We start from the raw sequence: 115,343 nt of genomic DNA, 5'->3' as shown, positions 1-115,343 counted from the left end.
CTCCATGCTTTGAAGGCTTCAGTATCCAATTCGTCAGAAGTTCCTTTTAATAAAGATACATCTACGTGAATCTGCTGAGTCTGGTAATCTTTAGCTAAATTTTTAGATACATACTGATTCGTTCCGTCAATTCTGTATACAAATGCACTCATCCCCAAGATCATTCCCTGGTTGATCAATTTCTGGAATGGCTCATCATGGCTGATATAGCCTCTGTCTTTCAAGAACATGTTCCAGAAACGGGAATATAATAAGTGGCCGGTTGCATGTTCACTTCCTCCTATATATAGGTCTACCTGTCCCCAATAGTCTGCCAGTTCTTTTTTAACAAAAGTTTCTTCATCATTAGGGTTCATATATCTAAGGAAGTACCATGAGCTTCCTGCCCAACCTGGCATTGTAGATAATTCTAACGGGAAAATAGTTTTGTCATCAATAAGATCTGTAGCAACTACTTTCTGGTTTGCCTCATCCCAGGCAAATTCTTTTGCATTTCCTAATGGCGGATCTCCATCTTCTGTTGGTAAGTATTTTTCAACTTCAGGAAGCTCCAACGGTAAAGCAGAAGTTGGCAGCGTGTAAGGCATTCCATCCTTATAATATATAGGAACAGGTTCTCCCCAATAACGTTGTCTTGAAAAAATAGCATCACGCTGTCTGTAGTTGGTTGTTCCGTGACCGATTCCTTTTGCTTCGATCTCAGAAATCATTTTTGCTTTCGCTTCATTATAATGTAATCCGTTCAGGAAATCTGAATTTACACAAACGGAATCTTTAGAGTCAAAAGATTTTTCCTGAACATCTTCTTCAGTTTCTACAACTTTCTTGATTTCAAGATTAAACTTCTTAGCAAATCTGTGGTCACGCTCATCATGTGCCGGAACCGCCATTACTGCTCCTGTTCCATATCCCATCAACACATAGTCTGAAATATAGATCGGCATTTTTTCATTGCTGAACGGATTGATTGCATAACTTCCGGTGAAAGCTCCGCTCACGTTTTTCACGTCAGACATTCTGTCTCTCTCCGTCTTTTTAGAAGTTTCTTCTATATAAGTATCTACTTCTACTTTTTGAGCATCCGTAGTAATGGTTTCTACTAAAGGATTTTCTGGAGCCAATACCATAAAGGTTGCGCCAAAAATAGTGTCAGGCCTTGTTGTAAATACCTCAACAGTCTCATCATGTCCTTCTACTTTGAACTGAACCTGTGCTCCCTGAGATTTCCCGATCCAGTATTCCTGGGAATCTTTCAACGGCTGCGGCCAGTCCAGAGTGTTTAATCCCTGTAATAATCTTTCAGAATATGCAGAAATTCTCATGCTCCACTGCATCATTTTCTTTTGGAAAACCGGGAATCCTCCTCTTTCGGATTTTCCATCCTTTACTTCATCGTTGGCCAGTACAGTTCCTAATGCAGGGCACCAGTTTACAGTCGTTTCTGCTCTGTAGGCGAGACGGTAGTTTAAAAGGATATCTTCTTTATCAATATCGGAAGCATTCTTCCATTCTTCTGCAGTGAAATTTAATTCGTCGTTCTGATTGGCATTTAATCCTTCTGTTCCTTTTTCTTCAAAATGCTGAATTAAAGAATCAATAGGCTCCGCCTTATCTGTATTTTTATTATACCAGGAATGATACAACTGGATAAAAATCCATTGTGTCCACTTATAGTAAGAAGCATCTGAAGTTCTTACTTCCCTGCTCCAGTCGAATGAGAAACCGATTTTTCTCAGCTGCTCTTCATATCTGTTGATATTTTGTTCTGTAGTAATAGCAGGATGCTGTCCTGTCTGAATAGCATACTGTTCAGCAGGAAGTCCAAAGCTGTCATATCCTACCGGGTGGAGCACATTAAACCCCTGATGTCTTTTATATCTCGCATAGATATCCGATGCAATATATCCCAGCGGGTGACCTACATGAAGTCCTGCTCCTGATGGGTACGGAAACATATCGAGTACATAAAACTTAGGTTTGTCTGTGTTATTAGAGGTTTTATAGGTTTGATTTTCCTCCCAGTATTTCTGCCACTTTTTTTCTATCTGCTGATGATCGTAAAACACTTGATATATATGTTATATGTTAGACTGATTATTTTTTCTTTTTGTCAAGATTCACAAAATTAATGATTTTAAAGTAAATAGAAATTGAAATTATGATGAATTACAAATTCTACCCTCAACAAAAAAATCCCATCCGGAGATGAGATCTGTTTTTATATCCTGAAGTTATATACTATTATTGAGTAACTCTCTTGAAGGTATATGTTCTTGTCTGGAATATAGTAGGATCCTGAGTCTCCTCTCTTACCGCAAGATTGAGCGTTGTAGCATCCAAAGTAATCACCTTTGCATTCTGCGGTTCTACGATTCCCTGAATTTTCATCTGAACATCTTTCCCTTCCTTATTATAAGTGTAATTGAATTTTATCTCTGAAAGAATAGCACACTGACCTGGTGTAGCAGTATCTCCCCAGTTCGTTTTCCCTCCTTTGGAGTCAGCGCTGAACCACCATCTTGTCTGTTTCTGACAGTCGGTATAAGTAATCGTGTTAGAAACCGGGTCTTCACCAACTTCCACAGTGGTAACTACTTCTTTTAACGGTTGCCATGTCCCAACAAGAGGAGCTTCCAGAACAGTATCATTGTCACTGCTGCAGCCTGTAGCGGCAGCAAACAAAGATAAACCTGCAAATAGTAATGCTAATTTCTTCATAGATCAATTTTTTCAAGCGCTAAAATTATAATTTTTTTGATTTATATTACTATTTTTTATGAAAAATTATTTCATCGACGATTATTTATATATATTTAAAAATAGGGACACCCCATTCTCCCTTTATTTAACAAATAATGAATACATGAGCATCGTTCATTCTATTAAAAAAGTTATTTTTGCAGGAAACAAAATACAAATGCAGGATATAACGAGAAACAATTTTGATTTTATACGTGTTCTCCTTGCCTTTATTGTCTTTCTGGGACATCTTGGCACACTCAGCGCTTCTCCTGATCTCAAGATTTTTGAGCACAGCCCTATAGAAATTGCAGTTTTCGGCTTTTTTGCAGTGAGCGGATTTCTTATTGCAAGGAGCTATGAAAGGTCTTCAAGCCTGAAAAGCTATTTAAAAAAGAGAATCAGAAGAATTGTTCCCGCCTACTTATTGGTTATTTTTTTATGTGCAATTTTATTAAGTCTGGTAAGTACCTATTCCTTCATTGAATATTTCAGCAATACACAAGTTTATAAATACCTATTTTGGAATTCATTATTTTTAAATTTTAAAGCACCCTGGCTTCCCGGAGTTTTCGGGAATCAAGCAGTGAATGGTGCCCTATGGACACTGAAAATAGAAATGTGCTACTATTTTGCGGTTCCTCTGTTGTTTTTGCTTTTCGGGAAAAACAATAAATACAGAAATGTAAGTTTGGTTATTCTATACTTCTTATCACTTATTTATCTCAATTATTTTGAATCTTTAAATAAAATTTCGATTGCCAAACAGCTCCCTGGAACATTATCCTATTTTATCCCTGGAATGTTGATTTACTTTAATTTTGATAAATTCATCCAGCATAAAAATCTCATTTTCATCATTGCATTCGTTACGGTGTGGATTGACTTATTTTTAAAAGTTCAGCTTTTTTCTCCAATGATGATCGGGGTTATCGTAATGTACATTGCCTATTCATTCAAATTCTTAAATAATTTTGGAAAATATGGTGATTTCACCTACGGAATCTATATTTTCCACTTTCCTATTATCAGAACTTTTCAGACTTTAGGATTGTTTGAAGATTACAATCCATTTGTAATGGCTTTGGTATGTATGTTGGTGGTTATTGCGGTAGGTGTAAGCTCATGGCATCTTTATGAAAAAAGATTTTTATAATTTAGCAGTTTAAAAAACACAAATGAAAGATCTTGTCTCCATTATTACTCCCTGTTATAATTCTGCGGAATTTATCGAGGAAACCATACAATCTGTTCTTAATCAAACCTACGAAAACTGGGAGTGGCTGATTACAGATGACCTTTCCAAAGATAATACTGTTGAAATCATCAGAAAATACAATGATCCGAGAATAAAACTACAGGTACTGGAGAAAAACGGCGGTGCGGGAAATGCAAGAAACAACAGTCTGGAAAGAGCTCAGGGAAGATATATTGCTTTTCTGGATTCTGATGACTACTGGTATCCAGAATATCTGGAAACAATGACAGATTATATGCAGGAACACAATGTAGAACTGGTATATTGTAACTATTCAAGATGTAACGAACAGCTTCAGCCTATACTGAAAGATTTTCTGGCGGACAAAGTGGTTACCTTCTCCAATCTGCTGAAGACATGCCGTCTGGCACCGGTTTCTACGATGTATGACACTAAAAGGGTTGGTAAGTTTTTGTTCCCAGTGAAAAGCAAACGTGAAGATCATGTGATGTGGCTGAATCTTTTAAAAGTAATTCCGGAAGGAATTCCTGTACAAAAGACACTGGCAAAATACAGAATGCGTGAAAACAGTGTTTCAAGAAATAAAAAAAATATCATCAAAGATCAGTATCTTGTCTATAAAGATTTCATGGGATTCTCAACAGTAAAATCATTGTATTATACGGCTAACTGGGCCGTAAACGGATTCCTGAAATATTCGAAAATTTTTAATTAATGGAATATTCAAAAGAGTTCAAAGCTGCGCTGAGTGCTTTTTCCGGAACGGAGAAAGACAAACTGATTTTCAGACTCCTGAGAAAGGATAAATTATTGTCGAAAAAGCTCTACTTTGAACTGATAGATCCGGAAACTACCGATGATAAAAGAAATGCCATGGAAGAACATGTGGAGGAACAGGTTCTTCTTGCATCAAAATACGTGGGAAATGCCAAATATTTTCTGTCTGTTGTGCGGAAAATAAGTGCTGAAATTACAGAACATGTAAAAATTACGACTGATAAATTCGGAGAGGTTTCCCTGAATCTTCTTCTCGTGAACAAGGTATTGGAAAACAATGGTGATCTCAGCAGACAAAGGTTTGATAATGTTTACAAACTTTATATTTACATCATCAACAAAATCTTCAAATCTTTGGTCCTTATAAAAAAACTGGATGAAGATTACTGGATGGAAATTGATGAAAACCTTCGTGATACCCAAAATAAAGTTTTAGAAAATCCTTATCTGCAAAAGCTGTGCATCAACAATGGTCTTGACTTTAACTGGTTTGAATGCGACAGGATTCCTGACAACATTGATCAGATCATGAAAGATATTAAAAGCCAGGGATTTTTACGATAGCATTTTCTGAAGAATCATTCTCGTAGAGTCTGGCTTCCCATCTACAAATTTTTCAGCATTTTGAGATATTTCAGTAAGTTCTTCTTTGTTATCTTCATTCGTTAGAAATAAGACAAATTCTGAGGCCGTATACTCATCAGAGAAAGATTTCCCTCCATTGGCAGAGATCAGGTCGTCAGCTTCCGGATTCTTTTTGTAATGATTCCCAAAGATCACCGGAACACCAAAAGTAGCGGCTTCCAGAATATTGTGAAGCCCGGCATCATGAAATCCTCCTCCCACAACAGCTACATCTACATAAGAATATAATTTTGATAATAAACCAATGCTGTCTATAATCAGAATCGAAGCATTGAAAGTTGAAGGCCGGGTATTTTGTATTTCACTGTACAATAAGGCATCCGGGAAAATATTTTTCAAATGTTCTACTCTTTTCAGATCGTGGGGTGCGATAATAAGTTTTACCGTATTATTTTTACGTGAAACCATTTCTGCTATTTTCTCTTCCGCATGCCATGAACTTCCAAAGACTATTGCTTTATTTTCACCAATAAAGTCTGCAATGAAATCTACATGGTTATTTCTTTCCCGCAGCTGTTTTACTCTGTCAAATCGTGTATCTCCCGTTACGGAAGACTTTGTTAATCCAATACTTTTCGCCAAAGCCAATGAAAACTGAGTCTGATGAAAAAACCAATCCACATTTTTCTGAAGTTGTTTTACAAACCATTTTCCGTAGGAAGTAAAGAAAGATTGTCTTTCGTAGAACAGTGCCGAAATAACATAAATTTTTGTCCCTTTATTTTTCAGTTCAGCGAGGAGGTTGTACCAATAATCGTATTTAACCGTAAAAAATAGTTCAGTATTAAATTGATCTGTAAATTCTTTGACAGCCTTTTTATTGTCGAAAGGTAAATAACAGACAACGTCAGCAATGTGTTTCTTCTTAACCACATTTTCATATCCTGACGGAGAAAAGAACGTCACCAGAACTTTGTGCTGTGGAAAATTCTCCTGGAGTTTCTCCAGAACAGGTAATCCCTGCTCATATTCGCCCAGACTTGCCGCATGCATCCAGATGACTTTATCTGTTTTTGAAAATGAAGATTTTACTTTATCCAAAGACTGCGTTCTTCCTTCAACGCCTTTTTTAGTTTTATCATTAACCAATGCAAAGACCTTCATTCCGAAGGTAAGGATACTGATCAATATATTGTATAAAAAAGCCATTTTACTTATTCTTTAATTTCAATTCTGTCATGATCCGTAGGAGGATTGGATATGACCAAAAACTCAATTTCTTCAGTGGATTCATTGGAGATAAAATGTTTTGCTCCCGGCTCAACAGAGATAGATTCTCCCTGGTTAACCAGGAATTTCCTTTCGTTGATATAAAATACGGCTTCTCCTTTCAAAATATAGAAAAACTGTTCTGCCACTTTATGAAAGTGTAGTTTCTCCGAAGTTCCCGCAGGCATTTTTTCCTGCTTTACAGATAAGCCCTGGGTATTCTTAAGGATCCAGCTATCGCATTGGTTTCCCCACGTATAATGTTCTGAATTATTTTTAGAATGTATCATTTAAACAGGTAAGCAATAAAGAGTAATGCAGGAGTAAATAAAACAACTGATAAAAAGATAGTGGCCATTGAAATTCTGGGTTTAGCTTTATCATCAACAGCATATCTGAACATATAGTCCTGAAGGTTCAGAAAAACCATTGCCAGTACAACAAAAAGAATTCTCAGTCCGATTTTCATAATTAAAAACTGAGCATTCATGTTCTGGTCTGTAATTTCTACCGGAAAATTAGTGTCTTCAGGATGTCTTGTTCCATAAGTGAATACAGCATACAATCCCAGAGCCAGTACAGGCATCAGAAAAGCATACATTTTCCCTCCAAATCCATCCGCTTTTCCTTCCATATCAAAATGTACGGGAATTCTCTCTGGCAACGTTTCATAGTTTTTCAGGGTAAATCCCCATAAAAAAGCGACCCATCCAAAATTTAAAATATCAAAAATTGTAAAAAGAATATTTTCCATTTCAGATGAGATTGAATGAGGATTAAATTACACTTTTCAACACTCTCAGTTTATGAGTATGCTTATTCATTTCTTTATTGAAGATTCCGGTGGAATCCAGCGTGTCTATTCTTACTTTTCCGGAAGCATGAATGATCTTCTGATTCTCCAGCATAATTCCTACATGAATAATCTTTCCTTCTGCGTTTTCAAAAAAAGCAAGATCACCAGGCTGTGTTTCTTCCACAAAAGTAAGCGGTTCCCCTACCTCAGCCTGTTGTGAGGCATCTCTGGGTATTTTTATATTGTGAATTTTATAAACCAATTGGGTAAATCCGGAGCAGTCTACTGCAAAAAAGCTTTTGCCTCCCCACAGATAAGGTACGTTCAGGAACTCTTTTGCCGTCAGAGCGATACTTTCGCGCACATCATGACTTCTTCTTGAAGCTACCACCGGAAATTCCACTTCTGAACCCATAGAAAGCAAAGTTTTTCCATCGTTCATTAATACGGAAGAAAAATCTTCGGTAACGACAGTCACTTTTCTTTTGGCCAGCTCTTCGTCTGTTACAGGCTTCAGCTGTTTGGTATCCATCCATCCTTCATAGCCGTCATAATGCATTTTTATTTTGGTCCAGTTTTTATCCACTTCCAGAATATCTGCACTTTCTCCAAACAATATTTCCGTAACAATTTCAGCTCTGTCAGAATTTTCTGCACGAACCGGCGCTACTGTAACAATACAAACTCCTTTATTCATTAATTTTCAATTTAAAGATTGAATAATTTAAAGATTAAAATACAATGTGTATTTCTTTAAATGTTTAATCCTTGAATATTTCAGTTACTTTCTGCGAAGAAAGTTTACTCCATCACGCAAAGGTAAAATAAGATTTTCAAAATCTTCGTCTTTTGCTGCCAAATCATTTAATTCCTGGATCGACTGGGTAGATTTCAGTTTCGGATTTTCTTCCAGCACTTTCCCATACCATAATACATTGTCAAATAACACTACTGTTCCGGATTTTGTATGAGGTTTAATCAATCTGAAATATTCGGCATAGTTTTCCTTATCAGCATCTACAAAAATCAGATCAAAAAATTCATCTGTTTCTTTTAAATATTCCTTGGCATCCTGAAGTTTAAAATCGATCTGACTGGCATATTCGCTGGATTCAAAGTATTTTTTAGGAAGATAGGCAAGATCTTCATTCACATCCAATGTGGTGATTTTTCCGTCTTTTGCCAATCCTGATGCAAGACATAAAGTAGCATATCCGGTAAATGTTCCTATTTCAAGAATATTTTTCGGCTGCAGCATCTGGGATATAATCGTCAGCAGTCTTCCCTGCTGATATCCGGAAATCATATGAGGCTGTGTTGTTTTCTGATACGTCTCTCTTCTCAGCTTTTTCAGAATTTCGGATTCCGAAGAAGCGTGCGCCTCCAAATATCTGTCCATTTCAGGATTCTTTTCTTCAAAAAAACTCATACCATTTTAATTTAAACAAATTTAAGGATTTTAAAGCTACTTTTTTAATTCAGGAAGAAGATACAAAAAAAGAGAGAAATTAATCTCTCTTACATGCATCTGTATACTTTAAAAGTTTATTATATTGCTATACAATATTCTCTTATACCGGCACAAACCCATCCCGGGCAACACTTTGTTTGCAGGCTGGTACAAAATATCTGTGGATTACACCCGTTAATAGCACCTTGTACAGTTTTCATTTCTCCTCTTGAAAGTTTTTTGGAATTTTTCATAATAATTTTAGTTTAGTATTAATTTCCTACTCTTTAAGATTTTCGGACACCTCTGTTTTTATTTCCTTATATGGAGATTTAAATATACACATTCTTTTATTAATCAGACAATTATATCATACATATTTGATTAATAAATTAAAATTTTACATAATACAGGGGAAAACCCCATATAAAATACCGTAAAAACACGGATGGTATTTTTGTGGTATTAGTTATAAGTTTGCAGTAAGAATAAGGGGTAAAAACACTAAGAGAAAACATGATGATTGCAGGAGAGACACAAACTAACCATGAGAATCACACTAAAGTTGTACTGAAAAGTAGAACTGATTCTTCTGCAGCAAAAAGTAAGAAAGAAATATCCACTTCATTTTTGCAACGAATTATTTCGCTCCTGAAAAAGGAAGAATTAATTTGATTAAGAATAGATCCCGGCCACCTTCGGGATTTATTTTTGTTTTAAACTGTCGAATGTCATTTCCAAAAAATAAAGACAATCTTTTCTTCAAAAAAAATCGGCAGATTCTATTCCGAAACAGATCAATACATCATAAAAAAATCCCGAATTGCTTCGGGATTTATGATGATATAGGGTGTAGTCATTATTTCTTAGGAGCGATATCCATCAGTTTCATAAACTCATCAAGTTTAGGCATAATGATGATTTCCGTTCTTCTGTTTTCTGCTCTTCCGGAAACGCTCATGTTAGTTGCTTTCGGGTTATATTCAGAACGTCCGCCAGCAGTAATTCTTGCCGGATCTACTCCAAACTGAGTCTGAAGTACCTTAGCTACAGAAGTACCTCTTAATGCAGAAAGATCCCAGTTGTCTCTCGGAAGGTTTTGAGAGTTTAACGGAGCGTTATCCGTGTTACCTTCAATTAATACTGAGTATTTATCGTAATCGTTGATTACTTTTGCTACTTTACCTAACACTTCCTGAGCTGCCGGTAAGATATTGTAATCTCCGGTTTTGTATAACATTTTATCTGAAAGAGAGATCATTACTACTCCTTTCAATACTTTTACCTGTACATCTTCATCAGATACATTATCCAAAGATCTCTTCAGCTTATTAGACAATGCAAGGTTCAGACTGTCGTTTTTGGCATTACTGGAGATCAATTGCTTGATATAAGAATTGGAAGCATTGATTTCTCCTACCAGTTTATCAATGTTAGCAGAACTTTTTCCCGTGTTCGACAAACATGCATCAAGTGATGATTTTAAAGCATCATGCTGGCTTTTCAATAAGTTATTTTCCCCTGCCAATGCAGAGTTCTGAGATTTCAAATCCTGAATTTCTCTTTGTCTTTCACCAATATTTTCAATACACTGCTTATAGTTTGTGCTCAAAGCATCATACTGCTTTTTGCTGACACAAGATGTCATCCCCAGCGCCATTGCAGAAACTGCTAAAATTTTTAAAATCTTCATAAATAATCATTTTTAGACTACTCAAAGTTAGGAAAATTCAATTGAATTATATCGGTTATCTTTGCATAAAAGAAATTCTCAACATATATGTTGAATAAATCAGCCTTTATCAGTCAGTTAAAAAATCTCGTTCACGAGCCGGAAAACAAGACCTATCTTTTAGCAGTAAGCGGAGGAGCAGATTCTATGGTTCTGGCCTCATTGTTCAGGGATTTCAGGCAGGAAATTCAAGATGCCAGGTTTCAGTTTCAGGTAGCTCATATCAATTATAAACTTCGCGGGAATGATTCGGAACTGGATCAGAAAACAGTGCAGGATTTTTGTGAGAAAAATCATATAAAATTTCATTTGTATGAAGTTTCGGGAAAAGACCGGAAGCCTGAAAATTCTATCCAGCTTTGGGCCAGGGAACTGCGATACCGTTTTTTTAACGAAATCAGGGAAAAAGAAAAGCTGGAATTTCTTGTTACCGCCCATCATCTTAATGACCAGCTGGAAACTTTCATCATTAATCTTTCCAAAGCTGCAGGAATCAATGGATTAAGTGGAATCCCATCAAATGATCATCATATTCTGAGGCCTTTCTTACAATTTTCCAAAAAAGAAATTTATCAGTTTGCCGCGCAAAACAATATCGAATTCAGGGAGGATCTTTCTAATAAGAAGAATGATTATCTGAGGAATAAAATCAGGAATGAGATTGTTCCGATGCTGATGGAGACCAACGATCACTTTCTGGAGAACTTCAGAAAAAGTTCTTTATACCTGAATCAAACCAAAGAGTTTGTACAACAACAGATCCAGGAAATAGAAAATCGTCTGACCGTATTTAACCCAAACTATAAAATCTTATCAAAGGGAAAGCTGGATAGTGAAAGCGATTTTGTAAAATTTGAAATTTTAAAGAAATACGGATTCAATCAGGAGGAAGAAATTCCGAAAATTTTTAAAGCCGGAAATAACAGTTCTTTTTTTTCAAAGGAATATCAGTTGATTGTCAACCGGGATGAACTCATCTTTATTGATAAAAGTGAAAAAAAGGAAACTCCGGAAGAAATAGTATTGATGGAACACTTTGATTTTTCCGAAAACCAGACGAGCATCAATCTCGTAGATGATATTGAAAACATTTCGGGGATCAATAAAGGATTTGAATGGGATTTCGATGCAGAAAAGCTTCAGTTCCCACTTCTTTTGAGGAAACAGCAGGATGGAGATGAGTTTTATCCGACAGCGTTTTCAGGAAAAAAGAAAGTTTCTAAATTTTTCAGGGACGAAAAATTATCTGCTTTGATTAAGGAAAAGACCTGGTTATTATGTGACTCCGGGAACCATATCCTGGGAGTTATCCCTCTCAGACAGGATCGCAGGTATCAGGCAGACAGCACTACTCAAAAAAAGATAACTGTAAAGTGGACAGAAAAACAACTAATTCGTTAGCTGTTGATGATTTTAAGAAAGACAGCAATATAGCTTTTGGAATTTTATACCAACAGTATTTTGGTTATACCCAGAAATTCATTCTCAAAAATAAAGGAAATCTTGAAGATGCAGAAGATATCTTCCAGGATGCACTGCTCATTCTTTACGAAAAGTTGAATGCTGACGAATTTAAAGTTCAAACCTGTCTCGGAAATTACATTATCGGAATTGTAAAAAATCTGTGGTTTAAAAAACTAAAAAACAGAAACTTTTATGTTGAGTCTCCTGAACACTATTTCATGGAACATCGGGAGGAAATAAGTACGGCCATTGAAAATGAAAGGTATTACTGGGAAAAACTGGTTGGTTATATCAAATCGATCTCTTCCCATTGTCAGAATCTGATTCATGACATTTTTATTGAAAACAAAAGTATAGAGGAAATTCAGAATAAATATCAGTATTCAAGCAGGCATAATGCTCAGAATCAAAAATACAAATGTGTAGAGCAGATCAAAAAGATTAAAAACAGTAGCATTTTTTCTACCTGACAATCAAATCATTAAAAAAAACAATTTAATCTGTGGGTGATTTTTTCATGAATCGGGGAACCTAATAAGAAAAGAAATATATGTTCAAAAAAATCGTTTTGAGTTTTCTTATAGCAATAGGAATTTCATTACATGCACAAAGCACAGGCATCAGTTTTCAAAAAATTGATTTGGAAGCCGCGAAAAAAATCGCAGCAAAAGAAAATAAACTGATCTTCATTGATCTGTTCACTACCTGGTGTGGTCCATGCAAGCTCATGGCAAAAAACACCTTCACAGATTCCAGAGTCGGAGAAATGTTCAACAAAAATTTTGTAAACCTTGCCATAGACGCAGAAAAAGAAGGCCTGAGCCTGGCCAAAGAATTTAAAGTGGTCAACTACCCTTCTTTTTTATTCCTGGATCCGAAAGGGAAACTGGTTCAATATGATTTCGGCTATTATAATGCTGAACAGTTTTTAGGCGTAGGGGCGGCCGTTATTGAAAAAAAAATGCCTCAGTCCGGTAAAACTTTAGATCAGGTAAAAGGAAAAATGATTGGAGATAAGATAGGTAATTTCAGTGCGAAAGATCATTTGGGAAATACATTTTCTTCATCAGCAGAAAACAAAAAACTGGTGGTTGTTTTTATTCGCGGACAATGGTGCCCTTATTGTAACAAATACATTGAAACATTACAGAATCTGGCTCCTGAACTGAAGTCTAAAAATGCAAAACTCGTTATTATTTCTCCTGAAAAACCGGAATTTATCGAAAAGACAATCAGTAAAACAAAGACCGATTATACCGTTTTATATGATGAAGGCTATAAAATAGCAGAAGCATTTGACGTCCTTTATACTCCTGACAGTGAAACTCTTAATTTATATAATTCAAAATTAAAGGAGGATTTTGCTGACAGCAGATCAGATCATTCCGGAAGACTTCCTGTATCGGCAACCTTCATCCTTAATGAGGATAAAGAAATTACATGGAGGCATTTTGATACAGATTATAAAAAGAGAGCATCTGTAGAAGATATTGTAAAAAACCTGAATTGATTGGTCCAAAACTTTTGTCATGACAAACGATCTCATCATAATACCACGTTGGCAAAATTGACAAAATCAATAATCACTTTAAATGATGAAATAAGTGATACCGCTATGGTGATGAAGGCAGAAGACGAAATATTTTTAGGCATCAGGCTTAAAAAAAGAAAGTTTCTAAATTTTTTAGGGACGAAAAATTATCTATTTTAGCGAGGCAAAAAATCCGGACACGCACTCATCAGGAAAAATACTGTATTGACAGCTATCCTTCAGGGAAAACAGAAGATATGCAAAGAATGAGAAAACGAAATGGAGTCTCAAAACTTTAATGAAATGAACAATGAAATTTAGAAACTGGTTTTTATTAATTCTACTATTTTTAGCGACAGGAATTAATGCGCAGATAAAAAATCCTGTAAAGTTTAAATTCACCATCAACGATCTGGGAAACAATCAGTACGAAGCGGTATTGAATGCTACCATGGAAAGCGGATGGCATATTTACTCTAAAGATTTACCGGAAGATACCGGAATTCCAACGGAGTATAAAGTGACAGGAAAGAATATTGAGTTGATTGGAAAATTTACCGAAGTCGGGAAAAAACATGAAGAATTTTCTGAAGCATTCGGAGGTACTATTGTTTTTTATTCCAATTCTGCCGGATTTAAGCAGAAATTTAAATTAAAAGATCCGGCAAAACCTGCAGATGTCACTTCCGAGATTACGTATCAAACTTGTGATGACAGAGTTTGTCTGGCTCCCAATACATTGGAATTCAATCAAAAAGTTACTCCAAAAGGGGCAGCGGAAGAGACTGGAGCCGAGGAAACCGCAGGTCCTGCAAAAGACTCTGTAAAAATAACTGAGACGGTTACTGAAAATCCTGCAAAAACTGAAGCTGTGATCACAGAAGCTTCAAAACTGGATCCCAAGCAGTTGAAAATTGCAACCATCGATTTCAAAAAGCCATTGACAGATTGCGGTACAGCATCTGCCAAAGTGGATGAAAATTACTGGACGTATCTATTCCTTGGATTTATCGGAGGGTTAATTGCTTTGCTTACGCCATGCGTGTTCCCGATGATTCCATTGACGGTTTCTTTCTTTACCAAAGGAAGTAAAAACAAAGCCAAAGGAAAAAGAGATGCTCTTATTTATGGCTTTTTCATCCTTCTGATCTTTGTTTTATTAAGTATTCCTTTCCATATTATTGATGGAATTGCCGGAAATATCTTCAATGAAATTTCCACAAGTGTATGGCTGAACATTGCGTTCTTCATCATATTCATCTTCTTTGCCGGAAGTTTCTTCGGGTATTATGATATCACGCTGCCAAGTTCTATCGCCAACAAATCTTCCAAAGCGGAAGAAGCGGGAGGAATTATCGGTATTTTCTTCATGGCATTGACTCTGGTGATTGTTTCTTTCTCCTGTACAGGACCTATTTTAGGAAGTTTACTGGGAAGTGCAGTAACAGGTTCATCCAATGTTCCTATGCTGCTGACCTTTGCGTTGGCTGGATTCGGGTTGGCATGGGCGATTATTTTTGGACTGCTGGCATTATTCCCGCAGGCATTACAGAGCCTTCCGAAATCCGGAGGATGGATGAATACGGTAAAAGTAGTTTTAGGATTCGTAGAACTGGCACTGGCATTGAAATTCTTGTCTAAAGCTGATCTTGTTTCCAAAACATTCTTCTTAAAAAGAGAGCTTTTCATTGCCATCTGGATTATTATCGCCTTAGGATTGGCATTATACTTATTAGGATTCATCAGATTCCCGCATGATGATAAAAAGCCTAAAATCTCCATAACAAGGAAGATATTGGGAGTATTGGGAATTGGTTTTGTGATTTATCTGGTTCAGGGGTTAATCCCATCTGACCGTCCTAAACTTCAGTTATTAAGCGGAATCTTACCTCCTCTGAATGTGAGCTATTTCCATGATGAAAAAGACGGCATTTTAGGAATGCATCCGGAGCACGATTTCTTCAAAGCTGTGGAACTGGCCCAAAAAGAGGATAAACCAATTTTGATCGACTTTACAGGATACGGTTGTGAAAACTGTAGAAAAATGGAGGAATTTGTATGGAGCGAACCGGATATCTTACCGATTCTTCAGAACGATGTAGTACTGGCTTCTCTGTATGTAGACGACAAAGAAGAACTTCCTGAGGATCAGAAAACCAAAATTGACCTGGGAGACGGACAGATCAAAAAGGTAAAAACAATTGGGGACAGATGGAGTTTATTCCAACAGGTGAACTTCAATAATAACTCTCAGCCTCATTATGTTTTAATCACTCCGGACGGCAAAGTAATCAACACGCCTGTTTCAGGATATATGCCTAAAGAGGATTTCAAAAAATTCCTTGAATGCGGAGTAAATTTCTATAAAAAGAATAAGTAAATTATTTACATATCATTTAAAAACTCACACTTTATCGTGTGAGTTTTTTGTTTTAAAGAATTAAATAAACAATAAAACACCAAACGTAGGCTAAAATTAATTATATTTGAATAACTATCACCAATTCAAATACATATGAGATATTTAACATCTACTTTTTTATTTCTTATCTATTCCGCATTAGCAGCCCAGTCTGCCCCTTCCATAGAATGGCAAAAAGCATTGGGAGGCACCCATGGTGAATCTGCGAATGCCGTTCAGCAGACCTCCGACGGAGGATACATTGTAGCCGGAAATTCTATGTCCAATGATGGAGATGTCACAGGGAATCACGGAGGAGGAGATTACTGGATCGTAAAATTGAACCCTGCGGGAGGTATACAATGGCAAAAATCGTTAGGTGGAAGCAATGTTGATGATGCACAATCCATCCGTCAGACTACCGATGGAGGATATATTATTGCCGGATCATCCAATTCCGGTGACGGAGATATCAGCGGAAATCACGGAAATTATGATTACTGGATTGTAAAACTTGATTCCAACGGGAATATGCAATGGCAGAAATCGCTGGGTGGAAGCAGTATGGATATGGCACAATCTATTCAGCAGACTTCTGAAGGAGGATATATTGTAGCCGGATCTTCAAGTTCCAATGACGGAGATGTGAGCGGAAATCATGGAGGAGGAGACTATTGGATCGTAAAATTAGATATTAACGGAAATATACAATGGCAGAAATCGCTGGGTGGAAACAGCAGTGAACAGGTCAATTCTGTGCAACAGACTTTTGATAACGGATATATTATTGCAGGAACTACCGTGTCTACAGATGGCGATATTACTGTAAGCTACGGAAACAATGATTTCTGGGTAGTAAAACTCGATTCCGGAGGAAATATGCAATGGCAAAAAACGTTGGGCAATATTGGTGACAACATGGGATATTATGCGCAACAGACTTTCGATGGCGGCTATATTGCCGTGGGCACTTCTTTTAATCCTTCAAATCTTGAAAGCGGACTTCCCGATTATTGGGTTATCAAACTAAGCAATAACGGAACCATCGAGTGGGATAAATATTTTGGAGGAAGTTTTCATGACAACGCAATAACCATACGGCAGACTCCCGAATGGGATTATATTGTTGCAGGCTGGACAGCTTCCAACAACGGACAAGTAACCAATCACCACGGTAATCTGGATTACTGGGTCATAAAACTGGACAGCAGCGGAAATCTGAAGTGGGAGAAAACCCTGGGAGGTCCCGATTTCGAGTACTTAACTGCTGTTGAACTGACCGCTGATAACGGGTATATTGTTTCAGGAAGTACAGGATCTACAAGTGGAGATGTTACCGGACATCATGGTATGATCGATGCCTGGGTAGTAAAATTAAGTCCGGAACAGCTTGGTATTTCAGAAAACCACTCGATAAATAAACCTAACCTCTACCCTAATCCGGCAAAAGACTTTTTCTACTTGGATCATCTGCCCCGGGAAAGTACTATTAGCATTACTGATATGTCCGGAAGAAAACTTTTCTCTCAAAAATATAATGAAGAAAAAATTAAAATCAGTACATCTGCATTCACGGAAGGACTTTATATGGTACAGGTAAAAAACAAAGAAGAAATTATTCTTACAACGAAAATAACAATCACCCGGTAACCCCTTGAAAATATCATAATTACCCTTTCCCTTCAGGAAAAGTATTAAAAAACGGAAATATGTAAAATTCACGCAATAATAATCAATAGATTCATGAATCTATAAAGTTTTTAATAATCAAGGCATGTGTTTTGTATGAATTCTTCAAAAAAATATAGTCTAACATTTAAAAACTTTAATCATGGCAGAAGTAATTGCACAAGAAAAACAAGGCGGAAAGCAAAAGAAAAAAATGATCCGCGTGGACATGACTCCTATGGTAGATCTGGGATTCCTACTCATCACTTTCTTCATGTTCACCACCAATTTTACAAAACCGAACGTAATGGACCTGGGACTCCCTGCAAAAGATCCAAATCCCAGTTCTATTGATACTCCGGTAATTGGAGATCAAAACCAGATTACCTTTATTCTTGGAAAAGACAACCGCGTATTTTATCATCAGAGCAATCAGAAAGATCTGAATACAGGAAACCTGAAAGAAACAGATTTCAGTGGAATAAAAATTTCAAAGATCATTGCTGAAGCGTATAAAAATGCTCCGGCACCTGATAAATTCACAGTGATTGTAAAACCAACAGACGAAGCCAATTACAAGAATTTTGTAGATATGCTGGACAACCTTGCTATTTCTAAAAAGGAAAGATATGGGGTTACAGATATCAAGCCCTGGGAAACAAAGGTTTACAAGGAATTAACTCAATAAAAGACAAGGGCATTTTTTTAATGCTCTTTTTTTTAACTAAATTTGAAAGGAGAAACGGATCTGCAGATAACCTGCTGTATTATTTTTAACCTTCTAAATTTTGGAATCATGCTGAACTTTGAAAGAAAAGGAAACGGAAAAGAAACATTGGTACTTCTTCACGGATTTATGGAAAACCTATCCATCTGGAGCGATATGGAGCATCATCTTTCCAAAGATTTTTCACTGCTTAAAATTGACCTTCCCGGCCATGGACAGTCTGAAATTCTGGCTGAAGTTCACACCATGGAACTGATGGCTGAAGAAGTAAAAAAAGTACTGGATGATCAGCATTTAGAAAAAATACATCTTCTGGGACATTCCATGGGAGGATATACTTCACTTGCTTTTGCAGAGAAATATCCTGATTCTTTAAAAAGTCTTACTTTATTTTTCTCTACGTATTTTCCGGATGATGAAGAGAAAAAACAGCAGCGTATCAAAAGCTACAGAATCATCAAAGATGCTTTCGCCCATTATGCAAGAGCCGGAGTTCCCAATTTATTCAATCCAAATGAAAGGGATATCCTGGAAGGTAAAATTGAAATAGCTCTTGAAACAGCCCTTTCCACCAACAATCTGGGAGCACTTGCCTGTGTAAAAGGTATGGTGGAAAGAACCGACAAAAAACATGTCCTTGAAAACCTGGAAGCTAAAATCTTAGTACTGGCGGGTAAACATGACAATGCAGTCAAAACAGATATGATGATCAAACATCTTCCGGACAGGACCAATATCAAATCCTATATCCTGGACTGCGGACACAACGGACATTGGGAAAAACCCGGTATCTGTGCAGAAATTATCAATACAGAACTTCTTCACAATCTTCCTAAAAAACTGGTTTTATAAAACAGGTTACCTGACAATTAAGCTGTGCATAAGAAAAAATCCTGTATATTAGTAGAGGATAATTTTGGTAATGGCTTTATTTTCATTCAAAAAAAAGAAACCACCGGCACCACCGGTTATCGGACTTACACTTTCAGGCGGAGGAATGCGTGGGATTGCCCATATCGCCGTACTGAAAGCGCTGGAAGAATATCATCTGAAACCACATATTATCTCGGGAACCAGTGCAGGATCCATCATTGGTGCTTTTTATTCTTTTGGAAAAACGCCGGACGAGATGATGGAAATTGTAAAACAGACTTCTTTTTTCTCCAGATCATCTTTAAAATTATCCAAAAACGGAATCTTCAGCTCCAATTTTATTTTGAAACTGTTCAAAGATTATTTCCCGGAAGACAATTTCAGTATTTTAAAAATTCCGATGTATGTAGCCGCAACGGAAATGACTCACGGCATTGTAGATTTCTTTTCTGAAGGAGAGCTTTTTGGGCCATTGCTTGCCTCTTCCAGTGTTCCTTTTATTCTTCCTCCAGTAAGGATCGGTGAGAAAATTTATGTGGATGGCGGCGTTCTGGATAATCTTCCCATTGAGCCTATTATGGATAAATGTAATTTCCTGATTGCTTCACATGTCAATTCCATCAGCTATGATGAATTAAACAAAATGAGTCTGATGAAGGAATTTGACAGAATCCTTCACTTAGCCATTGCCAAGTCGGTGTATTCTAAAGCAAAATACTGTAATATATTTTTAGATCCGCCCAAAATGACCAAATACAGTCTTTTCAACAAAAGATATATGGATGAAATGTTTCAGCAGGTGTACGATTACACCTGTCAGGAACTGGAAGAAAAAGGATATCGTAAAAATGTCTGATTATTCCGGAAGAATTTACAACCCGTTCACATTCCTACAAACCTTCTTCTTTTACTTTCTCTTTAAAATTGGCTATCGTTCCAGCTAAAGAATCTAAAGATTTTCCTCCGGCTGCATTAATGTGGCCGCCACCATTGAAATATTTTCTTGAGAATTGGTTTACATCCACATCATCTTTACTTCTGAAAGAAATTTTAACGAAGTCTTCATATAAATCTTCCATAAAGAATGCTGACATTTTTACGCCGGCAATACTCAAACCATAATTAACAAAGCCTTCTGTATCTCCTTTCTGGAAACCAAATTCTTTCAGTTCGTTTCTTGTCAGGCTTAAAACCGCTACGGTTCCGTCATTCACCACTTCTATTCTTCCAAGAACCAAAGCAAGCAAATGCAGTCGGGAGACCGTATTGGTATCCCATGTATTGGAAGTAATCATGGCAGGATCTGCACCATGTTCGATAAGATTAGCGATAATTCTGTGGGTAGTAGCACTGGTAGAACGAAAACGGAAACCTCCTGTATCCGTCATGATTCCGGTATAAAGACATTCCGCCATATCCTGGTTCACCAGCTTTTCATCCTCCATTGCTTCAATGAAATGATAAATCATCTGTGAAGTGGCAGGAATGACTGTATCAGAATAAACAAAATCAAATTTTTCCGGCTGCTGGTGATGATCAATAAGAATTTTCTTTCCCGGAGCCTTTACCAGCCAGTCACCCAATAATCCGATTCTTGACGGGGAATTAAAATCCAGGCAGAAAATAACATCTGCTCCCGCAATTAAATCCGCAGCCAGTTTTCTTTTATATTCTGCAATAATAACTTTTTTAGATTCCGGCATCCATTTCAGAAATTTCGGAAAATCATTGGGTACGATAACCTCCGCATGAATTCCTTTTGCTTTCAGATAATGTTTCAATCCCAGACTTGAACCAATAGCATCTCCATCCGGATTATAATGGGTAAGGATCACTATTCTGCTATCCTGGGTAAGTAATGTATTGATATCTAAAAGTTCTGCTGGTGTAAACATCCGGTGTTTATTTTTCGTTAAAATTAAAGTTTTCAAAGATAGAGCTTTTATATAAATCATTTAAATATTATTTTTGTACCGGAAAAATGGTTTTGTGATGAGGGTTTATTAATACCCAACCAAAAAACATTACATTTAATTTTAAAAAAAGATAATTAAAGTTTGTAACTTATAAAAATTTATATATCTTTGCAACCTGAAAATTAATAGATTAATTACGATTTAAACATATAGTAATGAGTAAAAGAACATTCCAGCCATCAGAAAGAAAGAGAAGAAACAAACACGGTTTCAGAGAAAGAATGTCTACGCCAAATGGAAGAAGAGTTTTGGCTGCGAGAAGAGCTAAAGGCAGAAAGAGATTAACTGTAAGTGCTGCACGCGCTAAGAGATAATTTCTAATTATCATATACAAAACATGCTTGAGAAGATCCTTTTCAGGCATTTTTTGTTGTTAAAATTTACTAAAATTTAGGCTACATCAACATCTTTTTTCTATTTTTAGAAGTTGAAATATTTTTATAAGAAACAGCCTTTAAAATTAAATTATGCCACATACCAATATCTCCGGAGACAATATTATAAGTTTGCAGCACGCGAAGATTGCGCAAAAAAATTTCACTGTTCTTTCTGATGTAAATCTTAACATTAAAAAAGGTAGATTCTGCTACCTTATCGGAAAAACAGGTTCCGGAAAAAGTTCCCTTCTGAAAACGCTTTACGGACACATTCCATTGGCATCAGGACACGGAGCTGTTGTAGGATTTGATCTGGCAAAACTAAAGCCGTCTGATATCCCTAACTTAAGAAGAAAACTGGGAATTGTATTCCAGGACTTCCAGCTGCTTTCAGACAGAACGGTTGAGAAAAACCTGAAGTTCGTTCTTGAAGCAACAGGATGGAATGATAAAATAAAAATGGAAGACCGTATCAACGAGGTGTTGGGAAGCGTGAATATGAAAAGCAAGAAGCACAAAATGCCTCACGAACTTTCCGGAGGGGAACAGCAGCGTATTGCCATCGCAAGAGCCCTTCTGAACCACCCGGATCTTATCTTAGCCGATGAGCCAACCGGAAACCTTGACCCTGAGACTTCCAATGAAATTATGACATTATTAAAGCAGGTTGCCCTTGAAAATGGCGCTGCAGTAGTAATGGCAACACACGATTATCACATGATTCAGAACTTCCCTGGTGAAGCCATCAGATGTGAAGACGGAAAAGTTTCTGTATTGGATACTTCAGAATTATTCGAATAAGAATAAAAAAAACAAGAAGGTCGGAAATAACTAACTTCTAATTTAATTTCTAACTTCTTTATTTAAAAACATGAAACTCTTTGGTGAGTTCAAGATATTGGTCCGAGTATTGTCTCGGACTTTTTTCTATCACAAAATCAGATTCGATGGTTTCTTTTTCATGCGATGAAAACTCCAGAATCAATCTTTTTGCCTTCGCATTTTCAATTCCTCTGATATTAATTTTTCTGTTCAGATGCAGGTTATTTTCTTTACCTATTGAAACAAAAGTTCCTCCTGCTTCTACAGGTATGATTACGGAAAAGATCCCGTTGCCTGACAGCAATTCTGCTGCCCTGCTGATCAACTGTCTGAAGTTCAATTCCACAGTCTGGCGCGCAATCTTATCTTTTTCAGATCCTGATTCTTCAAAATACGGAGGATTGGACACAATAAGATCAAAACGATCTACCGTTTCAAAAGTTTTAAAGTCCTGATGACTGTTTTTCAACCTGGCATGAAAAGGAGAATTTTCAAAATTGAGCTGGGTAAGTTTTGCAGCATCCTCATTAATATCCAATCCCAAAAAGCCGGCCTGAAGATTTCTTTGCGCCAGCATAAGAGAAATTAATCCCGTACCGGTTCCGACTTCCAAAACATGGGAAGCGTTCTCAACGCCAGCCAAAGCTCCAAGAAGAACTCCGTCTGTTCCTACCCGGAAGACGTCTTTAGACTGCTGAATTTCAAATTGCTTAAATGTAAAAGGCTTCACTATAAATTGGTAGGCAGTGTAATAATGAATGTAGATCCCTTCCCTACTTCTGATTTCACAGAGATCTCACCTTTATAATCCTCAATCATTTTTCTCACCATAGACAGACCAAGCCCCATTCCACTGCTTTTAGAAGTAAAATTCGGCTCAAAGATTCTTTCGTACATATTTTCAGGAATCCCGACTCCGTTATCCTGAACAGAGATAATGACCCTTCTTTGGTGCTGTTCGACATCTACATTGATGATCAGTTTTCTCTTATCACTTTCCGCCTGCTTTGCATTGGTAACAAGGTTTGTGATAATTCTGGAAAGATAAATTCTGTCCATATTGATCATAATATTCGTCTTGTTGGCATGCATGAAAATACTGTCATCATTGAATACACGGAGAATATCTTCAACTTCCGTATTCAGATTGATCACTTCATTATTTTTTTCAGGAAGCTTCGCAAATTCCGAGAATGCTGAAGCTACGGTAGCAATCAGATCAATCTGATCCACAATAGTCTTACTCATCTGCTTTACCCTTTCCCTGATATTCGGATCTTCGGGGTCAAATTTTCTTTCAAAATTCTGAATCGTCAGCTTCATTGGCGTCAGCGGATTTTTCACCTCATGAGCCACCTGCTTGGCCATCTCTCTCCATGCTTCTTCCGATGCTTTGAACCTAAGTCTTTCTTTCTGATCCTGAATCTGTAAAATCATCCTGTTATAAGCCCTTGCCAAAGCATTAAGCTCATCATTCTTATAATATCTGATAGGACGCATTTCGTTTTCAAACAAGGTAATACGGGTAATCATATCAGAGAATTTCGTAATGGTTTTCGCCAGGCTATTAGAAGTCACCCAACTGATCCAGATACTAAATAAAATAAGGAAGATATCGACTAAAAGAATATATTTTACATACTGATGAAGAACTTCAAGGTAAGCAGATTCATTATGGTATAAAGGAATATAAACAATTCCGATAGGCTCAAGTTCATTGTTTTTCAGCAAAAGATAGGAAGAGGTAAGCTTTGCATCCTTAGCCGCATCATAATTCACCATGTCTACTCTTGCGTCAGTAGACAGGATCTTATTGATGATTTCTATAGGAATTGTTTTCTGCTCAATTAATCCTTCGTCTTTGTTGGAAAGCAAATAGTTTCCCTTCAGATCATAAATAAAAATATCATGCTGGTTGATATCCGCTATCTCGAAGATTTTATTTCCCAGGACTTCCGGAAGATCTTTTGTCTCAATAAGTTTCTGGCTTACCGCATAGTCCAGATATCGCATTACAGCATTGGTTTTATCCTGCATATCGATATTACTCTGCTGTAAAGAATGATTTCTCAATACAAAGTAAGGAACAAGTGATGTAGCAACCACACTTAAAAAACATACCAGCAGGAAACCGAAAAACACACGATTCCTTAAGCTATATCCTTTATACTTATTTATTGACATTCTACTTTTTAATTAACCTAGCAATATACTTACCAATGATATCAAATTCCAGGTTTACTTTGTCACCAATTTTCAAATGTTTCATATTCGTAAATTCCCAGGTATAAGGAATAATAGCTACGGAAAACTGATTATCTTCACTTTTAGCAACAGTAAGACTGATTCCGTTTACAGTAATGGATCCCTGAGGTACCGTTACAAAACTTCCGTCATTATCATACTTCATGGTAATAAAATAACTTCCGTCTTTATTTTCGATACTCACCACTTCACCGGTTTTATCAACATGTCCCTGAACAATATGACCATCGAGTCTTCCATCCATTTTCATACAGCGTTCAAGGTTGACAACGGTTCCCAATTCCCATTTTCCAAGGTTGGTTTTTTCCAATGTTTCATTGATTGCCGTCACCACATAATGATTGTCTTTTATTTCAACAACTGTAAGACAACAGCCGTTGTGCGCAAGGCTTTGATCAATTTTCAGTTCATTTGTAAAAGGGCAAGTCAGGGTAAAATCTATATTGCTTCCTTTTTCTTCAATCTTCTCAATAACACCAACTGCTTCAATAATTCCTGTGAACATATTATTTTTTGCTAAATTTGTAAATTATAATCTTCAAAGATAATCAAAATGAGCCCAAAAAACCATAAAGTACGAGTAGGAATTTCAATCGGTGATTTCAACGGCATCGGCCCGGAGATCATTATGAAGTCTCTGAAAGACAAAACTATTACAGATTTTTTCACTCCTGTAATTTTTGGTTCGGGAAAATTATTCACTTATCAGAAAAATATTTTTAAGCTGAATCTTAATTTCAACTATGTGAATGAACCTTCGCAGGCACAGGCAGGGAAACTCAATATGGTGAACCTAACCAAAGAAAACGTGAATGTAGAACTGGGAGTTCCTACTGAAGAATCTACAAAGATGGCCATTGATTCTCTGGAAGCAGCTACTGAAGCTTTGATGAAAGGAGATATTGACGTTCTGGTAACCGCTCCGATCAACAAGGATGAAATGGTAAAGATGGGCTTCAAACATGCAGGACACACAGGATATTTTGAAGAGAAATTCAATAAAAAAGGATTAATGTTCCTTGTTACCGAAGATCTTAAAGTGGCTGTTTCCACACATCATATCCCAATTGCAAAGGTGGCTGAAAATATTTCCAAGGAAAAAATAAAGAAACAGATCAGAGTTTTAAACCAGACGCTGATAGAAGATTTCTGTATTCAAAAGCCTAAAATTGCGGTGCTGGGATTAAATCCTCACGCAGGAGATGGCGGTGTTATCGGAAATGAAGAAATCGAGATCATCAGCCCAGCTATTAAAGAACTTTCTGACAACGGAATACTGGCATTCGGGCCTTTTCCTGCAGACAGTTTCTTCCAGCCGGGCAAATACAAAAATTTCGATGCTGTTTTAGCAATGTATCACGACCAGGGACTGGCTCCTTTCAAAACATTAGCGTATGAAGAAGGAGTAAATTATACGGCGGGACTTCCTTTCATCAGAACATCTCCGGATCATGGAGTTGCTTATGATATTGCAGGAAAAAATATGGCTGACGAACAAAGTTTTACAGAAGCAATCTTCACTGCTATTAAGGTTTTCAAAAACAGAAGTGAATACCGCGAACTGATGAGCGACCGCCTGCAGCCTAGAAAAATGGCTGTAGACAACGGAATAGATGAAGATCTGCCGGAGGAAACTGAAGCATAAATCTTTAAAACAAATTTTAAATTAATTTGTTTTAGATTTTATTTGTTATTATAAAAAAAATGCATATTTTTGCACACTCATTTTATGGACAAGTTAAGAAACTATGACGTAAGCTTTTCCGGACTTAAAAACGGAAAACACGAGTTCAAGTTTGAGATAGATAAAACGTTCTTTCAATTATTTGACACTGAGCAGGAATTTACAAATCCTAGAATAGAAGTGAATGTATCGCTTGATAAACACACTACTTTTCTGGAATTTGAGATTAAAATTAATGGATTAGTTGAATTGGTTTGTGATATCACCAATGAAAATTTCGACTATCCTATTGAGAATGAAATCAAAATTTTGGTGAATTTCGGGGAAGAATATGATGACAGCAATGAAGATGTGATTACCATTCCTACCGGAGAGCACGCTTTCAATGTAGCACATTTGATTTATGAAAATGTAATGCTTTCTATCCCGATGAAAAAGATTTCACCGAATGTAAGTGATGAAGATCTTAAAATTCTTGACCAGTTCAGTCCTAAAGATATTGAGGTAACTGAAGAAGAAGAACATGAAAGTGACCCAAGATGGGATGCTTTAAGAAAATTAAAAGACAATAATTAAATAGAATAATTTAAATATGATGAGATGATGAATCTCATCGCTCATCAATTAAAAAAGTTATTAGAAAATGGCACATCCAAAGAGAAGACAGTCGTCTACAAGAAGAGATAAGAGAAGAACTCACTACAAAGCTGTAGTTCCTCAATTAGCTAAAGATGCAACAACAGGAGAGCTTCACCTATACCACAGAGCTCACTGGCATGAAGGAAAATTATACTACAGAGGTAAAGTAGTATTGGAAAAAGAAGTAGCTGCTACTGAAGAAAACTAAGAGTCGCTTTTCGCTGAAAAAGCCTCATTTTAATACAAAAACCGCCCAATTTTGATAAAATTTGGCGGTTTTTTGTTGTTTTTTACGTTTTTTTGGTATCTTTGGCATCAAATCAAATATCAAATTTATGGACATTAAAGACATACAAAATCTTATCAAGTTTGTATCTAAGGCTGAAGTTTCAGAAGTGAAGTACAAAACTAAAGATTTCGAAATCACTATTAAAACTCCATTAGCTGGAAGCGATGCTGTTTATGCACAGCCTGCAGTATATCACACTGCACCGCAAGCGGTAGCTGCTCCGGCACCTGTTGCAACTCCGGCTGCTCCGGCTGCTGAGAAAGCTGAAGCTGCATCTGATGACAGCAAATATGTAACAATCAAATCTCCAATGATTGGTACTTTCTATAGAAAACCATCTCCTGATAAAGATGTATTTGTAAATGTAGGTGACGAAGTTTCTGTTGGTAAAGTAGTTTGCGTTATTGAAGCAATGAAGCTATTCAACCAGATTGAATCTGAAATCAGCGGAAAAATTGTTAAAATTTTAGTTGACGACGCTACGCCTGTAGAGTATGACCAACCTTTATTCTTAGTAGATCCATCTTAATTAAATATTGATTAATGATGATTGATGATTGATTATAAAATCAATTTCAAATTTCAAATTTTCAAATTTCAAATCGTATTAAGATGTTCAAAAAAATATTAATAGCCAATCGTGGCGAAATTGCAATGCGTATTTTACGTACTTGTAAAGAAATGGGAATCAAAACCGTTGCAGTATACTCTACTGCTGACAAAGACAGTCTTCACGTAAGATTTGCTGATGAAGCAGTATGTATTGGTCCTGCAATGAGTAAAGACTCCTATCTTAAAATCCCTAACATTATTGCTGCAGCGGAAATTACCAATGCTGACGCTATTCACCCAGGTTATGGATTTTTATCTGAAAATGCTAACTTCTCAAGAATCTGCCAGAAGAACGGTATCAAATTTATTGGTGCTTCTCCTGAACAGATTGAAAAAATGGGAGATAAAGCAAACGCTAAGGCTACTATGAAAGCAGCAGGTGTACCTTGTGTACCAGGTTCTGACGGATTGATCGAATCTTATGAACACGCTGTAAAGATAGCTGAAGAAACAGGATATCCGGTAATGATCAAAGCTACCGCAGGTGGTGGTGGAAAAGGAATGAGAGCTGTCTGGAAAGCTGAAGACCTTAAAGATCACTGGGAATCTGCTATTCAGGAAGCTGTAGCTGCCTTTGGAAACGGAGGTATGTATATGGAAAAACTGATTGAAGAGCCAAGACACATCGAAATTCAGGTTGCTGGTGACCAATTCGGAAAAGCGTGCCACCTTTCTGAAAGAGACTGTTCTGTACAGAGAAGAAATCAGAAATTAACTGAAGAAACGCCTTCTCCTTTCATGACAGACGAACTGCGTGAGAAAATGGGGGAAGCTGCTGTAAAAGCTGCGGAATTCATTGGATATGAAGGGGTGGGAACAATCGAATTCCTTGTAGACAAGCACAGAAATTTCTATTTCATGGAAATGAATACAAGAATCCAGGTAGAGCACCCTATTACTGAGCAGGTAATTGATTATGACCTGATCAGAGAACAAATTCTTCTTGCTGCAGGAACTCCTATTTCAGGAATCAACTATTATCCTAAGTTACACTCCATCGAGTGCAGAATCAACGCAGAAGATCCTTATGCAGATTTCAGACCGTCTCCGGGGAAAATCACAGGATTAAATATTCCTGGCGGACACGGAATCAGAGTAGACACTCACGTGTATTCCGGATATACAATCCCTTCTAACTACGACTCTATGATTGCTAAGCTTATCACTACGGCTCAGACCCGTGAGGAAGCCATTGCAAAAATGAGACGTGCTCTTGAAGAATTCTATATTGAAGGAGTAAAAACAACAATTCCTTTCCACAGACAGCTGATGGATAATGAAGATTATCTTTCAGGGAACTATACTACAAAATTCATGGAGGATTTTGTAATGGATAGAAAATACGATAATCATTAAGATTATTTTATATACAAATTAAAACTGCCTCAAAAGGGGCAGTTTTTTTATTTAAATCCATCAATGATTATGCCAGTCAACATATCATAAAAACTAATGAATCAAGTTCTTATTAATCGTTAATAAAAATTAATAAACAATCAGAAAATAAAATTCTGCCAACATAAAGATATAATACCTAAAACAAGCAATCAATAAAGAAAATATTTTCTGATCCGATATTATTCCACCCTAAAATCTACTTCAATTTTACCCCAAAACGTTACTGGGTATTTGTTTATGCATATCATTAATATTGTGTAAATTTGTTGAAAACCAAAATATATGTCAACAGCAGAACAAACAAAAAACTCACAGTATTTTATTGACCTTGAAGACAAACATGGAGCGCACAACTATCACCCCCTTCCAGTTGTTCTGGACCGCGGAGAAGGTGTTTTCGTTTGGGATGTGGAGGGCAAAAGGTACTATGATTTTCTTTCAGCATATTCTGCTGTGAACCAGGGACACTCTCATCCGAAAATCGTAGGAGCCCTGGTAGAGCAGGCCCAAAAACTGGCGTTAACTTCAAGAGCTTTCTACAACTCTAAATTAGGAGAATATGAGCAGAAAATAACCACACTTTTCGGGTTTGATAAAGTTTTACCAATGAACTCCGGAGCTGAAGCAGTGGAAACAGCCGTAAAACTGGCTAGAAAATGGAGTTATGAAGTAAAAGGAATTGCAGAAAATGCGGCGAAAATTATCGTTTGCGAAAACAATTTCCACGGAAGAACAACCACTATTGTTTCTTTCTCCAATGATCCGGATGCCAACCAAAACTACGGACCTTTTACACCAGGATTTATCAAAATTCCTTATAACGATATCGCTGCATTGGAAGAAGTATTAAGCAGAGAAGCAGCAAATATTGCAGCGTTCTTAGTAGAACCAATTCAGGGAGAGGCCGGAGTGTATGTTCCGGATGAAAACTTCCTTAAAAATGCTTCTGAACTATGTAAAAAACACAATGTTCTTTTCATTGCTGATGAAGTTCAGACAGGTATTGCAAGAACAGGAAGACTGATTGCCTGCCACCATGAAGATGTACAACCGGATATTTTGATCCTGGGAAAAGCACTTTCAGGAGGTATGTATCCGGTATCCGCTGTTTTAGCGAATGACAACATTATGAATGTTATTAAACCGGGACAGCACGGTTCCACATTTGGAGGAAATCCTATTGCATGTGCCGTAGCAGTAGCAGCATTAGATGTAGTAGCTGACGAAAAACTGTCTGAAAGAGCAGAAGAATTAGGAAAGCTTTTCAGAGCTGAAATAGAGAAGCTTATTGAAAAAACAAACCTTATTACCAAAGTAAGAGGAAAAGGCCTTTTAAACGCTATTCTGATCAATGATACACCTGATAGCTCTACCGCATGGAATCTTTGCTTACAATTAAAAGAAAACGGATTGCTCGCAAAACCTACCCACGGTAATATCATAAGACTTGCACCGCCACTGGTCATTACAGAAGAGCAGTTGCTGGATTGCGTGAAGATTATTGAAAAGACTATTCTTGAGTTTAAATAAAAATGGCTCTTTCCCTTGCAATCATTACTTATAATGAAGAAGAGAATATCACAAGACTTTTAGATTCATTAACAGATACAGCTGATGAAATCATCATTGTCGATAGCTTTTCAACGGATAAGACCAAAGAGATTTGCACTCAAAAATATCCTCAGGTAAAATTCTTTGAGAAAAAATTTAATGGGTATGGTGAACAAAAAAACCATGCCCTTACTTTATGTTCCCATGAATGGGTTTTGTTTCTGGATGCCGATGAAGTTCCTGATCAAAATCTGAAAAGATCTATACAAAGCATTGTTGCTTCAGAAAACCCGGAATTCAATGTTTATAAAGCAAAATTCAGCAATCATTTGGGAATTCATACGATCAGATTCGGGGGCTGGGGAAATGTATGCCGTGAAAGGCTGTTCAGAAAAAAATACGTAAGGTATTCGGATGATAAAGTTCATGAATTTTTGATATCTGATGAGAAAGCTGGCCTTATGAAAGGAAAACTGGATCATTATACTTACAAAAGCATTCATCATCATGTCTCAAAAATCAACAAATATTCTGATATGATGGCTGAGAAAATGTTTGAAAGAGGGAAGAAAGTCAGGAGATTTAAAATCATTGTTGGCCCGATATTCGAGTTTATGAAGGTTTTTATTTTCAGGCTTGGTTTTCTGGATGGATTTCCTGGATTTTATGTTGCTAAAACAATGTCTTATTACACCTTTTTGAAATATATCAAGCTGCGTGAAAAAATAAGGCTGTTAGAAATTGAACAAAATACCGTAAAATAGCATGATTTTGTATCTGATTCTTGTTGTATTGGCGATATTTATCGTTGTGTATTTCCGTCTCTACCTTTTTGTTTTTCCGCATAACAGACTGGTTATCCTTATGTATCATCAGATTGAAAAAGAAAGCCATGAAGATCTTACGGTCAGTTTAAAAAATCTTGAACAGCAGTTTTCATATCTGAAACGAAACAAGTACACTTCCCACTTTTTTTCAGACCTTACTGTTTCAACAAAAAGAAACATTATCATCACCTTTGATGACGGATACAGAAACAATCTTGAATATCTACCCTCTTTACTGGAAAAATACAATCTGAAAGCTACAATTTTTATTCCCACCGGATTTATCGAAAAGGGATATAAGAATTATGCCATGATGAGCTTTGATGAAATCAGGAATCTGGATAAAAAGTATTTTGAGATTGCCCTTCACAGTCATGCCCACGAAAACTTGAGAAATGCACCTTTTGATTTTGTAGAAAAAGATCTAAAAAAAAACATGCAGATTCTTGATGCCCAAAATATCAGGTATTCAAAGGTTTTGGCGTACCCGTATGGAAAATATCCACAAAAAAAACATGATAAATTAGCATTTTTTTCTATTTTGAAAAAAATAGGAATTGATTTTGCAGTAAGAATTGGAAATAAAGTGAATTATTATCCTACACAGCATCCATACGAACTGTGTAGAATTGATATAAAAGGCAAAGATTCGCTCATAAAATTCAAATTTAAACTTATCTTTGGGAGATTAAAACTATTTTAAAAATAATATTAAGGAGTATGTAACGTACTTCTCTATCAAACAAAACGTTGTGATGAATATAAGTGGTTTAATCATAACATATAATGAAGAAAAAAATATACAGGATGTCCTTGAGTCTTTTGATTTTTGTGATGAAATAATTGTGGTAGACTCTTTTAGTACGGATAAAACTGTAGAAATTGCAAAGAAATTCCCCCATGTAAAAGTGATTCAGAATAAATTTGAGGACTTTACAAAGCAGAGAAATTTAGCTCTTGATCATGCAACCAACGACTGGGTATTATTTTTGGATGGTGATGAAAGAATTACTCCGGCCCTGAAGCAGGAAATTATCGGTGAGCTGAACAAACCCGGGCAAAAGGATGCCTATTATTTTTACAGGAAATTCTTTTTTGCCCAGAAACCGATTCACTTTTCAGGAACGCAGTCTGATAAAAACTTCAGGCTATTCAGAAAATCGAAGGCCAGATATATGGCGGGAAAAAAGGTACATGAAACTCTGGAGGTTAACGGAACCATCGGAATTTTAAAAAATAAATTACTCCACTACTCCGTTTCAGATTATGAATCTTACAGAAAAAAAATGATTCATTACGGAGTTTTAAAGGGTAAAGAACTGGCTGCAAAAGGGAAAAAGTACAGTGTTTTGGTTCAATATCTTAAAACAGCTTTTAAATTCTTTAAAGCCTATATAATGAGACTGGGTATTTTAGACGGAAAAGAAGGGTATCAGTTATCTTACCTTCAATCTTTAAGTGTTTATGAAACCTATGAATCATTAAAAAAAGAGCAAAATTAGTTGAATGAAGATTTGTATCATTAGTTATGATTTTTGGGATTATGATAAGTATATTGTTGAAACATTATGCAAAAGAGGTATTGATGCACATCATGTAAAGATCAGTACCGTTACACATTCCAACTTCAATGAAAGAGCGGTAAATGCTTTAAGCAAAACTTTTTTAAACAAAAATCTTAAGACTGAAAAAAGACAAAAATACGTTCTGGATTCTCTGGAAAAATTAGGGCATCAGGATCAGATACTGGTGATGAACCCGGATACATTCGATCTTTCTACCCTTCAAAAAATCCGAAAATATACAGACCGCCTGGTTACCTATCTTTATGATAATCTTGAAAGGGTTCCGGTGGAAGACAAGTTATATCTTTTTGATAAAGTATTCTCATTCGACTATATTGACGTCAAAAAGCACGGGTTCGAAAAGTTAACAAACTATATTTATCTTCCCCATTGTTCACAGGAAATCCAACAGCCTGAAATGGATCTTTTCTATATCACATCGTATGATAACAGAAGGGTTTCCCTGATAAAGTTACTGGCTAAAAAACTGATTGAACAGGGATTAAAATTCCAGATCATGATCATCGGAAAAAAGTCATGGAAACATCAGCTCACGAATATTTTCATGACGGTTCCCAAAAATCTTTTTCTGATTTTCAGCATCAAAAAGATTCCACACAACGATCTTCCAAAGTATTATAAGAACTCCAAAGTTTTACTGGACCTCATGCGTGAGGGGCAATATGGGCTCAGTTTCAGAGTTTTTGAGGCCATGGCTCTGGACAAGAAAATCATTACTGATAATGAAGCCATTAAAACCTATGATTTTTACAATCCCAATAATATTTTGATTTTAAACAAAAATATTAGTAATCTTGACAAATCTTTTTTTGAAACACCCTACGAGAAAATTCCGGAAGAAATCTACTACAGATATACTTTGGATAGCTGGGTGAATAAAGTTTTTGAACTGGATACTAAAAACTAGCAAATGGGAATCTTAAAAAAAATAAAAAAACACTTCGAAAGAAAAGAAAAACTCAAAAACCTTCAGTCTAAGGATATAGTCAACATTCATCTGTATGACGCTTCCCAAAAAACGATTCTGTTTGCATCAAGAGATTTCCCTGCCCATGATAAAGAATCCGGGGCCAACAGACTGAAAGAGCTAATATTTATTTACAAAGAATTAGGATACAACTGCATTTTATTTGCTCCTCATATATTTGAAGACGATTCTTATGTAAAGTTTTATCAGCAGCACAACGTTATCGTTTATATAGAGAATACCAGATACAGGAATATCTACGATTTTCTGTCTTCTTTTAAAAAGATAGATTATGTCTGGTTCAACGGTCCTCTGGCTCTGAATCTTTTTTATAAAAAAATGAAGACTGTTTTACCATCTGCCAAATTCATTTATGATATGGTGGATATTCATTTTTTAAGGTTTAAAAGAGCGATAGAACTGGAACCGACCCGTATTTCTTTAAAGAAAAATTACAAGCATTTTTTCCGGCTGGAAACCGTTGTCGCACCACAATTGGACTATATTATTGCGATATCTGATAAGGAAAAGGAAATTATGGGCGGGTATGCAGATAAAAATAAGATCATTACGATATCCAATATTCATTATCCTAAAATTGATATTTCTGAAAGAAAGAGCTTCAGTGAAAGTAAAGGAATTACCTTCATTGGCTCTATTCACGAACCGAATATTGATGCGGTAAAATTTTTATACGAAAAAATAATGCCTATTGTCTGGAAAACCAATCCTGAGCTGGAAGTAAGCATTATTGGTAATGTTGCCGAAAAACTGGATCTTAAACTATTTCCTAAGTTTAAATTTTTAGGATTTGTGGAAAGCATTGAAGAGCATTTCATGAATTCAAAAATTATGGTAGCTCCTTTAAGATTTGGTGCCGGGGTAAAAGGAAAAATCGGACAGGCGTTTGAATATTTTTTCCCCGTGGTTACTACAGATATAGGTGCCGAAGGAATGAAACTTACCGATAAAAAAAATGTGCTGATTGCCAATGACGAAACCCGTTTCGCAGAGGCCATAATCCAGCTGAATAATGATGAAGAGCTTTGGAATACTTTAAGCAGAAATTCTGTGGACAGCCTGAGAGCCTTTTCACCTGAAGAAGTAAAAGAAAAACTTAAAACATTATAAAAACATGTCATTAAGCGTAAACTATCACGGTTTTTTTGATGGAAATTTTGGTATAGCAGAAGCCACAAGGCTTAATGCAGCTGCTATGGAAAACGCAGGCATTAAAGTAAACCGCATCAGCTACTCAAGTGACACTCTTGAAAAGTCTGAAAGCAATACAGAAGCCGATGCGTTAATCAATATCTTTCACATTAACAGTAATGTGACTCACGAATTCTTTTCAAAAAACCAGGATATCAATCTTGCGGGTCATTATAACATTGTTTATTGGGCATGGGAATTTCCTGAGGTATCCGATAAAACAGTTGAGTTTCTCAATATCTTTGATGAATTATGGGTTCCCAGCGATTTTTGTGTCAATATTTTCACGAAATATACAGGGATTCCGGTGATGAGATTTTCTCATCCTATTCAAAAACTGGCTCCTTCTGATGAGTTTAATTTTGAGGAGTACCATATTAAGCCCGGCACCCATGTATACATTACCATTTTTGATTCCTTAAGTACTACCATCAGAAAAAATCCTGAAGCTACTATTGAGGCGTTTATTAATGTCTTTAAAGATGATCCCGAAAGTGTTTTAATTGTCAAGACCCATAATCTTGACAGAAGTAAAGATGCACAGAAAGTAGTGGAAAAATATGCCGGCATTTCGAATATTATCATTATTAATGAACATTTTTCGAAAGAAAAGCTTCATTCTATGATTCAGAAATCCGATGTCCTTATTTCGCTTCACGGTTCCGAAGGTTTCGGACTTACCATGGCAGAAGCTATGTCTTACGGGAAAATAGTTGTAGGAACCGGATACTCGGGAAATCTTGACTTTATGAATGTGAACAACAGTTTCCTTGTTCAATATAGTTTTATTAAAACCTCCAATACCAAAGGGTTAATTGCTGAAGGGCTCACTTTGGCAAAACCTGATCTACAGGATGCCACACAGAAACTTTTGTATATAAAGAATAATTTTAAATCTTTACACTCAATTAAAGAAAGTGCCGAGGCTCAGATCAGAGATCATTTTTCTCTTGAAGCCATAGGACAATTGCTTAAGTTAAGGCTGTCCTTTATTGCGCAGATGGACAAAAAAGGAAATCCTTCAGAAAACAGTGTAGGAAATGTTTTTTATCTGGCTGAAATAGACAGATTGACCGGCAGGGTGAATTACCTTGAGAAAACATTATACAATAAAATCAGAAAAAAAGTAAACCTCTTTTTAAAGAAAGTAAAAGGTAAGAAATAAAAAAGAGCGGTGGATTTGTCTTAATCCACCGCTCCTTCATTTTATAGGAAATTATTTCTTCTGTTTTCTGTTTCTGAAATACATTTTCACACCATATATCCACTGAATAGGTTTGCTTTTTTTATAAATTCTAAGATCCTTTTTCAGAAATATATTGTCTGCATAGAGTTTCATCAACGCTGATCTGCTTTGCTGAATTTTCCCCTCGGAAATAAGTTCTTCAGATCTTTCTCTGATCAGTTTCCCTACTTTTTCGAGTGAAAAGTCCTGAGTAATTGTTGTACGGGCATGATCCGATTTTTCTTTAACATCCTCACCTCCCTGATATATTTTTTTCAGGTATTCGGAGGCTTTTTCCAGTGAGGGTTCAGACCAGACGGTATTAGAATCGTAGTTAAGGTCATCTGAACCATAAGAAACTTTCTCTGCTTGTACCAGAAAACTGTTATCAGCATTCATAAATTCCAGATTTCCGGAATATCCTGTAGCGATAACAGGTTTTCCAAAATACATGGCCTCTGCTATGGTAAGCCCAAAGCCCTCAGACCTATGAAGAGAAATATAGCTGTCACAGTTACTGATTACGTAATTGAGTGCATTTTTATCAAAAATCTTTTCTACAATTTTGATTTTTGCAGAGTCCCCGATTGCTTCTTTTATCTGTTGTTTTTCTAAAGGAAACTTATCTGATTTAGAAGTTTTGATGGTCAAGAAAGCATTATTGTCTTTCTCATCAAATGTCTCTCTGAAAACCTTTATCAGGTTGAGTACATTCTTCCGCTGTATGGAGCTGTTATAATCAAAAATGAATAAAAAATTAAAGTACTCCTCACTATAAAAATGTAAGGCATCAGCATCATCCGTTTTTTTCAGATGAATATCAATCGGATGCGGAATTACTTTGATGGGAGATGCTATATACTTTTCAATGCATTTTTTACAATACTCTGAAGGTGTCCAAACCTCATCGAAAAGATTAATATTCAGCAGATAATCTTCCGGAATGGTTTCGGATTCCCATGCCATATAAAGAATATTGTATTTTCTTTCAAAAAAAGAATAATCAAAATATTCAAAAAAGTTTGAGATTTCAGAAACGGATGGTGACACCTGGACTAAATTAATGGGATGCTCTGCTTTATCCGAAAACTGAGTAAACGTAAGATCATTATTATTATGATTGGTTCTCACATCATAGTTGATCATACTGATGGGCATGCCAACACTCTGTATTGCTTTACAATTGAGTCTTGTTGCTTCAGCAATACCAAATTCACCATTAATAAATCCGAAAACGTTAATTCCTAAATCTGCCATTTCTATTTTCTAATAATTCAAACTGATTAATCTTCCAGGGTTTCATAAAAGTTATTCTGCTTTTTTTGCTTCTCAAAATTCTTTTTATGAACTAAAGACAATTCATATTTTGCTGGAATTTCTGTAAAGTTTTTATTTCCATGTAAAACTTCATGTACTTTATTCTTCCAGAATATTTTTTTATTATTCTTAATAATTCTAGCCTGATAGTCCGGAAAATTAATATAGCCTTCATTATTCATTTTCCACCCCATTTGCTGTACATATTCTTCTGTAATTCCTTCCACCGTATTGATTCTGGGAACGTAAAATATTTCAACACTTTTCTCCTTTTTAAGATAAGGCTTCAATGTTTTAATGAAATGTTCAGTAGGGTATTCATCGGCATCAATCTGAAACAGATACTGCCCGTTTGCCTTTTCTACTAATCTGTTTTTAAACGTGGCAAAATCTCCATCCAGCCTCGCTTCCAGTTTTACTATATTATGATAACCGGCAAGCAGCTCCGTCACCTCTTTATTTTTATGAGTAATATCCTGAAGAACAATAATCTCGTCATTCTTATCAATCAAAGGGATGAGAATATCCAATAAATTTTTAAGTTCCTTAGCTTCATCATTGACCGTGATTCCGTAAGAAATAGTGATAAATTTACTGAAAAAGCGTGAAAGTAAGCTCATAATTTAATTGTAGATTATAGGATAATTGCCGGAAAAGTGGGTAAAATAATTTTCAGCAATGATTTGTTTTACGTAATTTTTATATGCTCCTGTAGGATAGAAACAAAAGCCTGTTTTTTTATAATAATATTTGAGGAAAAATTTTGGAAGTTTTTTCTCTTTTTCAATTATTTCAAGCCCTCTGTCAGTTCCTTTTATTTTATATAAAATCTGAGTATTAAATTCTATAGGTAAAGCTTCGAACCAATTGTTGATCTGGGAAAAGTAAGCAAACGGTGTTTCTTCAAAACTGTTCAGTTCCCCTTGATTATGATCAGAAAAATAATATTCGGCGAAGATATCTGCTACTTTTTCCGGCCTGAAGATAAACACTCCTCCATTAATGCTTCCCTGCAATAAAGGATTGGCTTTAAAATGACGGTCTGTAAAATATATTTCACTGGTTTCTTCCAGTATTCTTGGGATATGTCCCCAGGTCCTGTTGAATTCCTGCGTACCTCTGGGATCCAGAACGGCTCCAAAATATTTGTCTTCAGGAAGAAAATCAAAAATAGAAGGTGCTTTATCCGAAATAACAATGTCAAGATCCATAAACAGAACCATATCGTAATTCTTTGTTTCTGCTGGAATCAGCAGCTTCTGGGCCAGAAGCGGACGGTGAAAATTCTCATCTATAGGTTTATCAATGATCTTTATATCCGCACCACATTTTTTAGCATAGCTCTCAAACCTTGCCTTATTTTTATTGTACATTTTCCAGTACTTATCTCCTACAATAAAAAGACATATTGCTTTTCTCATTAATAAACTCTATTTATAAGCTACAAAAATACATTTTTAGCGACAAGCTTATAAAAAATATTAGTTTTAAATTCCAATTACTAATGAGATTTTCCACAAATAATATCTTTTGTTTGTCAAACAAAAAGAAACCGTCTTACAATGGAGACGGTTTCTTTTTGTAAAATATTAAAATTATTTAGTTAGTATGCGTAGAATTCAATTCCCTCCTTAATATAACCTGAAGGTGTTACGCTGGATCTTGAATAATAATGATCTTTACCGTTCCAATATTGGTAGATAGGAACTGTATTAGGCTGCTGAGTAGCAAAAGCATTGAACTCGATTCCTTCATCTACATATCCCGAATAATATCCCGGAGTTTTTGTATAGTAATGATCTTTACCATTCCAGTATCTGTAGATAGGAACTGTATTGGGAGCTTTGTACAAGAATGCATTAAACTCTGTTCCTTCAAAAGAATATCCGTTATAGCTTCCAGCAATTTTTGTATAGTAATGATCTACTCCGTTATAATATCTGTAAATTGGAATGGTGTTAAATTCAAGATACACTTTATTATCAATCAGATATTGATCTACATAAGCTTTAAGCTGAGCTTTTTTAACAGGATCTTTTACAAAGTCATAAATAATAATCAACCCGTTGCTTCCAAAGTCAACCAAAACAGAATTATTTACATTTGAGCTGTTCTGCCAATTGGAAATATTAACTTTAGTATTGGTCTGATCCAGATTCAAATCTCCTACCAAGCCTTTTGAAGGATCCCCGCCTCTGGTTTTGTAAGTCAACTTTTTAGAAAAATTCATGTGGTATTCAGAAGTATTCACATCATTATCCACATTCACATTAAAGATATTCAGCATTCCTGCCTTTATTCCGATTCTGGCTGCCTTATCACGAGTCTGGCTCGTTGTTTCAGACTGGAATAAAATATCAAGTTTTGCGCCTGTATAAATATCCGTCATCACGTGAGTTCCATAATCCTGAACAATCTGCTGCGGAGTTTTTGTTTGTAAATCCTGAGCAAATTCAGGAGTTATATAATCACCCAGCATATCTGTAGTCGCATTGAATCTTACTCTTTTCTGTTTGATCGTAAGGTTATAACTTCCGTAGATATATTTTGCATCAAACTTATTGTTGGTTGTTACCGCTGAGCCAAAACCTACAGACAGTATTTTTTTAAACAGTGGAAAATTAACTGTTGCATCCACTTTGGTTGAAACCATTTTCGAGTAAGCCTCAGCATTTTCACCATAATCTTCGGAGTACTCCTGAGAGTTTGTGTTTTCGCTGATTAATCTGTTGGCTTGCTCCAATTTAAAGCGATCAATATCAACCACCTTAAAACCGGCAGCTGTCGCATTGGCATATTCACCGGTAACATTATAACCATGTCCCAGAACATCATAAATCCCGTCTCCCGCAAATTTGGAAGCAGATAAGCGATTATTAGCTTTTGCCGCAGAGCTTTCAGGGGTTGTCTCGCTATTCAGTTCCTCCGTTGAACATGAACTCATAAAAAGCATCAGTAGACTACTGAAGCAAAATAAAATTTGTTTTTTCATAGATTATTTAAAAGTTTCAGCAAATATACTATTCCACAATGAGTGAAGTAAGTAAAACAAGATGACATATATCATCATTTAGTGAATTTAATAATTAAATGAAATAGCCTTTAATAAAGAATAGACCATTCACTTAAAAGGGATTTAACAAATAAAATTATTTGCAGAAATAAATTTGATCATTCAACAACTTTCTTTATGACCCCCAACTTCCATAATATAATTTCCTAAACTAAAACCGTAAGATTTAAATATCATTCAATATATCTATCAGGTTATTTTAAAATGACATATGAAGAAAGAAATAAAAAAGCAAGGAGAAAAAAAATCAACGGATATAAATCATCCCGTAAACGTATAATTTTAAGTAAATTTGCAAAAATTAAAATTGAAATGGAGAAAGTAAGAGTACGTTTTGCTCCAAGTCCTACAGGACCATTACATTTGGGAGGCGTAAGAACCGCATTATATGATTATCTTTTTGCTAAAAATCAAGGGGGAGAATTTGTATTGAGAATTGAAGATACAGACACGGCCAGATATGTAGAAGGAGCTGAAGAATATATTGAAGAAGCTTTAGAATGGTGCGGAATCATTCCTGATGAGAGTCCTAAAAAAGGAGGAAAATTCGCTCCTTACAGACAGTCTGAAAGAAGAGACATCTATGACAGATATACTGAGCAGATCCTGAAAACAGATTATGCTTACATTGCTTTTGATACTGCAGAAGAGCTGGATGCAATGCGTGCAGAATATGAAGCAAAAGGTGATGTTTTCTCTTATGATAATAAAACAAGAAACCGTTTAAGAAACAGCCTTGCCCTTTCTGAAGAAGAGGTTCAAAGGTTATTAGACGAAAAGACGCCTTATGTAGTACGATTTAAAATGCCTGTTGACAGAGTATTAAATCTTGAAGATATTATTCGTGGAAAATTTTCAGTCAATACCAATACTTTAGATGATAAAGTTCTGGTAAAGAATGACGGAATGCCAACGTATCATTTTGCCAACATTATTGATGACCATGAAATGGAAATCTCCCACGTGATCCGTGGAGAAGAATGGCTTCCATCTTTAGGACTTCACACTTTATTATATGAAGCAATGCAGTGGGAAGCGCCTCAGTTTGCCCACCTTTCCTTAATCTTAAAACCTGAAGGAAAAGGAAAATTAAGCAAAAGAGACGGAGATAAATTCGGGTTCCCGGTATTCCCTCTTGACTTTAAAGATCCTGCTACAGGGGTAGTTTCTAAAGGATACAGAGAAAACGGATATCTTCCTGATGCTTTCATTAACATGGTTGCCTTATTAGGATGGTCTCCGGCAGATGATAAAGAAATACTTCCTCTGGATGAAATGATCAAGGAATTTGATCTTCATAAAGTACATAAAGCGGGCGCAAGATTCAGTAAAGAAAAATCTGAGTGGTTCAACCATCAGTATATTCAGATGAAGTCTGATGAGGAACTTCTTCAGATCCTTAAAAATACCGACCTTGACCTTTCTGGTGTATCGGATGAAAAACTTTTGAAAGTAATTCATCTGATGAAAGAAAGAGCCACTTTCCCGAAAGATATCTATGAAAACGGCAAATTCTTCTTCGAAGCTCCTGCTTCGTATGATGAAAAAGCATCAAAAAAAGCATGGAATGAAGAAACATCGGTAATTTTAGGTGAATTGGCGACTGCTTTTGAAACAACAGACTTTGTGGCTGAGACTTTAAAGCAGACCATGCATGATTTCGCGGAAAACAAAGGATTAGGAATGGGCAAAGTGATGATGCCATTACGACTATCTTTAGTAGGAGAATTGAAAGGACCGGACGTCCCGGATATTCTGGAAATCCTTGGTAAAGAGGAAAGTATCTCCAGAATAAACAATGCTGTAAATAATTTTAAATAGAATAACCATAATTTTTCATACATTTGAAAGATTTAATTTACTTCAAGAAATGGAATATTTAAGTTTCGAACTTCCTATCAAAGAATTGATGGATCAATACCAGACGTGTTCTTTAGTAGGAGAAGAAAGTGGTGTTGATGTAAAATTAGCATGCAGCCAGATTGAGGATAAGATTTTAGAAAAGAAAAAAGAAATCTATGGAAATCTTACACCTTGGCAAAGAGTACAACTGTCCCGTCATCCGGATCGTCCTTATACATTGGATTATATTAACGGAATGGCAGACAAAGGCAGTTTCTTAGAACTTCATGGAGACAGAAATTTCGCTGATGATCCGGCAATGATTGGAGGATTGATTACCCTTGATGGTCAGAAAGTAATGATCATAGGGACTCAAAAAGGAAGAACGACCAAAGAAAGACAGCACAGAAGATTTGGGATGCCAAATCCGGAGGGATACAGAAAAGCTTTACGATTAATGAAGCTTGCTGAAAAATTCAATATCCCTGTGGTAACTTTAGTAGATACACCGGGAGCTTATCCGGGGCTGGAAGCTGAAGAAAGAGGACAAGGTGAAGCTATTGCAAGAAATATTTTTGAAATGGTTCAGCTGAAAACTCCAATCTTCACGTACATCATCGGAGAAGGTGCCAGTGGCGGAGCATTAGGAATAGGTGTAGGAAATAAGGTATATATGTTGGAGAACACATGGTATACAGTAATTGCACCGGAAAGCTGCTCTTCTATCTTATGGAGAAACTGGGATCACAAAGAAGATGCAGCCAATGCATTGAATCTTACTCCGGCAGATGCCTTAAGAGAAAAGTTCATTGATGGTATCATTGAGGAACCGCTTGGAGGAGCTCATTATGATCAGGAAACAACCTATCTGAACCTGAAAAATTCAATTTTACAAAATATCAAAGCTTTTTCCAAATTTACAGGACAGGAGCTTGAAACCCAGAGACAGGACAAATTCATTGCAATGGGTCAGTTCAAAGGATAAAAAATAAAAAAAGGTTAAGAATTTTTTCTTAACCTTTTTTCTGTAGTTTTCTTCTGTTTCTATTCTGCAACATTCAGTGCAATTTCAATATCCTGGCTGATTTTCTTTAAGGAAGAATATTTGGCATCACATACCATTGTGGTCAACACGTATTCCCCTTTATCTACCAGAATAAAATTTTCTCCTTTGGCAGGTACACTGAGATTATAATATTTTTTACCACTTATCTTTACAATAAGATTACAGGTGGATCTGTTTTTAATATTGATATAGGCTTCGTTTTTATTAATATCATTATTAAAAAGGTGTGTAAGCATTGCTGCTGTTCTTTTATTTTCTTCACTGGGTCCTGCTTTAGAAGTACCGGCACTTTTTGCAGAACCTGCAGAACTTACTGATGCAAAGGTAGCTGTTCTTCTTTCTTCTTTTAAAGCTTCTATAGCAGCTGCTGTATTATTAGAGACAGGTTTTCCATTAGCAGTATATGCTTTTTTTGCGGCCATCGTCTTTCCGCTATTCAATTCATTATTTTTAACGATATTTTCAATTTTTTCTTTGCTGATTGGTTTTATGGTAGGTTTTGCTTCCGGAGAATTCCCTGCCATGATAATATCAATCAGTTTTCTTTTAAAATAGTCTGTTTTAGCATGTCCGGGATTCTGTTTCAAAAAACCGGCAATTACTCTTGCCTCTTTTGAGATTTCAGCTTCCTGTTCGGTATAGATGATTACAGTTTCTTTTTCAACAACCGCTTTAGATTTTGTTTTTTTCTTTTTTTGAGAAAAACCTAGTGCAAAAATGCATATAAATAGAAGGAAGAAGATTTTTTTCATTAATCAAACCTTTAAAATAGTATTAAATATATTAATAACGTGAAAAGTCATTTTTTAGTTTATCATTAAAATCATTATCTTTGCACTGCTCTAAAATTAAGCTAAAAATTAATACTAATCTTAAATAAAAAATAATAGATATTATGTCTTATACACCAGTTGCTGCAGATGTAGCTAAATTAAGAAACCAAACAGGTGCAGGTATGATGGACTGCAAGAAAGCTCTAGTTGAAGCTGAAGGAGACTTCGAAAAAGCGGTAGATATCCTTAGAAAAAAAGGACAAAAAGTTGCTGCTAACAGAGCAGACAGAGAGTCTACTGAAGGGGCAGTAATCGCAAGAGTAAACGAAGACAACACTTTAGGTGCTGTAATCTCTTTAAATTGTGAGACTGACTTCGTTGCTAAAAACGAAGCATTCGTTGAGCTAGCTTACGAATTAGCTGAAATGGCAATCTTCGCTGCTACTAAAGAAGAGCTTTTAGCTACAGATTTCCACGGAATCACTGTTGCTGAGAAATTAGTTGAGCAAACAGGAGTTATCGGTGAGAAAATTGAGATCGGATCTTTCGAAAGAATCCAGGGAGCTTTCTTAGGAGCTTACATCCACGCTGGAAACAAAATTGCTGCAATCACTTCCCTATCTGCAAAAGTAGACGGAGCTGAAGAAGCTGCTAAAGCTGTTTCTATGCAGGTTGCTGCAATGAACCCAATTGCTCTTGACGAAACTGCGGTTTCTCAGGAAACTATCGACAGAGAGTTGGAAATCGAAAGACACAAACTTACTGAAGAAGGTAAGCCTGCCAACATTATCGACAACATCCTTAAAGGTAAAATGCAGAGATTCTACAAAGACAACACTTTGGTACACCAGGATTTCATTAAAGACGGAAGTATCTCAGTTGCTGATTATGTAAAATCTGTAAACGCAGACTTAAAAGTAACAGGATTTGTAAGAGTAAGCCTATAAGCTGACTTTTTCAAAAAATATAGAATCCCGGTGAAATTCACCGGGATTTTTTATTAACATTATTTATACCCATCTGTACAATAAACATTTAAAAAAATTAACAAATATAAATAATTCACCCACTAAAGAACTAATTAACGATAATCAGAAAGATTAAGCCCAACAGCCATTACCAGTTTCATACCCAAGGAGGCTTTTAATTAAAAATAGAAGACTTTTATTTAACATTTATTTAAATTTTATTAAAAGTATTTCATTTTTTATTTTATTTTTGTAGAAATCCTAATTCCATACTCATGAAAAGATTTCTACTCAGTTTGGTATTAATTTTTTTGACAATTAATACACTCTTTGCACAAAGGGATACCGAGCACTGGATTGCTCCCTATTACGACAGTGTTGGCGGCAACAGCTATGTCAACATGCTCTATCTTTCCACAGACTCTCCAACTCCCGTTGATGTAACCATTTACAATAACAATGCTCCAGTAACCACCGTTACCATCAGTAAAGGTAGTCCGCAGACTTATAAAGTTACCAACACTCTTATTTCTGCTACCACTACTACTGACGCATTTGTTGTGGGTAATAAGGGATTGTATTTAAAAGCAGCCAAGCCTTTTTACTGCAGCTTAAGACTGGCTCAGAGTGTTCATGGGGAAGTAATAACCAGTAAAGGAAAAGCCGGAATTGGAAAAACATTTTTCGTGGCTGCCGCTCCCAACACCAATACCAGCAGTATTCAGAATTTTACGGCAGGTGTCCTTGCTACCGAAGACAATACCAATGTAACCGTATCATGGAATCCTACTGCCGGAGTTGTTTTTATTAATGGAAATCCTACTGGAAATACTCAGACTTTCACTTTACAAAAAGGACAATCTTTCATTCTGGCAGGATCCGGTTCTCAGTCCGGAAATAAAACAGGCTTTATCGGGGCTAAAATTGTTTCTGACAAGCCTGTAACATTGACCAATGGTAGCTGTAATGCCAACTTCTCTGCTTCAACAACAGGAAGTGATCCGGTTCTCGATCAATCTGTTCCGGTTGACAGACTTGGGAATACTTTTGCCATGGTAAAAACAAGATCTACTCAACCTTCCTTAAACATGGAAGGAGGTCTTATTGTAGCTACCGAAGATAATACTGAAGTATATTTAAACGGCGGAGGTACTGCTGTTGCAACACTTGCTGCCGGAGAATGGTACAGAATTAACGAAACCAGTTATGTTGCTCAGGGTACATCAGGGCATTCAAATATGTTCATTTCTACTACCAAAAATGTGTATTTATACCAGTTTATCGGAGTTTTGCAAAGTGATGCTACCAATGGATTCAACTATATTCCGCCATTAAACTGTTTCCTTCCAAGAAAAATTGATGAAATCGGCAAGATCAATGAAATGCCTCTTGGCGTGGGAGGAGCCAGCTCTACTCCCAGTGATCTGGTAGTAAAATTAAACATTCTGACAGAGGCTGGTGCTACTGTAATGTTGAATGACGCGCCTCTTCTCCCTGAAGCAGGTCCTTATCCCCTTGCAGGAAATGCCAACTGGGTAACCTATGCCATCAACAGTGTAACCGGAAATATTAAGATTACCTCTACAAAAGCTGTAACAGCAGGTATCAACGGAGGATATAGCTCTGCAGGATATGGTGGTTACTTTGCAGGATTCTCTTCAATCCCTGTTATTGCAAAAAAAACAGGTGAATGTGTTCCGGGAATCGTTCTTGAAGTAGATGATGGATATGAAACCTACCAGTGGTTCCGTGACGGAGTTGCCATTCCGGGTGCTACCAGCTATACCTACACACCTACACAATCCGGAAATTATACTGTAAAAGTAACTATGGGAACTTGTCCTCCTGTGACAACTCCGATTTATAAAGTACAAAACTGTTTAAAAGAAACCACACAGGCTCTTAATGCTTGTTCTACTAAAATTATTACCCCGACATTTACTTCTTCCACTCAGACTGTGGTTCCAAGTACGGTAGTAATTTTGACTCCTCCTACCAAAGGAACAGCTGTGGTGAATCCAAACGGAACGATCACTTATACACCTAATCCAGGATATCTGGGACCAGACAAAATCGTTTATAAATTCTGCGGAAATTCAGTTGAGTTTACAGATTGCGAGCAGGTGACCCTGAACCTTACTGTAGTACCTTTCATTGTAACAGATACTTCTATTAAGGCTTGCTGGTATGATGTAGATCCTTATGCTTATTTTGACCTTACCAAAGCAAAGGTAACAGACTATAATGCTGTTACAAAAAAATATTATCGTACTCTGAATGACCTTACTGCAGGTATCAATGCAATCACAACACCAGAAAACTTCCCTTCAACAGGAGGATTTGTATATGTGAAAGTAACAACTGCTGAAGGATGTACGGCCAATGCCAAAATTGAATTAATTGTACTTCCAATTAAAAAATCTCCGGTCCTTGTAGATCAGTACATCTGTATGGATGCTAAAACTAACCTGGATGCTGGTCCTGGATATGATTCATATCTATGGAGCACAGGAGCTACCACATCAGGTATCAGAGATATAGGTGTTGGGGAATACACAGTAATCCTTGGTAAGAACGGATGCTTCCTTACCCAGACTGTAAAAGTTAAAAAAGTGGAAGATCCGGTAATCCAAACTATTGAGATCAATAATAATACAGCAACTGTAATTGTAAGCGGTGGTAAAGCGCCTTTCAAATATGCGGTTGACGGAACTGCTAACTGGCAGGATTCAAATATCTTCACAGGTTTAACAAGAGGACAGCACACTTTCTATGTAAAAGATTTCTATAACTGTACTCCTGTTGCTGTAGAAGTTACAATTCCTAACCTGCTCAATGCGATTACCCCTAACGGAGATAATGTAAATGATTATATAGATTACAGCGAACTGGCTTATAAGGAAAATCTGAGCTTTGTAGTGTATGACAGATACGGAAACATGGTGTTTACCGGAAACAGATTCAACAACTACAGATGGGATGGAAAGCATTTTGATAAAAAGCTGGGAACAGGAACATACTGGTACCATATCAGCTGGAATGAATCCAACAAAGAAAAGACTCCAATAAAATATACAGGTTGGATTCTTGTTAAAAACAGAGAGTAATAATTAGTTTAAAACTATATTGAATGAGCCGCGATTATCTGATCACGGCTCATTTTTATTAATCTCCCCCAGTAAATTTATCTGATTATTATGTTAAAAACAGAAAAAAAATAATACAAACTTAAACTCTTCTTAACCACAATTTCAAAATCATATTTTTTTGTTCTATTTTCAATAATTTAATACTTTTTATCACTAAATTTGCTACAAAGACCACCGCTGAATGAAAAAAATTTTATCTTTTTTGTTTATGCTTTGCATATTCACCTCTGCTCTTGCCCAATTAGACCGGGAGCATTGGTTTGCTCCAATGATAGATAGAACAGGCGCTCCCAATCCTTATCAAAAACTGTATTTATCTACCAACAGAACAACTCCTTTTCCTGTAAATATTTATAACAATAATATTTTAATCGGGACAGTAAATATCAGTAAAAATAATCCGCAGAAATTTGATGTATTAAGGGATTATATCATTACCAAACTGCAGGGAGATTTATTTACCCCAACAACTAAAGGATTATATCTTAAAGCTGACTTTCCTTTTTATGCCAATTTAAGGTTCTCAGTATTCAATCATGCAGAAATCATTACTTCCAAAGGAATTTCTTCCACAGGACTAAATTTTTACGCAGCTGCCGCTCCTATTACTGTTAGCAACTCAATTCTGAATTTCATGACCAGCGTGCTGGCAACTGAGGACAACACCACTGTTACCGTTTCCGGCTACAGTCCTACTGTACAATTTTCAAATGGGATGACAGGAACCACAAATCCGACGATGACATTCACCTTAAATAAAGGGCAGTCTTATATTATTGACGGAATCGGCAACATAGCAGGCAACTTTAATGGCTTCATTGGCGCAAAGATTACCTCCAATAGACCCATTAATGTTACCAATGGAAACTTTAACGGTCAATATGCAGGAAATTATCCAGTCAGTTCAGATATTTTAATGGACCAGGCAGTACCTGTCAACAGACTTGGGAATGAATTTGCCATTGTAAAAGGTAGCGGACCAATTGGTACCCGTACAGAAGGGGCCATTGTAATTGCTACTGAAGACAATACTCAGATCTTTGCCAATAATGAAATTCTCCCTATAGCATCCATCAATGCAGGTAAATATTTCATTATTCCTGACTCCAAATATATCCTTCAGGGAAACGGTCACTATAATTTATATCTCAAAACCTCTAAAAATGCTTATGTCTACCAGATTTTAGCTGGAGACTCAAATGCAGGAAGTGAAGTGTTTACCGGAGGATTCAATTTTATTCCTGCGTTAAACTGCTATCTTCCCAAGCAGATTAATGAACTGGGGCTTATTAATGAAAATTTTGTTCATTCCAATGGTCATCCTGGAGGTATTCTGAATATCACCACTAAGTTGAATATTATTACAGAAAGAGGAGCTAACGTTACAGTTAACGGTACAAATCCTCCTGCAATAACAGGTCCTTACAATATGACAGGCACAACGAATTGGGTTACCTATGGTATTCCCAATGTGACAGGTACGATTACCGTAGTATCAGACAAGGCAATAATGGCAGGCATCACTGCCGGTAGTGACGCCGTAGGATACGGAGGTTTTTTTGCTGGCTTTCCTACGCAGCCTGTTATTTTACAATCCGGAGGCGGCTGTATTCCAGGAATGGTTCTTACCGTAGATCCTTTAATTTATGATACCTACCAATGGTACAGAAACGGGGTTATTGTTCCGGGAGCTACCACTTCGTCCATCACCCCTACGTTACCGGGATATTACACATGCTCTGTAACTATGGGAAGTTGTGCGCCCTTGGTTACTGAACAATTTAAAGTTCTGAACTGTACAAAACTTACCAATACATCCTATAACGTATGTAATGCTAAAACCATAGCTCCTGCATTCAGTAGTTCATCACAGACTCCCAGCCCAAGCACTGTAGCTGTTACGACAGCACCTTCATTAGGCACAGCTGTTGTAAACCCATCTACTGGTAGCATTACTTATACGGTAAATACTCTGGGTACATCAGGGACAGATACATTCACTTATACATTCTGCGGAGATGATCCTGACTTCCCGGATTGCGAAACAGTCACTGTTACCCTGAATATTCAGGCTCTAACGGTAATGAATGCAACATTATTTGCCTGTGATATCAATGGGCAGGGAACCTTCAACCTGACTACAGCAAATGTGACAAGCAATTCACCTGTTACCATTACTTATTACCCTACCCTTCTGGATGCTCAGAATGAAAATGCAGCGGCATTGATCACTAATACAACCGCCTATACCGCAACTAACGGAACAATCGTATACGCAGTTGTTAATGACCATATTGGCTGTAAAAATATTGCACAAATAACACTATCCCTTTTTAATAAAGCGATTGTACTGGATAACTACAATGGTGTTTTCTGTGATGATAATCTGGATGGAACAGTAACTGTTGTACTATCCAATATAACTCCAATTGTACTTAATAATCCCAATTACTTTACTAATGTAAGATACTATGCCAATCTTGCAGATGCCAACGCAGGAAACAACAATACCCTTCCTAACAACTGGAGCTATACAGCAACCACTAACATTTACATCAGAGTAGATTCTCCTGACGGATGTGCTTCTGTGATCAAACCTTTACAATTCAGTATCGGAGCTAAAATACCGTTGATTACAAAAACCGTTACAGAAAGCACCTGTGATGATGATCTGGACGGAATTGAAAGTGTCAATTTAACACAGTTTATTCCTCAGTTTACCCTGGATCCCAATGTAACTTACACCTTTCATGCAACTTTAGCAGATGCCCAGAATAATGTAAATGCGGTTTTATCCCCAGTGAATATTATTACTTCACAGACTTATTATATTCGCTTTGAAAAAAATGGAGTTTGTCCTGAAATAGGAACTCTGAAAATCAACATTAAAGTTCCTAAAAAATCAGATATTTTAAAAGACAAGGAAATTTGCCCGAAAACCACTACCACTCTTAATGCAGGGCCTGGATTTGAAAAATACCTCTGGAGTACAGGAGCTACCACTCCCTCCATTACGAATGTTGCCCCTGGAAATTATTGGGTAGAGCTTACCTTTAATGGCTGTGTATACAAGCAATATGTAAATGTTACGGAATTGCCTCTGCCTATAATAACCGCTATTGAAATTGATGGAACAACTGTAAAAGTTGGGGCAAGCGGCGGTACACCTCCTTATGAATATTCTTTAGATGGAGTGGTATGGCAGAGTTCCAATGTTTTCTACAATGTACCCAGAGGAGCACACAATGTATTTGTAAGAGACTCTAAAATGTGTGAAGATGTTAAAAAACCATTTGCCATTATAAATCTGATCAACACCATTACTCCGAATGGAGACGGTTATAATGAAGTAATAGACTATTCTGCTTTAATGAAGAATGACAATCTCGTATTCCGGATCTTTGACCGATATGGTGCAGAAGTCTTCAGAGGTACTCCTGAAAACAGATACACCTGGGACGGAAGAGTGGGCGGCAGATATGTTCCTACCGCAAATTACTGGTACTTTATCACCTGGACGGAATATGGCTCCAGCCTGATGATAAAATACACGAGCTGGCTGCTGGTAAAACACAGATAATACACAAACCCGGAAGAAAGAGCACCTGAAATTTCAGTAATCTTTTCTTCCGGCTTTTTTTATTGAAATCTCCCATTTTTAAACATATGGCAAGTTTCTAACACTCCTTAACAATTAAATCCCAAAGTTTAATATAACTTTAACCACTATTCTTTATCTAATTACACAGAATTGCTTTATTTCTATGTAATTTTGCGCATTATATGAAGAAACTGTTTACTCTACTGCTATTGGTTTTTCTGGCAAAAATTAATGCACAAATATATTCCGGGGAGGTATTTCTGAGAGACAACTCTATTTTATATCTCAATCAGGTGTATGTCACCAACCTGAACACACAGAAAACCGTTCTCACGGACTACAATGGTAATTTTAATATTCCTGCCAATATCGGGGACGTGATCCGGTTTACCTCTATTGTGACCGAAAGAAAAGACATCAAGCTGACTCCTCAATCTCTGGAGCAGAAAAATCTGGTTGAGCTCAAAATTGCGTATTACGAAATTCAGGAAATTGTTCTCAGCAGGTTTAAACCTACCGGAAATCTTCGGTATGATGTAAACTCTTTAAGAAAAGAAGACAAAGCATACGCTCTAAAAAAAGTAATTGGTCTTCCTGAACCAAAAGGTGACGGAACACCTCCGGAACTTCCTGTTGCCGGACTCCGGGATGGAGGGCTTACCTTCAGCCTTGAGAGCATCTATGATATTCTTTCCGGAGAAAGAAAGAAAAAACAGCGTTACCAGGCTTATGAAAGAATGAACAGTTCTATAGCACAGATTAAAAATTATCTGGGTAAAGATTATTTCACAAAATTTAAAATACCGGAAAACTTAATTGATAACTTTCTTCAGTTTGTGTATTCCTCAGAAAATATTCAGGCTTATGTTTTGGCAGGTAACTTTGAAGCAGTAAAAGTCCCTATTGAAAAATATCTTCCTATTTATCAGAAAAGGTTAAGAAGCTCACATCTTCAGGAAGTTGTAGGCAGCAATTAATAAAAGAATCATTTGAAATATTTTATACCTCATGTACGTTACATGGGGTATTTTTTGTTGAATGGCTGAAAAACAGCAATGAAGCTTCATTAGAGCAGCTACACTATGGATTATTCAACTTTTAGAACATATTATTCTTCAATATTCAAAAATATGTTTAATTTTATCTCACAAACAAGTGTTTAAAATAAAAACACTGGTATTTCGTTATCCAAATAAAAACTAACCGATCCGTGAAAGCAAATTAAAAGAGAAACACCAAATTTCTAACTTAATATGAATTAATGAAAAAAGTACTTTTACTTCTTTGTTGTATGTTTTTCGTTACTATGTCTTCTCAAAAAAAAGGGAAAGACTACAGTGATATTTTGAAAAGTAAGAATATTTACGAGATCAATGCTTTTTTACGGGATGCCCATCCTGATGATCCCCGAAGGTCCGTTCTTAAACCAAGGGTCATGGAAATGATGAAAGAGTATATCAAAAATGCACATCCTGCTGATCAAAAAGTAAAAGATATGCAGGAAATGCTTGCTATGCTACGAAGGAGGCCTTCTACCAAAATTACTTTTGATGAAATGAATGCCATCATCAAACAAAAACAGATTGCAAAATATAAAGCTGAGCTTGCGGCAAAACAATCTACTACAGTGTATACCCCCAGCACTGCTCAAAATACATATGTTGTAAATGCTGCTGCCAATACTGCCGTTCCCAATACTGAAGCAGAAGAATTCAACATGCTGATGGCTGTATCTCCTGTAGAACATAAAAACAGAACTGTAAAGATCCTGAATTCCTTATTTGATAATGATCCCAATACTAAAGAATGTATCGTTTTGATTCAAAATAAATCAGACTGTAATATCATTGTAAGAATGGAAGGTGTAGGAACTACCAAATACAGGCTGGCAGTTCCTGCTCAGGGTGAAGGTTCCATTGTGATAGATAAAGGGCAATATCTTTTCACCAGCCTTGTCTGTGGGGCTCAATATGCGTCGCAAAAAACAATTGAAAGGCCAATTATGGTCGCTTTAGGAGGCCATTAACACAAACCAGAAACGAATGATCTCTGTGTCTTTTACGACCAAAAGACATAGAGACTCCATAAATTTTCACTATTTTTGCACTCATTTTATAACTCAATGGGCAAGAATAAATTAGCAAGATTTGCAGAAAACAAAATATTACCGAATGTCATTCAACCAACAAGAGAAGATGCTTTGAATGGTTTCGAACTTAAAGGAAAATGGAGAGAAAATTTCTTTAAAAATGACAATCCTATTGTACTGGAGCTGGGCTGCGGAAAAGGAGAATATTCTGTAGGACTCGCAAAAACATTTCCTGAAAAAAACTTTATCGGGGTTGATATTAAAGGGGCAAGATTTTGGTTTGGCGCTAAAGAAGCTGTAGAAAACAACATGACTAATGTAGCTTTTCTGAGAACTCAGATCGAACTTGTAGATTATTTCTTTGCAGAAAATGAAGTAGATGAAATCTGGATTACATTCCCTGATCCACAGATTAAATACAAAAGAACAAAACACAGATTAACACATCCGGATTTTTTAAACCGATATAAAAAGTTTCTGAAGCCAGGAGGTATTATCCACCTGAAAACCGATTCAGAATTCCTGCATGGGTATACGCTGGGATATTTACAGGGAGCAGGTTATGAGATCATTTCTGCTCATCATGATATCTATGGCGCCCCGGAATACGACCCAAATACGGAGCATTTGAGAGATATCAAAACGTATTATGAAGAGTTATTCTCAGCGAAAGGAAAAACCATAACTTACATCAAATTCCGGATAAGCTGATGAAATAAAAACCTGATGAAAAAAAATTTTTTAACGATTTTATTCTTCACATTTCTTATTCCCGGCTTTACACAGGCTCAGAAAAGCAGTAAAGATATTCTAAAAAGCACGAATATTAAAGAAATTGAAGAATACCTAAAGAATGCACACCCTGATGATCCCAAAAGAACTGTGCTGAAGCCTAAGCTTATTGCTTTAAAAAACTCTGAATGGACAAAGGGAGCCCGTACTGCCAAACCTATGGAAGCAAGGCCTGTTATCTCCGATATCCCTAAAAGCATTATGAGAAACCCTAATTCAGATGATGCTGAAGAGTTTAAAAAACTTATCGCAGAGACTTCTGCTGAACATAAGGAGAAAACAGTGAAGCTTCTTAATGCCATGTTCAATGAAGATATTACACGCAAGGAGGCTATACTCTTATTTAAAAATAATTCTGATTGTAATATTGTATTGAGAGTTGAGGGAAAAGACTTCTATAACCTCGCTGTTCCTGCCCACGGAGAAAATTTTATTGTGATCAATAAAGGTTCATACACGCTTAGCAGTAATATCTGTGATATAAAATATTTCTCCCAGAAAGATATTAAAAAAAGTATATTTGTAACGGTGGACAGCCCGAAAATGTCCGAAACGCAAGCCAGTGCAATCAAAAAGGATGAGGTTCAGAAAAACAAGCCATCAAACAAAAGAAAAATCAAAAAATAAAATAGTATGAAAAAACTATTAGTTTTTGCCGGAGTTTCAGTAATCTTTGCCAGTTGCAATGTAAATTACGGCGGTTATCCGGGAAGAACCTCCTATCCTTATCCTGCCGGTAATTCAACAGGCAACAGAGCCAATACAGAAAGAGAATATAATGAACTTATAAAGACCTACAAACCGGAAACAGCTGAAGTTCTGAACGACCTTCTGAATAATGATGATCCGAAGAATCCCAGAACTTCTATTTCTGTAGAAAACAAATCTCCATGCAATATGGTGCTTACGGTAAGCGGGGGTAATTTCTTCAAGAAAATCCCCATTGGTGCAGGGAAAATTGGATATACCATGGTTCCTAAAAATCAAAATTACAGATTATCGGGTATTCTTTGTAACTCGGTATACCAGTCTACAAAGTTTATCACAACTTCTTATTCTATAAAACTTTCAAATTAAGATATAACCTGCAGAATTCTGCAGGTTTTTATTTTTAATGAATATTCTGACCCTTTATTAAGGTCTGCAGAAACCAATAGACTTAAGCATAGAAAAACATAAAATCAAAAATAAGAATCCAAAGAAATGATTTCTGATATAAATAAAAAAACGCTGGATTGAAATCCAGCGTTTTTCCTATATTAAAGAAAATCTTCAGTTATTCTGCATCGAAATCAGCATCTGTATCAGCAGACACTTTTTCTCCTTCTTCTTTAGATTTTTCTTTATCAGCTTTTCTTTGAGACTGACCTTCTTTGATAGATTCAGAAACTACGCTAAGGATCATATCAATAGACTTAGAAGCATCATCGTTTCCTGGGATAACGAAGTCAACTTTTCTAGGGTCAGAGTTTGTATCAACGATACCGAAAACTGGAATACCTAATTTCTTAGCTTCAGTTACCGCGATGTGTTCTCTTAAGATATCAACTACAAATACAGCAGATGGAAGTCTCACCATGTCAGCGATAGAACCTAAGTTCTTCTCAAGGTTAGCTCTTTGTCTGTCAACTTGTAATCTTTCTTTTTTAGATAAAGTTTCGAATGTACCGTCTTTTTTCATTTTGTCGATAGCATTCATCTTCTTTACAGCCTTTCTGATAGTAACGAAGTTCGTTAACATACCACCTGGCCATCTTTCTGTAATATAAGGCATATTAAGTTCAGAAGCGTGTTTTGCAACTACTTCTTTCGCTTGCTTCTTAGTAGCTACGAAAAGAACTTTTTTACCTGCAGAAGTTAATTTTTCTAAAGCGTTGCAAGCTTCATCCAATTTAACTGCTGTTTTATGTAAGTCTACAATGTGAATACCGTTTTTCTCCATAAAAATGTATGGAGCCATATTTGGATTCCACTTTCTGGTCATGTGACCGAAGTGTACGCCAGCCTCTAAAAGGTCTTTTACATTTGCTTTTGCCATGTTTTCTGTTTTTGTTAGTTTACTTTCCGTCTTTTAAACAATCAACAACTTCTTTAGATGGGAGAAGCGTTTGGATGCTAAACGTAACGGGCAATTGGCGGTCTGCTTTTTGCTTTTGGCAATGGGCTTTTCGCCGAGATTAAGTTTAAAAAAAATTTAATACATTCCTGTAGCCAATAGCCATAAGCCATCTGCCAACGAGAAATCTTAACGTTTTGAGAATTGGAATCTCTTTCTTGCTTTTTTCTGACCTGGCTTCTTTCTTTCCACCATTCTTGCGTCTCTTGTAAGTAAACCAGCTGGCTTCAATGCTAATCTGAACTCAGCGTTGATTTCGCATAAAGCTCTAGAAATACCTAATCTGATAGCTTCTGCCTGACCTGTATTACCACCACCGAATACGTTTACGGTAACGTCATACTGACCAACAGTCTCAGAAAGGATAAACGGTTGGTTTAATTTGTAAACCATCACGTCTGTAGAGAAATATTCTTTAGCATCTTTACCGTTTACTGTAATAACACCAGAACCTGGTTTTACATAAACTCTAGCTACAGAAGTTTTTCTTCTTCCGATTTTGTGAACTATAGACATAATTAATTATTTAAATTCGTTAACATTAATTGTTTTTGGCTGTTGAGCTTCATGTTTGTGCTCAGTTCCTTCATATAAATAAAGGTTCTTAAGGATAGCAGCTCCTAATCTGTTTTTAGGTAACATACCTTTTACAGATTTCTCTAATACCTTTAAAGAATCTTTCTTCTGAAGTTCAGCCGCAGTCATAGACTTCTGTCCACCAGGATATCCTGTATGCCAGATATAAGTCTTATCAGCCCACTTGTTTCCGGAAAGTGTAATTTTCCCAGCATTCAAAACGATTACGTTATCACCACAATCTACGTGAGGTGTGTAGTTCGTTTTGTGCTTACCTCTCAAAATCTTTGCAACCGTAGAAGCTAATCTACCTAACGGCTGTCCTTCAGCGTCTACCACAACCCATTCTTTATTAGCAGTAGCTTTGTTCGCTGAAACAGTTTTGTAACTTAATGTATTCACACGTTTTAGTTAAAGATTAAACATAATTTACCCCTAAAAGGGTGTGCAAAGGTACAAATTATTTTTGTAACCCAAAAACATATTTTATTTAATCTATATAATCCATGTGTTATACCCCTCTATCATTAGATTTTAACATTATTTATAATTTGGCACAGATCTTGTGAACTCATGTGCCGATGAAAAGAAAACGCTTCGAAGATTCTAAAAACACAATGAAACAGCAAAGAGTTTATTCCCTCAACTCTTTCTTTTATTAAATTTACTTTAAAGATTTCCGTAAAACACCCAGATATCATTATAATTTCATTGAAATATTTATATTTGCGTTAATCATATTCTATATCCATGAGTCACGGAAAACTAAGAGAAGACAAAACCTGCCTGAACTGCGGGCATCAGGTTGAAGAAAGGTACTGCCCTCACTGCGGACAGGAAAATACTGAAAGACGGCAGCCCTTTTATTTTCTTTTTACCCATTTCATTGAAGATTTTACGCATTATGACGGCCAGTTCTGGGGAACTGTAAAAAACCTGTTATTTAAGCCTGGTAAACTGACCAACACTTATCTTGAAGGGAAAAGACAGAAGTTTGTACCTCCTGTAAAGCTTTATATTTTTGTCAGTTTTATTACATTTTTTGTGTTTGCCCTTTTTCCTATGGTTAATATTGGTTCTTCGAAAGAGAGAAATACCGGAGAAAATGGCAAGACGAATCTACTGAAAGTCATGAAGCCTGTTGAAAAACAAAAGCTGATAGACAGCATAAAAGCAAAAAAACACCTGAATGGGGAAGACTCTCTTGCCATTGAAGGCCTGAAAGCAGTTCCCGACTCTTCTGAAATAGAAGATATCATTGACATGGATAAAAAGATAGATCCGGATGTTAGTTTCGGTGAATACAAAACCAGAAAGGCTTATGATTCGGCTAAAGCCAAAAATCCGTCATCTCTTAGTTTTATTGAAGCCCCAATTGTTCACAAATTCTTTGAACTAAAAGAAAAAGGAGTGAAGAAAAAGGAGATTATGGCCGGTATGGTAGAAAAGTCCTTTCATAATCTTCCCAAAGCACTTTTTATCTATCTTCCTCTTTTCGCATTCTTTTTATGGGTTTTCCATAGTAAGAAAAAATGGTGGTATTTTGATCACGGAATTTTCACGCTGCATTACTTCTCATTTTTACTGCTCACCATCTTACTCATTTTCTTACTCTCCAAATTAGCAGGTCTCACAGACCTCTGGCCTGTTAATACCATTTTGTATTTAGCAATATCACTCCTGTCATTGTACACGATGGCCTATTTCTTTATTGCTCACCGGCGCGTATATCGTGCTCATGGTTTGGTAAGCATTATTGTCGGGATGATATTATTCACCATTAACTTTATTGCCTTCATGTTTTTACTGCTGGGTCTTGCCCTGATCAGTTTCATGATGATTCATTAATAAAAAAAAGAGACTGTCGTATCGGACAGCCTCTTTTTTATTTATTTTCTCAGTGACTTTGTTGCCCTGAAACTTGCGATGACATAATAGGCCACAAATACCATGGAAAACTTCAGTATAGATGGAATAGCCAGTTCAAGTTTAAAAATTAAAGTACCAGCCCCAACCAGTATAGCCATCACTACAAAAGATAGCCCCAGCTTTTTAGCCAATGTAAAATCCGGAGTATCCAAATAATAAGCAATACCCCAGGCAGCACCAAAAGCAACGGCATAATATAACTCCAAACCGATGTTTTCTGAACTTAAAAAGAAATAATTAATCAGGAAGCTTACTATAGTTCCCAATGCGAAATATATCAACGCTTTTTGCATGTCTGTAAAAATATGCTGCAAAAATAGAAAATTTAATTGTGGCGCAGAATCATTGGAACTATTTAATTATTGAATAAAAGACTGCTTTTATATTTTAAAGCAATACAATATCACCCAAAAAGGTAATTGAATACCAATATTACAAATTATACATTTGAAATAGAATTAAGAGCTGAATTCACAAACCAAAAGTCAACAGACATGAAAAAAATCCCTCAAAAAACAGTAAAAATCACTCACTTTAAAGAAAATAATGTTGAAGTGAATGTAATCATCAGTGCCAACACACAATTTGGCGACCCTCATTTTATCATTAATGGAAAGAGAATAGATGATAACAATTTAAATGATGATAAATTTTCTTTTACCATTCCAAAAGCAGATTTAACATCAGACAATTTACTTTTCGCGACTTCTTTCAATATTAATATGCAGGTAAATCATCTGCAGATTTTAATTAATACATGCAGGATAAAGTTTGAATTTCCCCAGATTCCTTCCAGAAATTTTCATTTCAATCCTTTTGAAGGTAAAACAACTGATGATTTATCCGGCAAGTTTATCTATGGTGTTTATAAATACATAAAAGTTGAGCTATGAAAAAGATAGTACTACTGGCAGCGCTGATGTCTAATATGACATTATTGTTTGCTCAAAGCAAAGAAATCAGTGCAGAGTTAAACAAACTCGAACTTTCCAATGCACCAAGTGTAATGCTTCTCGGCCTGGCAAGTTCTGATCTGGAGACCCCGAAATCAAAAAAGGCTTTTATGACCAGTATTGTCAATTCATTCAGCGAGAACGACGGTCTTCCCAATGCCTATGCAGTAGAACTTACTCCTACCCATTTATTTCCTCTGACGGAAATGGATGCTTTAAAGTATGCCGGCATTAAAAGCATTAAAAAACCAGATAATAGTTATGAGTATAAAAACAACATTTTCAGTGAAGCAAAAAACGTTTCTGTCTCATTTGCCTTTCTGAGAAATTATAAAATTGAAGATCTTGACACTGAAAATCCTTCGGTATCTTTTTCATTACGAACCACAGTATTTAAAATAAGAAATAAAAAAAACATAGAGGCTATTACAGACTCAAATAAAAATATTTCAAAGGCATTAACTGAAATTCAGACAGAGTTTGAAAAATCAAAGGAATATAATGATATAGAAGCATCCAATGCCAGTCCGGATGAAAAAAATAAGATGAGGGCAAAAGCATTAGAAAAATTTGCCACAGAGTATTACAAAACCGAAACTGAAAAATATAAAAAGTACCTGGACGAAAAACCTGCTTTTCAATTAGATGTAGCTTCGGCCTACAGTACTTTCTTTTTAGCTAACCAGTTTAAGAATAATCAATTCGGGAAATTGGGATTCTGGATGACCATGAGCTCCGGGATCAATCTGGAAAGAACAAAAACTCCAAAGAAAAAAGAAGATCAAAACAATGAAAAATCAAAAGTAATCATCAAAGAAGCCTCCACCACAGATGCTTCAAAAATTGAGAAAAGATTAAATTTCTATGCCGTTGCGAGATACATGCAGGATAAAACGGTATATGATGCAGCCAGCGGATTCAGCAGGACTGATAATTATGATTTCGGTGGCAAAATAGAGCTTGTATACAACAGATTCTCTATTGGCTATGAGTTCATCTACAGAAGCAGTGATTTGGATGATACCTACCGTTCCAATGGAGTTATCAACTATAAAGTGTCTGACAGTGTGTATATCAATGCTGCCTTTGGAAAAAATTATGGTGACAAGGATAATCTTATTACATTTTTAGGATTAAACTGGGGACTGGACAGTAAAAGAAAAACGCTTTTTTCAGAAAAATAATAATACAGATCATTTTTTATGAAGTAAAGACCAAACTTCATGGCACAAAAGAAAAAATGTCAGCGGATTATTATCTGCTGACATTTATATTTTTACAGAATAGTGTAGTAATCTGTAAAATACAGACCTAGCCTCCAACAAAGTATTTCGAACTTAAAAAACAATTATCATAAACGTTTAAAAATCAGAATTTTATCTCACAATACGAGGTTTTCATTTTATTGCTATATTTGAGAACTTAGAAACTGTCTAGAATTTTTATGGAAACCCAAAAATATACTCCAACCAACAAGGTAAGAATCGTAACTGCTGCCTCATTATTTGATGGGCACGATGCTGCGATCAATATTATGCGTCGTGTCATTCAAGGAACAGGATGCGAAGTGATCCACCTGGGACACGATAAATCAGCAGAGGAAGTTGTAAATACAGCCATCCAGGAAGATGCCAATGCTATTGCATTAACTTCATATCAGGGAGGTCACAATGAATATTTCAAATATATCTATGACCTTTTGAGAGAAAAAAACTCACCGCAGATCAAAATTTTTGGCGGCGGAGGCGGTGTAATCCTTCCGGAAGAAATCAAAGACCTTATGTCTTATGGTATCGACAGGATTTATTCTCCGGATGACGGCCGTGAGCTTGGGCTTCAGGGAATGATTGATGACCTGGTACAACGATCAGATTTTGCAACAGGAAAAGATGTTACAGCAAAATATCTTGACAATATCAGCTTTGAAAATCCATCAAGTATTGCACAAATCATCTCAGCCGTAGAAAACTTTTCAGAAGAAAAACCTGAGCTTGTAAAAGCTATTGACGAAAAATCCAAAGATTTAACCATTCCGATTATTGGTATTACCGGTACCGGAGGTGCGGGTAAATCTTCTTTAACAGACGAATTGGTAAGACGTTTCTTACGTTCCAATACAGATAAGAAAATCGCTATTATTTCCATTGACCCTTCGAAAAAGAAAACCGGAGGTGCTTTATTGGGAGACAGAATCCGTATGAACGCGATCAATGATCCAAGAGTTTATATGCGTTCTATGGCAACCAGAGAAAACAACGTTTCTGTTTCTCCATTTATTCATTCTGCATTGAATGTATTAAAACTGGCTCATCCGGATGTTATCATCCTTGAAACTTCGGGAATCGGACAATCTGGTTCGGAAGTTTCTGATTTTGCAGATGTTTCTATGTATGTAATGACTCCTGAATATGGAGCTTCTACACAGTTGGAAAAAATTGACATGTTAGACTATGCGGATCTGGTAGCATTGAATAAATCTGACAAACGTGGAGCACTGGATGCTCTTCAGGCCGTAAGAAAGCAGTTCCAGAGAAACCATTTATTATGGGAAAGCCCATTAGATGATATGCCGGTGTATGCCACCAAGGCGTCTCAGTTTAATGATCATGGAACAACAGAATTATACAACAGATTAATTTCAAAAGTAAACGATAAATTCTCCGGATTGAATCTAAAAACTTTTGTAGAACAGGAAGTGACAGAAGAAGTAACGATTATTCCTCCGAAAAGAGTCCGTTACCTTTCTGAAATTGTTGAAAACAATAAACAATACGACATCAATATTGAGAAACAGGCTGAACTGGCCAGAAAAATGTATCATATTGAAGGCGTAAAAAATATCATTTCCAATGATATTCTGGATGCTGAATACCAAAAGGCGGAAAAAGAGCTGCAACAGGAAAATATCGATTTCCTGAAGACCTGGGATGATACAAAAAAAGCATTCCATGCAGAGTTTTATTCTTATTTCGTAAGAGGAAAAGAAATTAAAGTTGAAACTTCTACTGAGTCTTTATCTCACCTGAGAATTCCTAAAATTGCATTACCAAAATACAATGACTGGGGTGATCTGATCAGATGGAAAGGTCAGGAAAACCTTCCGGGAAGCTTCCCTTATACGGCAGGTATTTATCCGTTCAAAAGAACCGGTGAAGATCCGACAAGGATGTTTGCAGGAGAAGGAGGTCCTGAAAGAACCAACAGAAGATTCCATTATGTATCTGCAGAAATGCCTGCAAAACGTTTATCTACAGCATTTGATTCTGTAACCTTATATGGTCAGGATCCTGCTTTACCACCGGATATTTATGGTAAGATCGGAAACGCTGGGGTTTCAATTGCAACACTGGATGATGCTAAGAAATTATATTCCGGATTTGATCTGGTCAACGCACTAACTTCGGTTTCAATGACGATCAACGGTCCTGCACCGATGCTGTTGGCTTTCTTTATGAATGCTGCCATCGATCAGAATGTTGAAAAATATATCAAAGAAAACGGTTTAGAGTCTAAAGTAGAAGCTAAGCTTAAGGAGAAATTTGACGATAAAGGGCTAGAAAGACCGAAATATAACGGTGAACTTCCTCCATCCAACAATGGTTTGGGATTACAGCTTTTAGGATTAACCGGTGATGAAGTGATTCCTGCGGATGTATACGCAGAAATTAAAGCTAAAACAATTGCTACGGTTCGTGGTACTGTTCAGGCGGATATCTTAAAAGAAGACCAGGCACAGAACACCTGTATTTTCTCTACAGAATTTGCCTTAAGATTGATGGGTGACGTTCAGGAATATTTCATCAGAGAAAAAGTAAGAAACTTCTACTCTGTTTCTATTTCAGGATACCATATTGCTGAAGCTGGAGCCAATCCGGTTTCCCAATTAGCATTTACACTGGCTAACGGATTCACTTATGTTGAATATTATTTAAGCCGTGGAATGGATATCAATGATTTTGCACCAAACTTATCTTTCTTCTTCTCCAACGGTATCGATCCTGAATACTCAGTAATCGGACGTGTAGCAAGAAGAATCTGGGCAAAAGCGATGAAATTAAAATACGGAGCAGACGAAAGAAGTCAGATGTTGAAATACCATATCCAGACTTCGGGACGTTCTCTGCACGCTCAGGAAATTGATTTCAACGATATCAGAACTACGCTTCAGGCACTTTATGCGATCTACGATAACTGTAATTCACTTCATACCAATGCTTATGATGAAGCGATCACTACTCCTACCGAGCAGTCTGTAAGAAGAGCGATGGCAATCCAGTTAATCATCAATAAAGAATTAGGATTGGCTAAAAACGAGAATCCGCTTCAGGGATCATTCATCATTGAAGAATTAACGGATCTTGTAGAGGAAGCTGTATATACGGAATTCGACAGAATCACAGAAAGAGGCGGTGTTCTCGGAGCGATGGAAACGATGTATCAGCGTTCAAAAATCCAGGAAGAATCTATGCATTACGAATGGCTGAAACATACCGGTGAATATCCTATTATCGGAGTGAATACCTTCTTAGGAAAAGATGGTTCACCAACCGTTCTACCGGGAGAAGTTATCCGCTCTACGGAAGAGGAGAAACAGGCACAGATTGAGTCTCTTCACAACTTCCAGCAGGCTAATGAAAATAAGTGTGAGGAAGCTTTAAGAAAACTTCAGCATGCAGCCATCAACCAGCAAAACTTATTTGAAGTGATGATGGATGCTGTGAAATACTGTTCTTTAGGACAAATTACCAACGCTTTATTTGAAGTAGGCGGTAAATACAGAAGAAATATGTAAGACTATACAGCAAACATTTTTATAAATCAAACCTCAAAGGATTTCTTTGAGGTTTTTATTTTAATTGTAATAAAAATCAAGAACACTATTTCGTCATCTGATTTAATTTCAAAACCCTTCTTAAATCCTTATTTTTGACGGATTTATTTTTACAATGAAACCAAAAGCATTATTCAACTGGAGCAGCGGAAAAGACTCTTCCCTTGCTCTTTATAAAATACTAAAGGAGGATCAATATGAGATTTCTACACTGCTTACCAGCATCAATCAGGAGTTTCAAAGGATTTCTATGCATGGAGTTCATGTATCGCTTTTAGAAAAACAGGCAGAAAGCCTTGGAATTCCTTTAATCAAAATGGAACTTCCTAAAGAACCATCCATGGAAGAATACCAACAGATCATGAGTAAGACAATGACTGAAATTCAGGCTCAGGGCATTACCCATTCCATTTTCGGAGATATTTTTCTGGAAGACCTGCGAAAATACAGGGAAGACCAATTAAATGCTATCGGTATGAAAGCCTTATTTCCTCTATGGAAACAAAATACAACTGACCTCATCCGTGAATTTTTAGATCTTGGCTTTAAAACAATTGTAACGTGTGTGAACGGATCTTTTCTGGATAAAAGCTTCGCCGGAAGGATTATTGATCAGCAATTCATTGATGATCTTCCTGAAAATGTAGATCCGTGCGGAGAAAACGGAGAGTTTCATACCTTTACTTTTGATGGACCTATTTTCAAAAATCCTGTTGAATTCAAAATCGGGGAAACCGTCAAAAAGACTTATCCTAAACCTAAAACAAGTCCTGAAGAAGAAAACGGAGAATATGTTTTCTGGTTCAGTGACCTGATATTAAGATAAACCTGCGAGCTTTCTTCCACAGGCTTTTTCAATGTATTATTTCCTCAGCAATACCCTTATTCATAACATTGAAATATTGCACAAAAGCGGATTAAATCTATATTAAGTTGTTCCAGCAGCCTTTCCTAGCACGCAATTTGCTTCTCTTAATGCTCTTCAGGATATTTTAGTATCTTTAAGAGTATAATCATCATTTAAAAATACAACACCTGTGATCAAAAATTTATTATTCCTGTCTTTTTTCTGTTTTTTATTTTCCTGTACAACAACTGAGGGTCCAAAAATTACCCCGGTTGATAAAAAAGCAATTATAGATTCCACCATCTCGGCTTTTCAGAAAACACTTTTGGAACAACAGATTGATTCTGCTTTTAAAAAGTATCATTTTAATGGGAGCATTGCTGTTTTTAAAGATACTATTCCTCTTTACAGAAGAGAAAACGGATATTCTGATTTTAAGAAGAAAATTAAAATTGACAGCAATACCATTTTTGCGATAGGATCTGTGAGCAAACAATTTACCGCTGTTTTAATCTTACTTCAGATGGAGCAGGGAAAACTGAATGTGACAGATAAGGCTTCAAAATACCTGAAGGAATTTCAGATCAAGGAATATGAAAACATTACGATTCACCAACTGTTAAACCATACTTCAGGATTGAATCTGATGGGTGGAAAGCTGATGTTTAAAAGCGGATCAGATTTCTATTACTCCAACGATGGCTTCAATGCACTTGGAAAAATTGTGGAAAAAGTATCCGGAAAATCTTATCATGAAAATGCATTGGAACTTTTTAAAAAAGCGGGAATGGCCCATTCTTCAACAGGAGATATTTTTAAAGGAAATCATTTTGCCAGTGCTTATGTTGGTACTCCTGCTAAATTCTCTGAGGTCCCCAATATGCCGAAAAGATTAAGCGGACCGGAAATCGGAACACCTGCCGGTGGAATACTGTCTACCATTGAAGATCTTCATTTATGGAATAATGCTCTGTACAGCGGGAAAATTCTAAAACCCGAAACGTTGAAACTCTTCATGGCCAAAAGTGCGGAAAGACACCATGCTATCTTTGGGAAAATGGGTTATGCTTACGGAATTATGCTTAACATCGGACAGCCCAATTCCTATTTCCACAGTGGTTATGTAAAAGGTTCTCCTTCTTTAAATATTTATTATCCGGACACTAAAACGTCTGTGATTATTCTGTCTAATATTGCAGATGAGGAAAGAGGAAAAGGCACTATCTTCAGACCACATATTGAAGTAAAAAAGATCACTGATCATCTTGAGAATACGCTTACACAGCTCAGGATAAAACATTAATTTCCGGAAGTAAAAAAAACTAAATTGCCGTATGAAAAAAATGTATTTCATTGCAGTTTATCCTCCGCAGGAGATTATTGAGGAAATAAAAGTCTTTAAAAAAGATCTGGCAACAAATTATGCCAATTCCAAGGCTTTGAAAAATGAAGCACATATTACGCTCTTCCCTCCCTTTTCAAGAGAAATTGAGCTGGAGGAGGATATCCATATTGCTTTTCAGAAGATTAATACTGAAATTATACCTTTTGAAGTAGAACTGGATGGTTTTGGAAGCTTTCCCAATCCTAAAAATCCTGTCCTCTATATTCAGCCCAAAGAAAGTAGTCAATTAACAGAACTTTATCATAGGGTAAAAGAGCGTTTTAATTTCGCAAAGTATTCGTTTAATCCTCATATGACTGTAGGATATAGAGATCTGACCTGGGAAAATTATCTTAAGGCCTGGGAAAAATATGAAAACATGGAATACAAAACTAAATTCTTAGTAGATAAAATAATACTTCTTCGCCATGACGGACGGTGGGTACCCATAGCAGAGAAAAAACTGGAAAAATAAAACCGGCTCTTGGAGCCGGTTTCGTATAATTATTCTTTGATGATTTTCTGAGAAATGATCAGGTTTTTATCTTCTTTTATATTCAACAGATACGTACCTGCCGGATAGTTTTTAATATCAACCCGTATTGCAGAATCATTCAGTTCAAATCTGGATGGAATAAGCTTTCCTGAAGCGTCATACACTTCTACTTTTACATCTTTTGAAAAGCCCTGTTTGCCTTTAATAAAAAATTCTCCATCTGTAGGATTAGGATAAATACTGAAACGACGCTCTTCCGCTTTTACTTCTGAGAGTTTAAGAGTTGATTTGCTCAGTGTCCATGAAACATTGGTAACATGAAGTGTGCTGTGATTGTCTACTTTTAAAAGCGGATTGTTATCCACTACCGATAATGTCAAAGTATTATTTCCGTTGTTAAGTTGTCCGGGAGTAATCGTTATGCTATTTCCCGTTGCTCCCAGAGCCGTTCCGTTTAAGCTCCATGAATTGACCAAAGTGTTCGGAATGGGAAGAATTTCGTTGACAGTGAAGGTAACATTGGATGTAGCATCAACGGTTGTATTATTGGCCGGAGTATAGGAATCCACAGGGGAAACCAGAGTATGAATCCTTTCAATAATCGCCTCTTTACACACAGAACAGAACTGCTGGTTAAGATACCTCATTTCACAACTCTGATGCGGCCTGAACCAGCTTGGGCTTTCAGCATGGGCGTATACTCCTACCCCATTTAATCCTACCCAGTTTTTCCATTTTATGGTTGCCGGATTAGAGTTCTGTGTTTTATTAGGAGATTCGAGTGAACCAGAAAACCAATATTCATCGGCCAATTTTCCAAAGGAATGCCCCAGTTCATGCACTACAATTTCATTAGAAGAACCGTTGAGTGAAGCAAAAGCATAGGTACCGCCACAACCTCCATATTCTGTAGAATTACCCAGCACATAAGTAATATCATAATCCGGGATATTGGCGGCCAGAACCTGTCCTACTTTATTGGTAGTATTGCTGTATATACATCTGTGGACTCCTACATCGAAAGTAGACCCAAGATAGTTATTGGGATTTGTTACAGGGATTACAGGCTCTGCAACATCTGTTGCGGTTCCGGGATGCTTTACTCCTGATTCCGTGGAAATCACTTTTACCGCATAGGCATTAAAGTAATTCTTATATTCTGTATAAGGACTTTTCGTAAAAAGATAATTGATCGTATTCTGAGCCGATGTTGTAAAAGCAGTTTGCTGTGCAGCGGTAAACCCGTCTCCCAACACTGCAATAACAACCCGCTTACTGTTGTCTCCATTCTGTAAAAGCGGAACGGTCTCAAAAGTCTGTGCAAAACAACTGCTTCCTATTAAAAGGGATAATAAAGTTTTTCTCATGATTATAGTTTTTGTGTGAATATTACTTCTGTACCATCCTCAGTTGCTTTTTCAATCTTTACCGACTGTATATTTTCAGAGTAAGAAAACCTGGCACTGAACTCAGTATTTTGAAGGGAAGCTTTATGTCTGGATATTCCCTCTTTTTCATATACTTCCAATTCAGGATTGAAAGGATCTTTCACAAGCTGTTTACCCATTTCTTTTCCATCAGCTCCTGTTAATGTAATTACAAGATCTCCCTTACGGACGGCATCTCTTTCAAAAGAAGGCGTATGTTTTAATCTGCCATCTGCAATTTTAGTACTCTGGAGAGTAATTTTTGCATTTCCCGACTGATCTTTATCTGCTTTGAAAAACAAATAAATGATCCGTTCGCTCTTTGCTGTAAAAGCTTCTGAATGCTTATTCTGAACTAAATTATTTCTCTCTTTAAGGCTAAACAAGAGAAAGACAGGAACAATTAATACATTAAATACATTTTTCATGATCATTTTTATTTAAAGATATTAAAATTTTAAACATAAACGAAAATCATTATCAATACTTTTTCCACTAAAAAACATAGAAAGTCCTATCTTTGAAGCAATGATTTCAGAGAAAATAATTTTAGGAATTGACCCGGGGACAACGGTAATGGGATTTGGTATCATCTCCGTAAAAAAAGGAAAAATGGAGATGGTTTCTATTCATGAACTTATCCTGAAAAAATATCCCAATCACGAAACCAAGCTGAAGTATATTTTTGAAAGAACCCTTTCTCTTATTGATGAGTTTCACCCTGATGAAGTAGCTCTTGAAGCTCCTTTCTATGGGAAAAACGTTCAGAGTATGCTAAAACTTGGCCGTGCTCAGGGCGTTGCTATGGCAGCCAGTCTTTACAGAAATATTCCGATTACCGAATATTCTCCTAAAAAAATCAAAATGGCGATCACAGGAAACGGAAATGCCAGTAAGGAACAGGTAGCAGGAATGCTTCAGAACCTTCTTAAATTAAAGGAATTTCCTACAAAATATTTAGATGCTTCCGATGGTCTTGCCGTAGCCGTATGTCATCATTTTAATTCCGGTACCATAGCGGATACGAAATCTTATTCCGGATGGGAAAGTTTCCTGAAACAAAATCCGGACAGATTGAAATAGGTTCCCTCTTCTTTTTTCTATTTTTCAAAAACAAAAAAATAACATTCTAAAAAACAGCACTTTACCCAAACACACATAATTACTTGGTAAAACATAATACTATCTTTTACATTGGTATGATTTTTAGTACTACCTTTGTATAAATTTTCAGTTATGAAAACAAACCAACAAACTATAAATCAAGGGACTCATACAATAAACTGGTTCCAAAAGTTTCTAATGGTATGTTCAGGCGGGAACATCCATATTTTAAGAAAAACTCCGAGTGAATGGAACAAGTTTTCCGGCATCGGGGGTATCGTACTTTTCACTGCAGTATTCGCTACTTTGTCTGCAGGCTATGCAATGTATACAGTATTCGACAATATTTGGGCGGCTGCAGGATTTGGAATCCTGTGGGGTCTGATGATCTTCAATCTTGACCGTTATATTGTTTCTTCCATCAAAAAAACAGGAACATGGTGGAATCAGATTCTGATGGCTATTCCGCGTCTCATCCTTGCTACGTTCCTGGGAATTATTATTTCCAAACCTTTAGAACTTAAAATTTTTGAAAAAGAAGTCAACAAACAGCTGAATACCATTATTCAAAGAAATAAAAAACAGCTTCAGGGTGAAATGAACGGGCGAATTCTTCAGCAGAGCGGTCCTTTTGAAACAGAAAAACAGCAGATTTCAGGAAAAATCGCTCAGTATCAGCAGGCATATGATTCGGCTTCGGTAGAGCTTGAAAAAGAAATTCTGGGTAAACAATCCGGACTGACCAGTGGAAAAGAAGGCTATGGTCCCAATGCAAAACGTAAACAGCAACTGAAGGAGCAACGCAGACTTGATCTGGAAAATTATCAGAAACAAGCGGCTCCAAGGCTGGAATATTTAGACAAAGAAATATCTAAAGTCTACACAAATCTGGAAACGGAAAGAAAATCTACAGAAACATTTGAAGATAAATTCAATGGTTTTGCTGCAAGACTTCAGGCATTGGACGAACTTGGTAAGAATTCTGCCATCATTGGGCTTGCAGCCACTTTTATCATGGGATTGTTTATCTGCCTCGAGATTTCTCCGGTTCTGGTAAAACTGATTTCTCATATAGGACCGTATGATTATCTTTTAGAAAAAACAGAAAATGATTTCAGATTGTATTCTAAAGAAAAGATTGAAAAAGGAAATGCATTGACTGATTTCAGAATCGATGATTTTAAAGATAATCTAAAAAATTAAAATGATCATTTAATACCTCATTCGCTGTTAAATATCAGAGAAAAAATCTATAATAAATCAATTTTCGATAAATAAAATCTAACCTTTTATTATATAACGAAAGGTTTTTCTTTTAAACAGGTATTTTATGTAAAATATTTTCTAATTTTATACTACTTAAAATTCTTGCTATCATGAAAAACTTAATTTTTGCATGTACACTGCTGATATGCAGTGCATTTGCTCCTGCCCTAAAAGCACAGGCATCAGAACCATTTTTAGGGCAAATAGCCTTTGTACCTTATAATTTTGCTCCAAAATACTGGGCAGAATGTAATGGGCAGCTTCTGCCCATCGCGCAAAATCAAGCACTTTTTTCACTGTTAGGAACCACTTATGGAGGGAACGGAGTTACCACATTTGCCTTACCTGATATGCGGGGAAGGGTACTTGTTCATAACGGACAGGCTCCTGGCGGCCCTACGATGTACACCATGGGAGAAACCGGCGGAACTGAGAGTGTAACATTATTGGTAACACAAATGCCGGCTCATAATCATACCGTGAATGCTGTAACAACGGAAGGAAATCAAAATTCTCCCACCAATAATCTTCCGGCAGACACCAAAACTCTTGACAAAGAATATTCAGATGCAGCGGCAAATACGACCATGAAAAACACAATGGTAGGAAACACTGGAGGAAGCCAGCCTCATGAAAACAGACCTCCGTTTATTACGCTGAAATGCATCATTGCATTAGCAGGAGTCTATCCATCTCAAAACTAATCGTTATGAAAATTCTTTACTTATTATGTCTTGTTATAGGAAGCTCAGCTTTTACACAGACAATAACTTTCAGTGGATGTCCCAATCTGTTTGATAGCCCGCCTAATACGTATGTATTTAACAAAACAGGAGTAGATGCCTTTAGTAAGAACATCTACATGACCAGCCCTATTGATGGCGGACAAGATTGTAGTGGATTAGGTACCTGTGAATTTAAAATCCAATGGAACAATGCTCTTACAAGATGGGAATTTCTTGGTGATGAAGGAAACGGAACATTTACAACTCCTTATCTGATTTATTATAACTCAACAGGTAATAATTCTGTTCCGATACCTCCCGGTAACAGTGTCGGAACCTGGGTTGAAAATACAGCAATGACCAACGGGCAATGTGGAGGAAATCTTACTGCAGTAAATTCCACCATGACAGGTGATGTACAGACCACTACATTAGGAACTTCAGACCTTTCAAAAAATAAAATTCAGATTTTTCCTAATCCTGTGGTTGATTTTATTACTATTTCCGGTATTGACGATGGGCTAACCATCCAGATTTACAATATTGACGGACGTCTGGTAAAATCAGAAATGTTTGATTCCAAGATTGATGTTTCACAACTTGTTCCCGGAGGATATGTATTAAAAATAAATACCCGAAATTTTCAGATACATCAATTTAAATTCATGAAAAAATAGAATGATATTCTGTTTCAAGAAATCAATTACTGAAGCTTTCGGAAATCCCGGAAGCTTTTTTTTATGGCAGGGAATGTTTTTTGCATGAAATGAAGTATGCCTTCAAGTGTTGTCAATCATTTCATCTATTTTCCGGATACTGAAATATTAAAAATTATATATCAGTCAGGAGCAGTTTATGATTATCTTAAGGTACCTCCTGATATTGTTGAAAATTTTAGAAAAGCCAGATCTAAGGGGCAATTTCTTAATAAAGTTATTAAGCCAAGGTTTAAGTACAGGAAGATGGAATAAAGAGATCCTAACAATAAGATAATTTAAATAGAAAGACCGCACAATAAGTGCGGTCTTTCATATTTAAATTCAATTATAATTTTATAAAGAATAATTTGGGGCTTCCTGCGTGATAATTACATCATGAGGGTGGGATTCTTTCAATCCGCTTCCTGTAATCATTACCAGCTTGGAATCTTTTTGAAGTGTTTCAATATCTTTTGCTCCACAGTATCCCATACCGGCTCTTAAACCTCCTGTCAACTGGAAGATCACATCCTCCAGTTTTCCTTTATGCGGAACTCTTCCTTCAATTCCTTCCGGAACGAACTTTTTAGCCTCACTTTGGAAATATCTTTCTTTACCACCTCTCTTCATTGCTGAAAGACTTCCCATTCCCTGGTAAGATTTGAATTTTCTACCCTGGAAGATAATTTCTTCTCCCGGAGCCTCATCTGTACCTGCCAGAAGAGAACCAAGCATTACTGCTCCTGCACCACTCGCAATGGCTTTAACGATATCTCCTGAAAGTTTGATTCCACCATCAGCGATTACCGTTACATTTTTTGACTTAGCATACTCGTAAACGTTATAGATAGCAGATAGCTGAGGAACACCTACTCCGGCAACTACTCTTGTTGTACAGATGGAACCCGGTCCTACTCCAACTTTAAGTACGTTGGCTCCAGCTTCAATAAGGTCTTTAGCAGCTTCTGCAGTTACGATATTTCCTCCTACAACATCAAGGTTCGGATATGCCTTTCTGATTTCCGAAATTTTGTCTAAAACTCCTTTTGAATGACCATGTGCAGAATCAATGGCTACAATATCAACTCCAGCCTGTACCAAAGCCTCAATTCTTGCTAATGTATCTTCTCCTACACCTACTCCGGCTCCTACGATAAGACGTCCGTTTTGATCCTTATTGGCATTAGGGTATTCCAACTGATTATCGATATCCTTGATTGTAATTAAACCTACAAGTTTGTTATCTTTATCTACGATAGGAAGTTTTTCAACTCTGTTTTTAAGAAGGATTTCTTTAGCCTTTTCAAGGTTGGTATCTTTATCTGAAGTGATCAGATTATCTTTGGTCATAATCTCTTCCACTTTCATATCAAGATTTTCCTGATATTTTACGTCTCTGTTGGTAATAATTCCGATCAGAACATTATCAGCATCCACTACCGGAAGACCGGAAATCTTATATCTTGACATAAGATCTTTAGCTTCCCCTAAAGTATGATCTTTAGATAGCGTAACCGGATCAGAGATCATTCCGTTTTCGGAACGTTTTACGCGGTTTACCTGAGCTGCCTGCTCAGCGATTGTCATGTTTTTGTGGATAAATCCTAACCCTCCGACTCTTGCTAAAGCAATGGCCAGATCAGCTTCAGTAACAGTGTCCATCGCAGCGGAAACTATCGGAACATTCAGCGTGATTTTGTCGGTAAGTCTTGATTTTAATGAAACCTGGTTAGGTAAAACTTCTGAATAAGAAGGGACTAGAAGAACGTCATCGAAAGTGATGGCTGTCTCTACAATTTTGTTATGAATAGACATCTTTACTTTCTTTGCAAAATTAGGTTATTTTGGTGAGATATGAAAATCCTTTTTGATAGTTTAAATAAAATTTAATAATCAATAACTTAAATCGAAAAACCGCCCTTTTGTAAGAACGGTTACGGTACAAAATAATTGAATAAGTTTGAAACTACTTTATTTATAGGTTAAATATGGCCAGATAAAATCTATTTGATGAGACTTCCATTTTCATCAATATTCTCAATATGGGTCTGATTATTTTTATCGATGTATAATTTTAATCGTACTTTCCCTTTATTATCGCGGATAAATATACCTACATCACCATTGGCTGTCTTGCCTGCAAAAAAGCGTTCACTTCCCAGTTTACCTTTTTCCTGTAGTTGTGCGAATGCTTTTTTAGAAGCTTCCGGATTATTCAGTTTCTTTATAGAATCAGCAGCCTTAATAATATCCTCCATCGGGAAATCATCAGGTCGATCCCAGAGTTTTAAACCATATACTCTTTTTTTGTCTTTTCCTGAACCTTCAAAATACTGAAGCTGCATAATCTGATCTGTGTTCCGCTGATCTACAGAATAAACCATTCCTGATTCTTTCTCATTGCCGTCATACACAAGCCCTCCACATTCATCTCCCAGGGAATTGAAAAAAATAAGTCCTGCTTCTCTTTCACGGGGTTTCATTTCCTTATGATTCACCAATCCGGGATGCTGACGCTCCTTGTTACTGATAACCATCTTTAAAGTTCCATCTTTCTCAACGATATTGATACGTTCTACATCTATTTCTTTGAAACGTTCGTTGGAAGACTGATTTTTAAAAGCAAGAAGGAAAAACATTACACATAGTATGGTAAGTACAGCGGCGTAGATTTTAAGGACCCGGACTTCTCTTATTAATTTCTCCATGCGGTAAAAGTTTTGGAATTAATTATCAGGATTATTGAACAGCAGCGGAATTAACATTCTGGAATGTTGATATCATTTTTAGTTTTTACTTGATTTGTCTTAGGCTTCCTCCTGAAATTTTATCCACTTTAGCATCCAGCTCAGGGTTCCCTTTCAATTTTACATCGGCACCTGAAGAAACATTTACTTTCAGTTTGTCTGTAACCAATAAGGAAAGACTTGCTCCCGAAGTAGACTCTGCTACTGCCGTGGCAATTTTAAGGTCATCTGCTTTACACGAAGCGCCACTGCTCGTTTCTATCACGGCGGAAACAGCTTCTCCTGATAAGCTTACACTTGCTCCGCTTGAGGTATCCAAGGCCAGTTTCTGTGTGGTAAGTTCAGCAGTCAAAACAGCTCCGGAACTTACGGTAACTGCAGCGGCCTGTCTTGCATTGAAAGTTCCTTTAATAACAGAACCTGATTCTGCTTCAATCTCCATATTGTTTTCATTAACCGGATTCACTGCTGTAAAAATACTTCCGGATGAAGTTTTTATACCGTGAAGAGCAGGAGCAGAAACATTAACATTAAGATTTTTAAATCTCAGATTACGGACTCCCTTATTGTCTACGTATATTTTCAATACTCCGTCCTCCACCTTGGTGATAACATATTGAAGTTTATCTGCATCTGCAATTACTTTTACACTGCTGGTATTTTCCTGCTTGAAGGTAACATTTACTCCTACGCTGGCATCTATTTTTGAAAATTGCCCTACATTTCTGTTATCTCCATTCAGATAAGAAGAGGTATTGCCTGATGTAAGGTCATTTCTTACAGAACTCGTCACAGAAGATGTAGTTGTTTCAGCAGAATTAATGATCTTATTAACATCCGACAGCTTCATCTTTCCATTGAGGATAAAAATGATATTCTCTTCCTTGGAATCCACATTAAAAACCAGATTCTCCAGATAATTGTCTTTTTCTTCTTCAGCCAGAAATTTCATAGAAGTTCCGTCACTGCTCATGGACATCAGCTCATTGAAGTTGAGAGCGTTTAAAGCCTTGTTTATTCTCTCCGTTTTTTCTTCATTCATTTGTATGTTCGCAAGATTTTCATCTTTTAAACGATCCGGGAAAGTAATTTTTGGAATAATCAGAATTTTAAGTCCTTCTACATCGTTCAGTATAGGTTTTATCTTTCCGATATAGGCATCATTAACATCAATGGTATTCAATAGCTTGAACATCGGTTTTTTGATATTGATAGAGGTTACTCTTCCTCTTTTTTCAAAATCCTGAAAAAGCTTGTCTAATTTCTCAGTCTGTGCAGAATAAGTTGCAAAGCTGCTCAGCATTATGGCTATTATAAAAAATATTTTTTTCATGAGATTGATCTGATTTTTAGTATTCGCTGTCAAGATTTTCATTTTTTTGAGAAGATGCTACTGTTTTTTTTAACTCACTTCCTAACTTCATAAAGGAATATTTTGCAACATCTATGGCTTCTTTTTCACTGCTGATTCTTTTTCCGTTTACAATGACATAAGAGTCATTGTATGCTGTTGCAGAATCATTTAAATTTTTACCCGGGAAGGAAGAATTATCAACATATCTGGGTTTTCTTTCTTTTTTAAGCCTTCCTCTTTTTGGTAGAATTTCATCCATTACATCTTTTTCTGCCACCTGGTTATCCTGAAAAACAGAATCTTTTTTCACTCCGGAAATAGAATCGGTATGATTCACCGCTACCTGTTCCTGGTGATCACTGTTTTCTTCCATAAACCCGGACTTTTGTTTTAAGATTTCATCTTTTACCAGTTTTTCTCTGTCCTGCACATCTGCAGTACCGGAATTATTATCATTAAGAAATAAGCCGATTCCAAAAACCAGCATCACACTGGCGGCCATCCAGAACCATTTGGGAAAAGAGGGTTTCTTTTTTTCTTCCAATGGAATAATAGGTACAGCATCCTTTTCAGGTTCCGTACTTTCTGCAGTCTGAAGAAAGTCCTCAAAGCTCCAGTCCATCTTTTCTTCCTTGATCTCCCGGAAGACTTCGTTGTATTTATCTTGTAATTGATCTTTTTTCATAGCTCATCAGTTGTGAGATTTGTTCTTTTACTTTTTGTCTCGCACGCATCAGGTTTACCCTTACTGCATTTTCCTCCATTTCCAGCATTTCAGAAATTTCGGAAACATCATATTCTTCTACATCTTTCAAGTGGATGACCATCTTCTGTTTCTCAGGGAGCTGATTGATAAATCCTACAATATGTTCCTTAAGGTTATCAACTTCCATACTGTAAAGCTCCGAGCGGTGAAGCTGCATATCCGCAAAGCCGATCTTTACGTCGTGATGCTTCAATCTGTTCAGGCATTCGTTCCGGACCGACTTCAGCGCATAGGATTTAAAATTCCCGAATTGCTCAAGCTCATCCCTCTTCTGCCAAAACTTCATCATGAGATCCTGTACTACATCTTCTGCTTCATCACTGCTCATGACAAACCGTTTCGCAAAACGATACATCTCGTCTTTGAGAATAAACACCGTATTCTTGAAAGTTTCTTGGGTCATGAGTTTTGTTTCTTATAGGTAAGACAATTGCAGTTACTTATCTATTACATCAAAAATAAAAAAACTTCAAAAAATTTGAAGTTTTTATTATAATCGAATTAATACGTGTCAAAAATATGTTTCAGAATCGCTTTATCCTCTTCTGTTAAAGCAACTTTTCTCCTTGCCATGGCTCTTTCTGCTACCTCATATACTTTATCAAGTTTGAATCTTTCATCATCTTTCAGTCCGCCCCATGAAAAGTTTTCTACAAGATTAGGTGGAAAACCCGGTTTGAAGATATTGGAAGCTACGCCAATTACCGTTCCTGTATTCAATTGGGTATTGATGGCTGTTTTGGAATGATCACCCATAATCAGACCTGCAAACTGCAATCCCGTATCTTCAAATGATTTTGTTCTGTAGTTCCAGAATTTTACATTACCATAGTTATTTTTCATGTTTGAAGAATTGGTATCAGCTCCGAAATTACACCATTCGCCAATCACAGAGTTTCCTACAAAACCTTCATGCCCTTTACTGGAGTATCCGAATATAATGATATTATTCACTTCTCCACCTACCTTACAGTGAGGACCGATTGTGGTAGCTCCATAAATTTTAGCCCCAAGATTAAATTTGGAATCATCACAAAGAGCGATTGGCCCGCGAAGATGACAGCCTTCCATCACTTCAGTATTTTTACCGATATAAATCTTACCTGTTTTTGTATTGATGGTAGAGAATTCAACATAAGCTCCTTCTTCAATAAACAGATCTTTTTTATCACCTAAGAAACCATTGGTTGAAGACAATTCCTGTGAAGTTCTTCCTTTGGTAAGAAGCTCAAAGTCAAAATCAATCGCATGATGGTTATAGGTAAACAGATCTTTTGGCCTTTTAAAGAAAACAAGATCTTCCTTAATATCTGTCATTTTCTCAATCTGGTTCAGAGAAAAACCTTTCATATTGATTTTTGCGGCGATTAATTCGTCTTCATACACCAGCGCTTCCCCTTGCTTAAGGTCTTTAATTTGTTGGATTACGTTTTCTGTTGGCAGGAAATTCGGAACAAGAAAAAGGCTTTCTTTTTCCTCCGGGCTTTTAAATTTATCCTGAAGATATATTTCTGTGAAATAAGTTACCTCAGTGTTTTCAAGTATTTTCTGCCATCTTTCAGAAAATGTAAGGATTCCGCATCGCATAGCAGCAACCGGGCGGGTAAAAGTAAGCGGAAGAAAATCTTCCCAGTATTGTGCGTCTGAAAATACCAACTGCATCATTCAGTTTTTAAGTTTAAGGTTTAAAATTCAAGATCAACAAATTTACAATAAAAAAAGTCTCCCAAAAATTGGAAGACTTTAATATTTTTAATGTACAAAAATTACTTAGCGAATTTTTTATACTTGTTCATGAACTTATCAACTCTACCTGCAGTGTCAACTAGTTTTACTTTACCAGTGTAGAAAGGGTGAGAAGTTGAAGAGATTTCCATTTTGATTAGAGGATACTCTTGTCCTTCGTACTCGATAGTGTCTTTTGTTTCTGCAGTAGACTTGCAAAGAAACATCTCGTCGTTACTCATATCTTTGAAAACAACAAGTCTATAATTTTCTGGGTGGATTCCGTTTTTCATAATACTATTTTTAAAAAAATTAAAGTTTGCTTTCGAAATAGTAATGGATATTTCTCTGCTAAATTTTAGGTTGCAAAAATACAACATTTTTTTAAAATTCCAAATACTGAATTCAATATTTTTTTATTGATAAGAAATTTAAAGTATTTTCGTTAAATTTGGAACTTACTTAAACTTTAATTTCAATGAAATTCAAATTATTACTGGCTTTTTCCTTCTGGATGTTACTTGTAGCAGTATCATGTAATAAAGATGACATAACGTTTGACAGCCCTACGCAGGAACTTCGTTTCTCAAGAGATACGGTATTTTGTGATACGGTATACCATCAGGTACGTTCAGAAACTTATGTTGTAAAAGTATATAATAATGAAGATAAGGATATTATGATCCCAAGAGTGAACCTTGAAAAAGGAGCCGCTTCATTATATAGAATCAATGTAGATGGAAAACCGGGATATGATTTTAAGAATGTTCCTTTAAGAAAGAAAGACAGTCTTTATATTTTTGTTGAAATTGCCCCGGAAGCTACAGGACCGGAGGCCATAGCAGAAGACAAAGTTCTTTTTACCGGTCCAACAGGACAACAGCATGTAACTTTATTTTCTGTCGTTCAGGATGCAGAATTTTTTATTCAGACTCCTGGCAACCCGAATGTAATTACCAGTTCCACAACATGGAATAATGATAAGGCAAAGATCATCTACGGAAATCTTACCATTAATCCTAATATAACATTGGATATCAATCCCGGAACGAAAGTATACTTCCACAAAAACAGCGGAATGAAAGTTTCTTCCGGAGCGGTCTTAAATATTAACGGTACTCAGGCAGATCAGGTTATTCTTCGCGGAGACAGGAACGATCCTTATTATGATACGATTCCTAAAAACTGGAATTCTATTAAAATGGAGGCCAATTCTACCCTTAAGATGAACCATGCAAGACTTTTCGGAGGTACGAGAGGACTGGACATGAAGCAAACCAATGCTACCATCACCAATTCATTCATCCATACTTTCTTTGAATACGGAATTTATGCCGTAGGTTCTACCGTGAATGCCAATAATCTTGTCATGAACAATTGCGGTTTATCATGTATCGGTATTTTCCTTGGTGGAAAACATAGCTATACTCACGCTACGATTGCCAATTACTCCAGAACGATGAGTTCTTTTGACAGAGCAGGAATTTTTGCAGCCAATGAATGGAAAAATGATGCAGGGCAATCACAGCAGGGCGCTTTGCAGCTTCTTGACATCAAAAACAGTATTGTGTATTCTGACAGGGATGATGCGGTTCATTTTGAACAAACCCCAGGGCAGCAGTTTGAGTTCTTACTTCAAAATTCATTAATCAAATATACCAGTGCAACAGGATCCGGCTTCACTTTTGACAATAATCCGAATGTGATACAAACGGTCAAGAATGCAGAACCACAGTTTGTCAATTATTTTATGGCTAAAATGAATTTAAGAGTAAAACCTGGTTCTCCGGCTCTTGGAAAAGGAAATACAGCTGTTGCAGCAACGGTACCTTTTGATATTGTGAATGTTTCCAGAACTACCAACCCAACTCTAGGAGCTTATCAATAATGGAAATTACACAGTTACAGCAGCAGGTAGATGAATGGATCAAAACCATCGGTGTAAGGTATTTTAATGAGCTTACCAATATGGCCATGCTGACAGAAGAAGTGGGTGAAGTAGCAAGGATCATTGCAAGAAGATATGGCGAACAAAGCGAGAAGGAAAGTGATAAAAACAAAGATCTTGGTGAAGAACTGGCAGATGTGCTTTTTGTTACGTTATGCCTGGCCAACCAAACCGGAGTCAATCTGCAGGATGCTTTCGACAGAAAAATGAAAATAAAAACTGACCGTGATAAAGACCGGCATCAGAACAACGAAAAATTGAAATAAATATAAATGATGAGTTATGAATACCACATCAATTTGTAACTCATTATTTTTTTAGAAATGTAGATCATAATGAAGCTAGAAAAATCAAAATTATCGGGAGATAAAACAGTACAGATCAGCGGTTCGAAGAGTATTTCGAATCGTTTATTGATTCTGGAAAGCCTGTTTAGTAATATAAAAATCGGGAATTTATCCAATTCCCAGGATACTCAGCTGCTGAAAAAAGCATTATCTGAGAACACAGACACCGTGGACATCCACCATGCAGGAACGGCGATGCGTTTTCTTACTTCTTATTATTCTATTCAGGAAGGAAAGACAACTGTTCTTACAGGTTCTGGAAGAATGAAAGAAAGACCGATCAAAAATCTGGTAAGTGCATTGAGGGATCTTGGAGTGGAAATTGAATATATGGAGAATGAAGGATTTCCTCCTTTAAAAATTACAGGAAGAAAAATCACCCAGACTTCGGTAAATGTTCCGGCGAATATCTCAAGCCAGTTTATCACTTCTCTACTTCTTATTGCAGGAAAACTTGAAAACGGATTAGTCATTAATCTTGTAGGAGAAGTGACCTCAAGATCTTATATTGAAATGACACTTGACATCCTGACCAGATTTGGCATCCAAAGCAGTTTTGAAGGAAATGCCATCAAAGTAGAGCCTTTCAGTCCTGACAAGAATGCTGAGGCTGTACATTATGAAGTGGAAAGCGACTGGAGTTCGGCTTCTTACTTCTACTCTATCTGTGCGTTGGGAAGAAAAACAATCCATCTGAAAAGTTTTTATAAAGAATCCACACAAGGAGATTCTGCCATTGCTGATATCTACGAAAAGTTCTTCGGGATTAAAACTACTTTTTCTGAAGATGAGCATCAATTAACCCTGGAACCTCATCCTGATTTTTCCTTCCCGGAAAAAATTGTTCTGGATATGAACAACTGTCCGGATATTGCACAAACCCTTTGCGTAACAGCAGCAGCCTTACAAATCCCTTTTGAGATTTCCGGCTTGGGAACCTTAAGAGTAAAGGAAACTGACAGGCTTCTTGCTTTATATAATGAGCTTAAAAAACTGGGTACCGAAACAGAAATCACAGATCTAACGATTAAATCAACCAGTTTTGGAGAGGCACAAGACCATATTTCAATCAAGACCTATCAGGATCACAGAATGGCAATGAGTTTCGCTCCGTTCTGCCTGATTAAAGAACTCAATATTGAAGATGAAGATGTGGTAGAAAAATCTTATCCAATGTTCTGGAAAGATCTTGAAAGCATACTGACCCATTAATGAATACTATAAAGTGTGGTAATCTGAAGATGATTTTTATTTCGGATTACCACATTTTAATAATGAAGCTGTTTAATAAAACCATTAAGAAGAATTGAAGAAATAAAGTATAGTTAAGATGCATCATTCTGATTTTTAAGCTTAAAAGCAAAGCTCATCTTAATACTCTCAACACCTTAATACAATCTTAATGTTTCAAAAACAAAAGTTTAAACAAGTTGAATATAATAATGATGAAACCTTTCTTTTCCTTTTTGATTGTCTTAGCTGTTTCAGGTTTATCTGCTCAGAAGCTGAAAAATTTTTCGGTTCCGAAAGGTTATACTCAGATTGCAGAAGCCAAAGGCGATCTTGACAAAGATGGAAAAGATGAAACGGTCCTTGTATTTAATACGAATATAAAAGCATCATACGAGCAGAACCCGGAAGGTACAAGTGACTATAAAAGGGTTTTCTATATTCTGAAAAATGAAAACAGTGGCCTGAAACTATGGAAAGAAAATTCTGATATCATTTTTTCAAGCGGATTCGGATTTTATCCTTCTGATAATACACTTGAAGTCAGTATAAAAAACAACAGCCTTCAAATCGGGCAAACTTTTTTTACCAATTCAAGGCATACCCAGAAATATAAACATACGTTCAGATTTCAGAACGGAGATTTTTATCTGATAGGTTTGTACGATCATTTTGAAGATACCTGTGATTTCAGTTTCACCAATGAAATCAATTTTTCTACAGGCCAAGTAATTGTTGACAGAGAATATTCATCCTGTGATGATGATACCAAACTACCCGAAAACTCGCATAAAGAATTTACTCATAAATTCCCGGCTCTTATTAAAATGAATGATTTCTTTATCGGAGACCACAAGTTCAAAATTCCCGGGTTGAAGGAGGATTTTGTGTTTTAAGAGAGACTTCTATCTGGAAAAGCTATATCTTTTGAAAACACAAAGAAAACAATTCTATAGTTCTATTTAAAGAAAGCAAAGAAGGCGACAATGTCGCTGATGAAGCTTAATTGTTATGCATCCGCTTAGAAAGAATCAATTTATTGATTTCATCTTTGCTTCCTCTCTATATCCGGAACCAAAATAAGCTTTGCGTTAATAAAAATTTATTTTCCCTCAACCACCTTCCTTACTTTATACCAACTTAATTATCTCTTAAAGTTAAATTAACTCCTTATGCTTTGATATATTCTTATTTTTAAGCTACTTTAAAAATAAAAAAACTATGTTCAAACAAAGCATGAAACGTATGACAGCCATCACTCTCGGAGTGGTTACTGCATCCATCTTTTTTTCCTGTTCAAACGACAGTATCCTGGAAAGGGATTCCAACGAAAACAATGTTGTTTCTTTAACAAAAACAGCTGGCAGAGCTTCATTACTGCCTGTTTCTCTTAATAGCTGGATGGCCGGTCTTCAGGATAACATTTCTATTTCAAAAATATCAATTCCCGGTACTCATGATTCCGGAGCTCGTATAGATGCCCCTCTTGTATCTGGTACGGCTAAAACCCAGGACCTCAGCATTGCAGAACAGCTGAATGCCGGTGTACGTTTTCTGGATATCCGCTGCAGACATATTGACAATGCTTTTACCATTCATCATGGTGCAATTTATCAGAATATGAATTTTGATGATGTATTGAATGCCTGTTATACATTCCTTCAGAACAATCCTTCAGAAACCATTATCATGTCTGTTAAAGAAGAATATGATGCTTCCAACACCACCAGAACTTTTGAACAGACTTTTGATTCTTATGTACAGAAAAATCCGTCTAAATGGGATCTTGGAACTAATATTCCCACACTGGGAGCTATACGGGGAAAGATCAAGTTATTAAGAAGGTTTTCTTCGGGAACAACCAAAGGGATCAATGCTTCACCCTGGGCTGACAATACTACTTTTGACATCAACAACTCAGGCGTACAGCTGAAAGTTCAGGATTATTACAAGGTGACCAACAATGATGATAAGTGGAATGCCATCTCCAGCCTGCTTAATGAAGCTAAAAATGATACAAATGGCAAACTTTTCTTGAATTTCACCAGCGGCTATAAACCTGGAATCTTCGGGATCCCAAGCATTCCTACCGTATCCAATAATATCAATCCAAGACTTAAAACATTCTTCCAGACCAATACTCAGGGTACATTCGGAATAATGCCGATTGACTTTGTGAATGCCGAACTTTCTCAATTGATCGTTAACACCAATTTCTAAATTATTATTTGTTAGATTTATTCAAAGACTGTCTCTATTTTGAGACGGTCTTTTTTTAAAATGAAAATTAAAAAAAAGACTGCTTCGGATGGAAACAGTCTCTCTTTGTAAAAGTAAAAAAGTGTAAATCAAAAGCTACTTCTGAATTCCGTAAGCTGCCAGTATTTTGTTGAAGATCTCAGTATTTTCAAACAGTCCTGTAAACTCTTTTGAATTCGGTCCGTACGCAAAAACACTTGAAGGAATAGAAGTATGATCATTCGTACTGAAATTTCCGAATACCCAGCCCTCTTTCAAACTGCCATCCAAAAGTGTTAAACCTCCGGTTTCATGATCCCCCACTACAATCACTAAGGTTTCTTTATTTTCGTCAGCAAATTTCATAGCTTTCCCTACAACATGGTCGAAATCCAGTAATTCTGTCACCAGCTGTTCTATATTATTGCTATGTCCTCCTCCATCAGTCTGCGACGCTTCAATCATCATAAAGAATCCTTTTTTATTGTTCTTTAAATCATTTAAAGTAAGATCAAAGGCATCTGCAAGCCAGTTTCCTCTTCCATTACTGATTCTTTGTGAGGCCAGAGGATCAATAACCAGCGTACGGTTATTGATTTTCGTTACTGATTTCAAATCCTGATAGAGATCGATTCCGGCATCTTTAAATTTCTGTATATTTTCCTGAGACAAGCCGCTTGTAGGGCCACCGATCAGGATTTTCGTTTTTGAAGCTGCAAAATCTTTCAGAATAGGTTCCGAACTGTTTCTGTTATCCGAATGGGCGTAGAAATCAGCTGGCGTTGCATCTGTAACATCTCCTGTGGAAATCAGACCTGAAACCATTCCTTTTTCAGCAATGATATCAGGGATCTGTGCCAGTGCTTTTCCCATATTGTCAACTCCGACAAAAGTATTTTTGGTTTTCACTCCTGTTGCGAACGCTGTAGAACCCGGTGCTGAATCTGTAATATAGGCATTGGATGAATTGGTCTTGGAAAGCCCTGTGGATTTCATATTGAAAACATTCAGTTTCCCTTTATTAGCTGTAAAGGCAGCATAATATTGTGGTAAAGAAGTTCCGTCCGGAATAAGAAGGATGACATTCTTTACTTTTTTCTCCACTCCGTCTGATTGATAAGTTGGAGTATAAGTGCTGTACTCTTTTGTATTTTTATAAAAGTTTTTCGGAATTGTGTTCATGAATTTTTTAAGATCCGGAATATGATCGGTATTGATATAATCTACTCCCAAATCCATCAGATTTACCCATGCATTCGGAAAATCCGGAGCTCCGTAAAAGCGAACAGGTTTTTGCTTCGCATGAGCTTTATCAACCGCAGTTTTAATTTTTGCGGTTTCTTCATCCCTTGGAATTCCTTTCCCGTTCCATTTTACCAATCCCGGAAGATCTGCACTGAACATTCCAATTCTTTTCAACTGATCTTCAGAATAATTTTGGTCAAGATCTCCGTCAAAGTAAAGATAGTTGGGATAGTTCTTAAAATCTGCAGGCTGAGGTCTTCCTCCGGTAATCACAATTTTAATTCCGGTGTTCCCGGTAATCTCCGGGTATTTTTCCAGTGTACTCACTAAAGCTGTCAGTGAAGTTTTATAATCTTGTTTTATATCAATCAGCAGTTGAAGTTTCTTACCAGCATCAGGATAGACATTTCCTTTATTCAGCTTAATCTGTTTGGAAATATTATCGAGATAAAGACTTTCCAATGTTCTGTCCGGAGAAAGTTCTTTTTCAGTATGAGCAACCCAAAGCTGGCCTTTTACCGGAAAAACATCTGCTTCTATAGAACCGAAATTGGCATAATATGCCTGCCAGAAAGGGATGTCCTGCATATAATCATTATGCGAATGCGCATTCCCTACATTATACTTTAAATAATTCTGTGCCTGATTTTCAGAAAAAACAGCAAGGGCCAGTACAGCCCATATTTTTGATAGTTTCATTCGTTTAACTTTATAATTTTACAGACCAGATGGAAGGCCTGCCTTTGAAAAAACTATATCATCACAGAAAGTTCTGCAATGATATAGCGGCTTGTAGATAAAGATTAAATTTTACCAGCCTTCATTTTGTTTAATAATCCCATGACTGTTTACGATTTCAGCCTGTGGAACTGCCCAAACATTATGTACAGCCGGATTAAAATTTCTTGCTGCCCAGACTACCTGTCCATTGATACCGTGCAGAGGCTTCGCATACGCTGCCTGCGCATCTCCCCAACGTACAAGGTCTCTGTGTCTGTCTGCCCATTCACCCGCCAGTTCGCAACGTCTTTCATGTTTCAAATCAGCCAATGTACATCCGTTTTTCACAGGTAAGCCTGCACGTACTCTGATCATATTGATCTCCTGATCTGCAGATTTTCCCTGCATCAGTAAAGCTTCTGCTTTGATCAGGATCACCTCAGCGTAACGCATGATCGGAACGGCAAGGTCTGTACACGGATAATCTCCGTTGGCACTCACGTGACCATTTTTCAGCTCATATTTGAAGGCATCCATATATTTATTAAACTGGTATCCGGTAAGGGAATTCGTAGAAGCGTATATTCTTTCTTTTCCGTTGAAGGTAAATTTATCTCCAATTTTCAGAATGGTAGCACTTCTTCTAAGGTCTCCCGTTTCGTATTCATCAAATAACTCTTTTGTTGGCTGAAAATATCCCCATCCGTTATATTCTCCCCATCCTTTGTTTTCAAGCATTACTCCCGGAAGAATACTTCCCCAGGCAGTAAACTTTGTAGTTCCCGGAACCGACCAGATGTATTCTGAACTGTAGTTATTTTCAGCTTTGAAGACATCTGCAAAATTACCTAATAAGGCTCTGTTTCCTTTGGTCATTACTTCATTAGCCCAGAATTCTGCATTCTTCCAGTCTTTCATAAACAGATATACTTTTGCTAACAATGCCCAGGCAGCGGCTTTATGAGGTCTTCCGTAATCCTTTGCAGGAAGTTCTGCCTGTGCAGGTAATAATTCGGCAGCTCTTTTCAGGTCGTTGACAATGTACGTGTAATTTTCCATTACGTTGGCTGCTCTTGGAATCGGATTAGGATCAGGGTCTTTTGAACGGTCTATGATCGGAACTCCCGCTTTTTCATTTCCGTAAGAATAAGCCAGCTCAAAATACATTCTGCTGCTCATAAATAAAGCTTCTCCAAGGTATTTGTTTTTAATGGCCTGAGAAGTCTGGATATTATCAACATTACGGATCACACGGTTGGCCACTCCAATCACATTATATCTTTTATTCCACTGGGTTTCAAGGTCTCCTGCCGCGATATAATTACTGCTGAAGTTTTTTGCATTATCTGCTTCACTTTTTGCTCTTCCGGTTACCATATCATCACTGGCATTGATAAACCAGAACAAACCTCTGCCGTAAAATTCACCATCGAATAAAGGCTTGTACATCGCGTTTGCCCCGGTAATAAGATCGTTTTCTGTTTTCCAGAAGCTGGCTTCGGTAGGTGTTCCTTCAGGTTGAACATCCAGTTCGCCTGTACATGACAAAAGCATTACGGATATTCCTGATACTAACAATATTTTATTGAAAAATTTCATTTTTTTACTTTTTGTTGGTTAAAAATTATAATCCGATCTCTACTCCGAAGATGAATGAGCGTGCCTGAGGATATCTTCCGGTATCTACTCCGTAAGAGTTCATTCCTACTTCAGGATCAAATCCTGTATATTTCGTTATCGTAAACAGGTTGTTGGTGGTTATATACACTCTCACTTTGTTTACATCCAGTTTATGGTACAATTCTTTTGGTAATGAATACCCGATGGTAAGGTTCTTCAGCCTTAGGTATGATCCGTCTTCCACATAGAAATCTGATACTTTGGAATAATTACCGCTTGGATCACCGTGTACCAGCCTTGGGATATCGGTATTTGTATTCTGAGGCGTCCATGCATTCAGGATATCTCTGTCCATATTATAATTCTGTCCCGTTCCGCCCGGATTCAAAGAAATAAACTTCATTCCGTTGAAAATTTTGTTTCCGTAAACGCCCTGGAAGAATAAATTCAGATCAAAGTTTTTCCAGGTCATGTTGTATGAAAAGCCATAGGAGAACTTAGGGTATGGACTTCCAAGATTAACAAAATCATTATTATTAAGCACTCCCGTATTTCCTTCTTTTTTCAGGAATTTGATATCTCCCGGCTTGGCATTGGGCTGGATAAGATTTCCGTTCGCATCTTTATAATTGTTGATTTCTTCCTGAGTCTGGAAAATTCCTCCGGTCTTATAACCATAGAAGGAATACAGAGGATCACCCACTTTCACGCGGGTTGGCTTCAATACACCTCTTACTCCATTATCATTGATAAAGATCTCATCCACATTGGCAAGCTGCTTTACCGTATTTTTTAGTTGACTCATCGTAGCTCCTATTGAGAACGTGAAATCACCTGAAACTACTTTGTTATAATTGATTCCCAATTCGTACCCTTTATCCTGGAATAATCCCGCATTCACATACTGATTATTGTACGTTGCCGTACTTGGCAAGCTTACGTTGAAGATCTGATCTTTGGAATTCTTCACAAAGTAATCGAACTGTAGGGAAAGGCTGTTGTGAAGGAAGGAAGCATCTACTCCGAAGTTGGTCTGCTCAGATTTACCCCATTTCAGGTCCGGATTCGGACGTGTGGTGGCATAATAAGCAATATTCTGAGAAGGATCCTGACCGAAAATGACATTATTATCTCTGGTCATCAAAGGATTCACTGCCTGAGGTGAAATTCCTCCAAGATTACCCAAAATACCGTAGCTTCCTCTTAATTTCAGACTTGAAAGCCATGAGATATCTTTCATAAAGTTTTCTTTCGAAACCACCCAGGCACCGGAAACGGCATAGTAATTAGCAAATCTGTTCTGTTTTGCTACGAGCGAAGAACCATCACGTCTTCCCAATAAGCTTACAATATACTTTCCTGCATAGTCGTAGTTTACTCTCGCCAGATAAGAAACCAAAGACTGTTTGAATCTGTAGCTGGAAACATCTTTATTGGTATCCGCAGCGTTCTGAAGGTGCTGGAAAACCTCAGCTTCACTTCTGAAATCATACGATTTTGCTACAAAACCATCATCAATTGTTTTCTGGAAAGTAAATCCTCCAAGGAAATCGAAATTATGTTGTCCTAAAGCTATTTTATAAGTCAGCAACTGCTCTGCAAGCGCTGTTGAAGAATTATTGGATTGGTATTCCAGATTATTGGTATCAAAAATTTTCCCAATCTCAAGGACTCTGTATGTAAAGTTTTTTACATCCCCCAGCTTAAAAGTCTGTGAGAAATTGGAACGGAATTTTAAATCTTTTGCCAGTGTAATTTCAGCATAGGGATTAATTAAAATCTCGTGGGTAGGATTTTTGATGCTGATCCTTTTGAGATAAGCAACCGGGTTGATCATATCTCCATAGCCGCCAGCCACATCAATCGGCAGTCCTGAAAAAGCACCACTTGGTGTATATACCGGAACATTGGGCGGATAGTACATAGCCGCCACCAAAGCTCCTGTATACCCACTTTTGGTATCGGCTGTATTGCCGTCAGAGTAATTATAGTACATATTTTCTCCGATCGTCAGCCAATCTTTTACTTTATGTTCAGAATTGACTCTGAAATTGTATCGTTTTGCCTGAGTATTCAGTAAAATCCCCTCAAGGCTTCTGTGGTTCATGCCCACAAAATATCTGGATTTTTCGCTTCCTCCGCTAAGATTAATATTGTATTCCTGAATGGTTCCTGTTCTGAAAATTTCTTTCATCCAGTCTGTTCTGGTAATTCTTCCGTCCGGATATTGATTAGGATTAAAAGCAGTTGGCAGACTTCCCAGTTTCCCGGCATTTTCATAGGCTTTGTACATCACATCCTGAAATTCTGCTGCATTCAGGGATTCTTTCAGCCTCCATGCCTGGTTTACGCCGTACTTAACATCAAAATCTACTGTTAGATTTCCTTTCTTCCCTTTTTTAGTGGTAATCAGAATAACCCCTCCGGAAGATCTTGCTCCATAAATGGCTGCAGATGCATCTTTAAGTACAGAAATATCCTGAATATCATTCGGATTGATAGAGGGTGTTCCGTTGAAAACCACTCCATCCACCACATACAAAGGTGTTTCTCCATTGATTCCTCCCAGACCACGAATATTGACCTTCGGTGCTCCGTTAGGATCTCCACCTTCGTTCACTACAGTTACTCCGGGAGTTTTCCCCTGAAGAACTTCTCCTACTCCGGATAAAGATCTGGAGGTTAGCTTATCCAGCGAAGCCTCCGAAACGGCTCCGGAAACTTTACTTTTTTTCTGTGTTCCGTAGCCGACAACAACAATCTCGTCGATGGATTTTTCTTTTAAGCTGTCTTTTTTCTGAGCGAGGAACACCGGTGAAGCCGATATTGCACCAATAAGTAATACCCTTCCCGTTAAATAAGTTACGGATACAGGGATTTTAAATACATTCATGATCTCCTTTTTGATTAGCTGCAAAATTAGATCAGTCTGCTTCCATGCCTCATTAAGGTTTTCTTATGTTTTTATTAAGAAATTTTAGATTTTTTCAGGTACCAACTACCACATAACAAAATTAAACACCTGTTTTTCAGAAACATATGTAATTAAAAGTAATCATTCCTCCGATGATGAATAACGAATTAATATTAAGTTTGTCTTAAATTTATTCCATGATAGGAATAAAAAAAACGCAATTCAGCGGTTCGAACGAAAAATATTTTAAGAATCTAATTCTTAAAACACAAACTATACTTCTTTTTCTGTATAAAAATTAACTGTTTTTTTCACAAGATTTAACTTAACAATTCCACTTCGTATTCCCATAAAAATATTTTCCTCATCGAATACCACTACAGAGTTTGGATACAGTCCCCCCCAAAACTGTTTCCTGAAAAGGAGTGTCGCTTTTTGATCCACTACTTTATAAAAGCCATGAAAAGAAGCAATGTAAATACTGTCATTGAATATAGTTAAAGCTTCTAATGAATCCCCAAAGGATTCGACTCTATTATAAGTGAAAGCTGAATCTTTTTTTAATTCATACAAACTTCCCCATATACCTGAGCCTTCTGTGAAATAGATCTTATTCTGAAATCTGAAAATATCAACAATGTTTCCAAATTTTATTTCAATTTTTTCTCTATCTTCTTTAGGCTGGAAGTATAGTGCTCCCCCAAATTCTCCTTTATTTTCTCCAATCAATGTTCCATCTTCAATTTCTAATTCAGAATCTTTTTTGTAATAGCTCGTTTTTTCCACAATCAATCTACCATTGTCTTTTTTGACAGCATAACAGTCTTTAGAATGAATAAGAACGAACCATTCCGGAGATTCTACTTTTGGAATAGAATGTTCAGTGAAATTCTCCGGAATTTTAATTTCTTGTCCTGTACAATAAAAGCTAAAATTGAGTATGAATAATATTAGCAGTTCTTTTTTCATCATTAATTTAAAACGTAATTAATTACTAAATTTTACCGGAGTTAAAATATAATAACTTTTCCAACACTGATGGATTATTTCTAAATATTTTAAATCAGTTAGAGAATACATCCAACTTTACAGCTTTGTTCCTATCAAAGTTCATTTTTCTTTTTTTACATTTGCTGAAAATAGATTTACTTTTGAACACAGACCATTAAAAACGTCTCACTGATATCAGAAGAAATAAAAACATTAAAAATCATACGAATTCAATGACCATCATTATAACAGGAACCTCATCAGGAATCGGGTTTGCATTGGCAGAATATTTTGGTAAAAAAGGACATCAAGTATACGGATTAAGCCGAAAACATACAGAAAGCCAATACTTCAAATCGATCCCAACTGATGTGACAGACAATACTGCAGTTCAAAATGCTGTAGCTGAGGTTTTAAAAACAGAAACCAAAATTGATGTTCTGATCAACAATGCCGGAATGGGAATGGTAGGAGCCGTGGAAGATTCTACGAAAGAAGATATTCTGAAGCTTTTCAGCCTGAATCTTGCCGGACCTGTACAGATGATGAGTGCCGTACTCCCGAATATGCGTGCGCACAAATTTGGAAAAATTATCAATGTTTCCAGTATCGGAAGTGAAATGGGTCTGCCTTTCCGCGGATTTTATTCGGCTTCTAAATCGGCTCTGGATAAAGTAACGGAAGCGATGAGATATGAAGTTTACCCATGGAATATTGATGTATGCTCTCTGCATCTGGGAGATATTAAAACCAATATTGCAGACAACAGAGTCATTGCAAAGGTTTCCCAACCTTATAAAAATGTTTTTGATAAAGTATATGCGCTGATGAATTCTCACGTAAATGACGGAACAGAGCCGTTGGAAGTCGCAGAATACATTGAAAAACTTTTAGCAAAAAATAAATGGAAAGCGCATTATTATTTTGGTAAATTCGGACAGAAAATCGGGGTTCCTTTGAAATGGATTCTTCCGCAGGGAACTTATGAGAATTTGATGAAGAAGTATAATAAACTGGATAAAAATTAGTTGATTGATAAGGCGCATTGTCATTCTGAATGGAATGGAATGAAATGCAGTGAAGAATCTTTTGTATTTTATAGAGATTCCTTTTCATATTCAGAAGAATAAATTGAAATTACTTTTAAAAATATTTTTTGTACTGTTCTGCGTTTTTACACAAGCGCAGAAGAAGCAGTATTGGCTGATTGATACGGAAACCAAGGTCAGGAAAAAAGTAAAAGATTCTACTTCAGCTGTAAAATTTCTGGATTCATTAGCCCAGAGTAATTATTTCTTCACTCAACTGAAAGACGTAAAAGTAAAAGGTGACAGCACCGAAATTTTCTACGATAAAGGAAAGAATTTCAATGAAACATATGTCAACCTTACAGATTCTCTTGTTCAGAAATTAAAAATCCAGAAAGATTTTTTCACTAAAAATTTAGACTCCACCAAGAAAAGTATCAACAAGACTTATATTGATGAAGGGTATTCTTTCAGCAGAATCAAATCTAAATACAAAGGTCAGAAAAACGGTTATCCAATCGTAGAACTTGACATCAACAAGAATGATAAAAGAACAATCAACGGATTCGTAGTAAAAGGATACGAAAAAGTTCCCAAAAGATTCATCAAAAACCTTGAAAAGGAGTTTAAAGGTAAAAACTATGATGACAAAAACCTTTTAGCCATTAACAAAACCTTTCAGAGTCATCCTTTTCTGACCCTTGAACGGCAGCCTCAGACTTTATTTACAAAAGATTCCACCAGTATTTACCTGTTTCTGGAAAAGAAAAAGACAAATACTTTTGATGGGGTAATCGGCTTCGGGAATGATAAAACTTCCAAGTTTACCTTAAACGGGACAATGAATATCAATTTCAGGAATATGTTCAATGGTTTTGAAACTGTGAATTTATACTGGCAGAGAAACCCTGATAAAGGACAGACTTTCGATCTTAGGGTAGATATTCCGTACCTTTTCAAATCGAATGTCGGTATGGATACAAAAGTAAATATCTACCGTCAGGATTCTACATTTGCCAATGTAAAATTCCTGCCTGCCTTTTATTACCACATCAACAACCGGAATAAAATAGGTCTGAGGGCAACTCTCGAAACCTCTACTATTATTGATACGCTATACGTTCAGGGAAAAGACTACAACAAAAAAGGGATCGGGATATGGTATGAAATGACTGAGCCTACAGATATTGACCTTTTCCTTTATAAAACAAGGATCAATGCCGGATACGATTTCTTAACAACCACTTATTCAAAAGATAATATTAAAGCCAATCAAAACCAGTTTTATTTCTTTGGAGAACATAATTATCATATTTCAGGAAATCACTTTCTGAACATCAAAGCGGAGGGTGCCATGATGGATTCGAAAATAGAATTCTCTGCCAATGAATTATACCGTTTTGGGGGCTGGAATTCCATGCGGGGATTCAATGAAAACTCCCTCGCCGCCGACTTTTATTATTATGGAAGTCTGGAATACCGGTATCTGATCGGTAACCAGGCCTTCTTTGATGTCTTTGGACAATACGGACAGCTCAACAATAAATCTTTAAATGTAAAACCCAAGCTCTACAGTGTCGGGCTCGGTTTCAATTTCTTCATTCCTATCGGTTTGATGAGCTTCCAGCTGTCTAATGGTAATGAATTTGGAAATCCTTTTAAGTTTAATGATATCAAAATTCACTGGGGAATTCTGAGCAGGTTTTAGAAATAGAAAGGAAGAGGGAAGCTGGAGGCTGGAAGTTATCGAAGTCACAGTTTTACTATCCTATTATTAGAAGAGTTTTTCTTCAAAAATTTATTATTGAGGGCTTCAAGAAGTTAAAACCAATAACTTCCAGCCTCCAGCTTCCTAACTATATTTATATAATAAAGCAAAAGTCTGTATACAAAAGACATTTTCTATTTTACTTTTCTATTAATTCTTCATGTTAAAAAATATTAAATCGTATTTTTATTTTAATACATCATTAAAGTACAGGTAACAGTGCTCTGCTAAATTTGCCTTCAAAAAAATGAAGAAAACTCTAGCCACTTTTGCCGTTTTTTTACTTCCTCTTTATTTTTCTGCACAGGAAATCAATATTTCAGGAAATGTAAGATCAGAAAACGGTTCTAGTGTTTCCGGTGTGAACATCACCGACAAAAACACAGGAAAGACTGCTACTACAGATGAAAATGGTAATTTCACTATTTCTGCAAACCCTAAAGACATTCTTGAATTTTTTGCTCCTGATTTTTCCGTTTATACCGTTGAGGTTTCTTCCAAAAAACAGTATTCCGTTGTCTTAAAAAAGCAAAACGAAAAACAGATTGAAGGTGTTGTGATTACCGCATTAGGGATTGCCAAAAAGAAAGAGAAAATCGGATATGCTACTCAGGAAGTGGGAACGAAACAGTTTGAAACCATCACTACGCCAAGTATCGGGAACTTATTTTCCGGACAGGTTGCTGGTCTGAATGTTTCCAATCCAACGGGAATGCAGCAGGCCCCACAGTTTACATTGAGAGGAAACTCCAATCTCGTTTTTGTCATTGATGGTGTGATTGTAGAAAAAGAGGTTTTCCAGAATTTAGATCCTAATAATATCGAAAACATCAACGTCCTGAAAGGAGCTACCGCTTCTGCTCTCTATGGTTCAAGAGGTCGTTACGGAGCTGTTTTGATCACCACAAAAAATGCTAAAAAGAAAGGTTTCTCTGTAGAATTTTCCCAGAACACCATGATTACTGCAGGGTTTACCAATCTCCCGAAAACCCAGACTGAATACGGTAACGGTTCCCATGGGAAATATGAATTCTGGGACGGAGCTGATGGCGGCGTGAATGACGGAGACATGATCTGGGGACCAAAATTTGTTCCGGGATTACAGATCGCTCAATGGAACAGCCCTATCAGAGATAAAGTAACAGGGCAGGTTGTTCCGTGGTATGGAGCAGTAACAGGAACTCAGTATGATGATAAATCAAGGTATGAAAGAGTTCCGATTGACTGGAAGTACCATGATAACTTAAATACTTTTTTAAAACCCGCAGTTATCAACAATAATAACTTTGCGATCAGCTACAGGAACAACAAAGACGTATACAGATTCTCGGGGAATTTCATGAATTATGATGACAGGGTTCCGAATTCATACCTTCAGAAATACGGAATCAACTTCTCTTCTGAAAACCATCTTGGTGAGAAATTAATCTTTGATACAAAATTCAACTTCAACCAGGCCTTCACCCCTAATATTCCCAACTACGATTATAATCCAAGCGGACATATGTACACCATCCTGATCTGGATGGGAGGCGATGTAGACGGAAAGGCTCTGAAAAATCACATGTGGATTCCCGGAAAGGAAGGAAGAGCACAGGCCAACTGGAACTATGCCTGGTACAACAACCCATGGTTCGGAGCTGAGTATTATAAAAATCAGAACAGAACCGATATTATCAATGCACAGACAGGCTTAGAGTATAAAGCAACACAGGATCTATCGGTAAAAGGGAAAATATCTCTTGTGGAAAACCACAGCAAAACGGAAATTTTGAGCCCTTATTCTTACTTCAATTATAGTGCGCCGAGAAGCGGAGGATATATTCTGAAAGATAATAAAACATGGAACCTGAACTATGATGTTTTAGCCACCTATAAGAAAAAAATATCTGAAAACTTTGATTTTACGATCAATGCCGGAGGTTCCGCCTTCTATTATAAAAACAACAACAATGAAAGGTCTACGGACGGATTGAAAATTCCTGAAGTGTATACCTTCGAAAACTCTATCGGAGCGCTGAAAAATTATACGTACCTGAAGGAAAAACTGATTTACAGTGCTTATTCTACCATTGATATCGGATTGTATAATGCTTTCTTCATCAATATTTCCGGGCGTAATGACTGGTCTTCCACACTGCCTAAAGCCAACAGGTCTTACTTCTATCCTTCTGCTTCCATCAGTGCGGTTATTTCAAATCTGGTAAAATTGCCGGAATCTATTAATCTGTTGAAGCTTTCCGCTTCCTGGGCAAAAGTAGCCTATGATTTCCAGCCTTATTCCATCAGAAATTATTATCTGAATAATCAGGGAATCACATTCAACGGAAATCCGACTTATTATTATCCAACGACCCTGAATGTGGAAAACTCTTTGAAGCCCGAGCAGACAAAATCTTATGAATTAGGGGTAAGCGCAGGTTTCCTGAATAACAGGATTACTTTGGACGCTACTTATTTCAGAACTTTGGATTATAATAATATTCTTCAGTTCCCTGCCGCTGAATCATCCGGTTTCACCTCACAATATGTAAACGGGAATGAATATACCACAAAAGGTTTTGAAATCACTCTTGGTATGGTTCCGGTAAAAACTTCTGATTTCAGCTGGAAAACCTTAATCAACTGGAGTACTTATGAACAAAAGCTGACTTCTATTTATGATAATATGCCCAACTACCAGAACATTAAGTTAGGGGAAAGAATGGACAGCTATTATGATTATACCTGGCAAAAGTCTCCGGACGGGAAAGTCATTCTTGATGCCAATTCAGGAATGCCGACAAGAGCTAATGCTCCGACTAACTTAGGACACTTCAATCCGGACTGGACTTTCGGTTTCAATAACTCCTTTAAATATAAAAAATTCACTTTAAATATCGGAATTGACGGAAGCATTGGAGGGATAATGAGATCGCAGGTCGTAGAAAAAATGTGGTGGGGTGGAAAACATCCTAATTCTATAGCGTACAGAGATCTTGAATACGCGAATCCGGGAACCTATTATTTTGTACCGGATGGAGTCAATTATAATCCTGCAACCGGTCTTTATACTCCGCACACGAAAGCCATCAGCTTCCAGGACTGGGCACAGAATTATCCATATCAGGCAAGAGTAACGCAGGATGAAAGTGAAGAATTTGCCAATGTTTTCGACAGAACCTTCGTTAAGCTGAGATCGGTAGTGCTGGAATACGATTTCTCTTCATTACTGAATCCGAAAGGAATGGTAAAAGGTTTCACGGCCAATATTTCTGCTTATAATTTAGCGATGTGGAAAAAATCAAAGAACCTTTACTCCGATCCTGATTTCCAGATCAGATCAGGCAGAAGCGGAGATGTCGCTAATGATATCCAGGATCCGTCCAGCAGATGGTTTGGGATCGGTTTTAATCTTAAGTTTTAACTAAAAAGTACGTCAAGACAATGAAAAATACTATAAACAAAATGAAAGGGCAAAAAGGTAAAACGGCAAAATGGCTGATGAAATCTCTGTTTGCCGCGGGATTCCTTACATTGGCTTCATGCGAATCCAACCTTGATACCATCAATGAAAATCCTAATGACCAGGCCAGCATTGATCCTAAATACCTTTTGACCTACGTAGAAAAATACACTTTCCAGGTAAATGGAGATAATATGTATGCCTCAAGGATGATGATTGGTACCGATGGTGAAAATTCTTATCAGTATATGAAATGGAATGACACCTCTTTTGAAGTGTATACCAAAGGACTCCTGAATACAGGAAAAATGATGCAGGAAGCAGAGAAAAGAGGAAATAAAAATTATCTGGCCATCGGGAAATTTCTGAGAGCCTATCATTTCTTCAATATCAGTTTAAAAGTCGGAAGTGCTCCTTATTCTGAAGCAGCTAAAGGTGAATCCGGAATTACACAGCCTAAATATGATTCACAGGAAGCCATCATGTCCGGAATTTTATCAGAGCTCAAAGAAGCCAATGATCTCATTAATACCAACGATAAAATTGAAGGGGATATTGTATACAACGGAGATGCTTTAAAATGGAAAAAACTGATCAACTCCTTCCGTCTGAAAATTCTTATTACCTTATCTAAAAAAACAACTGTAGGCAATTATAATATTGCTGCAGAATTTGCTGCCATTGCAGGAAGCCAGTCTATCATGACTTCCATTGCTGATAACGGTGAACTTAAGTTTGCTGATGCTGCAGACAGCCGATACACTATGTTTAACAACAGTGGATATGGTTCTAGTTTGTATATGGCAGATTATTTTATCAATATGTTCAAAGACAGGCATGATCCGCGTCTGTTCACCTTTGCGGCACAAACTACCGGAGCGAAGGAAGCCGGAAAAGCAATTACAGATTATACAGGATATAACGGAGGAAATCCTATTTCTCCTTATTCTGATAATGCGGCTCTGATCACAGCTAAAAATATTTCCAAAGTAAACGACCGTTTCTATAAAGATCCTACCAATGAGCCTGCTTCTGTATTAAGCTATTCAGAACTTGAGTTTATCCTGGCGGAGGCTGCAGCAAGAGGCTGGATTTCCGGGTCGGCAAAAACACATTACGACAATGCTGTTAAGGCAAGTTTCAATTTTTATCAGACTTATGTAAAAAATCCGGGACAATATTTCTCAGGCTTTGATGTAAACCAATATCTTGCCACTCCTTTGGTAGTGTATAATGATGCTGATCCTTTACAGACACAGCTCGAAAAGATCATGACTCAAAAATACATGACGATGTTCCATCAGGCACAATGGACTTCTTATTATGATTATCTGAGAACTGGTTATCCAAATTATCCTTTAAAAACAGGAGTTCCGGCGCCTTTCAGGTTCAGATATCCGCAGTCTGAATATAATTACAACAGCAATAATTTAAAAGCTGCTTTAAACGCTCAGTACGGAGGAAATGATAATATCAACTCCAAACCCTGGTGGTTACAATAAAAATCTGATTATTTTTATATAAAAACAAAGAAACCGCAGGAAAATCCTATTAACTTGCGGTTTCTTTCTTATTACGATTGAATATGAACAGAAGAGAATTTTTAGAGAAATCAAGTCTTTTATTAGCAGGATTAGGAACTTCAGGCGTACTGCATCCTTCCATTTTAAAAGCTTTAGCCATTGATCCGGCTGCCCAGTCTACATTTTATGATGCAGAACATGTTGTGATCCTGATGCAGGAGAACCGTTCATTTGATCATGCTTTTGGTGCTCTTAAGGGAGTAAGGGGCTTTTTAGATAAAAGAGCTTTTGTAAAACAGGATGGACATTCCGTCTTTTTCCAAAAAAATGACGAAGGGAAATATGCTTCTCCCGCCCGCCTGGATTTAAGAAATACGAAATCCACCTGGATGAGCTCTTTGCCTCATTCATGGGCAGATCAGCAGAAAGCACTGAACAAAGGGAAATTCGATCAGTGGCTTCAGGCAAAAGCCTCAGGAAATAAAGATTATAAAAATATTCCGCTGACATTAGGATATTACAACCGTGAAGACCTTCCGTTTTATTATCAGCTGGCAGATGCATTTACCATATTCGACCAGTATTTCTGCTCTTCACTCACCGGAACAACTCCCAACAGGCTATTCCTTTGGTCCGGAACATTAAGGGAGCAGCAAAATGGAAAAGTAAAAGCCAATGTTGTTAATGAAAACATTGATTATGATAAAGCAAGACAGGCCAAATGGAAAACCTTCCCTGAGATTTTGGAAGAACAGAATGTTTCATGGAGAATTTATCAGAACGAAATCAGTCTTCCAAAAGGAATGTCCGGCGAGCAGGAGGCCTGGTTAAGTAATTTTACGGATAACCCGATTGAGTGGTTTTCAAGATTCAATGTTAAGTTTTCAAAAGGATATTATGAAAACATTCCCAATATCATAACCTATCTGAAAAAGGAAATTGAAAAAAATCCTGATCAGAAAAAAAGACTGGAAGCCATGCTGGCTGAAGTTCAGGAAGATCAGGTGAAGTACCATCCTGACAATTATTCAAAACTTTCAAATGAAGAGAAAAACCTTCACGAAAAAGCTTTCACCACCAATGTAAATGATCCTGATTACTGGAAACTGGAGATCGGAAAAGATGAAAATGGCGAAAGGCTTGTCGTTCCCGAGGGTGATGTATTATTCCAGTTCCGTAAAGATGTGGAAGAGAAAAAACTTCCTCTGGTTTCCTGGCTGGTAGCTCCGGAACATTTTTCAGATCATCCGGGATCACCTTGGTATGGAGCATGGTATATTTCTGAAGTTTTGAATATCCTGACTAAAGATCCTGAAACCTGGAAAAAAACAATTTTCATCATCAATTATGATGAAAATGACGGGTATTTTGATCATGTACTTCCTTTTGCCCCGCCGGTAAATCCAAACCAGCCTGTTGATATGAACGGAAAAGAAGGGGTGGAATATGTGGATAAAACTCAGGAATATATGAGCAATCCTTCTTTGAAAAGCTATGAAAAAGTAGAAGGAACTGTCGGATTGGGTTACAGAGTCCCTATGATCATCGCTTCTCCCTGGACGAAAGGAGGTTTCGTAAACTCTGAAGTATCGGATCACACGTCTGTCCTGCAGTTTTTGGAGAATTTTATCATGAAAAAATTCAAAAAGAATGTTCATGTTGACCATATCAGCGACTGGAGAAGAGCGGTATGCGGTGATCTTACATCAGCTTTCAATTCTTCCAGTGTAAAAGTTCCTCAGATGGATTATCTTGATCAGAAGGATTATGCTAAAACCATCAATGCTGCCAAAAATAAACCGGTTCCCAACCTGAAATGGTATTCGGAAAATGAACTGAATGAAAGTTTACTTGATATTCAGGAAAGAGGTTTGAAACCATCCAATCCGCTGCCGTATCATTTCCATGTCAATCTGGAAGGGGAACAGATAAAAATGACCAATTTAAAAGAGAACGGTGTTCCGCTTTTGGTATATGACAGAACTCAATTCGACAATAATAATTATCATTTTTCATATGCTTTGTATGCAAAGAAAACGCTATCCCATACTGTGCATTCAGGAGCTTATGATTATGAAATTTTCGGTCCCAATGGCTTTTTCAGGAAATTTAAGGGAAATAAAACTGCAGAAACAGAGGTGATCTTGACGAATATGGTCTCAAAAAATCAGATTGAATTAATCATCAGAAATCATAAAAAGGAAAATTTTTCCATCCGTCTGGAAGATCTTTACACAAGAAGTGAAAGAACAATTTCTGTACAAAAAACGGAAGAAAAAATCATTATTGATCTTGATAAATATAAAGGCTGGTATGATTTGAAGCTAAAATTAGACGATCATCTGTGGCACTTTGCCGGAAGAATAGAAACCGGAAAAGTTTCCGTTTCTGATCCGCATTGGGCTTAAAAACGCTTATAATATTGATAAAATACTGCACAAAGTTGTGTAGTATTTTTTTTGAGTTATTTCATCTTATAATGCATTACATATGATAAATAAGCAGTTATAAAAAAATTGTGGTATATTTTTTTCAAAAGATGTTGAATTTTATTATCTTCACTTTACTAATTAACAGTGTCATGAAAAAACTAAATTTAACTATTGCAGCGTCTTTATTTGCGTTTGCTCTATGCGGGAATCTGAGTGCCCAAGATCTCGCTACAGATAACCATACGGTTACCATTTCTATTCCCGAAGTTGCATTGGTAGATATTGAGCCATCAGCAACAAAAAATATTACCCTTGGATTTACAGCACCTACTGAAGCAGGAAATCCCATTATTCCAGCTGCAGCCAACACGACTTTGTGGCTTAATTATTCTTCTATCAAATCTGTGGCAGACCCTACCCGTAACGTAAGCGTAAAAATGAACGCTATCATTCCTGGAGTAGATCTTAATGTAACGGCGGCGGCGGCCACCGGAGCAGGAGCAGGTACATTGGGAACTTCCGCAGGACTGCTTACATTAACTGGTACTGACCAGACAATTATTTCCGGTATTGGAAGCGCTTATACAGGAAATGGAGCTAATAACGGTCACAATCTTACCTATGCAATCGCTGCAGGAAGTGGTCCTGGAGGGGTAGCCGCATATGCAGATTTACAGGCTACAGCTACTGTTGCTGCTACCGTTACGTATACGATATCAGACAATTAGAATTTAATTTAAATTCAATTTCGCGTTTCAAAAAACAAGAAGAAGTTGTTATTCAGTTTCTTCCTGGCTTTGTATTATTAATGATTTAACTCCAAACTTTACACAATGATAAAGCGTATCCTTCTTTTGATCACCCTGATTTTGCAGTTCAGCTTTTTACATGCCGGTATTGTGATTCTCAACGGGCTTACGCATTCTTACAAAATAGAAAACGGAAAGGTGTATAAAGGAAAAGTTGCTATTGAAAACACAGGGAGCAACCCTCAAAGTGTAAAAATATTTTTACAGGATTATACCTACCATGCGGACGGAACGATCAATTATACAGTATTACGTACCAATAAACGCAGTAATGGAGAATGGCTAAAGCTTAATACCAATCTTGTTACGCTTAAAGGTAAAGAAAAGACTGAGATATTCTATGAAATAACAGTTCCCAATCAGGCAATGGATCCGGGAAGTTATTGGAGTGTGATTATTGTAGAGCCGGTAGAAGAGATAAAACCCAGCGACGGTAAGCCGGGAGTAAGTATCACTTCTGTTATACGGTATGCCATTCAGGTCATTACAGATTTTGAAACAGAAAAGGCCCAGCCGGACCTTAAGTTTGAAAGTGTAAAGGTGGAAAAACAGGAGGGAAAACAAACTGTAAAGGTAGCAATAGCCAATAATGGCAATCTTTACTGTAAACCTACAGCTTCCATTGAAATCTATAACCGCAAAACGGGTGAAAAAGTGGGAACTTATTCAAGTTTAACCATGGGGCTTTTGCCAGACACCTCCAAAACATTTTACATTGATATCAGTAAATTACCCCCTGATAAATACAAAGCAGCTATTATAGCCACCGATGAAGAAGAGAATGCTTTTGCACTCAATGTGGAATTAGAAGTAAAGAATGATTAGAAATTGGACTTTATTTATTATCATATCACTATTCCCGGTATTTATTTTTTCCCAGGAGCAACCCAACCGGTTGATCAGTAAAAAAGATAGTTTAATGCCGGGAATGTCTACTTCTATTCCCTTCACCTTAGAAAATAATTCGAAGGAAACCAAAACATATGATATTTCAGTTGTCACATCAAGTTCCTCAATCAATCCTATTCTGGCAAAAGGAGAATTTCAGATTCTTCCGTATGAAACATCAGTATATCTCGTTCCTTTACGTATCGGAACAGAAACAGGACAGGGCACTTATTCTGTAACTCTGAATATTATGGACCGTAGTAATGGAACAACATTTACAAAAAATTCAAAAATCCTAGTTTCCGGAAACAGAAAGCTTCTGGTTACTGCGTTGAATACCCCTGAATTTGTAAGGGCAGGAGAAACAATCCGTGCTTCTTTCCTTTTGAAAAATAATGGTAATGGTACAGAAAGCATTGTTCTTGAAAGTAAAAATGCTTTAGTTGATAACGAATCATCCCTTGTTCTTGCACCCAATGAATCAAAAATTATTACGATTCACAAAGTAACAAGTCCTGAACTTAGCCAAAATGAATTTCAGAACCTAAATCTTTCGGTACACCCGAAGAGCCACCCCAAAGAAATTCAGCATGTCTACGCAACTACTCAGGTAATTTCAGTAAAGCCATCTGAAAACGATATTTATCACAGACTTCCTGTTGCCCTCTCTCTATCTTTTATCGGAATGCAGAATATGGGAGTTTATAATGATGGTTTTCAAGGTGAAATCTATGGTAAAGGAACACTGGATAAGGATCATAAAAACCAGATCGAATTTAGAGCGGTTACCCATAATCCGGTGGAACTTAATACATTCACCCAATATGAGGAGTATTTTGTGAATTATAAAAGGGATAAATTGTTTATTCATCTTGGTGATAAAACCTATTCATCGTCCTATCTTACAGAATTTGCAAGATATGGCCGTGGGGCAGAAATCCGCTATGATTTTAATAAAGTAAGCTTTGGGGGATTCTACAATCATCCCAGATTCTTCAGAGATATTAAAGATGAATTTAATATGTATTCTGCTTTTAAAATCCGGAAAGAGTCCGAAATTTCTGTAGGCTATCTCTACAAAACCCCAAGGAAGGAAGAAATCAGATATAGTGACGTACGACTTGACTCTGATGCGCATCTTCCTTATGCCAAAGGAAAATTCAAGGTTTCAAAAAATATCAACCTTTCCGGAGAACTGGCATATAGTACAACGAAGAACACTGATGGAACCGCTTATTTACTACAGGCACAAGCTGTATTTAAAAAATTAAACGGAAGTCTGATGTATATGAGAGCCAGCCCTGATTTTGCCGGATATTTTACCAATACCAATACCTTTAATGGTAATATTTATTATAATATCACCAAAAAAATCAGTGTATTCGCCAATTATATGCAGGATGCCAAAAATTTCCAGAGAGATACATTGTTACTGGCTGCCCCCTACAGAAAGTATTTTCAATATGGAGTGCAATACAAATATATTCCTACTGGTTCCATCATCCTGAATAACGGATATCAAACTTATAAAGACCGTTTGGAACCAAAACAGTTTGATTATTACGAACGTTATTTCAAGGTGAGTATTAATCAGCAAATAGGAGTTTTCCAGGTCAATCTGGATGGACAATTCGGTAAAACAGATAATTATCTGACCGGATTTAGTGGAAATTCCAGTTTTTATTCTGCAAATCTTTCATTTCAAAAATTCAGAACGTCCTTTAACATCTTCGGAAGTTATGCTATAAGCTCAAGATATCAGCTTAAAAACCAGAGAAATCTTTATTACGGAGCGAGAATCTTCAGTCAGTTTTCCGATAAGACCAGCTTAAGTATCTTTTATCAGAACAATTATATGCCCGAGGAATATTTTAAAGACAGAAATCTGTTTGAACTCCTTTTTCATCAGCAGCTGTTTCCGGGAAACGAACTTGATCTTTCCGGAAGGTATTCACTACAAAGAGGAGAAATCGGAGATAAAGATTTTATATTTTCCATGCGTTATACCTGGCGCCCCAACGTTCCTGTACAGAAAATTGCCGAGTATATTTCACTGTCCGGAAATATCAGCAGCTCAGGATTAAAAAAAACAGAAGGAATAAGATTAATGCTTGGAAGTTATCTGTCTGTTACGGATAAGGATGGAAATTATATGTTTAAAAATGTTGTTCCCGGTAACTATTTTCTTGAAATAGACCGTTCCACGACAGAAATCAATGATATTCCAACCCAGACTTTTCCTGCAGCGCTTTCATTACTTAATAAGGAAAATACTTTTAATTTCGGATTAACAACAGCGGCGACTGTTCAGGGGCATGTTAAGTTCCTGGAAACCGGAGATAAAGATCAAAATGATTTTGGCCAGCTGCCATCTGCCAAAGGAAAGAAGAAAAAAGAAAGTATCATTGTAGAAGCTTCCAATAATGATCAGATTTTCCGCAAAGTATGCTACATAGGAGAAGATTTTGATTTCACCTATCTACGCCCGGGAGACTGGACTGTTAAGGTTTACCGAAATGGACTTGATAAGCGTTATAAAATTTCAACGGACAAATTTATATTTACTTTACAGCCTTCGGAAACAAAGAAAATAACGATCAATGTTGTCAAACAGCAGATAGAAATCAAGTACCAGCAGGAATCCTTGAAAGTAGGCTATAATGAAATAAAAAAGAAGAGATGATGCTAATCCGTTCCATATTGTTCATGGCGTTGTGTGCTTTGTCCGGTTCTGTTTATTCTCAGACCGCAAGTACAACTGTCAGTCTAACACTGCCTGTAGTAACTTTAATGGATGTTGAACCTACAGGAAGTATTACATTAAATTTCACACGTCCTACCGAGGCTGGAAATGCTCTGGTAGCTCCAACTCCCAATACATCAAAGTGGATCAACTATACATCTGCTATTACTTCCGGAGGACTTACAAGAAGGATTACAGCATCTGTGAATCAAGTTATTGCCGGAGTCAATATAAGGCTGCAGGCAGCTGCGGCTTCCGGAGCAGGAGGCGGAACATTGGGAACATCTGCAGGACAGGTTACCCTTACTACCACTCCTACTACAATTATTAGCGGTATTGGCGGAGCATATACAGGAACCGGGGCCAATAATGGTCATGGACTTACCATATCGCTTTCCACCAACACGTATGCCAATTTACAGGCACAGGCCAATACAGCAATTGTCATCACCTACACCATCACAGAATAAAATTAAAAAATGAAAATAGAAAGCCCGTTTTTTAAAAAACAGTTTTTAAAAAGATATCTATATATTACTGCTTTAATAGCAGGTGCTTGTCTTAAAGGGCAAACTATAAACATTGCAGGAACAAGCTGGACTGTCAGTGTACCTGCCATTACAGAGGCAGGAAGTAACTATATCGGGACCTATGAGAATCCTTCTCAGTTAACACTATCAGGCAATTTACCAGGATCTTTTCTGAATGTTCTTTCAGCCTCAGGTGCCAAAATATCCATGCAGCTTGCTCCAACGTCCTGGAACAACTCTCTGAAACTCTATGCGAAAAGAAGTGGAGGTACTACTAAGATAAATGGACTTTGCCTGGGATGCACCGCAACAATTAATGGTGGGACGGCCAATTATATAGAAATACTTCAAGCCAGTGCCGTAACGCTATCAACTATTACTTTTACAGGATTATTAGGAATCAGCAATAGTGTAGATTACTCAGCTATTAGTGTACAATTGGAAATTAGTGGCGTTTCTGTAACAATTCCTGCGGCGGCTTATAGTACTCAGGTAGTTTTTACAATTGGAGCCAATTAAACTCCAAAGCCAATCCATATACTACTTATTATAATTAATTGAACAATCCATTTAAAGAGATATTCAGTCAATTTGCATCTAAAAAAACAATTCTTTTCAAAATGAGAAAAGAATTGTTTTTTTAGTATGTAAACTTAATTAATGTTTGGCCCACCAAAGAGGAGTCAGTACAGCATCTGTGCCCCCAAGTAACTGTACAGCTTTATCATATCCAGGCTGATCCGTATTTCTGAAAGTACTTGGATATCTTAATCTCTGAGGGAAGTTCTGAATAGAATTCGTCATATAGTTTCCTGAGCTCAGATTAGGAAGGTTTGGCAATGGAGTTTCAATGGCTGGGTTTTCAAAAAACGGCAGCCCAAGTCTTCTCTGATCATTCCAGGATTCTAACGGTAGCCAAGGCATATTGGCAATATATTTCTGAGTAATAATCTTTGTCAGTTTATCATTTTTTACCGATCCGTTCTTATAAATGGTATTCACAGGATATTTAATTTCAACAGAAACCAAGTTCCCGGTTACAGGATCTTTATATTTCATGGTATGGCTTGCTCCCGGTTCTGTAATATGACTATAAGAAACAGAAGTACCGTCACGGTTATAATCTGTTGAAGCAATATATTGACCATAGAATTGTGAAACTCCATTATAAACAAAACTTTCCTGAATTCCTTTATTATATGCAGCTTCATCACTCATTGGAACTGTCCAGCCTTTCAATGCAGCTTCTGCCAGAAGGAAATAGGTTTCCCAGCTTGCAAAAAATATTCTTGCATTCTTACTTTCTCTATACTGCTTACCTAAAGCCGGCATACATCCTACTACATTTCTCAAGCCGTTTCTCTGTCCTTTTACGCCCCAGTTTCCAATGGTATAGGCATTCCAGGTATTTACGGTATTTATTGTTATTTTAGAATTGTCTTCAAAAGTAAGATCTCCGTGATTGGTAGTTGCCTGATTGGTATACGTGGGATACAATGAGTAAACCGGGCTTGTAAGATCCCCCGGAATATAGAATGTTTTATAGGCTCTCGGATCGATTTTATTGGGTAATCCGTCCAGCCAGTATCCTGCACTTGGGTCGTTGGTCATTGTAGTGAACTGTTGATCATATTTTATACCAATATAATCAGATGCTTTTACCTGTGTATGTTGAGCTGCTGGTAATTGGTCTGTAGAATTTACTCCTCCCAGGCCAATGTATAAATTATTAAGGGTTGCTGATAAAATTTGAGAGTTCCATTCTCTGGACATTACGCCTGTTAGCGCATCCCATCCCGGTTTTTCAGCAACTTTAAAATTATCTGCACTTGTAGCGATAAACATATTTGAATTTGCCGCTGCTTCAAATTCTGTTTTTGCTTTTGAAGGATCTACTTCGGCGATTCTCATGGCAATTCTCATCCTCATAGAGTTGGCATATTTTACCCATTGACTCCAATTAAACCCATACACCATATCATAGGCATTAGCATTGGATGGTACTCCCTGGGTTGTGTCCATTTTGGCGACTGCATCTTTCAATTCTTCCAAAATAAAATAATACACTTCTTTTTCAGAATTAAAAGTAGGATTCGTTCCCTGAAAAGCGTGAATAGGTTGAGGTCCGAAATTATCCGAAAATTCACTCATTAAATAAGCTCTCCAGATTCTGGAAACCTGAATGACATTATCATAATAAGGTTTTCCCTGCCCGGCCGCCTTTTTTTCATTAGCCAACTGAATGGCTGCATTCGCATTATTCAGCCAATCTGAAATGTATTTCCAGTATTCGGAAGTCCAGGAATCGTCGTACGTTCCACCTGCAATTCCGGTTGTCAAATGCTGTCTTGCTGCCGTTTTCCAGTATAAAACAAAAACACGTTCTGCAATATTAGGATCCTGCTGGGCACCGAGAATTGAGTTATTTAATAAATATTCGGGTTCTGCCTTATTAGCGTCTACGGCAAACGGGTTATTATTAATGTCTTCAAAATCATTGCATGAAGTACATAGTAAACCAATCGTAAAAAATGATAAGATATATTTTTTCATTGTTTCAGTTGTTAATTAAAAGCCTAAAGTGATTGTAAATAAATAAGATCTTGAAGTAGGAAAAGCAAGGTTTTCAAATCCTGTAGCATTAGAATTAATTGCGAATACAGATTCCGGGTCGATGCCTTTAGCTTTACTATAGATCATCCATACGTTATTGGCCGTAAAAGCTACTTTAGCACTCTGTAAGGCTAGTTTTTGGAAAATACTTTTAGGAAAATTATATGTCAGCTGAATATTTCTTAAACGAATATTGGTAGCATCATAAATATTTTGCTCTGTAATTCCTAAGTTTCCGGATGTTACAGCTCCCCAATAATCCTGTTGAGTAATTTCTTTTGTATTTGCTGTATAACCGCCATTTCCCTCCACTACGGCATCTAAAATCATATTATCACGTTTTCCTCCGGGTGCAGTATCTGCAGCAAGTCCATTCGCTTGTAATGCAGCCTGTGTTGCAGAGAAGAATTTACCTCCGATTCTTCCGTCAATTAAAAATGAAAGTCCGATATTTTTATAAACAAAGCTGTTTGTAAAACCAAACAAAGCTCTCGGGGTTTGATCTCCTAAATAATATTGATCAGGCGTTGCCTGCGGTAATCCGTTTTGATCCACAATCAATTTTCCGTAATAAGGACTGCTGGTATCTTCTACTCTTAAGAATTTTGTTCCGTAAATGGATCCGTAAGGTTTTCCTACTTCTGCGAAGAAAGCAACGTTATCAAAACCTGATAAAGGATATTTTGAAACAATTCCATCAATTTTATCGATGTTGCTTTTTAACGTTGAAAAATTGGCATTGACATTCCACACAAAACTTTCCTTCTTAAAGATATCTGTATTCATTACGAATTCAAACCCTTTGTTATGCAGCCCTCCTGAATTAATTTTCTTTTTCTCATATCCAGAAAGGGGATTTATTGGTAAATCTATCAGTTGCTCTGTCGCATTATTACTAAAATAACTTATGTCTAAAGAGACTCTGTCAAAAAACTTCATATCTGCACCGACTTCAAAACTTTTAAGCTTCTCGGCATGAAGATCTGAATTAAAAAGAATTTTATTTCTTGTTAACACTACATGTCCGCTTGGATCTGTGGAAGCGGTATAGGTATTATATAACTGTTGGGGTTGTAAAGAATTTCCTGTAGCTGCGTATGCCGCGCGAAGCTTAGCAAATGTTAAGGCATTTAAAGTAGTACCATTTAATTTTTTCAGCATATCTGTCAAAACTAATGAAGTACTCACAGAAGAATAAAAATAAGACCTGTTATTTATATTCAAAGTAGAAGACCAATCATTTCTTGCCGTAGCATTCAGAAACCAATATCCGTCATAATTAATTTCAGCAGCAGCAAATACTGAATTAATTTTTTTCCACATATCAACTTCGGTTGTTGTAACAGAAGCAAGATCACTCGTATTAGACGTACTGAAAACATTGGCAATAACGAGATTTTGTGTGGAGAAATATAATGCTTTATCCCTGCTTTCCATCATCTGTCCATAAACAGAAAGCGATCCTCCCCATTTACCAACAATATCATCTTTTTTAGCATTAAGACTTATGATATAATTATTTTCATAGAACTTTTCCTGACCGCTAGAGTAAGAATTATTACGTCTGGATCCCGTCCAAACCCTGGCATCCGTATTTAAGGAATAGAAATCCGTTCCTAATCTTACATCTGCGCTCAGCCAGTTATTAAATTGATATTTAAGATATCCGTTTAATAAAAACCGGTCTTTTTTATCAGCGTTCAATGCATTATAGGCGGTCCAATAAGGATTAATTCCATTGGAAGTTATCCAGCGCGATGTCACTCCATTTTGCATCTGCCCCTCACGGTAATCTCTTATATCAACATTTTGAGGCATCAGAAGGATTGCTGGGTAGTAATTCCCGTCACCTTGCCCTGCAGAGGGTCTGTTTGTACCTTTAACACTCATATACTGAGCTTTCACCTCAGTAGTCCATCTTTTATTAGCCCCAAAATTAGAATTCATTTTCGCCATAAAATTGAACCTCTCATATTTTGAGTTCGGAATCTGGCTATTACTGCTTAAATAATTAGCAGAAGTGTACAAGCTTGATCCTTCACCAATGTTCTCCTGAAAGCTCAATGTATGCTGAGAATTAGTTCCTGTCTTAAAAAAGTTTTTTAAGTTATCGTGGACTGTCATATTTGAACCTTCAAAAGTTGGTCCCCAGGAAGTTGTATTGTCGGTCCCCTGAGGATTGACCAAACCATTACTTCCTTGTGCGAAACTATGCTGCAAATCAGGTTTCATAAAAATATTTTCAAAACCTAAGCTTGTAGAATATGTAATTCCTAATCCCCCTTTTCTTTTACCGGTTTTTGTAGTAATCAAAATAACACCGTTCCCACCTCTGGAACCATAAAGAGCAGAAGCAGCACCACCTTTCAGAACAGAAAGACTTTCAATGTCGTCCGGATTGATATCACTTAAACCATTACCCATATCAAGATCCGGATTCCAGAAATCGTTATTAGAATCTTTTCCATTCTGCTTAGCCTTTGATCCTAAGCTATTACTTAACGGAACTCCATCTACCACAATAAGAGGCTGATTATCTCCTGTAAAAGAATTAAACCCCCGCAGGCTAATTTTGGAGGAAGAACCTGGTCCAAAACTTCCTTTAATCACTTGTAACCCGGCAACTTTTCCTGCTAATGCATTGGTAACATTATTTTCTTTGGCGTCGACAAGGGTTTGTCCTTTCACATCCTGGAAAGAATATCCCAGCGCTTTTTTTTCTTTTTTTACACCATAAGCTGTAACAACTATTTCGTCAATCTTTGACGCTTTAGTTGAATCACTTTGTGCATACAATCCACCGAAAAAGAATAAGGATTGGAGCAGCCCAACCTTAAAAATGGTTTTTTTAATAAAAATGAGATTTGGTATATATTTAACAATATCACTAGATATTTCAACAAATAAACGTAATTCTTATTAAATTAATATACAATCATTAATTATTTATGCTAAATCCACTAATAAAAGCAACCAAATTATTCTAATCATAACATATTCAATCATTATTATGAGTGTAAAGCTTTTGATACTTAAATAATTAAGTAAAATTTAAAGTTAGAAGAGCTATAGTTTGAATCTTGTACTTTATGGGGATTGAGTTGAAAAAAATAATGGATTTGTTGAGATTCCTATGGAGTGACTGTTGTATATTATAAATGATCAGCTTAAATCGTGAGTTCATATATCCCCAATCGTATCATTCAGCAGGAATCCAGCCTTATTGATTACAGTATTATATGTTTAAAAGGTAAAGAAGCAAAAGTAATATTGAGTCATTTGACAATACTTTATTGAGACTTCTGCGGAGTGACAGATGGGTGGCAGAAACGGTAGCCCACTTATTCTAAGGTTCAACTGGCATCCTTCTCTTTCATTTGCGCCGCTTCTTTCCACTGTGTCATTCCGCAGGAATCCAGCCTCCTTTATTAGAGTCTTTAGGATTCCTTTAATTCAGACGATTTGATACTGTAAAATTGTTTGATGGTAATTAAGACATATGGATTGCCGAGACTCCTGCGGAGTGACAAATAGTTGGGATAAACGATAGTAGTGAAAGCAAAGAATGATCAGCCGTAAGAATGAATAAATTTAGGCTGAACCGGGGTAATGATCTTTCAATTGTGTCGTAAACATCCCTTTCCAGTTGTGCTATGGTTTAACTGGCGTCTTTCTTTTTCATTTGTGCCCCTTCTTTCCAATTGTGTCATTCCGTAGGAATCCAGCCTCCTTTATTAGAGTCTTTATGATTTAAAGTTTAAAAAGCAAAAGTAATACTGCTGAGTTTTTTGATAATACTTTGTTGAGGCTCCTGCGGAGTGCCAGATGGGTGGGATAAACGATACTAGTGAAAGCAAAGAATGAACAGCCGGAAGAATGAATAAATTTAGGCTGAATCGGGGTAATGATCTTCAATAGTGTCGTAAACATCCCTTTCCAGTTGTGCTATGGTTTAACTGGCGTCTTTCTTTTTCATTTGTGCCCCTTCTTTCCAATTGTGTCATTCCGTAGGAATCCAGCCTCCTTTATTAGAGTCT

At 36.8% G+C, this 115,343-nt stretch carries 99 protein-coding genes (1 of these 99 running past the window's edge); 62 read left to right on the top strand and 37 right to left on the bottom strand.

The annotated features are described in order from the left end of the window. On the bottom strand, nucleotides 1–2,066 hold the 5' portion of the coding sequence (leuS, locus tag LIV57_RS15500) for a leucine--tRNA ligase (protein WP_227943362.1). It extends 748 nt beyond the left edge of the window; the window shows 2,066 of its 2,814 coding nt (coding positions 1–2,066); the start codon lies at nucleotides 2,064–2,066; its stop codon lies off the left edge, out of view. 175 nt (nucleotides 2,067–2,241) lie between these two features. After that, nucleotides 2,242–2,718 carry a lipocalin family protein gene (locus LIV57_RS15495; RefSeq protein ID WP_227943361.1) on the bottom strand — a complete coding sequence of 159 codons (477 nt, stop codon included), beginning with the start codon at nucleotides 2,716–2,718 and terminating at the stop codon, nucleotides 2,242–2,244. 145 nt (nucleotides 2,719–2,863) lie between these two features. Between LIV57_RS15495 and LIV57_RS15490 the strand changes: the two genes are divergently transcribed. From LIV57_RS15490 to LIV57_RS15480, 3 genes are read left to right on the top strand one after another with little or no spacing between them, the layout of a single operon-like run. After that, nucleotides 2,864–3,895: an acyltransferase family protein gene (locus LIV57_RS15490; protein ID WP_171006308.1), complete on the top strand. Its 1,032-nt coding sequence runs from the start codon at nucleotides 2,864–2,866 to the stop codon at nucleotides 3,893–3,895. 22 nt (nucleotides 3,896–3,917) lie between these two features. Further along, nucleotides 3,918–4,673, top strand: coding sequence for a glycosyltransferase family 2 protein (locus tag LIV57_RS15485; protein ID WP_227943360.1), 756 nt, complete (start codon nucleotides 3,918–3,920; stop codon nucleotides 4,671–4,673). Then, a complete protein-coding gene (locus LIV57_RS15480) occupies nucleotides 4,673–5,299 on the top strand; it encodes a deoxyuridine 5'-triphosphate nucleotidohydrolase (protein WP_227943359.1) in 627 nt (208 codons plus the stop codon). Before LIV57_RS15485 ends, LIV57_RS15480 begins: the two co-directional genes overlap by 1 nt. Here LIV57_RS15480 and LIV57_RS15475 read toward each other — a convergent pair. From LIV57_RS15475 to LIV57_RS15450, 7 genes are all read right to left on the bottom strand, one after another. After that, nucleotides 5,291–6,529 (bottom strand): 3-deoxy-D-manno-octulosonic acid transferase, encoded by a 1,239-nt coding sequence (locus LIV57_RS15475; protein ID WP_227943358.1) that lies wholly within the window; start codon nucleotides 6,527–6,529, stop codon nucleotides 5,291–5,293. The two genes, LIV57_RS15480 and LIV57_RS15475, sit on opposite strands and share 9 nt — an antisense overlap. A gap of 5 nt (nucleotides 6,530–6,534) precedes the next feature. After that, nucleotides 6,535–6,879: a cupin domain-containing protein gene (locus tag LIV57_RS15470; RefSeq protein ID WP_227943357.1), complete on the bottom strand. Its 345-nt coding sequence runs from the start codon at nucleotides 6,877–6,879 to the stop codon at nucleotides 6,535–6,537. Beyond that, nucleotides 6,876–7,343 (bottom strand): DUF1648 domain-containing protein, encoded by a 468-nt coding sequence (locus LIV57_RS15465; RefSeq protein WP_227943356.1) that lies wholly within the window; start codon nucleotides 7,341–7,343, stop codon nucleotides 6,876–6,878. The genes LIV57_RS15470 and LIV57_RS15465 overlap by 4 nt, the downstream gene beginning before the upstream one ends. 22 nt (nucleotides 7,344–7,365) lie before the next feature. Next, the gene (locus tag LIV57_RS15460; RefSeq protein ID WP_110008296.1) at nucleotides 7,366–8,082 is read right to left on the bottom strand and encodes a C40 family peptidase; all 717 of its coding nucleotides are present in this window, start codon (nucleotides 8,080–8,082) and stop codon (nucleotides 7,366–7,368) included. A gap of 84 nt (nucleotides 8,083–8,166) precedes the next feature. Then, a complete protein-coding gene (locus tag LIV57_RS15455; RefSeq protein ID WP_202841554.1) occupies nucleotides 8,167–8,814 on the bottom strand; it encodes an O-methyltransferase in 648 nt (215 codons plus the stop codon). 119 nt (nucleotides 8,815–8,933) lie between these two features. Further along, nucleotides 8,934–9,089 (bottom strand): CCPGW family putative bacteriocin, encoded by a 156-nt coding sequence (locus LIV57_RS22990; RefSeq protein WP_407936191.1) that lies wholly within the window; start codon nucleotides 9,087–9,089, stop codon nucleotides 8,934–8,936. Nucleotides 9,090–9,694: 605 nt separating this feature from the next. After that, the gene (locus LIV57_RS15450; RefSeq protein ID WP_227943355.1) at nucleotides 9,695–10,528 is read right to left on the bottom strand and encodes an OmpA family protein; all 834 of its coding nucleotides are present in this window, start codon (nucleotides 10,526–10,528) and stop codon (nucleotides 9,695–9,697) included. Nucleotides 10,529–10,615: 87 nt separating this feature from the next. Between LIV57_RS15450 and tilS the strand changes: the two genes are divergently transcribed. The 8 genes from tilS to LIV57_RS15410 all read left to right on the top strand — a co-directional run bounded on the left by tilS (nucleotide 10,616) and on the right by LIV57_RS15410 (nucleotide 20,087). Beyond that, nucleotides 10,616–11,968, top strand: coding sequence for a tRNA lysidine(34) synthetase TilS (gene tilS / locus LIV57_RS15445; protein ID WP_227943354.1), 1,353 nt, complete (start codon nucleotides 10,616–10,618; stop codon nucleotides 11,966–11,968). After that, on the top strand, nucleotides 11,941–12,501 hold the full coding sequence (locus LIV57_RS15440) for an RNA polymerase sigma factor (RefSeq protein WP_227943353.1): 561 nt from the start codon (nucleotides 11,941–11,943) through the stop codon (nucleotides 12,499–12,501). The genes tilS and LIV57_RS15440 overlap by 28 nt, the downstream gene beginning before the upstream one ends. Before the next feature lie 80 nt (nucleotides 12,502–12,581). Further along, the gene (locus LIV57_RS15435) at nucleotides 12,582–13,541 is read left to right on the top strand and encodes a redoxin domain-containing protein (protein WP_227943352.1); all 960 of its coding nucleotides are present in this window, start codon (nucleotides 12,582–12,584) and stop codon (nucleotides 13,539–13,541) included. A gap of 331 nt (nucleotides 13,542–13,872) precedes the next feature. After that, nucleotides 13,873–15,942, top strand: a complete 2,070-nt coding sequence (locus LIV57_RS15430) for a protein-disulfide reductase DsbD family protein (RefSeq protein ID WP_227943351.1) — start codon at nucleotides 13,873–13,875, stop codon at nucleotides 15,940–15,942. Between the two features lie 135 nt (nucleotides 15,943–16,077). After that, on the top strand, nucleotides 16,078–17,613 hold the full coding sequence (locus LIV57_RS15425; protein ID WP_227943350.1) for a T9SS type A sorting domain-containing protein: 1,536 nt from the start codon (nucleotides 16,078–16,080) through the stop codon (nucleotides 17,611–17,613). 181 nt (nucleotides 17,614–17,794) lie between these two features. Continuing rightward, on the top strand, nucleotides 17,795–18,319 hold the full coding sequence (locus LIV57_RS15420; RefSeq protein ID WP_227943349.1) for a biopolymer transporter ExbD: 525 nt from the start codon (nucleotides 17,795–17,797) through the stop codon (nucleotides 18,317–18,319). A gap of 108 nt (nucleotides 18,320–18,427) precedes the next feature. Then, nucleotides 18,428–19,210: an alpha/beta fold hydrolase gene (locus LIV57_RS15415; RefSeq protein WP_227943348.1), complete on the top strand. Its 783-nt coding sequence runs from the start codon at nucleotides 18,428–18,430 to the stop codon at nucleotides 19,208–19,210. A 70-nt stretch (nucleotides 19,211–19,280) separates the two neighbouring features. After that, nucleotides 19,281–20,087, top strand: coding sequence for a patatin-like phospholipase family protein (locus LIV57_RS15410; protein ID WP_227943347.1), 807 nt, complete (start codon nucleotides 19,281–19,283; stop codon nucleotides 20,085–20,087). Nucleotides 20,088–20,121: 34 nt separating this feature from the next. Here LIV57_RS15410 and LIV57_RS15405 read toward each other — a convergent pair whose 3' ends face one another. Next, nucleotides 20,122–21,126: a DHH family phosphoesterase gene (locus LIV57_RS15405; protein WP_227943346.1), complete on the bottom strand. Its 1,005-nt coding sequence runs from the start codon at nucleotides 21,124–21,126 to the stop codon at nucleotides 20,122–20,124. 236 nt (nucleotides 21,127–21,362) lie between these two features. Between LIV57_RS15405 and rpmH the strand changes: the two genes are divergently transcribed. Continuing rightward, entirely contained in the window at nucleotides 21,363–21,521 is a 159-nt protein-coding gene (gene rpmH / locus LIV57_RS15400) for a 50S ribosomal protein L34 (protein WP_002976260.1), read from the top strand. 153 nt (nucleotides 21,522–21,674) lie between these two features. After that, nucleotides 21,675–22,385 carry a cell division ATP-binding protein FtsE gene (locus tag LIV57_RS15395; protein WP_227943345.1) on the top strand — a complete coding sequence of 237 codons (711 nt, stop codon included), beginning with the start codon at nucleotides 21,675–21,677 and terminating at the stop codon, nucleotides 22,383–22,385. Nucleotides 22,386–22,443: 58 nt separating this feature from the next. Here LIV57_RS15395 and LIV57_RS15390 read toward each other — a convergent pair whose 3' ends face one another. Genes LIV57_RS15390 through LIV57_RS15380 form a run of 3 tightly spaced genes read right to left on the bottom strand, consistent with a single transcriptional unit; the run spans nucleotide 22,444 to nucleotide 25,176 of the window. Further along, nucleotides 22,444–23,136, bottom strand: a complete 693-nt coding sequence (locus tag LIV57_RS15390; protein ID WP_227943344.1) for a tRNA1(Val) (adenine(37)-N6)-methyltransferase — start codon at nucleotides 23,134–23,136, stop codon at nucleotides 22,444–22,446. After that, on the bottom strand, nucleotides 23,136–24,590 hold the full coding sequence (locus LIV57_RS15385; protein WP_227943343.1) for a sensor histidine kinase: 1,455 nt from the start codon (nucleotides 24,588–24,590) through the stop codon (nucleotides 23,136–23,138). Before LIV57_RS15385 ends, LIV57_RS15390 begins: the two co-directional genes overlap by 1 nt. Nucleotide 24,591: 1 nt before the next feature. Beyond that, a complete protein-coding gene (locus LIV57_RS15380) occupies nucleotides 24,592–25,176 on the bottom strand; it encodes a riboflavin synthase (protein ID WP_110011459.1) in 585 nt (194 codons plus the stop codon). A 48-nt stretch (nucleotides 25,177–25,224) separates the two neighbouring features. Between LIV57_RS15380 and pdxA the strand changes: the two genes are divergently transcribed. The 12 genes from pdxA to LIV57_RS15320 all read left to right on the top strand — a co-directional run bounded on the left by pdxA (nucleotide 25,225) and on the right by LIV57_RS15320 (nucleotide 36,601). Further along, nucleotides 25,225–26,316 (top strand): 4-hydroxythreonine-4-phosphate dehydrogenase PdxA, encoded by a 1,092-nt coding sequence (gene pdxA / locus LIV57_RS15375; protein ID WP_227943342.1) that lies wholly within the window; start codon nucleotides 25,225–25,227, stop codon nucleotides 26,314–26,316. An 84-nt stretch (nucleotides 26,317–26,400) separates the two neighbouring features. Beyond that, nucleotides 26,401–26,931 carry a YceD family protein gene (locus LIV57_RS15370; RefSeq protein WP_137906077.1) on the top strand — a complete coding sequence of 177 codons (531 nt, stop codon included), beginning with the start codon at nucleotides 26,401–26,403 and terminating at the stop codon, nucleotides 26,929–26,931. 67 nt (nucleotides 26,932–26,998) lie between these two features. Beyond that, nucleotides 26,999–27,202 carry a 50S ribosomal protein L32 gene (rpmF, locus tag LIV57_RS15365; protein WP_002976251.1) on the top strand — a complete coding sequence of 68 codons (204 nt, stop codon included), beginning with the start codon at nucleotides 26,999–27,001 and terminating at the stop codon, nucleotides 27,200–27,202. Nucleotides 27,203–27,329: 127 nt separating this feature from the next. After that, complete coding sequence (gene accB / locus LIV57_RS15360; RefSeq protein ID WP_047385964.1) at nucleotides 27,330–27,812, top strand: acetyl-CoA carboxylase biotin carboxyl carrier protein; 483 nt, start codon at nucleotides 27,330–27,332, stop codon at nucleotides 27,810–27,812. Nucleotides 27,813–27,895: 83 nt separating this feature from the next. Continuing rightward, nucleotides 27,896–29,251, top strand: coding sequence for an acetyl-CoA carboxylase biotin carboxylase subunit (accC, locus tag LIV57_RS15355; RefSeq protein ID WP_110011462.1), 1,356 nt, complete (start codon nucleotides 27,896–27,898; stop codon nucleotides 29,249–29,251). Nucleotides 29,252–29,575: 324 nt separating this feature from the next. Then, the gene (gene rocD, locus LIV57_RS15350) at nucleotides 29,576–30,823 is read left to right on the top strand and encodes an ornithine--oxo-acid transaminase (RefSeq protein WP_227943341.1); all 1,248 of its coding nucleotides are present in this window, start codon (nucleotides 29,576–29,578) and stop codon (nucleotides 30,821–30,823) included. A gap of 2 nt (nucleotides 30,824–30,825) precedes the next feature. After that, a complete protein-coding gene (locus tag LIV57_RS15345; protein ID WP_227943340.1) occupies nucleotides 30,826–31,608 on the top strand; it encodes a glycosyltransferase family 2 protein in 783 nt (260 codons plus the stop codon). 1 nt (nucleotide 31,609) lies between these two features. Then, entirely contained in the window at nucleotides 31,610–32,374 is a 765-nt protein-coding gene (locus LIV57_RS15340; protein ID WP_227943339.1) for a polysaccharide deacetylase family protein, read from the top strand. A 52-nt stretch (nucleotides 32,375–32,426) separates the two neighbouring features. Continuing rightward, a complete protein-coding gene (locus LIV57_RS15335) occupies nucleotides 32,427–33,173 on the top strand; it encodes a glycosyltransferase family 2 protein (RefSeq protein ID WP_227943369.1) in 747 nt (248 codons plus the stop codon). Nucleotides 33,174–33,177: 4 nt separating this feature from the next. Further along, the gene (locus LIV57_RS15330) at nucleotides 33,178–34,164 is read left to right on the top strand and encodes a hypothetical protein (RefSeq protein ID WP_227943338.1); all 987 of its coding nucleotides are present in this window, start codon (nucleotides 33,178–33,180) and stop codon (nucleotides 34,162–34,164) included. A 3-nt stretch (nucleotides 34,165–34,167) separates the two neighbouring features. After that, nucleotides 34,168–35,355, top strand: a complete 1,188-nt coding sequence (locus LIV57_RS15325; RefSeq protein ID WP_227943337.1) for a glycosyltransferase — start codon at nucleotides 34,168–34,170, stop codon at nucleotides 35,353–35,355. Nucleotides 35,356–35,359: 4 nt separating this feature from the next. Next, nucleotides 35,360–36,601 carry a glycosyltransferase gene (locus tag LIV57_RS15320; protein WP_227943336.1) on the top strand — a complete coding sequence of 414 codons (1,242 nt, stop codon included), beginning with the start codon at nucleotides 35,360–35,362 and terminating at the stop codon, nucleotides 36,599–36,601. 51 nt (nucleotides 36,602–36,652) lie between these two features. Here LIV57_RS15320 and LIV57_RS15315 read toward each other — a convergent pair whose 3' ends face one another. From LIV57_RS15315 to LIV57_RS15300, 4 genes are all read right to left on the bottom strand, one after another. Next, nucleotides 36,653–37,918 (bottom strand): glycosyltransferase, encoded by a 1,266-nt coding sequence (locus LIV57_RS15315; protein ID WP_227943335.1) that lies wholly within the window; start codon nucleotides 37,916–37,918, stop codon nucleotides 36,653–36,655. 26 nt (nucleotides 37,919–37,944) lie between these two features. After that, complete coding sequence (locus LIV57_RS15310) at nucleotides 37,945–38,598, bottom strand: glycosyltransferase (protein ID WP_227943334.1); 654 nt, start codon at nucleotides 38,596–38,598, stop codon at nucleotides 37,945–37,947. 3 nt (nucleotides 38,599–38,601) lie between these two features. Next, complete coding sequence (locus LIV57_RS15305) at nucleotides 38,602–39,399, bottom strand: hypothetical protein (RefSeq protein ID WP_227943333.1); 798 nt, start codon at nucleotides 39,397–39,399, stop codon at nucleotides 38,602–38,604. Nucleotides 39,400–39,581: 182 nt separating this feature from the next. Further along, nucleotides 39,582–40,970: an MAC/perforin domain-containing protein gene (locus tag LIV57_RS15300; RefSeq protein ID WP_227943332.1), complete on the bottom strand. Its 1,389-nt coding sequence runs from the start codon at nucleotides 40,968–40,970 to the stop codon at nucleotides 39,582–39,584. Between the two features lie 393 nt (nucleotides 40,971–41,363). On the opposite strand from LIV57_RS15300, the gene gltX reads away from it, so the two are divergent. Together gltX and LIV57_RS15290 are read left to right on the top strand one after the other, a co-directional pair. Next, the gene (gene gltX, locus LIV57_RS15295; protein WP_227943331.1) at nucleotides 41,364–42,872 is read left to right on the top strand and encodes a glutamate--tRNA ligase; all 1,509 of its coding nucleotides are present in this window, start codon (nucleotides 41,364–41,366) and stop codon (nucleotides 42,870–42,872) included. Nucleotides 42,873–42,921: 49 nt separating this feature from the next. Further along, entirely contained in the window at nucleotides 42,922–43,878 is a 957-nt protein-coding gene (locus LIV57_RS15290) for an acetyl-CoA carboxylase carboxyltransferase subunit alpha (RefSeq protein ID WP_062675714.1), read from the top strand. A gap of 59 nt (nucleotides 43,879–43,937) precedes the next feature. Here LIV57_RS15290 and LIV57_RS15285 read toward each other — a convergent pair whose 3' ends face one another. Next, entirely contained in the window at nucleotides 43,938–44,711 is a 774-nt protein-coding gene (locus LIV57_RS15285; RefSeq protein WP_227943330.1) for a DUF6759 domain-containing protein, read from the bottom strand. 143 nt (nucleotides 44,712–44,854) lie between these two features. Here LIV57_RS15285 and tsf point away from each other — a divergent pair, with 143 nt between their 5' ends. The 8 genes from tsf to LIV57_RS15245 all read left to right on the top strand — a co-directional run bounded on the left by tsf (nucleotide 44,855) and on the right by LIV57_RS15245 (nucleotide 56,408). Next, the gene (gene tsf / locus LIV57_RS15280; RefSeq protein WP_110011476.1) at nucleotides 44,855–45,679 is read left to right on the top strand and encodes a translation elongation factor Ts; all 825 of its coding nucleotides are present in this window, start codon (nucleotides 44,855–44,857) and stop codon (nucleotides 45,677–45,679) included. 296 nt (nucleotides 45,680–45,975) lie between these two features. Continuing rightward, on the top strand, nucleotides 45,976–48,807 hold the full coding sequence (locus LIV57_RS15275; RefSeq protein ID WP_227943329.1) for a gliding motility-associated C-terminal domain-containing protein: 2,832 nt from the start codon (nucleotides 45,976–45,978) through the stop codon (nucleotides 48,805–48,807). A gap of 223 nt (nucleotides 48,808–49,030) precedes the next feature. Continuing rightward, nucleotides 49,031–52,429, top strand: a complete 3,399-nt coding sequence (locus LIV57_RS15270) for a T9SS type B sorting domain-containing protein (RefSeq protein WP_227943328.1) — start codon at nucleotides 49,031–49,033, stop codon at nucleotides 52,427–52,429. Nucleotides 52,430–52,632: 203 nt separating this feature from the next. Next, the gene (locus tag LIV57_RS15265) at nucleotides 52,633–53,427 is read left to right on the top strand and encodes a hypothetical protein (RefSeq protein ID WP_227943327.1); all 795 of its coding nucleotides are present in this window, start codon (nucleotides 52,633–52,635) and stop codon (nucleotides 53,425–53,427) included. Between the two features lie 284 nt (nucleotides 53,428–53,711). Continuing rightward, on the top strand, nucleotides 53,712–54,476 hold the full coding sequence (locus LIV57_RS15260; protein ID WP_227943326.1) for a DUF6759 domain-containing protein: 765 nt from the start codon (nucleotides 53,712–53,714) through the stop codon (nucleotides 54,474–54,476). A 96-nt stretch (nucleotides 54,477–54,572) separates the two neighbouring features. Further along, nucleotides 54,573–55,250, top strand: coding sequence for a tRNA (guanosine(46)-N7)-methyltransferase TrmB (gene trmB / locus LIV57_RS15255; RefSeq protein WP_110011480.1), 678 nt, complete (start codon nucleotides 54,573–54,575; stop codon nucleotides 55,248–55,250). 15 nt (nucleotides 55,251–55,265) lie between these two features. Further along, nucleotides 55,266–55,958 carry a DUF6759 domain-containing protein gene (locus LIV57_RS15250; protein ID WP_227943325.1) on the top strand — a complete coding sequence of 231 codons (693 nt, stop codon included), beginning with the start codon at nucleotides 55,266–55,268 and terminating at the stop codon, nucleotides 55,956–55,958. 6 nt (nucleotides 55,959–55,964) lie between these two features. Then, entirely contained in the window at nucleotides 55,965–56,408 is a 444-nt protein-coding gene (locus LIV57_RS15245; RefSeq protein ID WP_227943324.1) for a DUF6759 domain-containing protein, read from the top strand. A 199-nt stretch (nucleotides 56,409–56,607) separates the two neighbouring features. Here LIV57_RS15245 and rpsB read toward each other — a convergent pair whose 3' ends face one another. The 3 genes from rpsB to rplM all read right to left on the bottom strand — a co-directional run bounded on the left by rpsB (nucleotide 56,608) and on the right by rplM (nucleotide 58,425). Further along, nucleotides 56,608–57,369, bottom strand: coding sequence for a 30S ribosomal protein S2 (rpsB, locus tag LIV57_RS15240; RefSeq protein WP_002976219.1), 762 nt, complete (start codon nucleotides 57,367–57,369; stop codon nucleotides 56,608–56,610). 207 nt (nucleotides 57,370–57,576) lie between these two features. Next, the gene (gene rpsI / locus LIV57_RS15235) at nucleotides 57,577–57,963 is read right to left on the bottom strand and encodes a 30S ribosomal protein S9 (RefSeq protein ID WP_002976218.1); all 387 of its coding nucleotides are present in this window, start codon (nucleotides 57,961–57,963) and stop codon (nucleotides 57,577–57,579) included. Between the two features lie 6 nt (nucleotides 57,964–57,969). After that, nucleotides 57,970–58,425 (bottom strand): 50S ribosomal protein L13, encoded by a 456-nt coding sequence (gene rplM, locus LIV57_RS15230; RefSeq protein WP_002976217.1) that lies wholly within the window; start codon nucleotides 58,423–58,425, stop codon nucleotides 57,970–57,972. Between the two features lie 348 nt (nucleotides 58,426–58,773). Here rplM and LIV57_RS15225 point away from each other — a divergent pair, with 348 nt between their 5' ends. After that, nucleotides 58,774–59,871: a DUF3667 domain-containing protein gene (locus LIV57_RS15225; protein WP_202841589.1), complete on the top strand. Its 1,098-nt coding sequence runs from the start codon at nucleotides 58,774–58,776 to the stop codon at nucleotides 59,869–59,871. A 41-nt stretch (nucleotides 59,872–59,912) separates the two neighbouring features. Here LIV57_RS15225 and LIV57_RS15220 read toward each other — a convergent pair whose 3' ends face one another. After that, nucleotides 59,913–60,245 carry a hypothetical protein gene (locus tag LIV57_RS15220; protein WP_227943368.1) on the bottom strand — a complete coding sequence of 111 codons (333 nt, stop codon included), beginning with the start codon at nucleotides 60,243–60,245 and terminating at the stop codon, nucleotides 59,913–59,915. Nucleotides 60,246–60,446: 201 nt separating this feature from the next. Between LIV57_RS15220 and LIV57_RS15215 the strand changes: the two genes are divergently transcribed. The 6 genes from LIV57_RS15215 to LIV57_RS15190 all read left to right on the top strand — a co-directional run bounded on the left by LIV57_RS15215 (nucleotide 60,447) and on the right by LIV57_RS15190 (nucleotide 68,442). Continuing rightward, on the top strand, nucleotides 60,447–60,845 hold the full coding sequence (locus LIV57_RS15215; protein ID WP_227943323.1) for a hypothetical protein: 399 nt from the start codon (nucleotides 60,447–60,449) through the stop codon (nucleotides 60,843–60,845). Next, nucleotides 60,842–62,089: a hypothetical protein gene (locus tag LIV57_RS15210; RefSeq protein WP_227943322.1), complete on the top strand. Its 1,248-nt coding sequence runs from the start codon at nucleotides 60,842–60,844 to the stop codon at nucleotides 62,087–62,089. The genes LIV57_RS15215 and LIV57_RS15210 overlap by 4 nt, the downstream gene beginning before the upstream one ends. A 260-nt stretch (nucleotides 62,090–62,349) precedes the next feature. After that, nucleotides 62,350–65,697, top strand: a complete 3,348-nt coding sequence (locus LIV57_RS15205; protein ID WP_227943321.1) for a methylmalonyl-CoA mutase family protein — start codon at nucleotides 62,350–62,352, stop codon at nucleotides 65,695–65,697. Between the two features lie 154 nt (nucleotides 65,698–65,851). After that, nucleotides 65,852–66,562, top strand: coding sequence for a diphthine--ammonia ligase (locus tag LIV57_RS15200; RefSeq protein ID WP_227943320.1), 711 nt, complete (start codon nucleotides 65,852–65,854; stop codon nucleotides 66,560–66,562). Between the two features lie 211 nt (nucleotides 66,563–66,773). Then, nucleotides 66,774–67,886: a serine hydrolase domain-containing protein gene (locus LIV57_RS15195; RefSeq protein ID WP_227943319.1), complete on the top strand. Its 1,113-nt coding sequence runs from the start codon at nucleotides 66,774–66,776 to the stop codon at nucleotides 67,884–67,886. 31 nt (nucleotides 67,887–67,917) lie between these two features. Continuing rightward, nucleotides 67,918–68,442: a 2'-5' RNA ligase family protein gene (locus LIV57_RS15190; RefSeq protein ID WP_227943318.1), complete on the top strand. Its 525-nt coding sequence runs from the start codon at nucleotides 67,918–67,920 to the stop codon at nucleotides 68,440–68,442. A gap of 29 nt (nucleotides 68,443–68,471) precedes the next feature. On the opposite strand, the gene LIV57_RS15185 is transcribed toward LIV57_RS15190, so the two are convergent. After that, complete coding sequence (locus LIV57_RS15185) at nucleotides 68,472–69,830, bottom strand: M64 family metallopeptidase (protein ID WP_227943317.1); 1,359 nt, start codon at nucleotides 69,828–69,830, stop codon at nucleotides 68,472–68,474. Between the two features lie 2 nt (nucleotides 69,831–69,832). Then, a complete protein-coding gene (locus LIV57_RS15180) occupies nucleotides 69,833–70,318 on the bottom strand; it encodes a hypothetical protein (protein ID WP_227943316.1) in 486 nt (161 codons plus the stop codon). A gap of 100 nt (nucleotides 70,319–70,418) precedes the next feature. Between LIV57_RS15180 and ruvC the strand changes: the two genes are divergently transcribed. The 5 genes from ruvC to LIV57_RS15155 all read left to right on the top strand — a co-directional run bounded on the left by ruvC (nucleotide 70,419) and on the right by LIV57_RS15155 (nucleotide 73,956). Beyond that, complete coding sequence (gene ruvC, locus LIV57_RS15175) at nucleotides 70,419–70,973, top strand: crossover junction endodeoxyribonuclease RuvC (protein ID WP_034692903.1); 555 nt, start codon at nucleotides 70,419–70,421, stop codon at nucleotides 70,971–70,973. 153 nt (nucleotides 70,974–71,126) lie between these two features. Then, on the top strand, nucleotides 71,127–72,197 hold the full coding sequence (locus LIV57_RS15170) for a DUF4407 domain-containing protein (RefSeq protein WP_227943315.1): 1,071 nt from the start codon (nucleotides 71,127–71,129) through the stop codon (nucleotides 72,195–72,197). Nucleotides 72,198–72,370: 173 nt separating this feature from the next. Continuing rightward, complete coding sequence (locus LIV57_RS15165) at nucleotides 72,371–72,964, top strand: phage tail protein (RefSeq protein ID WP_227943314.1); 594 nt, start codon at nucleotides 72,371–72,373, stop codon at nucleotides 72,962–72,964. A gap of 5 nt (nucleotides 72,965–72,969) precedes the next feature. Beyond that, nucleotides 72,970–73,662, top strand: a complete 693-nt coding sequence (locus tag LIV57_RS15160; RefSeq protein ID WP_227943313.1) for a T9SS type A sorting domain-containing protein — start codon at nucleotides 72,970–72,972, stop codon at nucleotides 73,660–73,662. A 96-nt stretch (nucleotides 73,663–73,758) separates the two neighbouring features. Further along, a complete protein-coding gene (locus LIV57_RS15155; protein ID WP_110011496.1) occupies nucleotides 73,759–73,956 on the top strand; it encodes a KTSC domain-containing protein in 198 nt (65 codons plus the stop codon). 81 nt (nucleotides 73,957–74,037) lie between these two features. Here LIV57_RS15155 and guaB read toward each other — a convergent pair whose 3' ends face one another. From guaB to LIV57_RS15120, 7 genes are all read right to left on the bottom strand, one after another. Next, nucleotides 74,038–75,498, bottom strand: a complete 1,461-nt coding sequence (gene guaB, locus LIV57_RS15150; RefSeq protein ID WP_110011687.1) for an IMP dehydrogenase — start codon at nucleotides 75,496–75,498, stop codon at nucleotides 74,038–74,040. A gap of 188 nt (nucleotides 75,499–75,686) precedes the next feature. Continuing rightward, nucleotides 75,687–76,391 (bottom strand): hypothetical protein, encoded by a 705-nt coding sequence (locus LIV57_RS15145; protein WP_227943312.1) that lies wholly within the window; start codon nucleotides 76,389–76,391, stop codon nucleotides 75,687–75,689. 85 nt (nucleotides 76,392–76,476) lie between these two features. Further along, nucleotides 76,477–77,763 (bottom strand): DUF4252 domain-containing protein, encoded by a 1,287-nt coding sequence (locus LIV57_RS15140; protein ID WP_227943311.1) that lies wholly within the window; start codon nucleotides 77,761–77,763, stop codon nucleotides 76,477–76,479. Between the two features lie 16 nt (nucleotides 77,764–77,779). Then, on the bottom strand, nucleotides 77,780–78,469 hold the full coding sequence (locus tag LIV57_RS15135; RefSeq protein ID WP_227943310.1) for a hypothetical protein: 690 nt from the start codon (nucleotides 78,467–78,469) through the stop codon (nucleotides 77,780–77,782). Then, nucleotides 78,444–78,953 (bottom strand): RNA polymerase sigma factor, encoded by a 510-nt coding sequence (locus tag LIV57_RS15130; RefSeq protein ID WP_002976192.1) that lies wholly within the window; start codon nucleotides 78,951–78,953, stop codon nucleotides 78,444–78,446. The genes LIV57_RS15135 and LIV57_RS15130 overlap by 26 nt, the downstream gene beginning before the upstream one ends. Before the next feature lie 98 nt (nucleotides 78,954–79,051). Next, nucleotides 79,052–80,212, bottom strand: coding sequence for a putative sugar nucleotidyl transferase (locus tag LIV57_RS15125; RefSeq protein WP_227943367.1), 1,161 nt, complete (start codon nucleotides 80,210–80,212; stop codon nucleotides 79,052–79,054). A gap of 104 nt (nucleotides 80,213–80,316) precedes the next feature. Further along, the gene (locus tag LIV57_RS15120) at nucleotides 80,317–80,568 is read right to left on the bottom strand and encodes a type B 50S ribosomal protein L31 (RefSeq protein ID WP_062702555.1); all 252 of its coding nucleotides are present in this window, start codon (nucleotides 80,566–80,568) and stop codon (nucleotides 80,317–80,319) included. Nucleotides 80,569–80,753: 185 nt separating this feature from the next. Here LIV57_RS15120 and LIV57_RS15115 point away from each other — a divergent pair, with 185 nt between their 5' ends. The 5 genes from LIV57_RS15115 (at nucleotide 80,754) to LIV57_RS15095 (ending at nucleotide 86,020) form a co-directional block, all read left to right on the top strand. Continuing rightward, nucleotides 80,754–82,163: a hypothetical protein gene (locus tag LIV57_RS15115; RefSeq protein ID WP_202841602.1), complete on the top strand. Its 1,410-nt coding sequence runs from the start codon at nucleotides 80,754–80,756 to the stop codon at nucleotides 82,161–82,163. Beyond that, a complete protein-coding gene (locus LIV57_RS15110; RefSeq protein ID WP_034692883.1) occupies nucleotides 82,163–82,489 on the top strand; it encodes a nucleotide pyrophosphohydrolase in 327 nt (108 codons plus the stop codon). The genes LIV57_RS15115 and LIV57_RS15110 overlap by 1 nt, the downstream gene beginning before the upstream one ends. Nucleotides 82,490–82,558: 69 nt before the next feature. Beyond that, a complete protein-coding gene (locus tag LIV57_RS15105) occupies nucleotides 82,559–83,782 on the top strand; it encodes a 3-phosphoshikimate 1-carboxyvinyltransferase (RefSeq protein WP_227943309.1) in 1,224 nt (407 codons plus the stop codon). Between the two features lie 230 nt (nucleotides 83,783–84,012). Continuing rightward, entirely contained in the window at nucleotides 84,013–84,696 is a 684-nt protein-coding gene (locus LIV57_RS15100) for a hypothetical protein (RefSeq protein WP_227943308.1), read from the top strand. Nucleotides 84,697–85,021: 325 nt separating this feature from the next. Next, on the top strand, nucleotides 85,022–86,020 hold the full coding sequence (locus LIV57_RS15095) for a phosphatidylinositol-specific phospholipase C (RefSeq protein WP_227943307.1): 999 nt from the start codon (nucleotides 85,022–85,024) through the stop codon (nucleotides 86,018–86,020). A gap of 135 nt (nucleotides 86,021–86,155) precedes the next feature. On the opposite strand, the gene LIV57_RS15090 is transcribed toward LIV57_RS15095, so the two are convergent. The 4 genes from LIV57_RS15090 to LIV57_RS15075 all read right to left on the bottom strand — a co-directional run bounded on the left by LIV57_RS15090 (nucleotide 86,156) and on the right by LIV57_RS15075 (nucleotide 93,509). Continuing rightward, complete coding sequence (locus LIV57_RS15090; RefSeq protein WP_227943306.1) at nucleotides 86,156–87,982, bottom strand: alkaline phosphatase; 1,827 nt, start codon at nucleotides 87,980–87,982, stop codon at nucleotides 86,156–86,158. Between the two features lie 111 nt (nucleotides 87,983–88,093). Next, nucleotides 88,094–89,602, bottom strand: coding sequence for a RagB/SusD family nutrient uptake outer membrane protein (locus LIV57_RS15085; protein WP_227943305.1), 1,509 nt, complete (start codon nucleotides 89,600–89,602; stop codon nucleotides 88,094–88,096). A gap of 25 nt (nucleotides 89,603–89,627) precedes the next feature. After that, the gene (locus tag LIV57_RS15080) at nucleotides 89,628–92,516 is read right to left on the bottom strand and encodes a SusC/RagA family TonB-linked outer membrane protein (RefSeq protein ID WP_227943304.1); all 2,889 of its coding nucleotides are present in this window, start codon (nucleotides 92,514–92,516) and stop codon (nucleotides 89,628–89,630) included. A 294-nt stretch (nucleotides 92,517–92,810) separates the two neighbouring features. Then, complete coding sequence (locus LIV57_RS15075; protein WP_202841613.1) at nucleotides 92,811–93,509, bottom strand: hypothetical protein; 699 nt, start codon at nucleotides 93,507–93,509, stop codon at nucleotides 92,811–92,813. 251 nt (nucleotides 93,510–93,760) lie between these two features. On the opposite strand from LIV57_RS15075, the gene LIV57_RS15070 reads away from it, so the two are divergent. The 10 genes from LIV57_RS15070 (at nucleotide 93,761) to LIV57_RS15025 (ending at nucleotide 109,212) form a co-directional block, all read left to right on the top strand. Next, nucleotides 93,761–94,555 (top strand): SDR family oxidoreductase, encoded by a 795-nt coding sequence (locus tag LIV57_RS15070; RefSeq protein ID WP_227943303.1) that lies wholly within the window; start codon nucleotides 93,761–93,763, stop codon nucleotides 94,553–94,555. Between the two features lie 103 nt (nucleotides 94,556–94,658). Then, complete coding sequence (locus LIV57_RS15065; RefSeq protein ID WP_227943302.1) at nucleotides 94,659–96,263, top strand: autotransporter assembly complex protein TamA; 1,605 nt, start codon at nucleotides 94,659–94,661, stop codon at nucleotides 96,261–96,263. A 307-nt stretch (nucleotides 96,264–96,570) separates the two neighbouring features. After that, nucleotides 96,571–99,729, top strand: a complete 3,159-nt coding sequence (locus LIV57_RS15060) for a SusC/RagA family TonB-linked outer membrane protein (RefSeq protein WP_227943301.1) — start codon at nucleotides 96,571–96,573, stop codon at nucleotides 99,727–99,729. A gap of 20 nt (nucleotides 99,730–99,749) precedes the next feature. Then, the gene (locus LIV57_RS15055) at nucleotides 99,750–101,270 is read left to right on the top strand and encodes a SusD/RagB family nutrient-binding outer membrane lipoprotein (RefSeq protein ID WP_227943300.1); all 1,521 of its coding nucleotides are present in this window, start codon (nucleotides 99,750–99,752) and stop codon (nucleotides 101,268–101,270) included. A gap of 83 nt (nucleotides 101,271–101,353) precedes the next feature. Further along, nucleotides 101,354–103,699: a phosphocholine-specific phospholipase C gene (locus LIV57_RS15050; protein ID WP_227943299.1), complete on the top strand. Its 2,346-nt coding sequence runs from the start codon at nucleotides 101,354–101,356 to the stop codon at nucleotides 103,697–103,699. Between the two features lie 173 nt (nucleotides 103,700–103,872). Further along, entirely contained in the window at nucleotides 103,873–104,451 is a 579-nt protein-coding gene (locus LIV57_RS15045; RefSeq protein WP_110011703.1) for a hypothetical protein, read from the top strand. A gap of 105 nt (nucleotides 104,452–104,556) precedes the next feature. Further along, nucleotides 104,557–105,357, top strand: coding sequence for a WxL protein host-binding domain-containing protein (locus LIV57_RS15040; protein ID WP_227943298.1), 801 nt, complete (start codon nucleotides 104,557–104,559; stop codon nucleotides 105,355–105,357). Continuing rightward, a complete protein-coding gene (locus tag LIV57_RS15035) occupies nucleotides 105,350–108,103 on the top strand; it encodes a hypothetical protein (RefSeq protein ID WP_227943297.1) in 2,754 nt (917 codons plus the stop codon). The genes LIV57_RS15040 and LIV57_RS15035 overlap by 8 nt, the downstream gene beginning before the upstream one ends. Continuing rightward, the gene (locus tag LIV57_RS15030) at nucleotides 108,100–108,633 is read left to right on the top strand and encodes a hypothetical protein (RefSeq protein WP_227943296.1); all 534 of its coding nucleotides are present in this window, start codon (nucleotides 108,100–108,102) and stop codon (nucleotides 108,631–108,633) included. The genes LIV57_RS15035 and LIV57_RS15030 overlap by 4 nt, the downstream gene beginning before the upstream one ends. Nucleotides 108,634–108,642: 9 nt before the next feature. Next, complete coding sequence (locus LIV57_RS15025; protein WP_227943295.1) at nucleotides 108,643–109,212, top strand: hypothetical protein; 570 nt, start codon at nucleotides 108,643–108,645, stop codon at nucleotides 109,210–109,212. 138 nt (nucleotides 109,213–109,350) lie between these two features. Here LIV57_RS15025 and LIV57_RS15020 read toward each other — a convergent pair whose 3' ends face one another. Together LIV57_RS15020 and LIV57_RS15015 are read right to left on the bottom strand one after the other, a co-directional pair. Then, a complete protein-coding gene (locus LIV57_RS15020) occupies nucleotides 109,351–111,246 on the bottom strand; it encodes a SusD/RagB family nutrient-binding outer membrane lipoprotein (RefSeq protein ID WP_227943294.1) in 1,896 nt (631 codons plus the stop codon). A gap of 15 nt (nucleotides 111,247–111,261) precedes the next feature. Then, nucleotides 111,262–114,102: a SusC/RagA family TonB-linked outer membrane protein gene (locus LIV57_RS15015; protein WP_227943293.1), complete on the bottom strand. Its 2,841-nt coding sequence runs from the start codon at nucleotides 114,100–114,102 to the stop codon at nucleotides 111,262–111,264. Nucleotides 114,103–115,343: the final 1,241 nt, after the last annotated feature.

Origin of the sequence: Chryseobacterium sp. X308 (assembly GCF_020733145.1) — a bacterium.
In the GTDB taxonomy this organism is placed as follows: Bacteria; Bacteroidota; Bacteroidia; order Flavobacteriales; family Weeksellaceae; genus Chryseobacterium; species Chryseobacterium cupriresistens.
This window is presented reverse-complemented; position numbering and strand designations above follow the sequence as displayed.

Coding starts and splice junctions, on each gene's coding strand:
- LIV57_RS15250 (WP_227943325.1), top strand. CDS start 55,266: ATGAAAAAAAATTTTTTAACGATTTTATTCTTCACATTTCTTATTCCC.
- LIV57_RS15035 (WP_227943297.1), top strand. CDS start 105,350: ATGATTAGAAATTGGACTTTATTTATTATCATATCACTATTCCCGGTA.
- accC (WP_110011462.1), top strand. CDS start 27,896: ATGTTCAAAAAAATATTAATAGCCAATCGTGGCGAAATTGCAATGCGT.
- LIV57_RS15130 (WP_002976192.1), bottom strand. CDS start 78,953: ATGACCCAAGAAACTTTCAAGAATACGGTGTTTATTCTCAAAGACGAG.
- LIV57_RS15330 (WP_227943338.1), top strand. CDS start 33,178: ATGAAGATTTGTATCATTAGTTATGATTTTTGGGATTATGATAAGTAT.
- rpmH (WP_002976260.1), top strand. CDS start 21,363: ATGAGTAAAAGAACATTCCAGCCATCAGAAAGAAAGAGAAGAAACAAA.
- LIV57_RS15180 (WP_227943316.1), bottom strand. CDS start 70,318: ATGAAAAATGTATTTAATGTATTAATTGTTCCTGTCTTTCTCTTGTTT.
- LIV57_RS15475 (WP_227943358.1), bottom strand. CDS start 6,529: ATGGCTTTTTTATACAATATATTGATCAGTATCCTTACCTTCGGAATG.
- LIV57_RS15220 (WP_227943368.1), bottom strand. CDS start 60,245: ATGCAAAAAGCGTTGATATATTTCGCATTGGGAACTATAGTAAGCTTC.
- LIV57_RS15275 (WP_227943329.1), top strand. CDS start 45,976: ATGAAAAGATTTCTACTCAGTTTGGTATTAATTTTTTTGACAATTAAT.
- LIV57_RS15170 (WP_227943315.1), top strand. CDS start 71,127: ATGAAAACAAACCAACAAACTATAAATCAAGGGACTCATACAATAAAC.
- LIV57_RS15435 (WP_227943352.1), top strand. CDS start 12,582: ATGTTCAAAAAAATCGTTTTGAGTTTTCTTATAGCAATAGGAATTTCA.
- accB (WP_047385964.1), top strand. CDS start 27,330: ATGGACATTAAAGACATACAAAATCTTATCAAGTTTGTATCTAAGGCT.
- LIV57_RS15205 (WP_227943321.1), top strand. CDS start 62,350: ATGGAAACCCAAAAATATACTCCAACCAACAAGGTAAGAATCGTAACT.
- LIV57_RS15145 (WP_227943312.1), bottom strand. CDS start 76,391: ATGGAGAAATTAATAAGAGAAGTCCGGGTCCTTAAAATCTACGCCGCT.
- LIV57_RS15420 (WP_227943349.1), top strand. CDS start 17,795: ATGGCAGAAGTAATTGCACAAGAAAAACAAGGCGGAAAGCAAAAGAAA.
- LIV57_RS22990 (WP_407936191.1), bottom strand. CDS start 9,089: ATGAAAAATTCCAAAAAACTTTCAAGAGGAGAAATGAAAACTGTACAA.
- LIV57_RS15305 (WP_227943333.1), bottom strand. CDS start 39,399: ATGAGAAAAGCAATATGTCTTTTTATTGTAGGAGATAAGTACTGGAAA.
- LIV57_RS15300 (WP_227943332.1), bottom strand. CDS start 40,970: ATGAAAAAACAAATTTTATTTTGCTTCAGTAGTCTACTGATGCTTTTT.
- LIV57_RS15030 (WP_227943296.1), top strand. CDS start 108,100: ATGATGCTAATCCGTTCCATATTGTTCATGGCGTTGTGTGCTTTGTCC.
- LIV57_RS15215 (WP_227943323.1), top strand. CDS start 60,447: ATGAAAAAAATCCCTCAAAAAACAGTAAAAATCACTCACTTTAAAGAA.
- LIV57_RS15080 (WP_227943304.1), bottom strand. CDS start 92,516: ATGAATGTATTTAAAATCCCTGTATCCGTAACTTATTTAACGGGAAGG.
- LIV57_RS15075 (WP_202841613.1), bottom strand. CDS start 93,509: ATGATGAAAAAAGAACTGCTAATATTATTCATACTCAATTTTAGCTTT.
- LIV57_RS15055 (WP_227943300.1), top strand. CDS start 99,750: ATGAAAAATACTATAAACAAAATGAAAGGGCAAAAAGGTAAAACGGCA.
- LIV57_RS15200 (WP_227943320.1), top strand. CDS start 65,852: ATGAAACCAAAAGCATTATTCAACTGGAGCAGCGGAAAAGACTCTTCC.
- trmB (WP_110011480.1), top strand. CDS start 54,573: ATGGGCAAGAATAAATTAGCAAGATTTGCAGAAAACAAAATATTACCG.
- rpmF (WP_002976251.1), top strand. CDS start 26,999: ATGGCACATCCAAAGAGAAGACAGTCGTCTACAAGAAGAGATAAGAGA.
- LIV57_RS15090 (WP_227943306.1), bottom strand. CDS start 87,982: ATGAAACTATCAAAAATATGGGCTGTACTGGCCCTTGCTGTTTTTTCT.
- LIV57_RS15110 (WP_034692883.1), top strand. CDS start 82,163: ATGGAAATTACACAGTTACAGCAGCAGGTAGATGAATGGATCAAAACC.
- LIV57_RS15345 (WP_227943340.1), top strand. CDS start 30,826: ATGGCTCTTTCCCTTGCAATCATTACTTATAATGAAGAAGAGAATATC.
- rocD (WP_227943341.1), top strand. CDS start 29,576: ATGTCAACAGCAGAACAAACAAAAAACTCACAGTATTTTATTGACCTT.
- LIV57_RS15045 (WP_110011703.1), top strand. CDS start 103,873: ATGAAAAAACTAAATTTAACTATTGCAGCGTCTTTATTTGCGTTTGCT.
- ruvC (WP_034692903.1), top strand. CDS start 70,419: ATGATTTCAGAGAAAATAATTTTAGGAATTGACCCGGGGACAACGGTA.
- LIV57_RS15210 (WP_227943322.1), top strand. CDS start 60,842: ATGAAAAAGATAGTACTACTGGCAGCGCTGATGTCTAATATGACATTA.
- LIV57_RS15270 (WP_227943328.1), top strand. CDS start 49,031: ATGAAAAAAATTTTATCTTTTTTGTTTATGCTTTGCATATTCACCTCT.
- LIV57_RS15160 (WP_227943313.1), top strand. CDS start 72,970: ATGAAAATTCTTTACTTATTATGTCTTGTTATAGGAAGCTCAGCTTTT.
- LIV57_RS15340 (WP_227943339.1), top strand. CDS start 31,610: ATGATTTTGTATCTGATTCTTGTTGTATTGGCGATATTTATCGTTGTG.
- LIV57_RS15320 (WP_227943336.1), top strand. CDS start 35,360: ATGTCATTAAGCGTAAACTATCACGGTTTTTTTGATGGAAATTTTGGT.
- LIV57_RS15480 (WP_227943359.1), top strand. CDS start 4,673: ATGGAATATTCAAAAGAGTTCAAAGCTGCGCTGAGTGCTTTTTCCGGA.
- LIV57_RS15455 (WP_202841554.1), bottom strand. CDS start 8,814: ATGAGTTTTTTTGAAGAAAAGAATCCTGAAATGGACAGATATTTGGAG.
- LIV57_RS15485 (WP_227943360.1), top strand. CDS start 3,918: ATGAAAGATCTTGTCTCCATTATTACTCCCTGTTATAATTCTGCGGAA.
- LIV57_RS15430 (WP_227943351.1), top strand. CDS start 13,873: ATGAAATTTAGAAACTGGTTTTTATTAATTCTACTATTTTTAGCGACA.
- LIV57_RS15470 (WP_227943357.1), bottom strand. CDS start 6,879: ATGATACATTCTAAAAATAATTCAGAACATTATACGTGGGGAAACCAA.
- LIV57_RS15380 (WP_110011459.1), bottom strand. CDS start 25,176: ATGTTCACAGGAATTATTGAAGCAGTTGGTGTTATTGAGAAGATTGAA.
- LIV57_RS15105 (WP_227943309.1), top strand. CDS start 82,559: ATGAAGCTAGAAAAATCAAAATTATCGGGAGATAAAACAGTACAGATC.
- LIV57_RS15495 (WP_227943361.1), bottom strand. CDS start 2,718: ATGAAGAAATTAGCATTACTATTTGCAGGTTTATCTTTGTTTGCTGCC.
- LIV57_RS15135 (WP_227943310.1), bottom strand. CDS start 78,469: ATGAAAAAAGATCAATTACAAGATAAATACAACGAAGTCTTCCGGGAG.
- LIV57_RS15025 (WP_227943295.1), top strand. CDS start 108,643: ATGAAAATAGAAAGCCCGTTTTTTAAAAAACAGTTTTTAAAAAGATAT.
- LIV57_RS15225 (WP_202841589.1), top strand. CDS start 58,774: ATGAGTCACGGAAAACTAAGAGAAGACAAAACCTGCCTGAACTGCGGG.
- LIV57_RS15190 (WP_227943318.1), top strand. CDS start 67,918: ATGAAAAAAATGTATTTCATTGCAGTTTATCCTCCGCAGGAGATTATT.
- LIV57_RS15490 (WP_171006308.1), top strand. CDS start 2,864: ATGAGCATCGTTCATTCTATTAAAAAAGTTATTTTTGCAGGAAACAAA.
- rpsI (WP_002976218.1), bottom strand. CDS start 57,963: ATGTCTATAGTTCACAAAATCGGAAGAAGAAAAACTTCTGTAGCTAGA.
- LIV57_RS15060 (WP_227943301.1), top strand. CDS start 96,571: ATGAAGAAAACTCTAGCCACTTTTGCCGTTTTTTTACTTCCTCTTTAT.
- LIV57_RS15450 (WP_227943355.1), bottom strand. CDS start 10,528: ATGAAGATTTTAAAAATTTTAGCAGTTTCTGCAATGGCGCTGGGGATG.
- LIV57_RS15285 (WP_227943330.1), bottom strand. CDS start 44,711: ATGAAAAAAATCTTCTTCCTTCTATTTATATGCATTTTTGCACTAGGT.
- LIV57_RS15155 (WP_110011496.1), top strand. CDS start 73,759: ATGCCTTCAAGTGTTGTCAATCATTTCATCTATTTTCCGGATACTGAA.
- tsf (WP_110011476.1), top strand. CDS start 44,855: ATGTCTTATACACCAGTTGCTGCAGATGTAGCTAAATTAAGAAACCAA.
- LIV57_RS15125 (WP_227943367.1), bottom strand. CDS start 80,212: ATGCAGTTGGTATTTTCAGACGCACAATACTGGGAAGATTTTCTTCCG.
- LIV57_RS15465 (WP_227943356.1), bottom strand. CDS start 7,343: ATGGAAAATATTCTTTTTACAATTTTTGATATTTTAAATTTTGGATGG.
- rpsB (WP_002976219.1), bottom strand. CDS start 57,369: ATGGCAAAAGCAAATGTAAAAGACCTTTTAGAGGCTGGCGTACACTTC.
- LIV57_RS15260 (WP_227943326.1), top strand. CDS start 53,712: ATGAAAAAAGTACTTTTACTTCTTTGTTGTATGTTTTTCGTTACTATG.
- guaB (WP_110011687.1), bottom strand. CDS start 75,498: ATGTCTATTCATAACAAAATTGTAGAGACAGCCATCACTTTCGATGAC.
- LIV57_RS15460 (WP_110008296.1), bottom strand. CDS start 8,082: ATGAATAAAGGAGTTTGTATTGTTACAGTAGCGCCGGTTCGTGCAGAA.
- LIV57_RS15100 (WP_227943308.1), top strand. CDS start 84,013: ATGATGAAACCTTTCTTTTCCTTTTTGATTGTCTTAGCTGTTTCAGGT.
- LIV57_RS15410 (WP_227943347.1), top strand. CDS start 19,281: ATGGCTTTATTTTCATTCAAAAAAAAGAAACCACCGGCACCACCGGTT.
- LIV57_RS15325 (WP_227943337.1), top strand. CDS start 34,168: ATGGGAATCTTAAAAAAAATAAAAAAACACTTCGAAAGAAAAGAAAAA.
- LIV57_RS15415 (WP_227943348.1), top strand. CDS start 18,428: ATGCTGAACTTTGAAAGAAAAGGAAACGGAAAAGAAACATTGGTACTT.
- LIV57_RS15245 (WP_227943324.1), top strand. CDS start 55,965: ATGAAAAAACTATTAGTTTTTGCCGGAGTTTCAGTAATCTTTGCCAGT.
- LIV57_RS15425 (WP_227943350.1), top strand. CDS start 16,078: ATGAGATATTTAACATCTACTTTTTTATTTCTTATCTATTCCGCATTA.
- LIV57_RS15115 (WP_202841602.1), top strand. CDS start 80,754: ATGAAATTCAAATTATTACTGGCTTTTTCCTTCTGGATGTTACTTGTA.
- LIV57_RS15290 (WP_062675714.1), top strand. CDS start 42,922: ATGGAATATTTAAGTTTCGAACTTCCTATCAAAGAATTGATGGATCAA.
- LIV57_RS15040 (WP_227943298.1), top strand. CDS start 104,557: ATGATAAAGCGTATCCTTCTTTTGATCACCCTGATTTTGCAGTTCAGC.
- LIV57_RS15070 (WP_227943303.1), top strand. CDS start 93,761: ATGACCATCATTATAACAGGAACCTCATCAGGAATCGGGTTTGCATTG.
- LIV57_RS15395 (WP_227943345.1), top strand. CDS start 21,675: ATGCCACATACCAATATCTCCGGAGACAATATTATAAGTTTGCAGCAC.
- LIV57_RS15385 (WP_227943343.1), bottom strand. CDS start 24,590: ATGTCAATAAATAAGTATAAAGGATATAGCTTAAGGAATCGTGTGTTT.
- LIV57_RS15050 (WP_227943299.1), top strand. CDS start 101,354: ATGAACAGAAGAGAATTTTTAGAGAAATCAAGTCTTTTATTAGCAGGA.
- LIV57_RS15310 (WP_227943334.1), bottom strand. CDS start 38,598: ATGAGCTTACTTTCACGCTTTTTCAGTAAATTTATCACTATTTCTTAC.
- LIV57_RS15165 (WP_227943314.1), top strand. CDS start 72,371: ATGAAAAACTTAATTTTTGCATGTACACTGCTGATATGCAGTGCATTT.
- tilS (WP_227943354.1), top strand. CDS start 10,616: ATGTTGAATAAATCAGCCTTTATCAGTCAGTTAAAAAATCTCGTTCAC.
- gltX (WP_227943331.1), top strand. CDS start 41,364: ATGGAGAAAGTAAGAGTACGTTTTGCTCCAAGTCCTACAGGACCATTA.
- LIV57_RS15265 (WP_227943327.1), top strand. CDS start 52,633: ATGAAGAAACTGTTTACTCTACTGCTATTGGTTTTTCTGGCAAAAATT.
- pdxA (WP_227943342.1), top strand. CDS start 25,225: ATGAGCCCAAAAAACCATAAAGTACGAGTAGGAATTTCAATCGGTGAT.
- LIV57_RS15020 (WP_227943294.1), bottom strand. CDS start 111,246: ATGAAAAAATATATCTTATCATTTTTTACGATTGGTTTACTATGTACT.
- LIV57_RS15085 (WP_227943305.1), bottom strand. CDS start 89,602: ATGAAATTTTTCAATAAAATATTGTTAGTATCAGGAATATCCGTAATG.
- LIV57_RS15405 (WP_227943346.1), bottom strand. CDS start 21,126: ATGTTTACACCAGCAGAACTTTTAGATATCAATACATTACTTACCCAG.
- LIV57_RS15315 (WP_227943335.1), bottom strand. CDS start 37,918: ATGGCAGATTTAGGAATTAACGTTTTCGGATTTATTAATGGTGAATTT.
- LIV57_RS15120 (WP_062702555.1), bottom strand. CDS start 80,568: ATGAAAAACGGAATCCACCCAGAAAATTATAGACTTGTTGTTTTCAAA.
- LIV57_RS15140 (WP_227943311.1), bottom strand. CDS start 77,763: ATGAAAAAAATATTTTTTATAATAGCCATAATGCTGAGCAGCTTTGCA.
- LIV57_RS15185 (WP_227943317.1), bottom strand. CDS start 69,830: ATGAGAAAAACTTTATTATCCCTTTTAATAGGAAGCAGTTGTTTTGCA.
- LIV57_RS15095 (WP_227943307.1), top strand. CDS start 85,022: ATGTTCAAACAAAGCATGAAACGTATGACAGCCATCACTCTCGGAGTG.
- LIV57_RS15335 (WP_227943369.1), top strand. CDS start 32,427: ATGAATATAAGTGGTTTAATCATAACATATAATGAAGAAAAAAATATA.
- LIV57_RS15370 (WP_137906077.1), top strand. CDS start 26,401: ATGGACAAGTTAAGAAACTATGACGTAAGCTTTTCCGGACTTAAAAAC.